Below are 114972 nucleotides of genomic sequence, written 5' to 3'. Positions count from 1 at the left end.
GCATCCGCGTCAACGCGATCTCCGCCGGCCCCATCCGCACGCTCGCCGGCTCCGGCATCGGCGAGGCGCGCGCGATGTTTGCGTTCATGCAAAAGCATTCGCCGCTTCGCCGCGGCGTCACGCTCGACGAGCTCGGCGGCTCGGCGCTCTATCTCTTGTCGGACCTCTCCGGCGGCGTGACCGGCGAGATCCACTACGTCGATTCCGGCTACAACATCGTCCTGATGCCGAAGCCGGAGGATCTGAAGGCCTCGGAATAGGCACCTTCCGTTGTAGGGAGGGCAAAGCGAAGCGTGCCCATCACTTGTAGCGCGATCGCGGAGGCATGGTGGGCACGGTGCGAGCGCCTTTGCCCACCCTACAAACCTTGGTTCGCAGGTCACCCCGCCGCGATCTTTTCCGCGCGCTGGAACGCCGGTCGCGCCATGCAGCGCGCGATGTAGGCGTCGAAGGCCGGGCGCGACGGCACCATCTTGAACAGGCGTACGGCGAAGTTCAGGCCCGAGCCGATCGTGATGTCGGCGGCGGAAAAATCCTCGCCGAGAATCCACGGCCCCTTTTCGAGCGCGGCTTCCAGCACGTCGAAGACCTGCGTCGCGCTGCCCCAGGCGGCGGTCGAGGTCGGCACCTCGATCTTGGTGAAGATCTGGATGATGGCCGGCTCGATGCAGCTTGGCGAGAAGAACAGCCATTGCAGATATCGCGCGCGCCGCGGATCAGTCACGGGTGGGGCCAGCTTCGTCTGGGGATAGCGGTCGGCAATGTAGGCGCAGATCGCGGCAGCTTCGCCGAGCGCGGCATCGCCGTCGGCGAGCGCTGGGACCTTGCCCATCGGATTGACCTTGAGGAAATTCGGCGCCTTCTGCGCTCCGGTCGTGATGTCGGTCAGCACGCGCTCATAGAGCAGGCCGCTTTCTTCCATCAGCCAGATCGCGGAGAAGGAGCGGGAGCGAGGCGACCAGTAGAGCTTGATCATGATGTATTTCCTTTGTTCTTCCACCGATAATACTTCATCATGAAGCCGTTCGACGGCTCGATCTCTTCCTTCTCGAACACAAAGCCCTCGCGCTCGTACCAGCGCCAGGCTTTTTCGTTCTCGCGCACGCAGCGCAGATACATTTCATCCGGCATTTGCGTGCGCGTGAAGGCGAGCAACTTGCGGCCGAGCGATTGACCCTGATAGGCGGGCGCAACGAAAAGCATGTCGAGATATTGCTTTGGCACGTGCAGCGCCAGCATCGCGGCGATCGTGCCGCCATCATCGGCGACAAACAGGCTCCAGCCGTTCTCGATCTCGCGCCGGACACGCGCGCGCAAATTCGCGAGCAGGAAGGCGCTGGCCTCGGCGAGTCCCGTCGAGACCCAGCTCTCCATCCACACGCGTCCGACCTCGTCATATTCATCCGCGCGCGCGGGACGGATGATCGGATCCGGCATCGTCTGCTCTCCGCTTTCGATCATGCCCGATGCGGGCGCCGCATCGGACCTTACACGCACGATTCCGGCGGTTGGGAGAAAATTCCCGCGAGCGGAAGCCGCTCAGGCCCGCGCACTGCGCGGGGTTTGCCGCGCGCGTGTCTTGCCGGCCGACAGGCAGACCACCTCGGATATTTGCAGCAATTGGCGCGCCAGCGGGCTGGTCTTGCGCCAGACCATGCCGATGGTGCGCGACGGTTGCGGGTCACGGAACGGTGCGACCGAGACGGAGGCCGATCGGGTCTCCACCGGCACGGCCATCTCCGGAATCAAGGTGACGCCGATGCCGGCGCTCACCATCTGGACCAGCGTCGACAGCGAATTCGCATCCAGCATTTCCCGCGGCGGTGCCGATTGCATGTTGCAGAACGACAGTGCCTGATCGCGGAAGCAATGTCCCTCCTCGAGCAGCAACAGCCGCATCTCCCGCATCATCTCCCGCGACGGGACGGGTGTTCCCTCATCCGCGCCCGGCCGGACCAGCAGGAATTTCTCCTCGAACAGAGCAACTTCGGTCAGTGAGGGTTCGGACACCGGCAGCGCGACGATGGCAGTGTCGAGCCGGCCTTCCACCAGCTCCTGAATCAGCCGCGGCGTCATGGTCTCGCGCACGCGGATGTCGAGCTCGGGATGCATGCGCGTGAGATTCTTGGTGATCTTGGGCAGGAGGTAGGGCGCAATCGTCGGAATCATGCCGATGCGCAGGCGGCCCGCGAAACGGTCCTGCGAGGCCCGCGCGAAGTCGCCGAGCTCATCGACCGAGCGCAAAATGTCGCGGACGCGCTGCGCCAGCTCTTCGCCAAACCGGGTCAGCGCAACCTGGCGGGCGCTGCGCTCCAGCAGCAGGCCGCCGAGGGCCTCCTCGAGTTCCTTGATCTGCATCGATAAAGCGGGCTGCGAGATGGAACAGGCCTCTGCCGCGCGCCCGAAATGGCCGTGGCGCGCCAGCGCGTCGAAATACCGGAGCTGGCGCAGCGTCACGTTTATCATCAGAAAATCCTATCGCAGCGATCATTAAAGTCAACTTTACCTGATGGGGGGCGCAGCTTAGAGTGCTTCTACCTGGTAATGGGCGAAGTCTGACCGCCACCAGAGGAGGTATTCATGGATGACACTTCGAAGTGCCCGTTTTCGGGCGGAAAACGCACGCCGGCGAACAGCGACTGGTGGCCGACCCAGCTCAGCATCGAGATGCTGCACAAGAATTCCGACCTGTCCGATCCGATGGGCAAGGAGTTCGATTACGCCAAGGAGTTCAAGTCGCTCGACCTGAACGCGGTCATCAAGGACCTGACCGCCCTGATGACGGATTCGCAGGAATGGTGGCCCGCAGATTTCGGCCATTACGGCGGCCTCATGATCCGCATGGCCTGGCATAGCGCGGGCACCTATCGCATCACCGACGGCCGGGGTGGCGCCGGTGCCGGACAGCAGCGCTTCGCGCCGCTCAACAGCTGGCCCGACAACGCCAACCTCGACAAGGCGCGCCGGCTGCTGTGGCCGATCAAGCAGAAGTACGGCCGCAAGATTTCCTGGGCCGACCTGATGGTGCTCGCGGGCAACGTCGCGCTGGAGTCGATGGGCTTCAAGACCTTCGGCTTCGCCGGCGGACGCGCCGACGTCTGGGAGCCCGAAGAGCTTTACTGGGGTCCCGAAGGCACGTGGCTGGGCGATGAGCGCTACAGCGGCGAGCGCCAGCTCGCCGAGCCGCTCGGCGCGGTGCAGATGGGCCTGATCTACGTCAATCCGGAAGGGCCGAACGGCAAGCCGGATCCGATCGCCGCGGCGAAGGACATTCGCGAGACCTTCTTCCGCATGGCGATGAACGACGAAGAGACCGTCGCGCTGATCGCCGGCGGCCATACCTTCGGCAAGACCCACGGTGCGGGCGATCCGTCGCTGGTCGGGCCGGAGCCGGAAGCGGGTGCGCTCGAAGAGCAGGGCCTCGGCTGGAAGAGCAAGCACGGCACCGGCGTCGGCGCCGACGCGATCACCGGCGGCCCGGAGGTCACCTGGACGCAGACCCCGACCAAGTGGAGCAACCACTTCTTCGAGAACCTGTTCAAGTATGAGTGGGAGCTGACGAAGAGCCCGGCGGGCGCGCAGCAGTGGAAGGCCAAGGGCGCCGACGCGTCCATTCCGGACGCGTTCGACAAGTCCAAGAAGCATGTGCCGACCATGCTGACGACCGACCTCTCGCTGCGGTTCGATCCGGCCTATGAGAAGATCTCGCGTCGCTTCTACGAGCATCCGGATCAGTTCGCGGACGCCTTCGCCCGCGCCTGGTTCAAGCTGACCCATCGTGACATGGGCCCGATCCAGCGCTATCTCGGCCCGCTGGTGCCGAAGGAGACGCTGATCTGGCAGGATCCGGTTCCGGCCGTGAATCACGAGCTGGTCAGCGATCAGGACATCGCCTCGCTGAAGACGAAGATCCTGGCCTCGGGTCTGTCGGTGTCGGAGCTGGTCTCGACCGCCTGGGCGTCGGCTTCGACGTTCCGCGGCTCGGACAAGCGCGGCGGCGCCAACGGCGCGCGCATCCGGCTTAGCCCGCAGAAGGACTGGGAGGTGAACCAGCCGGCCCAGCTCTCGAAGGTCCTCGGCAAGCTCGAAGCGATCCAGAAGGAGTTCAACGGTTCGGCAGGTGCGAAGAAGGTCTCGCTCGCCGACCTGATCGTCCTCGGCGGCACTGCCGCGGTCGAGAAGGCCGCGAAGGACGCCGGCGTCGACGTGAAGGTCTCCTTCACGCCGGGCCGCATGGATGCTTCGCAGGAGCAGACCGATGCAGCTTCGTTCGCGCCGCTGGAGCCGCGGGCCGATGGTTTCCGCAACTACATCGGCAAGAAGCATCAGTTCCTGATGCCCGAGGAAGCGCTCGTCGATCGCGCGCAGCTGCTCAGGCTCACCGGCCCCGAACTGACCGTGCTCGTCGGCGGCTTGCGCGTGCTCGGTACCAATGCGGACGGTTCGAAGAACGGCGTTTTCACGGCGAAGCCGGGGACGCTGACCAACGACTTCTTCGTCAACCTGCTCGACATGAGCACGCAGTGGGCACAGGCCGGCGCTGACGGCACCTATGAAGGCCGCGACCGCAAGACCAATGCGGTCAAGTGGACCGGCACGCGCGCCGATCTGATCTTCGGCTCGCACTCGCAGCTCCGCGCCTTCGCCGAGGTCTATGCCTCGTCGGACGCGAAGCAGCAGTTCGTCAAGGACTTCGCCAAGGCCTGGACCAAGGTGATGAACCTCGACCGGTTCGACATCGCGGCGTGAGGTCTTGCTTCACCTCTCCCGCGAGCGGGAGAGGGGGCGCAGATCGCTTGGAGCAAGCGACAAACAAAAAGGGCGGCCGAAAGGCCGCCCTTCGTGTTTCTGATGTAGGTGGCGAGACTTACTCGCCGGCCGCTTCGCGCGGGGGCTGCTGGCCGTCGGCCGGCTTGTCCTTGGCCTCGAGATCCTCGCCGGTGGTCTGGTCGACGACCTTCATCGACAGCCGGGTCTTGCCGCGATCGTCGAAGCCGAGCAGCTTGACCTTGACCTTGTCGCCTTCCTTGACGACGTCGCTGGTCTTCTGCACGCGGTTGGCCGCAAGCTGGCTGATGTGGACGAGGCCGTCCTTGGAGCCGAAGAAGTTCACGAAGGCGCCGAACTCCATCACCTTGACGACGGTGCCGTCATAGATCTGGCCGACTTCGGGCTCGGACGCGATCGACTTGATCCACTTGATCGCGGCCTTCATCGCCTCGCCGTCGCTGGAAGCGACCTTCACGGTGCCGTCGTCCTCGATGTTGACCTTGGCGCCGGTCTTCTCGACGATCTCGCGGATCACCTTGCCGCCGGTGCCGATCACTTCGCGGATCTTGTCGGTCGGGATCTTGAAGGTCTCGATGCGCGGCGCGTATTCGCCGAGCTCGGCGCGCGCAGCGGTCAGAGCCTTCGCCATCTCGCCGAGGATGTGGATGCGGCCGTCCTTGGCCTGGCCAAGCGCGACCCGCATGATCTCCTCGGTGATGCCCTCGATCTTGATGTCCATCTGGAGCGAGGTGATGCCCTGGTCGGTGCCGGCGACCTTGAAGTCCATGTCGCCGAGATGATCCTCGTCACCGAGGATGTCCGACAGAACCGCAAAGCGCTTGTCCTCGAGGATCAGGCCCATCGCGATGCCCGCGGTCGGCCGCTTCAACGGCACGCCGGCGTCCATCAGCGCGAGCGAGGCGCCGCAGACCGAAGCCATCGAGGACGAGCCGTTGGACTCGGTGATCTCCGAGACCACGCGGATCGTGTAGGGGAACTCGTGGTGCGGCGGCAGCACGGGGTGGATCGCGCGCCAGGCGAGCTTGCCGTGGCCGATCTCGCGGCGCTTGGTGCCGCCGAGGCGGCCGGTCTCACCGACCGAGTAGGGCGGGAAGTTGTAGTGCAGTAGGAACGTTTCCTTGTACGTTCCCGACAGCGCGTCGATGTACTGCTCGTCCTCGCCGGTGCCGAGCGTGGTCACGACCATCGCCTGGGTCTCACCGCGGGTGAACAGCGCCGAGCCGTGGGCGCGAGGCAGCACGCCGACCTCGGCGAGGATGTTGCGGACGGTCTTGGAGTCGCGGCCGTCGATGCGCTTGCCGGTGTCGAGAATGTTCCAGCGGACGATCTTGGCTTCCAGCTCCTTGAACACGCCGGCGACACGGAGCTTGTCGTATTTCGGCTCCTGGCCCTCCGGGAAGTAGTGGGCCATCACCTTTTCCTTGGCGACGCCGACCGCGGCATAGCGCTCCTGCTTGACCGGGATCGCATAGGCAGCGCGCAGCTCCTGCTCGATCAGGCCGAGCATTTCCTTTTCGATCGCCGAATTGTCGATCACGGTGACCTCGCGCGGCTCCTTGGCGGCCTTCTCGGCGAGTTCGATGATCGCGTTGATGACCGGCTGGAAGTGGCGGTGACCGAACATCACGGCGCCGAGCATCACGTCTTCGTTGAGCTCCTTGGCTTCCGATTCCACCATCAGCACGGCGTCGGCGGTGCCGGCAACGACGAGGTCGAGCTGGGTATCGACCATCTCGTCGAGCGTCGGGTTGAGGACGAATTCGTCATTGGCAAAGCCGACGCGGGCCGCACCGATCGGGCCCTTGAAGGGCGCGCCGGACAGCGTCAGGGCGGCGGACGCCGCGACCATCGCAACGATATCGGGATCGTTTTCCATGTCGTGCGACAGCACGGTGACGATCACCTGGGTCTCGTTGCGCCAGCCGTCGACGAACAGCGGGCGGATCGGGCGGTCGATCAGGCGGGAGACCAGCGTCTCCTTCTCGGTCGGACGGCCCTCGCGCTTGAAATAGCCGCCGGGAATGCGGCCGGCTGCATAGGCCTTCTCCTGATAGTCGACGGTCAGCGGCAGGAAGTCGACGCCTTCGCGCGGCGCCTTCGCCGCGACGACGGTGGCGAGCACCACGGTCTCGCCATAGGTCGCGAGCACGGCGCCGTCGGCCTGGCGTGCGATCTTGCCGGTTTCAAGCTTGAGAGGGCGTCCACCCCAGTCGATCTCGACTGAATGCTTATTGAACATAGAGGTCTTCTTTCATGGGTTCTCGAAAGAGGAACGGCCCGAAAAACAAAAACCATGCGCAAGATTGCGGGACGCTGATCGAAGCGGGCGATCAGCGTCCTGCGATCCTGCCATGGTTTTTAGATTTCGGATGGCGTCCATCCTTTCGGGTCATACGGGCACCTTGCCCGTTGCGCCCAGCCGCCGGATTGCTGCTGGACTGGTCAGTCGGCATGAACGTGAAGTCTTCGAACACCGTACCGCGGCCTTCGAACATCATGCCCCGGATGCGAATCATCTTGGGCTCGCACCCGACATACGCGTGAGCCTCGATCAAAAACCTTGAAATAAAGTGCTTTCGCTCGAAACCACGCGCAAAAACGCGCGCCAGTGGCGCGCGCAGGAACACTTAGCGACGAATGTTGTGCTTCTCGAGCAGCGCCTTGTACCGCGCCTCGTCCTTCTTCTTCAGATAGTCGAGGAGCGAACGGCGGGTCGACACGAGCTTCAAGAGGCCGCGGCGCGAATGGTTGTCCTTCACGTGGGTCTTGAAATGGTTCGTGAGGTTGTTGATGCGTTCCGAAAGGATCGCGACCTGAACCTCGGGCGAGCCGGTGTCGCCGGCTTTGGTGGCATTCGTCTTGATGACTTCCGCTTTGCGATCTGCGGCAATCGACATCGTCAATTTCTCTCGTTGCGACCGGGGCTGGCAGTCAGGCCGGTCAGGTTGAACACACGCTTGGGGATGATTTCGCCATTGCCGACTTCGGCAAGCGCGAGAAGCCGGCCTGCCACCGTGACATAGACTGTGCCGCTACAATTGGGCGCATCCCGTCCGCGCAACAAAACGGCTTGGCCCCGATGGAGCCTTGCCGCATCAGCCCGAGTGACGGCCAGTGCCGGGATGTCGTCCAGCGCGGTCTCAACGGGCAAAAGCGCGTCGGCGAGGCTGCCCTCGCCGGACGCGGCTCTATCGCACAAAGCCTCCAACTGATCCAGCGGAATCATGTCGTTCTCGCCAAATGGGCCAACCAGGGTCCGCCGCAGCGCGCAGATATGGCCGTAAGTGCCGAGAATTCGGCCCATATCGCGGGCAAGGGCGCGGACATAGGTGCCCTTGCCGCATTCGGCCTCGAATACCGCCCGATCATTATCTGGTTGATCTACAAGGGATAAATGGTGAATCTCGACCGGGCGGGGGGCCAACTCCACGACCTCGCCGTCGCGGGCGAGGTCATAGGCGCGCTCGCCCTGCACCTTGATGGCGGAATAGCGCGGCGGGACCTGCTCGATCACCCCGGTGAAGCGGGGCAGGAGCGCCTCGATGGCCTCCCGGGTTGGGCGCTGGTCGGAGGTCGTGGTCACCCGGCCCTCGATGTCGTCGGTGTCGCGCTCCTCGCCCCAGCACACGGTGAAGCGGTAGCGCTTGCGGCCGTCCATCACGAAGGGAACCGTCTTGGTGGCCTCGCCGAGCGCGATCGGCAGACCGCCGGAGGCGAGCGGATCGAGCGTGCCGGCGTGGCCGGCGCGCTTGGCCTGGAACAGGCGCTTGAGCACGGCGACAGCCTGGGTCGAGGTCATGCCGATCGGCTTGTCGAGCACGACCCAGCCGTGGACGTCGCGCCGGTCGCGGCGCGGCTGGTTGCCCTTCTGCTGCTTGGCGCGCGGATCGTTGTTGACGCGGCGCGGCTCCTGGTGCGGCTGCGTGTCGCCGCCGACTCCTGCAAAATTATTCTTCTGCACGTCGCGTGTATCGGGCTCTTCGCTGCCGATCGTGCCGTGAGCCGGGTCCATCATCATTGTTCTTCTTCCCGATCCGTATCCGGATCCTGTTCCAAATCTCTTTGCACCGCAGGTGTTCGCAATAGCTTCTCGATCCGTTCCGCTTCGTCGAATCGCTCGTCGACGCGGAAACGAATGTCAGGTGCAAATTTCAGGTTAACGCGCCGCGCGACCTCGCCGCGCAGGAATTTCTTGTTGCGCTCGAGCGCAGCGATCACGACCTCGGTGTCGCGGCCACCGAGCGGCATCACGTAGATTGTCGCGAGCTTCAGGTCAGGCGACATCCGTACCTCCGGCACGGTGATGATGTGACCTTCGAGGTCCGCATCATGCGCACTGCCTTGCGCCAGAATATCGGCCATCGCATGGCGAACCTGCTCGCCGACGCGCAACTGCCGCTGCGAGCCGCCGGGTGCGGAACTCTTTTTCTGATGATGCCGGGGCATTCTCGAAAATCACCTCGCCCTGCCCGTGTTTGGGACACGGGCATTGTCATTTGTCCTGCTGCAACGAATGAGGCGCGGATGGCCGGAAAAATCCGGCCATCCGCACTCCCACAATTTCAATTCAAAAAGATCCGAGCGCTTCGGTAAGATTTGGACTTACAGGGAGCGCTGGATCGTCTCCACTCGATAACACTCGATCACGTCGCCCACGCGCATGTCGTGGTAGCTCTCGAAGGCCATGCCGCATTCCTGGCCGGCCTGGACTTCCTTCACTTCGTCCTTGAAGCGCTTCAGTGTCGACAGCTTGCCTTCGTGCACGACGACGTTGTCGCGGATCAGGCGCACATTGGCGCCGCGTTCCACGGTACCGTCGGTGACGCGGCAGCCGGCGACCTTGCCGACCTTGGAGATGTTGAAGATCTCCAGGATCTCGGCATTGCCCAGCATGGTCTCGCGCAGGGTCGGCGCGAGCAGGCCGCTCATCGCCTTCTTCACGTCATCCACGAGGTCGTAGATGATGTTGTAGTAGCGGATCTCGATGCCGTTGCGCTTGGCGGCCGCGGCCGCCTCCTTGTTGGCGCGAACCGAGAAGCCGATGATCGCGGCGTTGAAGCCTTCCGCGAGCGTCACGTCGGATTCCGAGATGCCGCCGACACCGGCATGCAGGATACGGGCTGCGACTTCGTCGGTGCCGAGCTTCTCCAGCGAGCCGAGGATCGCTTCCAGCGAGCCCTGCACGTCGGCCTTGACGATCAGCGGGAATTCCTTGCGGCCCGCCGTCTTCAACTGCGACATCATCTGCTCAAGCGAGCCGCGCATGCCGGAGATAGAGGCCGCGGCGTTCTCGCGCTTCTGGTGCGCACGGTAGCTGGTGATCTGGCGGGCGCGGGCTTCGTTCTCGACCACCGCGAGGCGATCGCCGGCCTCGGGCGGGCCGTTGAAGCCGAGCACCTCGACCGGCACCGAGGGACCGGCCTCCTGAACCGTCTCGCCCTGGTCCGAGATCAGCGCGCGGACGCGGCCCATCTCGGCGCCGGCGACGATGATGTCGCCGACACGAAGCGTGCCGCGCTGAACCAGCACGGTCGCGACCGGGCCGCGGCCGCGGTCGAGCTTGGCCTCGATCACGGTGCCTTCGGCCGGGCGGTGCGAATTGGTCTTCAGGTCGAGGATTTCGGCCTGCAGTGCGATCATCTCGAGCAGCTTGTCGAGATTGGTCTTGTTCTTGGCGGACACCTCGACGTCGACGACTTCGCCGCCGAACGATTCGACCTGCACCTCGTGCTGGAGCAGCTCGGTGCGCACGCGCTCCGGCTTGGCGTCCGGCTTGTCGATCTTGTTGATGGCAACGATGATCGGCACGCGCGCCGCCTTGGCGTGGTTGATGGCTTCGACCGTCTGCGGCATCACGCCGTCATCGGCCGCAACCACCAGCACGACGATGTCGGTCACCTTGGCGCCGCGAGCGCGCATCGCGGTGAACGCGGCGTGGCCGGGCGTGTCGATGAAGGTGATCTTCTTGCCGGTTTCGGGCGATGACACCTGATAGGCGCCGATATGCTGAGTGATGCCGCCGGCTTCGCCCGAGACCACATTGGCGTGACGGAGCGCGTCGAGCAGCGAGGTCTTGCCGTGGTCGACGTGGCCCATCACGGTCACGACCGGCGAACGCGGCTCGGTATCGGTGGAATCATCGACGGTGTCGAACAGGCCCTCTTCGACGTCGGAGGCGGCGACGCGCTTCACGGTGTGGCCGAGTTCTTCGGCGATGAGCTGCGCGGTGTCGGCGTCGATCACGTCGGTGATCTTGTGCATCGCGCCCTGCTTCATCAGCATGCGGATGACGTCGACCGCGCGCTCGGACATGCGGTTGGCGAGTTCCTGGATGGTGATGGCTTCCGGGATCGTCACCTCGCGGATGAGCTTTTCCTTCGGCTCGTTCGAGGCATGGCCCTTCAGGCGCTGGGTGCGGCGGCGGAACGAGGCGATCGAGCGCTCGCGCACGTCGTCGGCGTTGAGCGCGGTGACGACGGTCAGGCGGCCGCGCTCCTTCTGCGGGCCGGGCTTGTGGGTGGTCTTGGGGGCTGCCGCAGGACGCGCGGCGCCGCCGGGACCGCGACGGATCTGGCGCGGACCCTCATCCTCGTCCGGTCCGGCCGCGACCGCGGGTGCGCGACCTGCGGGGCCAGCCGGCCGCTGTGTGGTCGTCGCGGGCCGGGCCGCGGAGGCCGTCGGCCGCGCGGTGGTCGTTGCGGGGCGTGGCGCCGGAGCGGCCGGTGCAGCCGTCCCGGTACGTGCGGCCGATTGCGGCTGCTCGCCTTCGCCGAAACGCTTCTTGGCCTCGGTCTCAGCCTTGCGCTTGGCTTCGTCCTCGTGACGGTGGCGCTCTTCCTCGGCCTTGCGGCGGGCTTCGGCGGCTTCGCGCTCGGCGCGTTCGGCGGCCTCGCGGACGGCGCGGCGCTGGGCCTCTTCCTCGGCCTGGCGGCGTTCCTCGACTTCGCGCAGCTTGGCGTCGGCCAGCGCGCTGGCGCGGGCGGAGCGCTCATCCTCGGTCAGGGTGCGCAGCACTACGCCGGAACCGGCGTTGCGCGGCTGGGCGGGCGGCGGAGCCGGGCGCGACGGAGCGGGCGCGGCCGGCGCCGGCTTCGCAACGACCTCAGCAGCCTGCGGTTCGGGGCCAGTGTCGCCGATGCGGCGCTTGCCGCGCTTTTCGACCACGACCTGCTTGCTCCGGCCATGGCTGAAGCTCTGGCGCACGGTGCCCGTCTCGACGCGCGGCTTGAGCGATAGCGTCTTGCTCGGAACGCTCAGCTTCTTGTCGCCAGGGGTCTTGGTATCAACCATTCAGTAGTCCCAATCTTGATCTTGTTAACGTTGTGCGTTGCCGCACCATCGTCCGGTTTGTCGTTGTCTTCAGAAATCCTGGCCGTGATTTTCGGCAGTCTTGTCATCGTCCGCCAGCCGGTATCGGACCAGCATCTGGCTACGTGACAGGAATGTCCTGCTCGCCGGGCCCGCGAGCAGCGCAGCATGTATCACATTTGACCGGGTAAGTGCCAAATCCAATTCTGCCGATTTCAATGCGGTAACGATGGGAATCGGCGGCTTGGTGCCGCGATTCCCGTCATTTTGCCGTGCCAGCGTGTCTAATTTGCGGATTCCGTCCGGGGCCCCGTCGCTGGCATGGATCAGGACCTCGACCGTGCCCTCCCGCAAGGCGCTTTCGACCTTGCCAAAACCGGCCACCACCTGGCCCGCTTTGGCGGAAATCGCGAGCGCTTCGGCCACGCTCCGAACCAGGAGCGTCTCGGTGTCGAGCGGGAGCGTCGGAGGAATGCGCAGGTCGCGCTTGAAGGCTTTGCTAAATTGGTGACGGCGAACGGCTTCCGCAACCGCCTTGCGCGATGCGGTGATCCACATGCCCCGTCCGGGCAGCTTGCGCTTGAGATCGGGAACTATGTCGCCCTGGGGTGATACGACGAAGCGGATCAGTTCGTCGATCGGGCGGACCTCGCGGCTGACCACGCACATCCGCATGGTCGCGGACCTTTCGGTCCGCGGTCCATGGTCGAGTTCGGGGTCAGAATGAGCGAGCATCCGGGCGACATCTCCTGTTGCCCTTAAGCCGGCTGATCTTCGGTCGCCTCAGCCTCTTCGGCGGGCTTCGCAAGGTCGGCCTCGGTGATCCAGCCGGCCTTGACGCGGGCCTGCATGATCATGGCTTCGGCATCGTCGCGGGAGATGTCGATGCCGTCGAGCGCGCCCGGATATTTGGTGGACTCGCCACCTTCCTTGCGCTCGGTCCAGCCGACCAGGTCGTCGGTGGCGCAGCCGGCGAGATCCTCGACGGTCTTGATGTCGTTCTCGCCGAACTTCACCAGCATCTTCGAGGTCACGCCCGGCACGTCCTTGAGCGCGTCCTCGACACCGAGTTCCTTGCGACGGGCTTCGAGCTCGGCTTCCTGCTGCTCGAGATATTCGCGCGCCCGGTTCTGGAGCTCCTGCGCGGTCTCCTCGTCGAAACCTTCGATGCCGGCGAGTTCCTTGACTTCCACCATGGCGAGCTCCTCGACCGAGGTGAAGCCTTCGGACGCCAGCAGCTGGCCGACCACCTCGTCGACATTGAGCGATTCCATGAAGACGCGGGTGGAGTTCTCGAAATCGGCCTGGCGGCGCTCCGATTCCTCCTGCTCGGTCAGGATGTCGATGTCCCAGCCGGTGAGCTGCGAGGCGAGACGGACGTTCTGGCCGCGGCGGCCGATCGCCAGCGACAGCTGGTTGTTGGTATCGGGAACCACGACCTCGATGCGCTCGCGGTCCTCGTCGATGACGACCTTGGACACTTCGGCCGGCGCCAGCGCGTTGACCACGAAGGTCGCGATATCGGGCGACCAGGGAATGATGTCGATCTTCTCGCCCTGCAGCTCGTTCACCACAGCCTGCACGCGCGAGCCACGCATACCGACGCAGGCGCCGACCGGATCGACCGACGAATCGCGGGAAATCACGCCGATTTTCGCGCGCGAGCCGGGGTCGCGGGCCACCGCCTTGATCTCGACGATGCCGTCATAGATTTCCGGCACTTCCTGCGCGAACAGCTTCGCCATGAACTGCGGGTGGGTGCGGGAGAGGAAGATCTGCGGACCGCGGGTCTCGCGACGCACGTCGAAAATATAGGCGCGGACGCGGTCACCGTTGCGGAAGACCTCGCGCGGCAGCATCTCGTCGCGGCGGATGATGGCTTCGCCACGGCCGAGATCGACGATCACGCTGCCATATTCGACGCGCTTGACGACGCCGTTGACGATGTCGCCGATGCGATCCTTGAATTCCTGATATTGCCGGTCGCGCTCGGCCTCGCGCACCTTCTGCACGATCACCTGCTTGGCCGACTGGGCGGCGATGCGGCCGTACTCGAGCGGCGGCAGGGTGTCGGCAATGGTATCGCCGACCTGGGCGCCGGGATTGGCGCGCTGCGCGTCCGTCAGCGAAATCTGGTTGGAATGGTTTTCGACCTTCTCGACCACCAGCATGTGGCGCGACAGACGGAGCTCGCCCTTCTTCGGGTCGATTTCGGCGTGAACGTCAGTCTCGCTGCCGTAACGGGCGCGCGCCGCCTTCGCGATGGCGTCCTCCATCGCGGCGATGACGATGCTGCGGTCGATCGATTTCTCGCGCGCAACGGCGTCGGCGATCTGGAGCAGTTCGAGTCGATTGGCGCTGACTGCCATGGCTAGTCTCCTTCGTCAGGCTCGATTTCGCCGCGCCGCGCGCGTTCTGCGGCAAGGCGATGTTGCTTGGTGTTCTTCGGTGCCGGCTTTTTCTTCGGCTTTGTGTTCTTTGTCGTCTTCTCGCTGATCTTCGCATGCGGGGCCTGCGGCGGCTCCAGCCCGAGATTGCGACGCATCTCGCGCGCCTCGGCCTTGCCGCGGCGCATGGACTCCGCGATCAGCTCGTCGGTCAGCACCAGCCGTGCGTCGCCGATATCCTCCATCACCAGGAGAACCTCGGCCTCGTCGCCGGCCTTGACGTCGTCGCGCTTAATCCGCACGCGATCGCCTTCGACGCCGGCCAGCGTGCCGCGGAAGCGCTTTCGTCCCTCATGGGCGACCGCCATTTCGATCCTGACGAGATGCCCCGTATACCGCTCGAAATCGGTGCGCCGCACCAGCGGCCGGTCGATTCCCGGCGAGGAGATTTCCAGCCGATAGGCGCGATCGATGGGGTCGGCGACGTCGAGCACGGGCGACAGCGCCCGCGAGATCGCCTCGCAATCCTCGAGCTGCATCGAACCGTCGGGACGTTCGGCCATGATCTGCACGGTGCAGCCGGCCTCGCCGGAAATCCGGATCCGCACCAAGCGGTAGCCCATGCCCTCGAGCACCGGGCCTGCGATCGCCGACACCCGTGCCGCCACGCCCGGCTCGACCACAAGCCGCGGCTCGGCCAGCAACTCGGCATCCGTGGAACCAGGGTTCGGTTCGGTCATATTCAGGGTCAAGGCGCTCGATGGTTAAGGCTTGGTTACAACGCTTCAGAGGCTGCTTCGATACGTCCTCGGCTCCGACAAGCCGTCGGGCCGCTCTTCTTCCGCCAAGCCGCGCTCAGGTAATAAAAAAGAGCGGGTCCTTTCGGGCCCACCCTCACTACGCGGATCGTATGAGAAGATTAAGTTGGTGCTGATATAGCGCTTTCCACCCCCCCGGACAAGGCCCATCGCAGCCGGCGGTTGGCTTTTTGCGTCCGGTTTGCCTGCTCCCAGCGCAACGCTTCCTTCATCAAGGGGGCCTAAATTCGCCGATCGTGGGGCGGCTTGAGCCTATGGCGCACCCGCGGCGTGCCAGATTCGAGTTGCGTTCCATGACCGTTGCCACGTCGCTCATCCCCGGACTGGACGATATCGTCAAACGCGGCGATCCGCGGCGTCGCGGCGAGGTGGCGCGCGCCATCGCCGAATTGTTCTTCCAGGATTCCGCAAAGCTCCGCCCCGACCTCGTTGCGCTGTTCGACGATCTCCTGATCGACCTCGTCCCGCATGCCGAGCTTGCCTCGCGCGTCGATCTCGCCGAGCGCTTCTCGAGGCTCAACAACGCGCCGCGCCATCTGGTGAGGCAGCTCGCCCGCGAGAACGAGATCATGGTGGCCGGTCCGGTGCTGCGCCGCTCGCCCGTGCTCGACGAAGCCGCACTGATCGAAATCGCGCGGCTGAAGGGGCAGGGCCACCTGCTGGCGATGACGGAGCGGCCGACCTTGTCGACGAAGGTCACCGACGTGCTGGTCGAGCGCGGTGATCGCGAGGTGGTTCGTCGCGCCGCCGGCAATGCCGGTGCGGTGTTCTCGCCGGGCAGCTACTCCGAGCTGGTCAAGCGTGCCTCGCAGGACGGCGTGCTGACGCTCAAGCTCGGTCAACGCGAGGATCTCTCGGGCGACCATCTGAAGGAGCTTCTCGACGGCACGCTCGACGTCATTCGCCGCCGCCTGTCCAGCGTGGTCAATCCGGTTCGCCAGGTCGAGATCAAGCGCGCCATGACTGCGATCGAGGAAGCGGCGCTGCCGCCCGGACCGCGGCGCGATTTTTCGGCGGCGCAGCGCACCGTGCTCACCCTGCAGCGCGAGGGGCATCTCGGCGAGAGCGCGCTGCTCGGCTTCGCCAAGGCGCACAAATACGAGGAATCGATCGCCGCGCTCTCCGCGATGTCAGGCCTCAGGCTCGCGACCCTCGATCGCCTGATCGGAGGCGACCGCTATGATCCGATTCTGATCGTTGGCCGTGTCTTGAATCTCGGTTGGCCGACCGTGCGCGCGCTCATCCTGCTGTGGTACGGCCCATCTCGCGCGCCGGCCGACGCCGACATCGAAGCCGCCCGCACCAACTTCACGCGCCTGATGCCCTCGACCGCCGAGCGCGTCGTGACTTTCTGGCGCAACCGGCAGACGGTCTAGAGCCTCCGAAACCGCAGATACGCCGCCTTGCGTCCCTCGCGTGCGGCCTTCCTGCCGTAACGGGTCATGGTGTAGCCGACCCAGGGCAGGCGGAAATCATCGGCGCGCTCCGCGAGCCATTGGAAGTCCGGCGAGCGTGCGAGATGCGACAGCGTCCAGGCGCAGTAATCGTCGATGTCGCAGACGAAGCGGAATTCACCGCCGGCCTTCAGCACGCGCGCCATCGCCGCGATGCTCTTGTCCTGGACGAAGCGTCGCTTCCAGTGTCGCCGTTTCGGCCAGGGGTCGGGATGGATCAGGTCGATCCGCGACAGCGATGCTGGCGGCAGCCAGGCGAGCAGCTCGGCGGCATCGCCCGCGAACAGGCGGATGTTGCCGATGTTGCCGGCCTCGATCTGCGCGAGGATTTTCGCCATGCCGTTGACATAGGGCTCGCAGCCGATGAAGCCGGTCGCGGGAAAGAGCTGGGCTTCCGCCGCGAGATGCTCGCCGCCGCCAAAGCCGATCTCGAGCCTGAGATCGCTCGCGGCCGGATCGAAGATCTCGACGACATTTGCGGGCGCTTCGCTCTCGATGTCGAGCGCCAGATGCGGCAGCAAATTGTCGACGAGGTCGGCCTGGTGCTGCCTGAGCTTGTGGCCCTTGCGGCGTCCGAAGAAGGCGCGCTCGTTGTCTTCAGTGCGGCGCGGGTGCAGCTTGTCGTCGTTCATTGCAGCGTCTGATAAAGCCGATAGAGCAGCCGCGCGCGCGGCTCGAGCGACGAGATGTAGAGCTGCTCATAATGAGTGTGGGCGCCCTTGCCGTCGACGCCGAGGCCGTCGAGCGTGCCGGTGTGCGCGGCGGTGAAATTGCCGTCGGAGCCGCCGCCGGTGTGGACGTCGATCAGCTCGAGGCCGAGCTCGGCGGCGAGCGTCTTCGCGTGCTCGAACAGCGCGGCGCCCGAATTGCTCTTCTCGTACGGCGGACGATTGAGGTCGCCGGTGACCTCAACGGTGACGCCGTCGGTTTTCGACTTCAGTCCGAGAATCTTGCCGACGAATTCCTCCGCATCGGCGAAGCTGGGGACGCGCAGATCGACTTCAGCATAGGCCTCTTCCGGCGTCACGTTGGGTCGCGTGCCGCCGCGCACCACGCCGACATTGACGGTGACGCCGCGCTTGAGATCGTTCATTCCTTCGAGCGCCTGGATGACGTTGGCGAGCTCGCGGATGGCGCTGCGGCCGTCTTCGGGCCGTGTGCCGGCATGTGCGGGCACGCCCCTGATGAACACCTCGAACCGCCCGACGCCCTTGCGTCCGGTGACGATCTTGCCGCCGTCGCGCGCCGGCTCCGTCACCAGCACGTATTTGGCCTTGCGCCCTTCCTGCTCGATCAACGCGCGCGAGGTGGGGCTGCCGATCTCCTCGTCGGAGGTGAACATGTGGGTGATGCCGAGCGGCGAACGGTCCGCGGTGGCGCACAGCGCGCGAAAGGCGTGATGGGCGATGTAGGCGCCGCCCTTCATGTCGTAGATGCCGGGACCGAAGGCGCTGTCGCCTTCGATCCTGAAAGGCAGCCGCTCAATGAATCCCATGGGATGAACGGTGTCGAGATGACTGAGCACCAGGATACCCGGCTGGTCCTGGCCCCACGTCGAGCGGACCACGAGGTGGTCGCCACAGCCGTCGACGCCGGCAACCCGTTCGATCGTCGCCGGCAGATCGCGATAGTGATCCGCGACCAGCGAGACCAGCTTGTTGACCTGTTCAGGCGTGTCCGTCGGCGTCTCGATCTCCACCCAGCGGCGGATGCCATCGAGAATAGTTTGGGAATCGAACCAATTGGAGCTCGCCATGGAAACATCTGAGCCTTTGAGCCGCATCATCGCAAGAGGACACGCCTAAAGCGCGGCCGCAAATGACGACATAGGCCAGATTTGGCGCAGCCTCAAATCGGAATGAGGTCGCGCGTCAGCGCTTGTCGGGCCCTTCGCGGGCAGCGATCTGTTCGACCAGATCAACGATCGAGCGGCGCAGCTTCGAATCGGTGATTCGGGTGAATGCCTTGGTCAGGGCTAAGCCCTCCGATGTCGCGAGGAAGTCGGAGACATAGGACGGCGATGCGCCTTCGCTGAAGCCGTCGGGACCGGGCGTGCCGCTCGGTCCGCCCTCGAACAGGAACGATACCGGCACCTGGAGAATCTCGGCGATCTGCTGGATGCGGCTCGCGCCGACTCTGTTGGTGCCCTTCTCGTATTTCTGAATCTGCTGGAACGTCAGGCCCAAAGCTTCACCGAGCTTTTCCTGACTCATGCCCAACATGATGCGGCGCATACGCACGCGACTGCCGACATATTTGTCAACAGGGTTGGGCGCTTTCGACATTTCCTCAGCCCTCCAAACACCACCGTTGGCGCAATGGAAGTATTGCCTCAGGTGACAGCGACATCAAAACTTCACTCTGATTGGGGAAACATTGCGGAGAAATTTAGCAATGCACCGCTGTCTTGCTGCAGCACGACCAGAATGCGGAGGCTGCCAGCGGTCTGTCAACCGTGGGACTACGGTTGTCAAAGGTTTCCAGGAACCGCGCCGAATACCGCGCGATCAGGGGTGCCGTTTGGCAACACGTCGCCGCACTGCGAGAATCACGGCCAGCGCGACGAGCATGGCCGCGGGGATGTCGCCCACCCGCGCATAGATGGTCGGTGGGATCGCGGCAGGCAGACTTGCATCCAAAATGCCTTCGATCCCGAGGCCGAGGCTGGCGATGGTGCGCCCCACCGGATCGATCACCGCCGACACGCCGGTATTTGCGGAGCGAACCAGCGGCAGTCCGAGCTCGATGGCGCGCATCCGCGCCTGCTCCAGATGCTGGTAGGGGCCGGTCGAGATGCCGAACCAGCCGTCATTGGTGAGGTTCACGATCCAGCCCGGACGTTCGTCGCGTGCCGCGACGTCACCGGGAAAGATCGCCTCATAGCAGATCAGTGGTAGCGCACGCGGCGCGCCCGGGATCGGCAGCGCGTGCCGCACGGTACCCGGAATAAAACCGCCGCGCACGCGCGTCAGTTGCTCGAAACCGAGCTTCTCCATCAGGCCCTGGAAGGGAAGAAATTCTCCGAACGGCACCAGATGGAGTTTGTCGTAGACCGCGAGCACGCTGCCGTCGTGGTCGATCACATAGATCGAATTGTAGGCGCGCGTGATCGGCTTGCCCGGCGGCAGGTCAGGAGCACGAACCGATCCGGTGATCAGCACCGTCCCCTTGGGCAGGAGTTCGGCGATCTCGGCCATCGCGTCGGCTTCGCGGGTCAGGAAGAACGGAAAGGCGGATTCCGGCCAGATCAGGATGGTGGCATCGCGCACGCCGGTCGACTGCGGTCCGGAGGAGCGGTCCGACAGCGAGAGGTATTTCTTCATCACCTCCGCCTTGGCGGCGTAGTTGAATTTTGCGTCCTGCTGGAGGTTCGGCTGCATCAGGCGCAGCTTGGCGCCGGCGACCATCGTGGTCGGATGCAGCGACAGGCGGATGGTGCCGAAAATGCCCATGACGATCAGCAGCGCGACCGCCGCCGCCGGCGCACGCCACGCCACGCGTTTGTCCGGCGTGCGGTCGATCAGCGCCGCGGGGCTCGCAAAGATCGCAACGGTGAGGAACGTCATGCCCCACAGGCCGATCAGAGATGCCGTCTGCGCCAGCGGCAGCGGTTCCGACAGCGCATAGCCGAAGGCGTTCCAGGGAAAGCCGGTCAGCACGTGCCCGCGCAGCCATTCGCTGAACGTGAGGCTTGCGGCGAGCGCGAGCACCCGCGTGGCATCCTTGGTCCAGATCAGGCGCGCCAGCGCGAATCCGATCGCCGTGAAGATCGCAAGATAGGCCGGCAGGCCCAGCACGGCGAAGGGGGTCAGCCAGGCAAAGACGTCAGCTTCGACGAAAAAGGCGTAACCGATCCAGTAGAGACCGGGAACGAAATAGCCGAGCCCGAACCAGTAGCCGGTCAGCGCCGCCGCGGGGACGCCACCGAATCGCCCGCCGCCGGAACCGTCGATCAGCCAGACCAGCACCGGGAAGGTGACGAACAGCACCGGCCAGGCGTTGAACGGCGCCAGCGCCAGCACCGACAGGGCGCCGGCCGCCATCGCAATGAGGGCGCGCTTCCAACCCCAGGTCAGGATGATGGCGAGCGCGATCGTCCGCAGTCGTTGAGTGAGGTTCACGGGGTGCCGGCCCCGTCGCTCGGCGGCGGCGTGGGTGCGTCGCCGGCCGGCGGTTGGCCAGCGTCCGGCGGCGCCTCGCGGCGGCGGCTCTCGCGTTGGGTGCGCGGCGCAGGACGCTCCTTCCGCGTCGAGATGCGCAGCCGCTTGACGCGGCGCGGATCGGCATCGAGCACCTCGACCTCGTAATTGCCGGGGCCCGAGATCACCTCGCCGCGGACCGGCAGGCGGCCGACGAAGCTGACGAGATAGCCGCCGAGTGTCTCCACCTCTTCGCCCGCTTCGCCGGTGACGAAATCCGCACCGATCACCGAGCGGACGTCGTCGAGGCTGGCGCGCGCATCGGCGATGAAGGTGTTGTCGGGCAGACGGACGATCGACGGCGGCTCGTCGCTGTCGTGCTCGTCGTCGATCTCGCCGACGATCTGCTCGACGATGTCCTCGAGCGAGACGAGGCCATCACTGCCGCCATATTCGTCGACCACCAGCGCGAGATGGATGCGCGTCGCCTGCATCTGCGCGAGCAGGTCGATCGCCCGCATCGACGGCGGCACGTAGAGCAGCTTGCGGATGATATGCGCGTCCTGCAGCGGCAGCGCGAGGTCGACGGCGCGCAGGTCGAGACCGGCCGGCAGCGGCTTCTTGCGCTTGGCCTTGGTCGCCTCCGACACGCGTGCGCGCGCGGTCATGAAGGTGAGCAGGTCGCGGATGTGGACGATGCCGACGGGATCGTCCAGCGTCTCGTTGTAGACCACGAGGCGCGAATGCCCGGCGTTCTCGAAACGGTCCATCAGCTCGCCGAGCGGGATGTCGTTCTTCACCGCGACGATGTCGGCGCGATGCACCATGACATCGGCGATGCGGCGCTCGTGCAAACTGAGGATGTTGCGCAGCATGGTGCGCTCGACAGCGGAGAAACCGGTGTCGTCGGGCGTGGTGGCGTCGAGCACCACCTGGAGATCGTCGCGCACCGATCCCGCCTTCCAGCCGAACAGCGTCCGGATCGCGCGCAGCAGCCAGCCTTCCGCGGTCGGTCGCAGGACCTCGCCGGGCGTTACCACCGCCGGCAGGTTGCGGGTGTTGCGTGGATTGTCGTGGGTCGGTTCGGAATCCGCCATCTCAATCAATCTGTCAGCGCTCTGCATAGGGGTCGGGGATGCCGAGATGCGCCAGGATCTGCTGCTCGAGCGCTTCCATTTCCTCCGCGTCGTCGTCGTTTTCGTGGTCGTAGCCAATCAGGTGCAAAAACCCGTGCACGGCGAGGTGACTCAAATGGTGCTCGAAAGGTTTCTGTTCCTCGTCAGCCTCGCGCCGCATGGTCTCGTAGGCGATGGCGATGTCGCCGAGCATGCGCGGTGCATCGCCCGGTTTCCATTCGCCTTCGGGCTGCAGCGCCGGAAACGACAGCACGTTGGTCGGCTTGTCGATGCCGCGCCAGTTGCTGTTGAGCGTGCAGATACCGGCATCATCGGTCAGCATGACCGCCACTTCCGCCTCCGCGACATCCTCATCGACCGACTCGGCCGCGGCGGCGATCGCGCGCTGGATCACGGCGTCGGCTTCGGGCTCGCCCTGCCAGCAATCGGCGACGACGAGGACCTCGGTGGTGGGCAGGTTGGAGTGCGACATGGTGTTATTCGGAGCGGACTGCTTTTCTTCGCGGCCCGGATCCGGCTGTGTCCCGTTATGACTTGCCCGCGGCCGGCCGCTGGGCCAAGCCTTCATAGGCGGCGACGATCCGCGCCACGAGCTCGTGGCGGATCACGTCTTCGGCGGTGAAACGAACTTGTGCGATGCCCTCGACACCGTCGAGCAGGCGGGTCGCTTCCTGCAGGCCCGAGGTCTGGCCGTTCGGCAGGTCGATCTGCGAGGGATCGCCGGTCACGATCATACGGCTGTTCTCGCCGAGACGGGTCAGGAACATCTTCATCTGCATCGACGTGGTGTTCTGCGCCTCGTCCAGGATGATGATGGCATTGGTCAGCGTGCGGCCCCGCATGAAGGCGAGCGGCGCGATCTCGATCTCGCCGGTCTGCAGCGCGCGTTCGACGATGCGGGCGTCCATGAGGTCGTAGAGCGCGTCGTAGATCGGACGCAGATAGGGATCGACCTTCTCGCGGAGATCGCCCGGCAAAAAGCCGAGCCGCTCGCCGGCTTCCACCGCCGGACGCGACAGGATGATCTTGTCGACCTCCTTGCGCTCGAACAGTTGCGCAGCATGCGCCACCGCGAGCCAGGTCTTGCCGGTGCCGGCGGGGCCGATCCCGAACACCAGCTCGTGCCGCTTCAGCGCGCGGATGTAGGAATCTTGCGCGGCGGTGCGTGCGCGTACCGGGCGCTTGCGCAAATTGATGCTCTCGAAGGTCGCCTTGGCCGACTTGGCGTCGAACTCGAACAGTGAGCCCTGCGCGATCACGGCGCGGATCGCGCCTTCGACCTCGCCCTGGTCGAGATCCTGTCCCTTCACGGCCTGGGCATAGAGCGTCTCGAGCACGCGGCGCGCGGCATCGCAGCCGTCGCGCGTGCCGCCGATGGTGATGTGGTTGCCCTTGGAGTCGACGACGACGCCGAGCCGCCGCTCGATCTGTGCGAGGTTCTGGCCGTAGGGGCCGACCAGCGCGGATGCGGCGCGATTGTCGTCGAAGTCGATGACGACCTGGGTCTCGGGCGGAACTTGCATGTCGCGGTCAAATTTGCGGCTGGGAGCGAAAGAAGGCGAATCCGATGCGCTTTTTGGCAAGGGTTCAGGCTCCAGTGGCGATTGGCGATAAAGCGGGCGCGTGCGCAGGATGCTGCGTCACGAGTTCACCCAAAAGGCTGTAGCGCTCGAGGCTGCCGATCCGGACCGGCAGGATCTGTCCGACGATGTCGGCCGAAGCCATCACATGCGCGGGCTGCAAATAGGCGGTACGGCCGACGATCTGGCCAGCATTGCGCGCGGCGCGCTCGAACAACACGTCGACGGTTGTGCCGATCGCGGCCTTGTTGAAGGCCGATTGCTGGCTGTCGATCAGTTCCTGGAGCCGCTCCAATCGCTGGTCCATTTCGGCCGGGGACACCGTCTCCTGCATGTCCGCGGCCGGCGTTCCCGGCCGGGCGGAATACTTGAACGAATAAGCTGCAGCGTAGCCGATTTGTGCGACAAGCGCGAGAGTGGCGCGAAAATCTTGCTCCGTTTCGCCGGGAAAACCGACGATAAAATCCGATGAAAAAGCAATGCCTTGGCGCGCGGTACGGAATCGGTCGATGACACGCCGATAATCATCGGCGGTATGTTTGCGGTTCATGGCCGCCAGAATGCGGTCCGAGCCAGATTGCACCGGCAGGTGGACGAACGGCATCAGCGAATCGAGATCGCGATGGGCTGCAATCAAACTGTCATCGACGTCGCGGGGGTGGCTGGTCGAATAGCGCAGCCGCGCAATCCCCGGAACCTGCGCGAGGCGCTCGAGCAGTTTGCCGAGCGGCCAGCTTTTTCCGTCGGGTCCCTCGCCGTGATAGGCGTTGACGTTCTGCCCGATCAGCGTGAGCTCGCGCACGCCGTTGTCGGCGAGCCGCTTCACGTCGTCGAGAATCTTCGCCACGGGGCGCGAGACTTCGGCGCCGCGCGTGTACGGCACGACGCAGAAGGTGCAGAACTTGTCGCAGCCTTCCTGCACCGTGACGAAGGCGGAAATGCCGCGCGCGCGGATCGCATCGGGTTTCGGCTGGGCGAGGAAGCCGAACTTGTCCTCGGCCGGAAATTCGGTCTCGATCGCGCGGCCTTCGTCGCCTGCGCGCTTCAACAGCTCCGGCAGATGATGATAGCTCTGCGGGCCGACCACAACGTCGACCACCGGCGCACGGCGCACGATTTCCTCGCCTTCGGCCTGCGCCACGCAGCCCGCGACCGCGATTTGCATCGTGCGGCCCTCGCGAGCGGCCTCGTCCTTGGCGACGCGCAGGCGGCCGAGCTCGGAATAGACCTTTTCGGAAGCCTTCTCGCGGATATGGCAGGTGTTGAGGATGACGAGGTCGGCGTCCTCGGCGCTCGCCGTCTCCACGAATCCTTCCGGAGCCAGCGTGTCCACCATGCGCTGGGCATCGTAGACGTTCATCTGGCAGCCATATGATTTGATGTGCAGCTTGCGCGGCGGCTTCATGGAACCCGGATTGAGGTGGAGGTTGGCCCCCAGATATAGGCTGGTGGAGTGAAAATCCAGCGATTGGGCCTCCAAAACACGTCATTCCGAGGCGCACGTCAGCGAGAACCCGGAATCCAGAGGTTTTGGAGCGAGATTCCGGGTTCGATGCTCGGGGTCGCGCTTTGCGCGGTCCTGGCGCATTGCCCCGGAATGATGGTCAGGGGCCGATTTAGCCCGCCAGCGCTTCCGCCTCGACCCGCCGGATCAGTTCCGGCAATTGCCGCATATCGTCAAAGGTAATCGCGGCGCCGGCGGCGCGCAGAATGGTGGCATGACCCGGCGGGCAATGGCTGCCGCCGTGGAAGCCGAACACGGTCATGCCGGCGGCCCGGGCACCGGCTATCCCGGCGAGGCTATCCTCGATCACGACGCAGCGGTGCGGTGGTACTCCCATTTCGGCAGCCGCAAACAGGAATAGGTCCGGCGCCGGCTTGCCGTTCTTCACTTGCGAGGCGGAGAAGATGTTGGGCGCGAGCCGCTCATAAAGTCCGGTGCTTCCGAGGCTCACCTGCATGCGCTGATGCGAGCCGCTCGAGGCAACGCAGACGGCTTGCGTGACGACATCAAGCACGTCGTGGATGCCGCGGATTGCAGCGAGGTCGGCCTCGAATGAGCGGAACAGCTCGTCCTGCAGTTCGCCATGATAGGCCTCGGGCAGCTTGCGGCCGAGCTCGGTTTCGATCTCGAGATTGGCCTGCCGCGTGGAGCGGCCGAGGAAGCGCTCGAACACCTGCTCCGACGTGATCGGATAGCCGTGCCGTGTCAGCACGTCGGCGTGCGCGCGACAGGAGATCACCTCACTGTCGACCAGCACACCGTCGCAATCGAAGATGATGAGGTCTATCGGCACCACAGCATGATCCGGAAAAGTGTAGTGCGGTTTTCCCTCGCGACAAACGCGGAACGCGTTTGCGCGGAGATCATGCTCAAGAAGTGGGCTTGTCGTCGTCGAGCGGGACGCAATAGAGCTCGAGGCGGTGATCGACCAGCTTGTAGCCGAGCTTGCGCGCGATTTCCGCCTGCAGCTTCTCGATTTCTTCGGAGGTGAACTCGATCACCTTGCCGTCGCGCAGATTGATGAGGTGGTCGTGATGGCTGTCGCGCATCTGTTCGTAGCGTGCGCGGCCCTCGCGGAAATCGTGGCGCTCGATGATGCCGGCATCTTCGAACAGTTTTACGGTTCGATAGACGGTCGAGATCGAGATCTTGTCGTCCACGGCGACGCAGCGCCGGTAGAGTTCCTCGACGTCGGGATGATCCATCGCCTCGGCGAGCACGCGGGCGATGACGCGGCGCTGCTCGGTCATGCGCATGCCGGTTGCGGCACATCGCGCTTCGATGCCGGTCGTCTTGGTCGCGGAAGATTTCAGTACGGTCATAGGGTGTCTGCCTGGCAGGCGCTTCTTGCCACCAATGTTACGACAAGTCACGCCGCATCAGAAGTGCGTTCAAATGTTCCCCGTTCGGCTGCTTATAGTAGCGTTCGCGGCGTCCCACCACCACGAATCCGGCGCGATCGTAGAGCCGGCGCGCCGGCTGGTTATTCTCCTCGACTTCCAGAAATATAGTACGGACGCCGCGCCCCGCGAGATGGCCGAGATGGGTCATCAGCAGCGTGCGTGAGAGGCCGTGGCCGCGCTGGCCCTTGTCGACCGCGATGGAGAGGATTTCCGCCTCATCCGCACCGATCCGCGACACCGCAAAGCCGATGATCTTGCGGCCCAGGCGCAGGCGATGGACCAGCGTGTTGCGCTCGCTGATCATGGTCTCGAACTCGCCTTCGCCCCAACCGTGCGCGAAGGATGCGCCGTGAAGCTGCGCCAGCCGCGCCGCATCGCGCGCGAAAGCGGGCTCGACGGCGGCAGTGCCGCCGCGCCACCATTCCGACAACCATCGTATCATGAGGTTGGCATCATCAGGTTGCGGCTTGGACTGCGAGCTGCGGCATCGCTGCCGGCTTGGCATCGGGCGCGCGCAGGTAGAACGGCCTCGCCGGCGTGGCGTCGGGATCGGCCGCGGCGCCGAGCCATGCGACCCAGCCGATGTCGGGCGCGCCTTGCGCGTCGACGGCAACGGGTTGCGGCATAACCGTCGGCCAGCGGTCCGCGAGGATCTTTGCAGCATTGCCGACCAGATGCGGCGCGCCGAATTGTGAGGCCGCGATCGCTTCGTCGATAGGGGCCACTTTCGGCGGCACCAGCTGGCTGCCGTCGCCGGCGACGATCTGGAAATAGACGTGATCATGCCGCGCATCGATCGCAGAGATCACGGGCGCCGATCCATTCCGGTCGACAATGGCCGCAGCATAAGCCGACAACGTTGTCAGCCCGACGGCAGGCCGCTTGGCCGCCAGCGCGATTCCGCGCGCAGCCGAAATGCCGACGCGCAAGCCGGTGAAACTTCCGGGACCGACGGTGACGGCAACGCGGTCGAGCGCGGTGAAGGAGAGATTGGCCGATTGCATGACGCGCGCGATCATTGGCATCAAGGCTTCGGCGTGGCCGCGCTTCATGGGAAGCTGCTCCTGCGCAAGGAGCTCGCCTGCATCGGTATCAAGGGCGGCGGCTGCGCAGGCTTCGAGCGCGGTATCGATGGCAAGGATCAGCATGAAGCAATCATAGCATTGGCAATCGGATGATGCCCAGATTCTGGCCGTCGTGGCCGGGCTCGACCCGGCCATCCACGACTTTGCGGCCCAAAAACGTCGATGCCCGGGACAAGCCCGGGCATGACGGAATTCAGTGCCTCGATCGCCCAACTCACATCGGCCGCACTTCGACCACGTCCGGCACGAAGTGCTTCAGCAGGTTCTGGATACCGTGCTGGAGCGTGGCGGTCGATGACGGGCAGCCCGAGCAGGCGCCCTTCATGTTGAGATAGACGATGCCGTCCTTGAAGCCGCGAAAGGTGATGTCGCCGCCGTCATTGGCGACCGCGGGCCGTACGCGGGTCTCGATCAGGTCCTTGATCATGTCGACCGTCTCGGCATCCGCCTCGTCGAAGAATTCGTCCTCGTCGTCGAGATCGACATTGCTCGACACCACACCGTCGGCGAGCAGCGGCGCGCCGGACATATAGTGCTCCATGATGGCGCCGAGGATCGCGGGCTTGAGCTGCTGCCATTCACCGCCGGCTTTGGTCACGGTGATGAAGTCCGATCCGTAGAACACACCGGTGACGCCGGGCACGTCGAACAGCTTTTCGGCGAGCGGCGAGCGGGCGGCGGCCTCGCGGGTCGAAAACTCCATCGGGCTGCCGTCGAGCACGAGGCGGCCGGGAATGAATTTCAGCGTGGCAGGGTTGGGGGTGGCTTCGGTCTGAATGAACATGGTTTTCTCCGGACGTCGCCGGTTCAAGGCCGGCGCGTGAGCTATCAACTAGCAGATGGCGACGGGGAACGCACGATCAAGGGTCATCGCGGCGGTTCGGTAGAAATTTCATAGGCTTATGCAGCCGCTTCACCCTCCCCTCCAGGGCAAGGTAAGCTACGACAGCGAATCCACGCTTTGGTCGCTCAGCGCGCCCGAGATGATCGTCACCGGGATCGGGAACGTGCCCACCTCATGGGCAAGCAGCGCAACCAGCGGTCCCGGGCCTTCCGCGCCGGGACTTGCGGCCAGCACCAGCATGGCGATGTCCGGATCCTCGTCGATCACCTCGAGGAGCTGTTCCATCGCGCTGCCTTCCCGGATCACCCGCTCCGGCGTGATCGCGGCGATGCCGTTGGCGCGACCGGCGGCGCGGTCGAGCGCTGCGTTCGCCGCCTCATGCGCCTCGGCACGCATGATCTCGGCAACGCCGAGCCATTCCTGGTTCTGCTGCTCGGGCTCGATGATGCGCAGCATCACCACGCCGCCATCGGCGCGGATCGCCCAGCGGCTGGCGAAATAGACCGCGCGATCCCATTCGGCGGTGTCGTCAACAATGACGAGGCATTTTGGCTTGTGACCCGGCTCGAAGCATCGTCGCGTGCTGGTCATACATGTCCCGGCGTGTCCCTGCCCGACATGCTGCCACACTCCCTCACTCTTTGGGAGAGGGGAAACGGCCGGCGCCGTGGCGCAGGCCGCATTTTGCGAGCGTGGCAATCAACGTGGGCGGATGAAGCCGACGATGTCCTTCGAGAGCTTCATGGTCTCGTCGGCGATCACGCGCGCCCGGTCGGAGCCGTCGTTCAGGATCGCGTCGATATGGCCGGGGTCGGCGACGAGGCGCTTCATCTCGCCGGCGATAGGCGCCAGCTTCGTGACGCAGAGATCCACCAGCGCGTTCTTGAAGCTGGAGAACTGGCCGCCACCGAAATCGCGCAGCACCTCCGCCTTTGTGCGGCCTGAGAGCGCTGCGAAGATGCCGACGAGATTGTCAGCCTCGGGGCGCGCTTCCAGACCCTTCTCCTCGGTCGGCAGCGGTTCCGGATCGGTCTTCGCCTTGCGCACCTTCTGCGCGATGGTGTCGGCGTCGTCGGTCAGGTTGATGCGCGAATAGTCCGACGCATCGGACTTCGACATTTTCTTGGTGCCATCGCGCAGGCTCATCACGCGCGTCGCCGGTCCCGTGATGAAGGGTTCTGGCAGCGGGAAGAACAGGCCGTCATTGCCGCCGTGGCTGCGAATGGAGTCGCCGAAATCGTTGTTGAACTTCTGCGCGATGTCGCGCGAGAGCTCGAGATGCTGCTTCTGGTCCTCGCCGACCGGCACGTGGGTGGCGCGGTACAGCAGGATGTCGGCCGCCATCAGCACGGGATAGTCGTAGAGCCCGACGGAGACGTTCTCGCGATCCTTGCCGGCCTTCTCCTTGAACTGCGTCATGCGGTTGAGCCAGCCAAGGCGCGCGACGCAGTTGAAGATCCAGGCCAGCTCGGCATGGCCCGAGACCTGGCTCTGGTTGAACACGATGTGCTTCTTCGGATCGATGCCGCTCGCGATGAACGCTGCGGTCACCTCGCGGGTGTTGCGCGCGAGCTCGGCCGGCCCGCCCCAGACGTCGACGCCCTGCGTGATCGCGTGCATGTCGACGACGCAATAGATGCAGTTGTGGGTTTCCTGCATCTTCACGAAATTGACGATCGCGCCGAGATAATTGCCGAGATGCAGATTGCCCGTCGGCTGGACGCCCGAAAAGACCCGTTCAACGAATGGCATGGTTAGTTTTCCTGGCAAGCCTTCCCTGAGGTAGTGGGCCGTCGTTTCCAACAGCGGCGCTGCCCCGTCAAGGGCAATTACACCTCTCCCATAGGGAGAGCACAGGCCGCCATACGGCGGCCGTTCTTAAAAACGACGCCGAAGCAAAGCTTCGGCTATGGCCGAAGGCGCGGGTAAGGGGCTAGGCTTTATCGAGGGACCGGACCCCTCACCCGATTTGCTGCGCAAATCGACCTCTCCCCATGGGAGAGGTGAAGAGCCCCCCGATGTGCCACCCTAAGTGACCGGCCGCTTCAGGGCGTGAACCGCTTCGCGCCAGGAGGCGACGCCGAGGATTTGCAGGAGCAGGCCGTAGACGACGATCCCTGCCGCGATCTGCAAGCCCAGCGCGATGAACTTGACGAGGCCGTGGCTGCCGGGGTGCGCAAGACCGGAAGTCAACCAGAGCAGGCCGCCCATGACGAGCGCGGCGAGCACGATCCGCGGCAGCCGCCTTTGGGCGGCTTCGTCGGCGTTAAAGCCGAATTCGGTGGTGCCCTTGCGGAGCAGCGAGAACGTGCTGCCCCAGGCGCCGGCCGCGATGCTCGCGGCAATTCCGGTCGCGCCGAAGAAATGGCCGAGAACGACTGCCAGCGCGACCGCGACCACAAACCCCTTGGCCGTTGCCAGGAGCGGCGTCATCGTGTCGCTGCGGGCGTAGAAGGCGGGGGACAGCGCCTTGATCAGCACATGCGCCGGCAGGCCCAGCGCCAGCCACATCAGCGCATGCGCTGTCGCCGTGCTGTCGTCGGCGCCGAAGGCGCCGTGCTCGAACAGCAGCCGCACGATCGGCTCGGCCAGCACGATCAGGCCGAGCGTCGCCGGCAGTGCCAATCCGGCGGCGAGCTCGAGCGCGCGCGATTCCGCATGCGCCACCGCGCGACGGTCGCCGCTGGCGACCGCGCGCGTCAGCTCCGGCACCAGCACGGTGCCCATGGCGACGCCGACGATGCCGAGCGGCAGCTCGACCAGGCGGTTGGCGAAATAGAGCCAGGAAACGGCGGACGGTGTTGCCGAGGCGATGATGGCGCCGGCCACCATCAGCCATTGCGGCCCCGAGCTTGCGAGCATGCCGGGGATCGCTTTCGCAAAGAAGCCGCGCATCTCCTTGTCGAAGCTCACGCGCAAGGGTGTCGCGAGACTCGCGCTTCGCTGCGACAGCAGCATCAGCAATTGCAGCAGGCCGGCGATGCCGACGGTCGCCGCCAGCGCCCAGCCGGCGAGGCCGGCGTCGGCCTGCCAGAGAAGGAGCGCCGCGATCGCGGCGATCAAGGCGATGTTGAACAGCAGCGGCGAAAACGCCGTCAGTGCAAAACGGCCTTGCGCGTTGAGCAGTCCCATCAGCACCGTGACGGGACCTGCAAAGGCGAGATAAGGCAGCATCAACCGTGCATTCTCGACGGCGAGGTCGCGCGTCTCGCTGCCGAGAAAGCCGGGCGCGATGATCGTGATGATCAGCGGCATCACGAGCGCGATGAGAAGCGATACTGCAATCAGGGCCACGCTGACCGTGCCGAGCACGCGCCCCGCGAAGGCGGCCGCGGCCGCCTCGCCGTCGCGGGCTCGCACGCCGAGCCAGGCCGGAATCAGGGCCGCATTGAGCGCGCCCTCGCTGAGCAGGCGCCGGACCACGTTGACGAGCTGGAAGGCCGCCAGGAACGCGTCCGCCACGGCGCCGGTGCCGAGCAGCGCCGCGATCAGGGAATCGCGCGCAAAGCCCAGCAGCCGCGAGGCCAGTGTTCCCGTCGAGACGGTCAGGAAGGAGCGGATCATTGCTCGTTATAATACCGTTGCTTGCTCGCGCCGGGCCGAACGTGATAGGCCGCGAGCCGGATTTCGAGCCGAACAGGAAGCGGATTTCCCGCAAGATCGCAATCGGGCAACAGGATCAAAGTGAATGGCTGACGCGAAATATGACGTCTTGGGCATCGGCAACGCGCTGTTCGACGTGCTGGTCAGAACCGATGAGGCTTTTCTCGCCAGGCACGGCATGACCAAGGGCAGCATGTCCCTGATCGATGAGGCGCGCGCGGCGGCCATCTACAAGGATATGGGGCCGGCGACCGAGGTCTCGGGCGGTTCGGCCGCCAACACCATCGTCGGCATCGGCAGCTTGGGGGCGCGCGCGGCTTATGTCGGCAAGGTCAAGGACGACCAGATCGGCAATCTCTATATGCACGACATCCGTGCCGCCGGCGTTGCCTTCAACACGCCCGCCGCGAAGGACGGTCCCGCCACCGGCTGCTCCTACATCCTGGTGACGGGCGACGGCGAGCGCACCATGAACACCTATCTCGGCGCCGCACAGGACCTGTCGCCCGCCGACATCGATCCCGCCGAGATCGCCAGCGCCGGCATCGTCTATCTCGAGGGTTATCTCTGGGATCCCAAGAACGCCAAGGACGCCTTCGTCAAGGCGGCCAAGATCGCGCATGATGCCAAGCGCAAGGTGGCGCTGACGCTGTCGGATTCGTTCTGCGTCGACCGCTACCGCGACGAGTTCCTGGCCTTGATGCGCAACGGCACCGTCGACATCGTCTTCGCCAACGAGTCCGAGCTGCACTCGCTCTATATGAGCTCGGACTTCGACACCGCGCTCAAGCAGCTGCGCAACGACGTCAAGCTCGGTGTCGTCACCCGCAGCGAGAAGGGCTGCGTGGTGGTGTCGCCGGACGACGCCGTTGCCGCGCCCGCGTCCGCGGTCGCGCAAGTCGTCGACACCACCGGCGCCGGCGATCTCTTCGCCGCCGGCTTCCTGTTCGGCCTCGCGCGTAATCTGCCCTACAAGCAGTGCGGTGAGCTCGGTGCGCTCGCCGCCGCCGAAGTGATCCAGCACATCGGCGCGCGTCCGCAGGTGTCGCTGAAAGAGCTCGCCGAGCAGCGCGGGCTGACGGTTTAACGCGGGCTCGCCTCGTTCTCCGTCATTGCGAGACTGTCACCGCGGAAAGATTCTGGATTGCTTCGCTCCGCTCACAATGACGATGTGGATGCGCGCTCGCGCCAAACACTCAATCGTCATGCCCGGGCTTGACCCCGGGCATCCACGTCTCTCCTCACGCCCGGCTGTACGTGGACGGCCGGGACAAGCCCGGCCATGACGCGTTGTGAGAGTTCTGCGCTCTTCTCACGCCGCCCGCTGCCCGCTTCCCGCATCCAGCCCGGCATAGACGCCGCGCTCGAAGCCTGTGAAAGCCTCCACGCACTTGGCGTCGACGAACGGCAACACCTGCATCAGGATCACGCCGGAAACGTCGCGCGCCGGGTCGATCCAGAAATAGGTGTTGGCAAGACCTGCCCAGGCGAGGCTGCCGGCGCTGCGCCCCTCGGCCGTCTTGGCCGTGTTGATCAGGAAGGAGAGCCCCCACTTCTTCACGATGTCGGGGAAGAGATCGACATCGTTGGTGTACATGGGCGCCACCGTCGGCATCTTGCCAATAGTGAGATCGTCGATGTGGTTCTGGCCCATCAGCGCGACCGTCTCGGGCTTGAGCACCTGGTTGCCGTTGCCGCGGCCCCTGTTGAGGATCATCTGAGTGAACTTGATGTAGTCGCCGCAAGTGCCGTAAAGGCCGCCGCCGCCCATGTGGAATTCCGGATTCTGCTCGATTTCGAACGGCATCGGCGCCAGCGATCCATCCTCGCCGCGTGCATGCGTGGCGACCAGCCGCTGGCGCATGTTGTCGGTGATCTTGAAGCCGGTATCGTTCATGCCGAGCGGCGTGAACATGTGGTCGCGCAAGTAAACATCGAGACGCTTGCCGCTCACGGCTTCCACCGCCTTGCCGACGAAGTCGATGTTGATGCCGTATTCCCAGCGCGTGCCGGGATCGGACATGATCGGCGTCTTCAGCGCGACGTTCTGGCAGGAGAAGATGTTCGGGATTCCGGTCTTCTCCAGATAGACCGCGAGATCGCCGTTCCACACGTTGTAGGCAAAGCCGGCGGTGTGGGTCATGAGCTGGCGCAGCGTGATCGCGCCCTTCGCCGGCCGCAGCTTCGGCTCGCCCTTCTCATCAAAACCTTCGAGCACCTGCGGCTGGGCGAGATCGGGCAGCAGAGATCCGATCGGCGCGTCCAGCGAGAGCTTGCCCTGCTCGACCAGTTGCATCGCGCCGGCGACCGTCACCGCCTTCGTCATCGAGGCGATCCAGAACACGCTGTCGAGCGTCATCGCATCTTGCTTGGACAAATCGCGCTTGCCGAACGCGCCTTGATAGAGCACGTCGTTGCCGCTCGCGGCGATGGCGACGACACCGGGAATCTCCTTGGCGTCGCTCTTCTGGCGCAGAACCTGGTCGATCTCTGCTTGGCTTTGCATACGCGTTTCCTCCGGTTTGATTATTGTTGGAAGCGATGGATTGTCCTCCTACAGATCGCGCGCGGCAAGCGCGTCAACCTTAACGTACGGTCGCGATGTCGTGACTTGACGACAGACGCCCTGCGCAGGACGACAAGGCAACCGAACTGCAACACGTCGATACAATCTGCGGTGGATGGCCGCACTTGGGCCGTGACCCCTCAGGCGGCAAGACGATATGTTTCGAGAGTTTTCGAAGCACTTGAAACATTTTGTGCGCTGCGACGTTCGGCTTACCGCCGGACCGATGCGGCCCGACGTCAAGACTTGAAGCAAATTTTGGCGGCAATACGCCGCGAGGGGACTTGAGATGATTTCGACCTGGAGCGAATGGAAGCGCTATCCCCGTCCCGGACGGGGCGAGAATCTGGAGGCGCCGATCGCGCCCGGCATTTACGAGGTCCGGATCGCCGGCTCCGGTGCACTCTACTCCTTCGGCGCGGTCGACAATGTGGCGCAGGCGCTGGCGCTGCTGCCGGTCGGCTCAAAATCCTGGTTCGGCCGTCGCGACACCTCCGACGTTCCCGATCTCGAATACCGGACCTGCGCGACCTCGTCCAAGGCCGACGCCAAGGCCGCAGCCGAGCGCATGATCGGCCGGCGCGAGACCTATATGAGCGGCGCGGCCTAGAGCATGATCCGGAAAAGTGTGCAGCGGTTTTCCGAAAAGATCATGCTCAAACAATAAGTCACGCCGCTCCCAGCTTAATTCCAAGCAGATGTGCGTTGCGGGGCGGTGCATTGTGCGTCGCCTGTCCCTATATTCCGGGCCGATCTGATCGTCCCAAGGAGCAACGCCATGACCCCGACCGCCGCCGCACGCGCCTCGCAAGCCACCTCCACCCTGCGCGACCGGTTGAAGGACCCCTCGCTCCTGAAGGAGGCCTGCTTCATCGACGGCGCCTGGGTCGGTTCGCCGGTGTTTCCCGTGAACAATCCCGCGACAGGCGTGGAGCTGGCAAAAGTCCCGCAGCTTTCGGCGGATGATACGACCAAGGCGGTCGAAGCCGCCGAGCGCGCCTTCCCGGCCTGGGCGAAACTCACCGCCAAGCAGCGCTCCAACATTCTTCGCAAATGGTTTGAGCTGATCGTCGCCAACCGCGAGGATCTCGCGCTGATCCTCACCTCCGAGCAGGGCAAGCCGCTCAGCGAAGCCCTAGGCGAGGTCGATATCGGCGGTGCCTATGTCGAGTTCTTCGCGGAAGAGGCGCGTCGCGTCTATGGCGAAACCATCCCGACGCAGCGTCCCGACGCGCGGCTGCTCGCGATCAAGCAGCCGATCGGCGTCTGCGGCGCGATCACGCCATGGAATTTTCCGAACTCGATGATTACGCGCAAGGTGTCGCCGGCGTTGGCCGCCGGCTGCACCGTGGTGCTGAAGCCCGCGAACGAAACGCCGCTGTCGGCGCTGGCGCTTGCCGCGCTCGCCGAGAAGGCCGGCGTGCCCAAGGGCGTGTTCAACATCATCACCGGCGATGCGCCGCCGATCGGCAAGGTGCTGTGCGAGCATCCGGCGGTGCGCTTCGTCGGCTTCACCGGCTCGACCGCCGTCGGGAAGATTCTCTATCAGCAGGCCTCCGTCGGCGTGAAGAGGCTCGGCCTGGAACTCGGCGGCAACGCGCCGTTCGTGGTGTTCGACGACGCCGATATCGATGCGGCGGTCGAAGGCGCGATCGTCTCGAAGTACCGCAACATGGGCCAGACCTGCGTCTGCGCCAACCGCCTTTACGCGCAGGACAAGATCTACGACGAGTTCGTGCAGAAGCTGTCGAAGAAGGTTGCGGCGATGAAGATCGGCGATGGCACCGAGAGCGGCGTCACGCAGGGACCGCTGATCAACATGAAAGCGGTCGACAAGATCGAGCGCCACATCGCCGATGCAGTGAAGCGCGGTGCCAAGGTCGTCACCGGCGGCAAGCGCAGTGCGCTCGGGCGCTCCTTCTTCGAGCCGACCGTGCTGTCCGACGTCAAGCCGGACTCACTGGTGTCGCAGGAGGAAACCTTTGGCCCGCTCGCGCCAGTGATCCGCTTCAAGGACGAAGCCGACGTCATCGCGATGTGCAACGCCTCGCCGTTTGGTCTCGCCTCCTACTTTTACTCTCGCGATCTCGGCCGCGTCTGGCGCGTCGCCGAGGCGCTGGAGTCGGGCATGGTCGGCGTCAACACCGGCCTGATCACGACGGAAGTCGCGCCGTTCGGCGGCGTCAAGGAGAGTGGCCTGGGACGCGAGGGCTCGCATCACGGCATGGAAGAATATGTCGAGATCAAATACGTGATGATGGCGGGGGTGTAACCGTAGCGCCGCCGTAGCCGCGGATTACCCAGCCGCGAGTAGCGCGAAGCGTTTGGTGCGCTGATGCCTCCACACCGTCATGGCCGGGCTTGTCCCGGCCATCCACGCTTACCCCACGACACAGAAGAACGTGGATGCCCGGGATAAGCCCGGCCTGACGACCTCCGGTATATGCAATCGCACTCGCTGCGCATTTCACCGCCGCAGCACCGCGATCGTCCGATTGGCAAAGCTCAGCCGCTCGGCCATGACCGACACGAAATAGGTCAGCAGCTTGTGGCTGAGCTCGGGGTCTTCGTCCTTGATCGCGTCGAACTGGTGCGTGTTCAGCACGTAGAGCACGCTTGCGACTTCCGCCTGAATGGTCGCGCTGCGCGGCGTGTGCGCCACGAGGCCCATTTCGCCGATCGTGGTGTAGCGGCCGAGGCTGCGCACGCGCGTGGTGCGGTCGTCGTCGGCCGGGACCATGATGCCGACGCGGCCGTCGAGGATGAAGTGCATGGAATCGGCGGCATCGCCGGCCTGCACGATGACCTCGCCGGCCTCGACCTCGAGGCGCTGGCAGCGGCGGATCAGCTCGTCGGCGTCGTCCTCGCTGTCGAGAATCCCCGTGAACCAGTCCTTCAAGCTGGCTTCTTCCTGCGCCAAGCCCTGATGCTGCGAGATGATCTCGTTCTCGCACCACTCCAGCGCATGATCGAGCTCGGGAATGAGGGCGACGCCTTCGCCGATGAAGTCGCTGGACCGCAGCACCTTCTCGGCGGCGGCCGACAGATGTACCAGGATCAGCTCGACGCCGAGATCCGCCGCGCTGCGCTTGATCTGAGCAAAGCTGTAGGCGGCTGAGGAATCGACGCCGGTCACGAGCTTGAAGTCGAACAGCAGATAGCGGCACTCCGGGCGCTCCTGCAGCAGGCGCTTGACGTGCTGATAGAGCCGGTTGGCGGAGCCGAAGAACAGATAGCTCTGCAGGTTCAGGCCCTGGATCTTGCCGCCATGGGCCAGCAGCACCTCCTGGTCGTCGCGCGAGCGGTCGAGCGAGGAGCGATATTCGGAGCCGTCGAAACTGTACTTGATCGATTCAACCCGCGCCGCGCTGAACGCGAAGGTCGCGCAGCCGATGATCACGCCGATCAGGATGCCCGGCACGAAACCCCAGGTCACGATGATCGCGATGATGGCGATCAGCGACAGATATTCGAGCTTGGAGAGCCGTTTGCGCGACTCGATGATCCATTTGTGCAGTTGGTCGGCGCCGAGGTAGAGCAGGAGGCCGCCGAGCACGAATTTCGGCATGAAGCCGAGCAGCTCCGGCGCGACGGCGAGCATCAGGAGCGACATCGCCGCGACGGTGAGGCCGGAGAGGCGTCCGCGCCCGCCGCTGCTGAAATTGAGGATCGAACGGCTCACCGAAATGCAGCCGGCATAGCCGCCGAGCGCGCCGGTCAGGATGTTGGCCGCGCCCGTGACGTTCAGCTCGCGCTCCAGGTTGGCCTCACGATGCACGGCGACCTCGATCCCCGTGGTGTTGAACAGCGTGCTCGACGCCGTGACGAAGATGACGGCGACGAGGTTGCCGAGCAGGTCCGGCACGGCGTGCCAGGGATAGTGGACGAAACCGTCGGTGTGCCAGGGCAACATGAACGACGCCGGCGGTGGCGGTTGGAAAGTCCAGCCCAGGCTCCGTGCTTCGTCCGGCGAGATGCCGGCGATCCAGAACGCCATGTGCGCCGTGAGCATGCCGCCGACCAGGATGATCGGCAGCCCGAAAGGGCTGCGCGAGCGATGCCAGGTCAGGTACAGCACCAGCGCCATCCCGCAGGCCGCGCCCAGCTCCGACAGCGTGATCCCGCTGGTGAAGCGCAGCAGCGTGGAAAATTGCACGGGATGGTCAGTTATCACCCGGATCGCGCCCATGACGATCAGAAGCCCGGTGGCGCCGAGGAAGCCGCCGACCACGGGATAAGGCACGTAGCGGATCGCGCGGCCCATCCGCGTCAGTCCCAGTCCGCACAGGGTGACGCCGGTCAGAATGGTCGACAGGCCGAGCGTGATCAGGACGGACGAGAGCAATGACGTCGGCAAATTCGCCGCCTCGATGCGCTCGACCAGCGAGGCGGCGAGGATTCCCGTCACGGCCGCGGTTGAGCTGTCAGGCGCGGCGACCGCGAAGGGCAGTGAGCTTCCGAATGCGACGACGGCCGCAAGCATGGCGGAGCTGATGAAGGTCGCGGCAATCCCGTAGGACAAATAGGCCGACAGCGGGCCTGCAAAGATCAGCAGCGCGTAGGAGAGCCCGAAGGTGACGGTCAGGACGCTCGCGGCGCTGCCGCCCAGGATATCATTCAGCGCACGTTTGAGGGTTGGGCTGGAGCGCGGGACCGGACTGTAGGTAATTGCTGGATCTGTCACGCCTTTGTGCGCCCCTGAAAGTTCCCGTCCGAGACGTAGACGAGTCGGAGGCTAGCGCAACAGGATTCTTCTGATTGTGAAATGTCCGACAATTTCTGGCAAAATCGTTCGCGTCAATTGTCCTGGCCGGAGGCCTCGGCGCCGCCGACCGGACGCCCCCGGTGAGGATGAGATCCATGGCATGTGAATGGCCAATCATACGCGGCAGGCGGAGGGTGCCGAGATCGATCAGCGGCCCGCCGAATCGGCGGCGGAATATGCCGAAGGTCGCGTCCTCCGCGACCACGCGCATGTCGGTGGGAGGGGCAACGACTGATTAAATCTTCAGCTCCGTCCCCGTCACGCGCCGATACGCTTCCAGATACCGTTTGCTGGTCGCGTCCACCACGCTTGCCGGCAGCGGCGGGGGCGGGGCGTCGCCGTTCCAGCGCCCGGCGTGGCGCTCGATGTCGAGATAGTCGCGCAAGGGCTGCTTGTCGAAGCTCGCCTGCGGCTGGCCGGGCTTGTAGGCATCGACGGCCCAGAAGCGCGAGGAATCCGGTGTCATCACCTCGTCGATCAGGATGATGCGCCCGTCCTTGTCGCGGCCGAACTCGAACTTGGTGTCGGCGATGATGATGCCCTGCTCACGCGCTCGCTCCTCGCCGAGCGTGTAGACCGCGCGCGTCATGCTCTCGAGCGTGTAGGCGACCTCGTCGCCGACGACCTCGCGCATCCGCGCGATGGTGATGTTCTCGTCGTGGCCGGTCTCGGCCTTGGTCGCCGGGCTGAAGATCGCAGGCTCGAGCTTCTCGCTCTCGGCGAGGCCGGCCTTCAGCTTCTCACCCGCGAGCGTGCCGCTTGCAGCATATTCCTTCCAGGCCGAGCCGGAGAGATAGCCGCGGATCACGCATTCGATCGGAAAGACGGTGGCGCGGCGGGACAGCATGGCGCGGCCGTGGATGTCGGCGCGGTGCGGCTTCAAGGCCGGCACGGCGGCGATGATCTCGTCGGTATCGGCGCTGATCATGTGATGCGGCACCACGCCTTCGAGCTGTCTGAACCAGAACGCGCTCACTTGCGTCAGCACGGCGCCCTTCATCGGGATGGTCTCGCCCATGACGACGTCGAAGGCGCTGATGCGGTCGGTGGTGACGAGCAGCAGGCGGTCGTCGTCGACGGCATAGATATCGCGCACCTTGCCGCGTCCGATCTTGGAGAGGGGCAGGTCGCTGGAGAGCATGGTGGTCATCGGCAAGGCTTTCGGAGACAGGGCTTTCGGAGACAAGGCCTTCGGGCAGGAAATCCAGCCGCGCCGGACAGCGCTGCCGGAAGCGGGGATAGCCTATTCCGGCAGCGGAATGAACTCATGTTCCTGCGGAACCGCCGCAAAGCGGCCGGTTTTCCAATCCTGCTTGGCCTGCTCGATCCGCTCCTTGCTGGAGGAGACGAAATTCCACCAGATGTGGCGCGGCCCTTCCAGCGCATCACCACCCAGGAACATCATCCGCGTGGCCTTGAGCGCCTTCACGGTGATGCGGTCGCCGGGGCGGAAGATCAGGAGCCGCGGCCCCTCATAGCGCTCGTTGGCGATCTCGACCTCGCCGTCGACGAGGTAGATCGCGCGCTCCTCATGGTCGGGGTCGAGCGGCACGCTCGCGCCCGCAACCGCCGTAACCTCGGTGTAGAACCAGGGTGAGACCATCGACACCGGCGAGGCGATGCCGAAGGACGAGCCCGCGATCACCCGCGCGGTGAAATCGCGCTCCGAGATCATCGGCAGGTCGCCGGCGGCGTAGTGCTGGAACGACGGCGCGATCTCCTCGGATCCCGCCGGCAACGCGATCCAGCTCTGCAGGCCCAGCATCTTCTGGCCCGATGCGCGCTGCGTATCCGGCGTGCGCTCGGAGTGTGCGATGCCGCGCCCGGCGGTCATCAAATTCATCGCGCCGGGCTGGATCTCCTGGACGTTGCCCTCGCTGTCGCGGTGCATGATTGCGCCGTCGAACAGATAGGTGACGGTGGCGAGCCCGATATGCGGATGCGGCCGCACGTCCATGCCCTTGCCGGAGACGAACTGCACCGGGCCGAAATGGTCGAAGAAGATGAAGGGCCCGACCATCTGCCGCTTGCCATGCGGCAGCGCGCGCCGCACCTCGAATCCGTCGCCGAGATCGCGAGTACGCGGCACGATGACGAGGTCGAGCGCATCGCATGTCTTGGGATCGCCAAGCACGGGGTCGTTGTCGGGCATCCAGCTCATGGTGGACTCCTGTTTCTTGCTGATATGATTGTAGCAGAACAACGTTGGGAACGGGAGGAGACAGATGATTCCGCCGCTCAAGCCTGGCGCCAGGCTGCTCGAGGTCACGGGCCCAAGAATCGAGACGGAGCGTCTGATCCTGCGGCCATGGTGCGCAAGTGATATTGCGCCGAATGCCAAGATGTTGACCGATCCGGGTACGGCCCGCTTCATCGCAGCGGACGGCAAGCCGGTCGCGACCGAGATCGCCGGCTGGCGCAACGCGGCCGTTATCTCGGGACACTGGGCTCTCCACGGCTTCGGCATGTTCGTGGTCGAGGAAAAGTCGAGCGGCGCCTATATCGGCCGGGTCGGTCCGTGGTGCCCGCCGGGCTGGCCCGGTTTCGAGGTCGGCTGGGGCATTGCCAAGGAATTCCGCGGAAAAGGCTATGCCTTGGAGGCGGCCCGTGCATCGATCGATTGGGTGTTCGACAGCTTTGAGGTCGACGAGATCATGCACTGTATCGAAAGCGTGAATGCGCCGTCGCAGGCTGTGGCCCGCAGCCTCGGGGCGCGAAAGGATCGCGAGATCGATCTGTTCGGCAAGCCTGCCGACGCCTGGATCACCTCGCGCGCCTTGTGGGTCCGGCAAAATTGAATCGGTCTTTGATCTAACTTAAGTTCGGGGCATGGGCGCGGCTGCGCAATCGGGTCGACCGGATGTTGCTGACCAATCTCGAACTCGCCTTTCGCGCCGGCGCCGTGGCGGTGCTGCTGGTGCTGACGGCGTCGCTGTTCTCCGGCTTCAGGAGCGTGCTGGCGGGGCGGCTTGCGATTGCCTTCGCGCTCGGCTCGGCGGCGCACGCGGCGAGCTATTCAATCGGCGCGCCGGCGCTGGTGTCTGCCTGGCACGCGCCGCTGATCGCGCTGTCGACCGGCAATGTCGCGGTGTTCTGGCTTTTCACGCGCGCGCTGTTCGATGACGATTTTCGCTTGCACTGGTGGCATGGCGCGGTCTGGGCGCTCGTTGCGGTCTTCAGCTTCGTCAGTTGCCTCTGGATCGCGCCAAGCGGAAACCTGCGGCTCGCCGTCGTCGCGACCAATCTGATCTCGCTCGGCTTCATCGCGCTGGCGGTGATGCAAACCATCACGTCGTGGTCGGCGGACCTCGTCGAGCGGCGACGCCGCCTCCGCGTCTTCATCGTCGTGGCCGCCGCACTCTATGGCGGGCTGAACGCGTTGCTCCAGGTCTTCGTTGGTGGGAGCGGCGCGGGCGACATTGCCAACACGATCAACGCCGGCGTGCTCGCCTTGGTCGTCGCCGCGATCGCTTGCGCGATGATGCGCGTCGATGGTGCTGACCTGTTTCCGGCGCCTGCCGAGCCCGCGCCGACGATCGTGCCGAGCCAACCCGTCGCGGCCGAGGAGGCTGCCGACCAGAAGCTGATCGATGCCTTGATGCGGCTGATGTCGGACGAACGCATCTACCGCCAGGAGAACATCACCATCGGTGCCCTGGCGGGCCGGCTCAAGATCCCCGAATACCGGCTGCGCCGCTTGATCAACCAGCGGCTCGGCTATCGCAACTTCAATGTGTTCCTGAACAACCACCGGATCGAAGAGGCCAAGGCCGCGCTCGCCGATCCCGCCCAGGCCGAGGTGCCCGTCATCACCATCGCCATGGACGCCGGCTTCCAATCGCTCGGTCCCTTCAACCGCGCCTTCAAGGCGGTCACGGGTGTGACGCCGACGGAATACCGGCGGCTGAAGGTGAACGCGGCGTGATTGCTTCTTCACCTCTCCCCGCTTGCGGGGAGAGGTCGAATTCGATCGCAGATCGAATTCGGGTGAGGGGGTACAGGTCTCTCGGTGGTCTCACGCGCGGATAGAGGCCCCTCACCCCAACCCTCTCCCCGCCAGCGGGAAGAGGGAGCGGACCGCCGCCAGGGCGGTGGGCACCTTAAAAGCTTAAACCGTTGGATTTGTTTGATTATTCCGGAATCGGCCAACTCCCGCCCACATTCAGCAAGGCCAACTTCCAAATCCGGCGAGCCATCGTCCGTGCGCTCCGGCTTTCTCCCGCCATAACTGCACAAGCCGGAGAACCGCCGTTGACCCGCCGCCGCAAGATCATCCTCCTCATCACCACCATCGCCTGTGCCGGCCTCGCGCTCGGCGCAGCCCGCGCTCGCGACGTGCCGAAGGTCGCCACCGGCTTCGTCGCCGATATCCTCTGCGCCGAGACGTTCGTCTCCGGCTTCGATCCCCGGCGCACGTTCACTGAAACCACCGATGCGATGCCCGGCACCGGCCTGATCACCTGGGCGATGAACTACCAGGTCGACCGCGTGCGCAAGGATGTCACGGTGACGCTGTTCGGCATCGGCCGCAGCCATGCCGTCTATCGCGAGGGCCTCGGCTGCACGCTCGAGCACGGCGCTGGGATCGTCGACGTCGAGTTGCCGCCCGATGACAAGCAGCCCGCACTGCTGCCCGAGATCGCCGGACCTTCGATCGTGCCGCCGCAAAGCGAGGGGCTAGCCGTCGCGATCGACCGCGCCTTCACCGAGCCCGCGCAGCCGCCATATCGCCGGACACGTGCGGTGGTCGTCATGAAGAACGGCCGCATCATCGCCGAGCGCTATGCGGACGGCGTTGGACCGGAGACGCCTCTGCTCGGCTTCTCCATGACGAAATCGGTGACCTCGGCCCTGACCGGAATCCTGGTGCGGCAGGGCATGCTGAAGCTCGACGGGCCTGCACCGGTTGCCGCGTGGAAGAATCCGGAAGATCCGCGCCACGCCATTACCGTCGACCAGCTCTTGCGCCACACCGCCGGCCTTGCGCTTGGCAGCTCGCTCCAGGCTTCGCTCGGCTCCGCGTTCGAGCCCGTCAATCGCATGAAGTTCATGGAAGCCGACATGGCCGCCTATGCCGAGAGCATGCCGCTGGCATCAGCGCCGGGCGCGGCCTGGAACTATCACGACGGCAACACGCTGATCCTCTCGCAACTGATCCGCAACGCGGTCGGCGGCAATCCGGCCGATGTGCTTGCCTTCGCGCGCCGCGAATTGTTCGCGCCGCTCGGCATGCGCCATGTCACGCTTCAGCTCGACGGCGCCGGCACGGCGGAGGGTTCGAGCGAAATGCTGGCATCCGCGCGCGACTGGGCGCGCTTCGGCCAGCTCTATCTCAACGACGGCGTCGCCGGCGGCAGGCGTATCCTGCCCGAGGGTTGGGTGAGCTACTCCGCGTCGGCCACGCCGAACGCGTGGGTCGGCATCGGCGCCGGCTTCTGGACCAATCAGGGCGACAGTTTTGGCGCGACCTACCGCATCGAGCACGGCTGGCCGCGCGATGCCTTCTTCGCCAAGGGCACGATCGGCCAGTACACGATCGTGATCCCGTCGGAGCGGCTGGTGATCGTGCGGTTAGGTCGCTCGCCGAACTGGCCGCCGGATGCGGATGGTGTGTTCGATTTGGTTCGCGACGTGGTCGCGGCGACGCGCGAGAAGGGGAAAGTGGCGGGGGTGAATTGACTTCACCTCTCCCCGTAAGAACGGGAAGAGGGAGAAGAAAGAGCTATTGCCTTCCCAGCTCCGTCGCTTTCGCCACGCGGTCGAAGCGCTCCAGCGACAGGATCGCGTCCGCAAATTTCTCCGCCCGTGCGTTCAGCACGGGGCGCGCCAGCGTCAGGAATTTCTGCTGCATCGCCTGCGCGTCGGGGAAGGAGGTCGGCTCGCCCGACGGATCGGCATAGAGCCGTTCATGCACGCCGTCGTCGGTGGTGATGCTGACGCGCGCGCCGAAGGGGTGGGTGCGGCCGATCTCGAGCCGGTCATCCTGCACCACGTCGAACTTGTCCGCGAGCTTGTCGATGGCGGCATCGCCGAGGCGGTTGTAGTCGTCCCAGCCGAAGCTGCCCTGATCGAGCGCGAGCGCGCCGGTGAAGAACATCGAGAACTGGCCGCCGACGATTGACGTCGGATGCCGCTTGGTTGCGGCGTCGCCCGTCAGCGTGATGCCGTTGCGGTGCAGCCCGATCTCGACGCGCTTGACCTGGTCGGGCGTCAGATTGTGCTCGCGCCGCATCGCGATCAGCGCGTCGATGGCGGCATGGGTGTAGCGGCAGCTCGGATACGGTTTTACGCCGATCTTCATCGTCTCATAGGTCTTGCCGAGCTCGGCGACCGCCTTGTCGGGATGCGCGTCGTCGGTGTAGCCGGCGAGCAGGCCGTGCTTGCCTTCGACCGATTCCGTTGCGCCGACGAAATCGTTGCGCGCCAGCGTCGCGGCGATCACGCCGTTCATCGCGGCGGCGCCGACCTGGTAGCGCTTGTTCCAGGCGCCGTTGACCAAAAACTGCAGCGAGCCCGCGGCCTGGCTGCCGGCGACGCCGAAGGCGGCGATGATCTGCTTCTCGGAGAGACCGAACAGCTTTGCTGCCGCCGCGGCCGCGCCGTAGGTGCCCGCCGTCGCGGTCGGGTGAAAACCGCGCGCATAATGCGAGGTCGGGTCGAGCGCGTTGCCGAGCCGGCAGCAGACTTCATAGCCCGCGACGATTGCGGTCAGCACGTCGCGCCCCGACGCGCCGACCATCTCGCCGACGGCGAACGCCGCCGGCACCACCGGCGCACTCGGATGCAGCGAGGAATCCGCATGGGTATCGTCGAAGTCGAGGGAATGGCCGAGTGCACCGTTGAGCAGCGCTGCGACCGCGGGCGTCCAGGTCTTGGCATCGCCGAACACGGTGGACTCGCCCTTGGTGTCGAGCGCGAGCGCCTCCAGCATCTTCAGGAGCGACGGGGTCGATTCCGCTTCGCTGCGCGCGCGGATTGCGCTGCCGAGGAAATCCAGCGTCAGCACTTTTGCGCGATCCAGCACTTCCGCCGGAATATCAGGGTATTTCAGGTTGGCGACATAAGCGGCGAGCGTTGCGGTTTCCTGGGCCATCGTGTTTCCTCGTTTTGGCCGGCAAGTTAGGCGGGCTGATTTTGCCTTTCAAGCGGCCTTGCGGCCGCGGGGATCAGCTATGCTTTTGGCCGGTTACGAGGATTTGGACCGGGATTTTTGACGATGACACTCGCAAAACAGGTGTTCGACCAGATCCGGTCGCGAAGGACGCAACTGGGGCTGGCGGTCCGGGTCACGGTGGCGGCGACCGTCGCCTACGTGGTCGCGACCGCGCTGCATTTGTTGCTGCCGCTCTGGGCAGTCCTGACCTCGCTGATCGTCACCCAGATGAGCGTCGGCCGCTCGCTGAAGGCGACGCGCGACTACATGCTCGGCACGATAGGCGGCGCCATCTATGGCGGCGCCATTGCTGTGTCGCTGCCCTATTCCAGCGAAGCCGGACTGCTCGGGCTCCTGGTGCTGTCGGTCGCCCCGCTTGCCTTCATCGCGGCGATCAATCCGAGCCTGAGCGCCGCTACGGTGACGGCGGTGATCGTGCTGCTGGTTCCTACCATGCACCACTCCGATCCGATGACCTCGGCGATCGACCGCGTCAGCGAGGTCGCGGTCGGCGCGATCACGGGGCTGCTGGTTTCGTTCCTCGTGCTTCCCTCGCGCGCGGTGCGACAGATCCGCGCCAACGCGGCGCTGCTGCTCGAGCTGATCGCCGACGCCTTCACCGAACTGCTTGCAGGCCTGACCCGCGGTCGCGACAACGAGGCGCTGCATCGGATCCAGGACGGCATCGGGACCGCGATGGTGGGCCTCAACGCCATCGGCGCCGAAGCCGAGCGCGAGCGCGCGGCACGCCTGTCGAGCGGACCCGACACCGGACCTCTGCTACGAACCATCCTGCGGCTGCGCCATGACGTCGTCATGATCGGCCGCGCCACCGTGGTGCCGCTGCCGGCCGAGGTGCAGACGCGGCTCGCAGGGCCGTTGGCCGAAGTTTCGACCGTCATCGCCGGCTTTCTTCGCTCGGCTGCCGTGGCCCTGCGCGAGGGCGCCGGCGCGCCGCCGATCCATCCCGTGCACCTTGCGCTCCAGCATTACTCCGAGGCGGTCGCGGCCGTGCGCCAGGACGGCCTGATCCGCGGCCAGCCCGCCGATACCGCCGAGCGCTTCTTCGCGCTCGGCTTCTCGCTCGAGCAGATGCACCAGAATCTCTGCGATCTCGACCGCGTCGTCGGCGAATGGTCCGAGGCCGCGGCGGGCAAGCCGGCGCGGGTTGCGGAGTGACCTAGCGAGTGCGCTAACAAACGTCGGCTTCTGACAGCAAAGCGGAAGTCGCTCGGCTTGGCCGTGATCGGCGGCATATGACCCTGGCGAAACTCGGCCTGAAGATCAGAAGCGAGGTGAAGTGAACGCGACGGCCGGCACAACTAATTGTGGAGCCGCGTTCAAATGCTCTAAGCAGAAAGTGATTTGCTGAGCTATTCTTGTCGGGTCGTAGGAGTAGGCAATGTCGAAAGCAATTGCTGTCTTCGGCTCCGCTCTGTTCTTCGTCATTGCGCCGTTGGTGCTGGCAGGCTTCATCCCCTGGTGGGTCACGCAGTGGGAATTTCGGCCAGCTTTTTTCGGCGTCGATCTAACCCGCATCCTCGGCGGTATATTGATCATCGTCGGAGTGCCCGGACTTGTGGATTCATTTGCCCGTTTTGCGCTGGAGGGGCTGGGGACGCCCGCCCCGATCGCGCCGACACAAAAGCTCGTAGTGACTGGCCTTTATCGCTACGTGCGAAATCCGATCTACATCGCGGTCGTTGCAGTCATTTTTGGTCAGGCCCTTTTGTTTGGTGACTGGCGTCTCCTCTGGTACGGCGCGCTACTCTGGCTGTTTTTTCATCTCTTTGTGGTGATGTACGAAGAACCAACGCTCAAGCAAACATTCGGAACGGAGTACGAGAGCTTTCGGACTAATGTGCCGCGCTGGATTCCGCGGTTGACGCCATGGCGAGCCGCATAAAGGAATCGCTGCAAGCGGCTCGATGCCGGCTGCAACAGACAGTGCGAGATGGCGAAGCGTAGCAAGCACGCCTAGTGGCCTCGCCCCGGAGGGCCGACTACCTTTGCCGCCAAGGTCGAAATAGCGCATGGGCCGGGCAACTGCTTCGCACGCCGTGTCTTTCCGATCCCGGAGGAAGACCGGCCGTCTGCGCCTGCGCATTATGAGGACCGAATCTGGCCCAGGGGCGACATGCATCAATGCTAGCTTGAACGTCGACTTTCGAGAGCGAAGCGGACTTGGCAATTTCGCGAGTGTAGGCCCTACCGCCGCAGGCCCTTACTCTGCATGCGCCAGAGCAGGAGATCGATGCGGTCCTGGCCGAAGAACGGCTCTTTCTCGAACACGAAAGTCGGCACGCCCCAATGGCCGGAGGCGGCGTGATCCTTCTCGTTGTCGGCGATCACCTGCTCGTAGCGATCCGGATCGCTGCTGATCGCGGCGTCCATCGCGGCGAGATCGAAGCCGGCCTTTTCGGCGGCGCGCGCGAGATGGTCGCCTTCGTTCCATCCCGTGACCGAGCCGTCCCACAGCACGCGCGCGATCGCGGCGGTGAATGCGAGCGCGCGGCCGTCGAGTTGCGCCATCGCGCCCAACCGGGTCAGGCGATGGATGTAGGGCTGCTCGGCAGCGACCTCCAGCGTCGCCATGTCCTGCACGATCGGATCGGGCCGCGGAAAGCGGAACGGAATTTTCTCGTGCTCGGCAACGCGGCGGGAGTCCAGCACGATATAGCGCGCGAATTGCGGATTGGCCTTCTTGAAGAAGCCGGGCACGCGAACCGCGAGCGGATAGACCGGACGCAGATTGACCGCGAGATCGTAGTCCTCGACGAGCTTGAGCGTCTTGGGTAGCGCCAGATAGCTGTACGGGCTGCGGAAGGAGAAGAAGAGGTCGACCGCAAGTGTCATCGCGCCGGCTCCATGATCCGTCCCATCATGCCGCGGACCACGAGCTTGTGGAACGGCATGATCAGGGTGAGATAGGTCCGTCCGAGCAGATTATGCGTCCGCACCAGCGTGGTCGAGGTGACCTCGCGGCTTGTCGCTTCGCCAGCCAATTCGACCACGATGCGGAAGTCGAGGTGATAATCGTTGAAGCCCGCGACCAGCCGCTCCGGCGTTTCGCTGACCACCGGAAACAGGCCGATCAGGCCGTGCGGTGCCGGCGTGCCTTCGCCCGATGTCTTCAGCCCGAACGGGCTCACCAGGATGTTGCGCAGGCGCACGAGTGTATCGACCCAGCGCGGTCCGTGCAGCACCATCCGGACGCAGGCCTCGCGGGCATCGATGGGGCTCGCGCCGATCTCGACGCGGTACGCGTCGATGAACTGCGCGCCCGCCAGCACGGCGCCGGCATCGATCTCGGGGGTGACTTCGCGGACTGTCCCGGTCATCCCGCCAGTCTGCGCGTCAGCATCCCGAAGCGCAAGATCAGGAGCCCGGCATAGACGAACGTCCCGATCGAGAACCCGATCCAGACGCCGACCGCGCCAAGCCCGGCGTTGAAAGCCAGCAGCCAGGCGACGGGAAACGCGACGCACCAATAGCCGATCGCCGCGAACACCAGCGTCATCCTGGTGTCATTGATGCCGCGCAGCGCGCCGCCCACGATGGTCTGGAGGCCGTCGGCGATGAAGAAGGTCGCGCCGACCAGCAGAAGCGTCGCCGTCAGCTCGACGGTCGCCGCGCTCGCCTCGCCGCTGCCGAAGAACAGCCGTCCCAGCTGGTAACGGCCGAGGATGATGGCGACGGTCAGGGCCGAGACGAGGACGATTCCGAGCAGGGCCGCGACGAGGCCCGCGCGCTTCACCGCGAGCGGCTCGTTGCGGCCGAAGGCGTGGCCGACCCGCACCGTCGCCGCCATGCCGATGCCGAGCGGGACCATGAACAGCACGGCGGTGACTTGCAGCGCGATCTGATGCGCGGCGAGCGCGGTGGTCGAGATCAGCCCCATCAGCAGGGCCGCCGAGGAGAACAGGCCGTATTCCATCAGGAGCGAGAACGAGATCGGCGCGCCGAGCACGATGAGCTGGCGCATCAGGGGCCAGTCGATCCGCCAGAGATGGGCAAGCGGATGATAGTCGGCGAACGGCTTGCGCATCCCAGCGATGGCGAGCGCAGCGATGAAGGTGCCGAGATTGACGAGCGTGGTCGCGAGCCCCGCGCCAAGCAGGCCGAGCTCCGGCAGGCCGAACAGACCATGGATCAGGCAGTAGACCAGCGCGGCATTGGCGGGAATCGCCGCAATGGTGATCCACAGCGGCGGCTGCGGCCGGTTCACCGCGCTCATTATGCCGCGCAGCGCGATGAAGCCGAGCGCCGGCGCGATGCCCCAGGCAAGCCCGTTCAGATAGCGCTGGGCGAGCGCTGCGGACTGCGGCGCCTGTCCAAGCGCAAGCAGAATGTGCTCGCCGTAGAGCGGCGAGGCCATCATCGGCAGCGAGATCAAGAGCGCGACCCACAGGCCGACGCGCAGGGAGCGGCGGATCAGCCTGACGTCCCCGGCGCCAAATGCCTGCGCCGCCAGCGGCGACACCGCAGCCATCAATCCGAGCCCAAAGGTGAAGCTGACGAAATAGACCGTATGCGCCAGCGCTGCAGCAGCGACCGAGTCCTCGCCGAGCCGCCCGATCAGCGCGAGATCGGTCGTGATCATCGCGATCTGCCCGAGCTGCGTCAGCATCATCGGCACGGCCAGCCGCAGCGTCTCGACGAATTCATCGGCGAGATGATTTTGCGGCATGCCGGCTCGCGGCTGCGGACGAGGCTGGACGGTGTCGAGCATGGCCGGTCAATAGCACAGCCACACGTCGAAAACATGGCCTCGCGCTTCATCTCCCTCTCCCCTTGCAAGGGGAGAAGGGAGGGAATCGCGGGGAGAGACGAAAACCCCTCAGCTCTTCCGCTCAGGCACGCGCTTGATCTTCGCGCCCAGCGCGTTCAGCCGTTCCTCGATGCGCTCGTAGCCGCGCTCGATCTGGTCGGCGTTGTTGATGGTCGAGGTGCCCTCGGCGCAAACGGCGGCGAGCAGCATGGCCATGCCGGCGCGGATGTCAGGCGAGGTCATCGGCGCGCCGCGCAGGCGGCTGGGACCTGCGATGATGGCGCGATGAGGATCGCAGAGAACAATTCGTGCGCCCATCGCGATCAGCTTGTCGACGAAGAACATCCGCGACTCGAACATCTTCTCGAACATCAGGATCACGCCCTCGCATTGCGTGGCGGTGACGATCGCGATCGACATCAGGTCGGCCGGGAAGGCCGGCCAGGGCTGGTCTTCCAGCTTCGGCACATGTCCGCCAAAGTCGTCCTGGATCTTCAGCGTCTGGTTGGAGGGCACGATCAGATCGTCGCCCTCGACGCGGCAGACGATGCCGAGCCGCTCGAATCCCATGCGGATCGAGCGCAGATGCTCGACGCCGGCGCGCACGATGCGAAGCGGCGAGCGTGTCACGGCGGCAAGCCCGATCAGCGAGCCGACCTCGATATGGTCGGGCTGGATCGAATAGGTCGCCTCACCCAGCGTCGCCGGGCCATGGATCACCATGGTGTTGGTGCCGATGCCCTCGATCTTGGCGCCGAGCGCGACCAGGAAATTGGCGAGGTCCTGCACGTGCGGCTCGGAGGCCGCGTTACGCAAATAGGTGACGCCGTCGGCGGCCACGGCTGCGACCAGCGCATTCTCGGTCGCGGTGACGCTCGGCTCGTCCAGGAACACGTCGGCGCCGGTGAGCTTTGGCGCGCGGAACTCCAGCCGGTCGGTCGCGGTGACCTTGGCCCCTAACTGTTCCAGCGCCAGCACATGCGTGTCCAGCCGGCGCCGGCCGATGACGTCGCCGCCGGGCGGCGGCAGCATCAACTCGCCACAGCGGGCGAGCAGGGGACCTGCGAGCAGGATCGAGGCGCGGATGCGAACGCAGAGCTCGGGGTCGAGATCGGCGGCGCGGATGCTCTTGGCCTCAATGACGAGCGTATTGCGGGCGGTCCATTCGGCCGCCGCGCCGACCGAGCGGACCAGTTCGACCAGCGTCTCGGTGTCGCGAATGCGCGGTACGTTGTGAAGCGTGACCGGATGCTCGGTCAGCAGCGCGGCCGCGATGATCGGCAGCGCCGAGTTCTTGTTGCCGGACGGCTCGATCGAGCCCGAGAGCCGGTGACCGCCCTCGACGATGTACTGGATGGGCGCCACTTGGGTGTCCTGTTGGTTGGGCGGGGCTGCCTTCGGGAAGCGGAAAATACAGAGAATTGAGCGTGGTAGCAATTGCACTTGCCGCGGTTCAGGCCCGTTCCTCAGTCTCTAAGGGGCTCTCTGGACTTGCTGCGTCACGAGCACCGCCCTCATCCTGACAGCTTGTGAGGTTTTCTCGTCATTCCGGGGCGCGACGAAGTCGCGAGCCCGGAATCCATCGGGCCGCAGAGACGGCCGCGCAATGGATTCCGGGCTCGCGCTACGCGCGCCCCGGAATGACGAAGGGAGAGAGCGAGACACCGCGCTCAGGCCCTCATCCTGAAGGAGCCCGCCAAAGCGGGCGTCTCGAAGGATGGCCGCGGGCGGGATCACCGACCAAGTTCTGCTTAAGCTGCGAAAGCCTCTCGGCACGCGACCGACGTCAGATATCGATCGTCGCGCTCAGTGAATGTTCCTGGATGAAGTCGCGCCGCGGCTCGACCACGTCGCCCATCAGCTTGGTGAAGATGTCGTCGGCCTCGTCGACCTCCTTGACCTTCACCTGCAAGAGCGAGCGCACCTCGGTATCCAGCGTCGTCTCCCAGAGCTGCTCGGGGTTCATCTCGCCCAGACCTTTGTAGCGCTGGAGGGTGATGCCCTTGCGTCCCGACTCGGTGACCGCTTCGAACAGGTCGACCGGTCCGTGGACCATGAGCTCGCTGTCCTTGCGCCGCAGCTTGCCGGAGCGCGCATAAACGTCCTGAAGCTTCGTCGTGTACTCGTCGAGCTTGCGGGCCTCGGCCGAGCCCAGGAAGGCGTCGTCGATGATCGCGGCTTCCTTGACGCCGCGCACGGTGCGCTCGAACAGGAAGCCCTGGCCTTCGACGAATTGCCCGACCCAGCCGCGCTCGACCTCCTCGGCCTGGTTGTCCAGCCGGTTCGCGATGTATTGCGCCGCCGCGGCGGCGTTCTCGGGATTGCCGTAGATCGATTTGTTCAGCACGCCGGTGATGGCGGCCTGCTCGACGACCTTCCGGTTGTAGCGGCTGTGCAAATTGCGCAGGATGCTGCGGACGACGCGGGCGTCGTCGACCAGCGCGCGCAAGTCGCGGCCGGAGCGGTCGCCGCCGGTTCCGGGAGCGAACACGCAATCGTCGAGCCCGGCGTCGATCAGATAGTCTTCCAGCGCCCGCTCGTCCTTCAGATACTGCTCGGACTTGCCGCGCGAGACCTTATAGAGCGGCGGCTGGGCGATATAGAGATAGCCGCCGTCGATGATGTCGCGCATCTGCCGGTAGAAGAAGGTCAGAAGCAGCGTGCGGATGTGGGCGCCGTCGACGTCGGCGTCCGTCATCACGATGATCTTGTGGTAGCGCAGCTTCTCGATCGAGAAATCGTCGCTGATGCCGGTGCCGAGCGCGGTGATCAGCGTGCCGATCTGCTCTGACGACAGCATCTTGTCGGGACGGACGCGTTCCACGTTGAGGATCTTGCCGCGCAGCGGCAGCACCGCCTGGAATTCGCGGTTGCGGCCCTGCTTGGCGCTGCCGCCTGCCGAGTCGCCCTCGACGATGAAGAGTTCGGACTTTTCCGGATCCTTTTCCTGGCAGTCGGCGAGCTTGCCGGGCAGGGAGGAGACCGAGAGCGGGCTCTTGCGCGTCAGCTCGCGCGCCTTTCGCGCGGCTTCGCGGGCGGCGGCGGCCTGGATCACCTTGCCGACGATCATCTTGGCTTCGCTGGGATGCTCCTCGAACCAGGCCTGGAGCGCCTCGTTCAGCACGTTCTCGACCACGGGTCGCACTTCCGAGGACACCAGCTTGTCTTTGGTCTGCGACGAAAACTTCGGATCGGGCACCTTCACCGACAGCACCGCGGTGAGGCCTTCGCGGCAGTCATCGCCGGTAAGCGCGATCTTTTCCTTCTTCGCGTTGGCCTCGGCATAGCCGTTGACCTGGCGCGTCAGCGCGCCGCGGAAACCGGCAAGATGGGTGCCGCCGTCACGCTGCGGGATGTTGTTGGTGAAGCACAGCACGTTCTCGTGGTAGCTGTCGTTCCACCACAGCGCGGCCTCGACGCCGATGCCGTTGGCTTCCGAGCGCACCATGATCGGCGCGGGCACCAGTGCCTTCTTGTTGCGATCGAGATATTTGACGAATTCCTCGACGCCGCCGGAATAGTGCATCTCCTCGCGCTTCTCGACTGCGTGGCGCATGTCGGAGAGGATGATGTTGACGCCGGAATTGAGGAAGGCGAGCTCGCGCAGGCGGTGCTCGAGCGTGGCGAAATCGTATTCGACGTTCTTGAAGGTTTCGGTCGAGGCGAGGAACGTCACTTCGGTGCCGCGTTTGCCCGGCGCATCGCCGACGACCTTCAGCGGTGCGACCGCATCGCCATGGGCGAATTCGATGTAGTGCTCCTTGTCGTCGCGCCAGATGCGAAGCCCGAGCTTGCTCGACAGCGCGTTGACGACGGAGACGCCGACGCCGTGCAGGCCGCCGGAAACCTTGTAGGAATTCTGGTCGAACTTACCGCCGGCGTGCAGCTGGGTCATGATGACCTCGGCCGCCGAGATGCCTTCGCCCTTGTGGATGTCGACGGGGATGCCGCGGCCGTCGTCGCGCACGGTGACGGAATTGTCGGCATTGAGCACGACGTCGACGCGCGTGGCATGGCCCGCGAGCGCTTCGTCGATCGCGTTGTCGACGACCTCGTAGACCATGTGGTGCAGGCCGGAGCCGTCGTCGGTGTCGCCGATATACATGCCCGGACGCTTGCGGACGGCATCGAGACCCTTGAGCACGCGGATCGATTCCGCGCCGTATTCGCTCGCGTTGGAGGGCTCGTTTTCGGCACGCGGCTGCCGAGCAGGTTCTGTCATGAGATGCCTTCGAGGATGTCGCCCGAATCAGCGGCGCAGAAGGCGCTGATTTCGGAGGTATTTGTGCCACGAAAGGAGGATTGCGCCTAGCGCAAAGTATCCTCCCGCAACCCTTTGAGCAGATAGGGATTTTTAGCCGCGTTTCAAGGCTTTTGAAACCTGTTTTGGGGCTTCGAAAAAAGCGCGATTCGAAGGGGCGCTTCGCGCCTTTGGAAGGCCTGGTTTTGCGGGCCGGGGAAGGGTGTTCCGAGGCGCCTCGCGCGTCTTCACAAGTCGTCGTCATGGCCGAGAAAGCCGGCGTTCCAGCAGATGCATTGCGTCCTGCCGGACCGCGTCGCGGGCTCAATAGAACTGGAGCGGCGACCACAGGTCTCCGTCGGGCCCGACCGTGACGTCCCAGGCATCGCCGGCCACGAGATCTATGGTCGTGTCGCGGTCCGGGCGGCCTTCGATCTTCAGCGCATATGGGTATTTGCCCGGTGGCAGATCGAACAGCGGGGCCTTGGGGCGTTCCGTGCCGGCGCGGGCGGGGAGGGTGATGGTCCGGTGGTCGAGGATGAACACGACGTCCTTGCTGCCGAGATTGGTGAACATCAGCGCCGCACGGCCGGGCTCGGGCATGACGCGCGCTTTGGTTGCGGCGTCTCGGTTCCGCTGCACCAGATGGACCGAGGTGCCGCTGTCCGCGCGGTCGAGCTCCAGCATGGCCGGCCCCAGCGGGGAGACGAAGACGAGATGCACGCGATCGGCGGTGACCACCGCGCCATCATGCTGTTCCTGCCAGCCGCGCTTGCCGAGCTCGGCGCGATAGAAGGCGAGCACGTCGCTGAGATCCGCGGGGATGCGGGCTATCAGCTTGGTGCGAAGCGGAGCGTCGACGTCGAGCATCGTGGTGGTGTCGATCTCGCGATAGCTGTAGCGGGTCGGCGCCGGCAGGGCGGCCTCGGGATCCGGCGTGAGCGAGGCGGAGAACAGCCGGGGCAGATGCGGCATCCAGGCGCTCGCGCTGGCCGCAAGCACGCAGCTTGCGAGGAAGACGAGACCGCACACAAACGCCCGCCATCGTGCCGGGATTTTCGCCCCGAGCCTTACCGTCCGCATCTTGCTCTCCAGAGATATCGCGCGTGTCTGGGCTCTTGCGCGATTTGCGACGGCTGCGACACCGTTCGGCGCGGCCTCACACAGCTAGTCGCTTCCGGAAGGTGGCAGGTTCAATTGTCACGCCCTACCGGCGCCCGCTGATGCGCCCGTTCTCGACGTCAAAGACCTCGCCGCCGGCGCCGATCTCGGCGAAGGCGGCCGGGTCCGCGCCGGTCAGCCAGACCTGCGCGCCGAGCTTCCTCAGCTCCTCGAACAGCGCCGCGCGCCGGTTCGGATCGAGATGCGCGACGACTTCGTCGAGCAGCAACAGCGGCACGATGCCGGTCATCTCGGCGACGAGGCTCGCATGCGCCAGCACGAGCCCGATCAGCAGCGCCTTCTGCTCGCCGGTCGAGGCATCGCGCGCCGGCATGCTCTTCGGCGCATAGACGACCTGGAGATCGGTGAGGTGCGGGCCGTCGGTGGTGCGGCCGGCGATCGCATCGCGCGGACGGTTGTCGCGTAGGATCTGGCGGTAGCGGTCCTCGACGGCGGTCGCGGTTTCGGTGAGCAGCGCGTTCTCCATCCAGCCGTCGAGTGCGATCTGTGCCGACGGGAACGCGGAGGCCTGCGCGCGGGCATTCAGCATGCCGGTCAGCCGCGCCGCAGTCTGGCCGCGCGTCGCGGCCACCGCGACCGCGAGCTCCACCGTCTCGCGCTCGATCGCATCACACCAATGATCGTCGTAATTGCGCGTCTCGAGCAGGCGGTTGCGCGAGCGCAAGGAGCGCTCCAGCGCGGAGATGCGGCTGGAATGCTCGCTGTCGATGGCGAGCACCAGGCGGTCGAAGAAGCGCCGCCGTTCGGACGCCGCCCCCATGAACAGCCCGTCCATCGCCGGCGTCAGCCACACCATGCGGATGTGGTCGCCGAACGCGGCGGCCGAACCCACGGGCTCGCGATCGACGCGGCAGCGGCGGCTGACGGTGTTGTCGGGGCGCGGCGCATCGATGCCGGTGCCGAGAGTTGCAAGGCCCAGCGCGCCCTCGACCTGCGCTGAGACCGCCCAGGAGCCGTCGCCCTGATTGTCGGCGACGTCTTCCAGCGTCGCCCGCCGCAAGCCGCGTCCCGGCGACAGAAACGAGATCGCCTCGATGCAATTGGTCTTGCCCGCACCATTGGGCCCGACCAGCGCCACCATGTCAGCCGCCGTCTCGAGCCCCGCCGCCCGGTAATTGCGAAAATGCGTCAGCGTCAGGCGATGAATGCGGGAGGGGGTCATGAAATCCGCTTTTCGTCATGCCCGGCCTTGCGCCGGGCATCCACGTTCTTGGGCTCCGAAGACGTGGATGGCCGGGACATAGACGAGCGAAGCGACGCCGTCCTACAGACGGCTACGCCCGGCCATGACGGATGTAGTCGATACGTAGGGTTGCCGGTAGCCCTCACACCCGCATCGGCATCAGCACGTACAGCGCGCTCTTGTCGTCGCGGTCCTGGACCAGGGTCGGCGAGCCGGGGTCGGCGAGCTTCAGGGTTGCGACCTCGCCCTCGATCTGGGCGGCGATGTCGAGGAGGTAGCGCGAATTGAAGCCGATATCGAGGGCGTCGGAGGCGTATTCGACCTCGATCTCTTCGGTCGCGCTGCCTGAATCCGGATTGGTCACCGACAGCACCAGCTTGCCCGCCGACAGCGACAGCTTGACCGCGCGACCGCGTTCGCTGGAGATCGTCGAGACGCGGTCGACCGCGTTCTCGAAATCCTTCTTGTCGACGACGAGTTCCTTGTCGTTGTTCTGCGGGATGACGCGGCCATAGTCGGGGAAGGTGCCGTCGATCAGCTTCGAGGTCAGCACGACATTGCCGATGGTGAAGCGGATCTTGGCCTGCGACAGCTCGATCGTGATCTCGGCCTCGGAGTCCTCGATCAGGCGCTGCACCTCGCCGACGGTCTTGCGCGGCACGATCACGCCGGGCATGCCCGCAGCGCCCGCGGGCTGAACCAGGTCGAGCTGGGCGAGGCGGTGGCCGTCGGTGGCAACGCCGCGCAAGGTGGCGGCCTTGGCCGTTCCGGCGGCATGCAGATAGATGCCGTTGAGATAATAGCGCGTCTCTTCCGTCGAGATCGCGAACTGGGTGCGGTCGATCAGCCGCTTCACGTCCTTGGCGGCCAGCGAGAAGGAATGCGACATGTCGCCGGCGGCCAGATCCGGAAAATCATTCTCCGGCAGCGTCTGCAGCGTGAAGCGCGAACGGCCGGCGCGGATCGCGAGCACGGCGCGGTCGCCGTCGGCTTCCAGCACGATCTGCGAGCCGTCCGGCAGCTTGCGCACGATGTCGTAGAACATGTGCGCCGGCACGGTGGTGGAGCCCGCGGTCGCGGTTTCCGCGGGAAGCGTCTCGGTCACCTCGAGGTCGAGGTCGGTCGCCTTCAGCGACAATTTGGCGTTCTCGGCGCGGACCAGGACGTTGCCGAGGATCGGAATCGTGTTGCGGCGCTCGACCACGCGATGGACATGGCCCAGCGATTTCAGGAGTTGCGCGCGTTCGACCGTAACCTTCATTGCACTACTCGCCCGATCCCCAAGAAAACACAGCATTGGAAAAGCCGGGCGGCCGGAAGCGCGCCACGGCACCGAAGAACCCGAAAAGCCGGATCATCCACCCGATATGATCAAAGCCCCCCGGGTCGCGCAAGGTGGCGCGGATGGCTATCGGATTCAAGGGATTGGGGCCTAGTTCCCCACGATTTAGGCGCAAAACGCGAGCCGCCGCCCCGGCGGGACCGGGGCGGCGGGAGAAAAAGAATTCGGGGCGGCTTAGGGGTTTATTCCTGAAGCTGGCGCTTGAGGGACTCGACCTCCTCGGAGAGCGCCGTGTCCTTGCCGACCAGGGCCTCGATCTTGCGCACCGCGTGCAGCACCGTGGTGTGGTCGCGTCCGCCGAAGCGGCGGCCGATCTCCGGCAGCGAGCGCAGCGTCAGCGTCTTGGCGAGGTACATCGCCACCTGTCGCGGACGGACCACGTTGGCCGTACGGCGCGAGGACAGCAGGTCGGAGCGGCTGACGTTATACTGCCGCGCCACCACGCGCTGGATGTCCTCGATCTTGATGCGCTTGGGCTCCTGCGGCCGGATCAGGTCGCGCACCTCGCGCTCGGCCATCTCCAGCGTCACCGGCTGGTTGTTCAGCTTCGAGTGAGCAAGAAGCCGGTTGATCGCGCCTTCGAGGTCGCGGCCGTTATGGGTGATGGCGCGTGACAGATAGTTCAGCACTTCTTCCGGCACGTCGAAGGTTGCATGATGGGTGCGGGCCGCGGCGACGCGCGACTTGAGAATGCCGAGCCGCAGCTCTTCGCCGAGCGAGCCCATCTCGACCACGAGGCCGCCGGCAAGCCGCGAGCGAACGCGGTCGTCGAGGCTCTCGAGATCGGACGGCGGACGGTCGGCCGCGATCACGACGTGGCGGCCGGCGTCGATCAGCGCGTTCAGCGTGTGACAGAACTCGGCCTGCGTCGACTTGCCCTGCAGGAATTGCAGATCGTCGATGACGAGCACGTCGATGCCGCGCAGCGCCTCCTTGAAGGCGAGCGCCGTCTGCGTCTTCAGCGCGGCAACGAAGCCGTACATGAATTTTTCCGCGGTGAGATAGAGCACCTTGCGCTCGTTGCCGGAATTGCCGGCCCAGGTCACCGCCTGCAAGAGATGTGTCTTGCCGAGGCCGACGCCGGCATGAATGTAGAGCGGGTTGAACATCACGGGATCGCCTCTGCGACCTTCCGCAACCTGGCGGGCGGCCGCATGCGCCAGCGTGTTGGAACGGCCGACGACGAAGCTCGCAAAGGTCAGGCGCGGATCGAGCGGTGAGCCGCCGAGCGCATCATGATTGGCGGAGACCGGTGCGGTCGCCGTCGAGCGCAGCTCGGGCGCGGGCGCGCGGCGCGCCTCGACCGGCGCGGGCGCTTCCTTCGTCTGCATCGTCGGACGTACCGCGGAGCGAACGGTCAGATCGATGCGATGCACTTCCGGCATCTCGGCCTGCCAGCACGACAGCACGCGCTCGGCATAATGGGCCTGGATCCAGCTCTTGAGGAAGCGGGTCGGAACCGAAAGCCGCACGCTCTCGTCCTGCACTCCTTCCAGATCCATACGGGCAAACCAGCTCGTATAGACGTCTTCACCAACGCTCGAGCGCAGCCGTCCCTTCACGCGTGACCAGCGATCTTGTTCCGATGTGTTCATCGTCGAAAAACTTCTCTTGAGAGATAAAGTTGCGTTGTGAGCGCCATGCGGGGTTTCCCGCCATGGCGCGACCTCAAGCGAGTCCATCGTCAGGCATAGCTTGACCGTTCGGCGGAAACGCCGCGGGTCAGTTCAGCGATGTCAGAGATGGAGGGGTCGCGAGGTCAGCGCGTACTCGGCGCTCCGTCACACGCGGGAGGCTGGATCTCGGACGGATTTAGAACGGCATCGTTGGAGAAGGAAGCTTGGTTGGAAGCTTGTTTCAATACCGCGTTGAGTCCGTAAGACATGATACCTCCCCGTCCTGCCGTGATTGCTCACGGCAAGGTCCTGCGTGTCCTAAAGACAACCGCGTCGGAATTGCTCCACTCGCGGGTGCCCTGCCCGTATGCACTAGCCGTTCACTCGGCTTCGCCTTTCACGCCCGTCGTGTAGCCTCGAGACGTCTCTCATTTCCGCTTCTAGCGAACGAGACACACATGCCCCGCTTGGAGACATTCAGACAAAGAGCTACCGTTCCCACATTGCTATGGGCTTTGAACCGACAATCGCTTGGTAAAGCGTCGCCAACGTGCAGACCGCCGCCGATTTGCACGCTCACCCCGTTTCCTAAACCGCGCTGGTCTCAAGATCGTGGGCGCCGCGAACGACTTAAGGAATACACTATGCGGAAAGACTCGCAACGAAATTGATTCACACTTGAGGCGCCCAAATTCTTGATCTGCGTTAACGCCGCGCGCGGGTTGTTCACAGGCCCGAGACCAAGTTTTTGAATCCGCGTGGAGAATCGAGAGCACAACCCGTTGTGTGACAATTGGCGGACAGCGGCCAAAAATATTTTACAAAACCTTCACGCGAGTGCCGCGTGAGCTCATTTTCCAAATGGTTGTCGCTGCTATGTGGATAAGTGATTATCGAAACATCGTTTTTCGAGTCTCTTTTTGCAGGGTAGCTTTGCCGCGACAGGCTGTCCGGTGAAACTACGGTGTGTAGAACTCATCCCAGCGAAATTCATTTTGGCCCCGTGCCGCAGGGGTTTTTCGCAACGCAATGAGAGTTTCCGGTGTTGCACAATGACCAGCGGTAAAATTACGGAGCGGTACCTGCCGCGGACGACACGATCCTTCCGATTGAAGGCGGATTTGTCGTCTGGTGACCGCACGCGGGAATTGTGACAGGCAACAAAAAAGCCCGGCAAGGGTGCCGGGCTGATTGTGTCGAGCGCAATGATCGATCGGATCGATCGGGTGTCGCAGCAAGCTTACTTGGATACTTGCGTCGATGCTTACTTGGCGAGCTTGGCGATCTGCGCGGTGAGCCGCGAAACTTTGCGGCTCGCATTGTTCTTGTGAATGATGTTGCGCTGCGCCGCGCGCATCAGGGCGGGCTCGGCATTCGCCAGCGCCTTCACGGCGGCGGCGCGATCGCCGGTCTTGATGGCTTCTTCGACGGTGCGAACGGCGCCGCGCATCTGGGTGCGGCGCGACTTGTTGACGGCGGTGCGGCGGGCGATCTTGCGCGTCGCTTTCTTGGCGGAGGTGGTGTTGGCCATGGTCTCAATGTCCTTTGCGGTAACCGGTCGCGTTTTGGTCGGGTAGCGCCGGCTGCTTGAACCGCGTAATCGACGCTCGGATTTAGGGTGTTCGGTGCAAGGCTGTTCCCGGAACATGAGCGAAGGCCTTGCGGCCATCTCTGAGACTCGAAGAGCCTGCAACTGCTCAAAGAACAGCGGCGGCGGGATTGCGCCCGCCGCCAGTTGGCGCCCTTATAGAGGGGGTCTGCCGCACCGTCAACGCCTTCGGGGGCTGGAAAACCCGGTTCCGGGCCGCGTGAGGCGGGTCGTAACGTGCTGATGAGGTTGAATTTCTGCCGCCGCCCCGCTATTGGCTGGCGGCGCTTCGAGGCCGCCTTATTCGGACGGCCCTATAAGGTGATACATGATCCGCGGCTTTTTCCGACTGATTGGGCTGTTGCTGCTGGCCGGCGGTTTCATCTTCATGGTCTATGACGGTGCCCGCTGGGTGGCCGACCAGAACCTGCGGTTCACCCGTTTCGGCCAGTTCTGGAACGATATCCATCAGGCCAGCCAGCAGGCGTTCCGGACCTGGGTCGAGGCCAAGGCGCCCTGGCTCTGGACCTCCGTGATCCGCCTGATCCTGGACCAGCCGGTCTTCGCCGTCCTCGGCATCCTCGGCATCCTCCTGATGATCCTGTTCCGGCCGCGGAAACCGCTGATCGGCTATTCGCGGGACTGACGCCCGCTCGCACGGGCGCGTAACAGGGCTGCCCGTCCGGACGTAATTGCCTATATTCCACCTGTACCGACGAGCACGCCGCCCGAGCGTCTGGTTTGGGCGGCCGTGAATCTCGTCCCGGAGATCCGATCATGCTGTTCATGCGCAAGTCCTCTGCACTGCCGAGCGCAGCCGAAGCGCTGCCGGGCCGTGCGCAACCGATCCCGACCGCGACCACGCACTTCGTCAACGGTGCGAAGCTTCTTCCGCCGTATCCCGCAGGCCTGGAGCAGGCCGTGTTCGGCCTCGGCTGCTTCTGGGGCGCGGAGCGCAAATTCTGGGAGCTTGGCGACGGCGTCCATGTCACCGCCGTTGGCTATGCCGGCGGCCACACGCCGAACCCGACCTATGAGGAAGTCTGCTCGGGCCGCACTGGTCACACCGAGGTGGTGCTGGTCGTGTTCGATCCGAAGAAGATGTCATACGAGCGGCTATTGAAGGCGTTCTGGGAGAACCACAACCCGACGCAGGGCATGCGCCAGGGCAACGACGTCGGCACGCAATACCGAAGCGCGATCTACACCTATTCCGATGCGCAGAAGAAGGCGGCCGAAGAGTCGAAGACGCTCTATCAGAAGGCGCTCAAAGCCAAGGGCCTCGACGCGATCACGACCGAGATCGCGCCGGTCGGCGAGTTCTACTTTGCCGAAGACTATCACCAGCAATATCTGGCCAAGAATCCGGCCGGCTATTGCGGCCTCGGCGGCACCGGCGTGTCCTGCCCGATCGGCGTCGGCGTGAGCGCCTGATCGCGCCACGAATGCGTCATGCCCGGGCTTGTCCCGGGCATCCACGTTCTTGGTGACGCACGAAAAACGTGGATGGCCGGGACAAGCCCGGCCATGACGGCGTGGAGACGTTGGCGCAGAAGCCGTCCGCACTGTGCGCGGCGGCGGAAAGCAGCTTGAGGGCTGCTGTCATCGCGTCAGTATCGTCGCGTCTGTCCCCCTGAACGCTTTATTAACCATACCCGGTGCAAGACTGGAACTGTCTCCTTTCAAGGGATGGGTCCGGTGCCGGTTGCACACGCGTTTCGATGGTCGGTCTTGGTAGCGTCCGCTGCGCTCGCCCTTGGCGGCTGCATGCAGACCACGGGCCCGGTCGCGATCGCGCAGCCGGGTAGCGATCTCGACTACATGGCCTATGGCCAGCCTGGAGGGCCGCAGGCAGTCGCTGTCGCCGACACGTCCGGTGGCGGCGCCATCGACGCGCTCCGCAATTCGTTCGCCGCAGCGCCTGGATCAATGCCGGTCGGCTACGCTGCGCGCGGTCCGGCCCGCTATGATGCGTCCTATCATCTCGACGCCGGCGACAGGCTGCGCGTCGTGGTCTACGGCCAGGAAGGTCTCACCAACACCTATGCGATCGATGCCGGCGGCGCGATCACCATGCCGCTGATCGGCGCGGTGCCGGCGCGCGGCCGCACCACGGCGGGCCTTGCCGGCGAAATCGCGGCGCGCCTGCGCAACGGCTATATCCGCGAACCTTCGGTGGCCGTGGAGATCGAAGCCTATCGCCCCTTCTTCATCCTCGGCGAAGTGACCGCGCCCGGCCAATATCCGTATGTGCCGAACATGACGGTCGAAAGCGCAGTTGCGATCGCCGGCGGCTTCTCCCCGCGCGCCAAGCGCGACGCCGTCACCGTCACCCACACCGAGGCCGGCGGATCGATGCGCGCGATGGTGCCGCTCGGCACGCCATTGAGCCCCGGCGACACCGTGTTCGTCGGCGAACGCTGGTTCTAGACCTTCTCTTCTCCGTCATTCCGGGGCGCGACGAAGTCGCGAGCCCGGAATCCATTGTGCCTCCGAGTTGGCGGCGCGATGGATTCCGGGCCTGCGCCTGTCGGCGCATCCCGGAATGACAGCAGAGATGGCGATCTTGTTCGCCCACGCCTTACCTCTGAAAATCCAACCGCCCGTTCGGAAAGCAGCCGTCGATGCGTGACGCATCGACAACGAGCCCGACCCATGGCCGCGTGATCACGGGATTTGTCAGGTTGATATACTTGCCGACGAGGCGATATCCGCCATCGCGCCGCGCGTCGATCAGACCGTGCCGGCGGCCGCCGTCCCAGTCGAACCGCAGGTAGATTCGCTCGCCTGCGACCCGCACCTCGCCGCGGCCCTGCTTCCACCTGTCGGGCGTATCGCCGGCGATGGTCGGATCGGCGCCGCCGTTCCAGCGGCTCTGCCACACGCCATCGAGCGGATCGGAGGGCACGGGGATCGCTGCCCACTGCGCCGCGTTGATGTCGTCGGCGTCACCGGCAAGCGTGACTGTTGCGGCATAGTCCATTACCTCGCGATCGTTCGGCCCGGGGACATCCGTGGTTCCGAACGGATTGCGGATGATGAGGTTCGTGTTTGGTTGCTGCATGACGATGTTCCGGGGTGAGCTGGATTGATCGGCCAGCTCTATCGTTATGGGCGGGGCGTAGCCCACCCGATTTCCGCCGGAGGAGGGGGCCGCTCTCTCCCCTCGTCATTCCGGGGCGCGCGCAGCGCGAACCCGGAATCCATCGTGCCAACAACTCTGCGGTCCAATGGATTCCGGGCCTGCGCCTGTCGGCGCATCCCGGAATGACAGTGGTCAGAGTTGCGCTCTACTTCAAATGCTTCGCGAAAAAAGCCATGCTGCGCGGCCAGGCGATGTCGGCGCTGGCCTTGTCGTAGCTTGCGCGCTCGTCGCAATGGAAGCCGTGCTGGGCGCCGGGATAGATGAAGACCTCGACGTCTGGCCGTTTCGTCTTGATGGTCTCGACATCGCTGAGGGGAATGCCGGCATCCTTCTCGCCGAAATGCAGCTCAGTCGGCACCTTCGGCGTCTCGTCGGCGAAGCGCACGATGGCGCCGCCGTAATAGCCGACCGCGGCCTTGAGGCCCGACAGCCGCGTTGCCGCGACAAAGGCGACGCTGCCGCCGAGGCAAAAGCCGATGATGCCGACCGGACCGACATTCTTCACCGCATCGATCGCGGCCTGCGTGTCGCGCAGCATCGCGGCCCAGTCGGGATTGGCGACGAACTTGCGCGCCTCGGCGATCTCATCGGGCGAATAGCCCGACTGGAAGTTGGGCGAGGTGCGGTCGAAGATCGACGGCGCGATTGCGACGTAGCCCTCGCTGGCAAGGCGATCGCACACCGAGCGGATGTGGTGATTGACCCCAAAGATCTCCTGGATCAGCACGACCGCGCCCTTCGCCGCGCCGCCGGGATCGGCGCGGTAGGCACCGAGCTGGAAATTGTCGGAGGCCGTCAGTTTGATGTCTTGTCCCACGAGGGTTGTCCTTCTTCAGGTATCGATCGCGAACTCCGCTCTCGCTCCTCATCCTGAGGAGCTTGCGAAGCAAGCGTCTCGAAGGATGAAGGCCGAGAGGCAGCAGCGGGGGCCTCTATGGTTCGAGACGGCGCTTCGCGCCTCCTCACCATGAAGGGATAGGTCTACTCCCACATCCAGTTCTCGCCGTAATCCTCCTTCCATCCTGCCAGCCGTCCGTGACGGAATTGCAGGAACAGGCGATGACGGTAGGGGATCAATCTGCTGCCACCGATGTTGCGAAGCGCGAGATAGATCTCGTTGCCCGGACGGCCCCGCACATATTGCAAGGGCTGCCCCAGCGCCCGCGCGGTCTGCTCAGCGTCCATGCCGAATGCCAGCGGCGTGTTGTTGGATAGCGTCATCACGAAGGGCAGGCGCGGCGGCGGTACGCCGAACTGATCGGCCATCGCCAACGCCGGCATCGAGAGAAGCCCCGCCAACATGCCCGCGGCCAACATCGCCTGCTTCATCGCCTGTGCCCTCGTTCAACCGGCCTGTTGCGGCAAGTTCTTCAGGAAAGGCACGACCGCGTCAACAAAAGCCTGCGGCTGATCGATGTTGACGGCGTGTCCGGCCGCGGGGATCACCACCTTTTGTGCGCCGGGGATCTTCGTCGCCATGTAGTCGGCCGCTGCCAGGAAGGGCGCATCGTCGGCGCCGACCACGATCAGCGACGGCACCTTGATGTCGGGAAGCAGCTCCATCACCCTGGCGTCGCGCTGGGTCAACATGCCGCGTGCTGCGAGCGCCAGTCCACTGGCGTTGCGATGGCTGGCGGTGGCGCGTTCGCGGGTCGCCGCTTTCAGCACGTCGAGACCTTCGCGATCGAGCTTGTCGGCCGTGGCGAGCGCGCGCGCATTCCAGGCCTCGCGCGCGTCGTCCTTCCTGAAGCCGGGACCGGTATCGATGATCAGGAGCGCGCGTGTGGCTTGCGGATGCGCGCGATAGAAGGCGAGCGACATGTAGCCGCCGAGCGACAGCCCGCCGATGACAGCGCTGCTCGCGCCGATCGCGTCCGGGATCGCCGCCATGTCGCCGACCGTGAGCGCTTCGCTATAAGCGTTCGGATCGTCCGGATAGTCGGACTGGCCGTGACCGCGCATGTCCCACAAAACCAGCTTGTGGTTCGCTGCGAGCGCGTCGATCTGGCCGTGCCACATCGCCGATGTCGAGGAATAGCCGTGGGTGAGCAGCAGCGGCGGACCTTCGCCATGGACCTCGTAGTGGATTCCGACGCCGTCCCGATCGATCCTTGGCATTGCATCCGCCCTTTTTGGTTTTCTGCGCTCATCCTAGCCCGCCCGGTGATGCGGAGGAAACCGCCCCTTCCGCGATGGCATATGCATGGAGGCGCAAGCGGCGCGAGACCTGCCCGACACGAGCCGCCGGAGGGCTAGCCTCCGGCTGAGTTTCATTTGCAGAAAACCCTGCTTCTTCAACGGTCGCCCTACTTTGCATGGGGTTGTTTTCGACGTTTTCGGTCGGAGGGGGCCGCGTCTGCCAAAATCCCTAAAATTCGACCAATCCCCGCAGGGTTCCGTTGAGCACGCCTCTTAAGGGCCGGAGAACCTGATCCAGCTTAGGCTGCCCGACAATACGCCCGTGCTCTCAGTTGCTTTGGGGAAGCCATGACCGCCTCAGCCAATCCAGCCGCCAAACGCCGGCTCCTGCTCGCCTCCGACCGGAGCGACGAGAGCAGCGAGCTCGCCGGCATCCTGAAGGCGGTCGGCGACGTTTCGACGGTTTCGACGCAGGACATTCCCGAGCAGCCGGGGCGTGATCTCTCCGGCATCGTGGTCGATATCAACCTGCGTTCGCCCGAGAGCGTGCAGCGGGTGCGCAACAAGCTGCGCGGCGATGCCTATCGTTCGATGCCGCGGCTGTTCGTGCTCGCCGACGCCCTGCACCACGGCACCATGCAGGCCTGGGCGCTGGGAGCCACCGACACGATCTCGCGGCCGCTTCAGGCCGAGGCCATCCTGCAGCGCATCCGGGCCGCCTTCCCCGACACCGCCGCCTATGACGCGACCGATCGCGGCAAGACGCTCAACCGCGGCGTCGAAGCAGCGCATGCGGTGCTGGCCAAGATGTTCGAGAAGCTGCCGCTCGGCGTGCCCCTGACCTTCGACGACGTGATCGCTGCCGAGAGCAAGATTTTGAAGGCGATCAAGCATTCCTCGCTGCGCGAGTGGCTCACCACCGTCGGCTGTCACCATGTCGGCAGCTATCGGCACTGCCTGTTCGTCACCGGCTTCGCCGTTGCCTTCGCCCAGCATCTCGGCATGCGCGAGGACGACCAGCGCCGGCTCACCCGTGCAGCCCTGCTGCACGACGTCGGCAAGGCCTTCGTTGCCTCCGCGCTGCTCGACAAGCCCGGCAAGCTCACTGACGAGGAGATGGACGAGGTCCGCCAGCATCCGCGCCGCGGCTATGACGCGCTCGCTGCCCAGGGCGGCTTCCCGCCGGAGATGCTGGACGTGGTCCTGCATCACCACGAATTCCTCGACGGCAGCGGCTATCCGAATGGCCTCTCGTCGAACCAGATCAGCGACATCGTGCGGCTGACGACGATCGTCGACATCTACGCCGCCCTGGTGGAGAAGCGCGCCTATCGCATGCCCTTCACCCACTCCCGCGCGTTCGCGATGATGGAAGGCATGGGCGGCAAGCTCGACCAGCAACTGCTGCAGGCGTTCCGCCCGGTGGCGCTGGGGTCGTTCTGATCACGATGCCGTAGGGTGGGTGAGCGAAGCGTAACCCACCACTTCCGTCTCCGCGGATACCAAAGAGGTGGGTTGCGCCAGCGGACTGCGCTTCGCGCAGCCGCGGGGCTAACCCACCCTACGAAGTCACCCCACCATCTTCCTCAGCTCCGCCTTCGCAACCTTCTCCAGCGTCGAGCGCGGCATGTCGTCGACGAATCTGATCTCGCGCGGCAGCTTGAAGTCGGCCAGTCCCGCGCGGCAGGCCGCCATGATCCTGTCCTTGAGATCAGGCGGCGCGCCGGCGACGCCGGCTTGCGGGATGACGAAGGCGACCGGCACCTCGTCCAGCATCGGATGCGTCTTGGCCACCACGGCCACCTCGCGCACGCCGGGGACGACCGCGATCACCTGCTCGATCTCGGATGCCGCAACGTTCTCGGCCCCGACCTTCAGCATGTCCTTGGCGCGGTCGCCGAAACGGATGTAGCCGTTGTCCAGCCGCACGACGCGATCGCCGGTGATGAAGAATCCGTGCTCGTCAAAGCTCTCGCGCGTTGCTTTCTCGTTGTGCAGATATTCGGCGAACAGCGACAGGCCGGGAATGCCCTTGATCGAGAGATTGCCGGTGTCGCCGACCTCCGTCGGCCGGCCGTCGTCGTCGGTGACGCGGATCTGGTATTCCGGCGCCGCGCGGCCGATCGACATCGGGATGTTGGGCTGGTCGACCTCGCCGATGATGCCGTGGGTGATGGTCTCGGTCATGCCCCACCAGCCGATGATCTTGACGCCGAAGACGGCGAAGGCCGGCGGCTCGTTCACCGCGGTACCCCACAGGCGGAATTTGTGATCCCGCGGGATCTCGTGCTCGAGCAGCGCCTTCATGCAGAACGGGATCGTCGAGGTCCAGGTCGAACCATGCTCGCGCGCGACCGGCCAGAAGCGGCTTGCGGAGAAGCGCGGCTGGATCACGCAGGAGCCGCCGACCCACAGCGTCGCCAGCATCGAATAGGCCAGTGCGTTGGTGTGAAACAGCGGCAGGTAAGTCTGGTGCACGTCGCCGGCGTGCAGGTCTTCATGCGCGGCGTTGATCTTGGCGCCCCACAGCGCGTTGGCGTTGGTCCAGAGCACCGCCTTCGGGCGCGACGTCGTGCCCGAGGTGTATTGCACGCTGCACGGCGCGAGCGGATCGGTGGCACGCTTGGGACGGTCGGCGCTGTCCGCAAACAGCGCCTCGAAGCTGTCGCCGCTTGAGACCACTTGCGCAGGTGCGGCGCCTGCGTCATGCGAGGTTACCGCCATCCAGCGCAGATTGCGGCAATGCTTCGCGACGATCTCCGCATAAGCCGGCTGCGTGATCGCGGCGACAGCGCCGCAATGATCGGCGAAGTATTCGATTTCGGCAGGCGCCGAACGGGTGTTGGTCGTCACCGCGATCGCGCCGAGCTCGACGCAGGCAAACCAGGCGAGCAGCGCCTCGATGCAATTGTCGAGATGAATGAGCACATATTCGCCGCTCTTGACGCCGCGTTTTGCGAGGCCCGCCGCGAGCGCGCCGACCCGCTCGTGAAATTCGCCATAGCTCCAGTGCCGCGCCGGTGCATCGAACGGCGCCCAGATCAGGAACGGATGTGAGCTGCGCACCTCGGCGCGCATCCTCAGCAGCCAGGGCACGTCGAGGCCCGCAAATGGACCGACTATTCCGGCTGCGGCTTGCGACTTCGGCATGTGTCCTCCCGTGCAGCCCGCTTTTCATTGCGGCTGCTCTTGTTGTCGGGAGTCTTTCTGCCACCGGATGGCGCGAGGGGCAAACGTGTGCGCCATGCCGTAGCGGAACGCAGGCTCTCTCCACCGTCATGGCCGGGCCTGCCGGGCGGAATTTGGAGCGGGGCTGTTTCCACACGACCCTCGGGGTCGGCAGCGTGCCCCGACGCCCTAATCCTCGTACGACGAAATCTCGATCAGGCTGCCATCCGGATCGCGGCAATAGACCGAGCGTAGCGTGCCGCGAGCGCCCTGCTTGGGAACCGGGCCTTCCTCGATTGCGACGCCGTTGGCCTTCAGATGCGCCACCACCTCGTCGGGCGTCGCTGAGGTGAGGAAGCACAGATCCTCGCTGCCGGCGGTCTGGTGGTCCGCGGTGAACCATTCCACCTTGTCGGCATGGCGCGGCCGGACGTTGATCTTCTGGTTACCGAATTGAAGCGAAGTCCGCGGCGCTTTGCCGCCGCCGGGGTCGAAGACCTTGACTTCCATGCCGAGGATCTTGCGATACCACTCGGTTGTGCGTGCGACGTCGGCGACGTTGATCACGAGGTGATCGAGGGCCTCGACCTTGACCGGCATGGGTCATCCTTTCGGTTACTTATCCTTTCGTCGCGGCGTGCCGCGCGCACTTTCCGCGTGCGGCAAGCTTTGTTACAACGCCGTCCGCGTTGCTTTCAAGATGATGACGCTTTCAAGAACAACAAGTCGGGAGAGACTATGATCACACGCCGTACCGCGCTGGGCCTGCTCGCAGCCAGTCCGCTTGCAGCCACCCCGCTGTCGAAGGCCTTTGCCGCCGATTATCCGACGCACCCGGTGAAATGGGTGGTCGGCTATCCGCCGGGCGGAGCCACCGACATCCTGGCGCGGCTGATCGGCCAGCGCCTGTCGGAAAGGCTCGGCCAGCAATTCGTGATCGAGAACAAGCCGGGCGCCGGCAACAACATCGGCACCGAATCCGTCATCAACGCCGAGCCCGATGGCTACACTCTGCTGCTGGTCAATCCCGCCAACTTCATCAACGCCTCGCTCTACGCCAATCTCAAGTTCAACTTCGTCCGCGACGTCGCGCCGGTCGCCTCGTTCCAGCGCGTCCCGAACGTGATGACCGTCAACAAGGACGTTCCGGCGAAGAACGTCGCCGAGTTCATCGAATATGTGAAGGCCAATCCCGGCAAGGTGAACATGGCCTCGTCCGGCAACGGCACCTCGGTGCATCTGTCCGGCGAGATGTTCATGGCGATGACCGGCTGCAAGATGCAGCACGTGCCTTATCGCGGCGCAGCACCCGCGATCACCGACATGCTCGGCGGCCAGGTGCAGGTGATCTTCGACAACATGCCCTCGATCATCCAGCACATCCGCTCCGGCTCGCTTCGCGCCCTCGGAGTCACCACTGCGCAGCGCTCGCCGCAGCTCCCCGACGTGCAGGCGATTGCGGAAACCGTTCCGAACTACGAGGCCAGCGCGCTGTTCGGCATGGGCGCGCCGAAGAACACGCCGAAGGAGATCATCGCCAAGCTCAACAATGAGATCAACACGCTCATGAAGGAGCCGGACATGACCAAGCGCCTGATCGAGCTCGGCGGCGAGCCGCGGGTGCAGACGCCGGAGGCGTTCGGCGAGGAGATCAAGGCCGAGACCGAGAAGTGGAAGAAGGTCGTCGAGTTCGCCGGCCTGAAGGTCGAGTAGCGATATCGTGATGGTCGTGACCGATCAGGAATGGAGCCCTGCCGTATGGCAGGGCTTTTTTCTTGGTGCCTTCCGGTTGATCCGGAATAAAATGGTGGACCGAGACCTGATGATGGATGGCGCTGCATCTCGCGCCACGAACAGAGGAGTTGGGATCATGCGCAAGACGCAATTGGCGTTGCTGACGCTGGGCGCGACGGTCCTTGCCGGCTTCGTCAACATCACCCCTGCCGCGGCGCGCGAATATCCCTGGTGTGCGCAAGGCGGAGAGTTCGACTATCCCGGCGAATGCGCCTACAGCACCTATGAGCAATGTCAGGCCAGCGTGTCCGGCCGGCTGCTGTACTGCGGTCCCAATCCGCGTGTGGCCTATGGCGCCTATGGCTCTTATGGCCAGGCGCCCCAGCTCCAGCCGCAGCCGCGTCGGCGCATGCGCCCCGTCGCGCCGTACTAGCGGCGGCTCGGACAGATTTCTTCCGGGCTGTTCTGGAATAACAGGCTGCTCCGGAATAAATCGGCTCTGCAAAACCTTCTCACTTTGGGGGCTCGCGCGGCGAGCATGGGAGATCGGTCATGCGCAAGACGCAGTTTGTGCTCGGCATCTCGGTCCTCGCCGGACTTGCTGCCATTGAACCGGCGCGCGCGGATTATGATTACCCGTGGTGCATTCAGGGCGCGGCATACGACTATCCCGGCGACTGCTCTTATCAGACCCGCGAGCAGTGTCTGGCGAGCGTGTCCGGCCGCAAGGGGTATTGCGGACAGAATCCAGCCTTCCTGCTCGCGCGGCCTCCGCTTCAACCGTCGCCGCGCGGCCGTCGCTTTCCTCCTGCCTAGCGGAGAGTCAGAGCACTCTGCGCCGAGGCTGCTCGACGGGCTCGACCTGCTGTACGTGAAGCATCCTGACCCAGCCTGACTGCGGATCACGCGCTTGTGCGGGTTCCGGCTTGACGGCTTCCCGTTCGCGCTTATACTAAACCATATGGTTAAGTATAAGGACGAGACGCTGGACCGCACCTTTGCTGCACTGTCCGATCCGACGCGGCGCGCGCTGCTGGCCCGCCTCGGCGAACGGGACAGCCTGTCGGTGAGTGAACTGGCTGCGCCGTTTCCGATCTCGCTGCCGGCGATCATGAAGCATCTCGACGTGCTGTCGGATGCAGGGCTGATCGTGCGGGAGAAGAGCGGACGCACGGTCGCTTGCCGGCTCACCGCGAAGCCGATGGAGCAGGCGATGAACTGGCTCAATCGCTACGCGCAGTTCTGGTCCGACAATCTCGACCGCCTTGCCGCCTTTGTGGAGGAAGACCCATGGCCAACGCAGCCGCTGGCACCGATATCAGTGCCGCCGAACGCCCAAGCCTCACGCTCACACGCCGGCTCCGCGCGCGGCCGGAAAAAGTCTACGCTGCCTGGACGCAAGCCGAGCAGCTAGCGCAATGGTTCGGGCCGCCGAACATGAAGCCTGCCACGTTGAGTGCGGAACTCGACGTCCGCGCCGGCGGCCGCTACCGGATCAGCTTCACCCGCGACGACGGCGAATATTTCGAGGCCGGCGGGACCTATCGCGAGGTCGTGCCGAACGAGCGGCTCGTCTTCACCTGGGCCTGGCATTCGACGCCGGAGCGTGAATCGCTGGTGACGATCTCGTTGAAGCCGGACAGCACCGGCACGCTGATGATCTTCCATCATGCCCAGTTCTTCGATGAGACGGCACGCGACAACCACCAGCGCGGCTGGAGTTCGTTCTTCGACAAGCTCGACGCCTTCGTCGCCTGATCGCTTTCAAAGGAGAATACCATGCAGCACCATCAGATCGTCTCGCGCGAGCAATGGATCGCGGCTCGCAAAGCCCATCTGGCGCATGAGAAGGAGTTTAGCCATGCCCGCGAGCGGCTCGCCGAGGAACGGCGCCAGCTACCCTGGGTCAAAGTCGACAAGAATTACGTCTTCGACAGTCCGAACGGCAAGGTCACGCTTGGCGACCTCTTCAAGGGTCGCCCGCAGCTCGTGGTGCAACACGTGATGTTCGCGCCCGATTGGGACGCCGCCTGCAAGAACTGCTCGTTCTGGGCCGACGGTTTTGAGCGCATGGTGCCGCATCTCGCCGCGCGAGACACCACGATGGTCGCGGTCTCGCTGGCGCCGGTCGCAAAGCTCGACGGTTTCAAGAAGCGGATGGGCTGGACGTTCGACTGGGTCTCTTCTGGCGACAACGACTTCAACTATGATTACGAAGTCACGTTCACGCGCGAGCAGATCGACAAGGGCGTGCCGAAATACAATTTCGGTACCACGCCGTTCTATGGTCCCGAGCTGCCCGGCATCAGCGTGTTCTACCGCAACGAGGCCGGCGAGATCTTCCACACTTATTCCTGCTTCGCCCGAGGCCTCGACATGATGAACGCCGCCTATCAGTACCTCGACCTCACCCCGCTCGGCCGCCACGAGGACGGCCTGCCCTATCCGATGGACTGGGTCCGACTGCGTGACCAGTACGAGCCGCAGGCGACGAAGGCGTCGTGCTGCCAGGGGTGAGGGGGCGACTTTCTCACCAATGTCGTCCCGGACAAGCGCAGCTCTTGGCGGCGCGTATGGGTTGATGGGTCCCCTGAGTTCAAAAAAGAAGTGCAGCACTTCCAATTGGAGGTGTTGCCATGGGGCGGGCGCGGTCGCCGCGCTACGCGAGAAGGCACGCGTCTCGTCGTTGGTGAAGGCGCCGCCGATCTAGTTGCCGGTGTTGACCGTGCCGAATGGCCCCGCCGCATTCGCAACCCCGATCGCGAATGCCTGCAGCGCGCACGCGATGACAGCTGACTTCAACATATTAACGCCCCCGGACCGCCATGATCCGCATCTTATCTGTCCGATACGATTCGGTGCAACCGTTAGTTGCGAATTCGGGGCGTGTCGCAGCAAGCGACTTTCAGGCTTGCCATTACTTTGCGACGCGGTATACTTTGCGATACAAAGTGATCGAGCAATCGATCCAGAGGAAACGCAGACGAAGCGAGGCTTTGGCGTTGCAGATGCGCGATCTCGACAAGGCACTGGCCGACATTGTGGCGATCCGCAGCCAGATCGCGGCCGGCACGGCGTTCCGCGGCTACGGCCCTGCGACCATGGCGGCGACCGGCGCGGTCGCGCTGACCACCGCGATCCTGCAATTCTGGCTGCTCGGTGACCCCACCGGCGAGCCGCTCGGCTTCTTCCTCGGCTGGTTCGTTGCCGCCACGCTGTCCGGCCTGATGATCTGGTTCGAGATGCGCGCGCGTTCGCGCCGCCACCATTCGGGTCTCGCCGACGCCATGATCCACCAGGCGGCCGAGCAGTTCCTGCCCGCCGGCATCGCCGGCGTGCTGCTTGCGGTGGTGATGTGGAAGTTCGCCGCCGAGACGCTCTGGCTGCTGCCGGGCCTGTGGCAGATCCTGGTGTCGCTCGGCATCTTTGCTTCCGTCCGCTCGTTGCCGCGCACCGTCGCGCTCGCCGGCGCCTGGTATTTCGTCTCGGGCTTTTCGGTGGTGGTGCTGGCGAGCCAGACCCACACGCTGTCGCCCTGGACCATGGGCCTGCCCTTCGTGATCGGCCAGTCGGTGATGGCGGCCATTCTGTATTTCGCGTCCGGAGACAATGATGCCGAAGACTGACAGCGCGCCGTTCTCCTATGAAGGGTTAGACCGCGTGATCCACGAGAAGGCGAGGCTCGGGCTCCTGACCTCGCTGATGGCCCATCCCAAGGGGCTGGCGTTCGCCGATCTCAAGCAACTCTGCGGCCTCACCGATGGCAATCTCAGCCGGCACCTCGCCGTGCTTCAGGAAGCCGGCCTCGTCGAGGTGACCAAGGGTTACGAAGGCAACCGGCCGCATACCACCTGCCGCCTGACCAAGGCCGGCCGCCGCCGTTTCCTCGACTATCTCGCCGTGCTCGAGCGCCTCGTGCGCGACGCTGCCAAGGCCGCCGGCCGCGAGGCACCGCCGCTCGGCGGCCGGCTCGGCATCCTCTCGACCTGATCGCCCCCTTTTTTGACCGGAGACTTTGCAATGCAAAGTGACCTCGCATCCCACACCGAGAAGCTTCACGTCGGCATCATCATGGACGGCAACGGCCGATGGGCGACGCGGCGCGGCCTGTCGCGCGTGCGCGGCCATGAGGCCGGCGTCGAGGCGATCCGCCGCATCGTCGAGGCCGCGCCCAAGCAGGGCATCGGCACGCTGACGCTCTATGCCTTCTCGACCGACAATTGGCGCCGGCCCAAGGCCGAGGTCGCCGCGCTGATGACGCTGCTGCGCTTCTATCTCGCCCACGAGGTGCAGAGCCTGGTGAAGAATGGTGTGCGCCTCTCCGTGATCGGCCGCCGCGACCGCCTGCCCGACGGCATCGCCACCGCCATCGCGCGCGCGGAGGGCGCAACCGCGCACGGCAACGTGCTGCATTTGCGCATCGCCGTCGACTATTCCGCGCGCGACGCCATCCTCAACGCCGCGGCGAAGGCGGCAGCATTGACGAGCCTCACCCGCGAGGCGTTCTCCCAACTCGTCACCGGCGAGGCCTGCTTGCGCGACGTCGATCTGATCATCCGCACCTCCGGAGAGAAGCGGCTGTCGGACTTCCTGTTGTGGGAAGGCGCCTATGCCGAGCTGCATTTCACCGAGCGGATGTGGCCCGAATTCGAGGCCAAGGACCTCGCCGAAGCGCTGGCGTCCTTCTACGGCCGCGAACGCCGTTTCGGCGGTCTCCAGGCAATCATGCCCGAGGAGGTGCCCTCACTGTCTCGGGCGTGACGCCGACGCGGGGCAGAAACTCCCGGGGGAGAGGCGCCAATTGTTCGTTTTCGGCCGCATGATTGGCAGCAAGGTCCAAGCGGCTGGTGCGCGGTCTCGGCTAGGTCTGCGGTTTCATGCAACCTGCCGAAAGCGTCGCGCATGTCAGAGATATTTCCGGGGGATGTTGTCGAGCCGGCCGAGCTGGTCATCGTGCCTCTCGGCGGATGCCAGGCCGGCGTTGTGGCCGAAGCGAAGGGCATGGTCCGCATCAGAGCCGCCAGTGCATCCGATGTGGCGAGCCTGTCGGCCTATTTCATCAGCCTTTCCCCGACATCACGTAACAAGCGCTTCATGGGAGCGCGCGCCGACTTTGCCGTGGTCGCCGCCGAATGTCTGCCAAAGACGAGCCATCCCGATCGCTTCACGCTGCTTGCCGAACTCAGGCGGGAGGGGCAGGGCACGATCATCGGCGAGACGCGATACGCCTATGACGCAGCTGCGAGCCAGGGCGAATTCGCCATTTCGGTCGCCGATGCCTTCCAGCGCCAGGGCGTTGGCTTCCTGATGATGACGGCGATGGAGATGCGCGCCGTCAATCTCGGCCACGACATGATCGCGGGCGAGACCGCGCGAACGAACGCTGAAATGCGCGGTCTTGCGAAGAAAGCGGGGTTTCGGGATACCGGACTTGGCGATTGGCAGTCGATTCATCTCGCCAAGCGCCTGTCGCGTCGACGGTGAACGAAAATGAGACGCCGCTCCAGGCGCTCGTTGGTTGGTTTGCCGTAAATTTGAGCAAGCGTGCCGCGCGGATCGTGCTCTAGTGTCTCGCCTTAAGGGAGTTTTCGGCGATGCGCGCAGTTCTGGATTACTGCACCGGCGGAACGGAGCGGCAGGTCAAGGCCGGCACGCTCGTCGTCACCGAGGGCGGGACCTCGGGCCATCTCTACGTCCTGATGGAGGGCAAGCTCGAGGTGATCAAGGGCGACACGGTGGTCGCCACTGTCGCCGAGCGTGGGGCGGTTCTCGGCGAGATGTCGGTGCTGCTCGGGCAACCGCACACCGCGACGGTGCGGGCGTGTTCGGATGCCGTCATCTACGAAATCGAGGATGCCGCCTCGTTCCTCAAGCAGGAGCCGGAGGTTGCGCTCCTGATCGCGCGCATGCTGGCGCAGCGGCTCAACGTCGCCAACACCTATCTCGCCGATGTCAAGCGGCAATATGCTGGACACGGCACGCATCTGGCGATGGTCGGTGAGGTGCTCCAGAGCATGATCAACCTGCCGCCGCTTGAGGTCTCGCCAGGCTCGGATCGGCAATCCGATCCAAGGATGTGAGCCAGTCCGGCGGATCCTCGACGGGCGCGGCGGGCCGCGTCAGCGCGGCGTCGAGATCGATCCATTGCGCTTCGCCGGCGGCAAGCCAGTACGCCTTGCTCTCATCGAGATCCAGCACGATATGCGTCGGCGTCCGGCCCGGCTGCAAGCCGGCATTGAACACCCAGGTCGGACCCAGCCGGTCGAACCACGAGCCGTCCTTGATGAAGGGCGACTGATGCACATGGCCCGAGATGACGATGGATGGCTGGTATTGCCCGACCCATTGCACCAGCTCGACATCGCCGAAGAAGCGCTTGCCGCCCCAGCTCGTCGGTGAATCCGCCGGCGGTGCGTGATGCGCCCAGATCCATCGCTGCGGCCGGTTGGCGGCGGCGTCGCGAAGCTGGTCGGCGATGCGCTGCTTGACCAGCGGCCCGTCCCACCACGGGCACACCGTGAACAACGTGTCGTCGATGGTGAGGCTGTCGCCGTCGCAGGCGATCCCGAGCTCGCGCACCTCCGAGATCCATCGCGCGACTTTTTCGCCCTCCGCGTTGCGCTCGTCGAGATCGTGATTGCCGGAGCAGAGGATGACGCGCGTCCGGGCCGCCAGCAGCTCGAGGTATTTCTTCACCACCACGATCTGCGCGCGAAAATCCACCATGGAGCCGATGTCGAGCGCATCGCCGGCAAAGATGATCAGGTCGAAATGCGGCGCCGCGCTCACCAGCCAGTCGAACTGCGGCAGCGCGTAATGCAGGTCTGCAACGACCAGGCAGCGCATTTGAAAATCCATTGGGTCGGAAATGGACGTTTGGGAATTCCGGACGAGAAGGAAAAGCAAGAACCAGACCAGTGCCGCACCCATTGGCCGCGTCAAATCAGCCGGGAGGCCGCCCATTGGACCTATACTGCATCGCGTTCGAGTGCGCCGATGCGGAGGGTGGCGCCGCACTGGACGGGCTCTTCGAACTCTGCTGTCGTAACGCGCCTCAACGCGGTGACCCATGACCCCCTTCAAGACCATTCGCGCCCGTGCCGAGAAGCGCAAGGGCGGCCCCAAGGCGCTGGAAAAGCTGATGCCGGAAAAGCCCGACCTGAAGCGGCTGGCGAAGCTCGGCGACGATCGCATCCTCAGCGAGATGACCAGGCGGGTGTTTTGCGCAGGCTTCGCATGGAGCGTGATCGAGGCGAAATGGGACGGCTTTGAAGACGCATTCCTGCACTTCCAGCCGGCCAAGCTCACCTTCCAGCCTGAGGACTATTGGGAGGGCCTGATGCGCGAAGCGCGCATCGTGCGCAACGGCGCCAAGATCATGTCGGTGCGCGCGAACGCCGCCTTCGTGCAGGAGATCGCCAAGGAGCACGGCAGCTTCGCCAAGTTCCTGGCGAAATGGCCGTCATCCGACGAGATCGGCCTGCTCGATCTTCTCGCCAAGCGCGGCAGCCGGCTCGGGGGCAACACCGGCCAGATGCTGCTGCGCTTCGTCGGCTGGGACGGATTTGTCACGTCCAAGGACGTGGTCGCCTGCCTGCGTGACGCCGGCCTCGACATTGCCGAGGAGGTGAAGTCGAAGGGCGACCTCGCCAAGGTGCAGGCGCAGTTCAACGCCTGGGCCGGGGAGACCGGTCTGCCCTACACGCATCTGTCGCGCATCTGCGCGCTGTCGGCCGGCGAGAACCGAAGCCAATAGCCGCGTCCGGTCCTGCCGGCTCGTTCAATGATGTGCGCAACGTGGCGATCTCGCGCCATGAGCGCGGCGGGTGAAACCCGACATCACGAAATGCATCGCGCAGGAACATTTGTCTGCAGCATCCGTTCGGAAGTTGAGCCAGGCGGACAAGGGCGCAGGGAACGCCCGCCTCGGCCTCGATGAAACCGGACATGACAGAAACGGAGCAGCCCATGAAGCTAACGTCCGAGCAAGTGAAGCAGACCGTCAGGCAACTCGGCGCTCAGGTGCTTCCCGACGAGCATCCTGCCATGCCGCAACTCAACAGCATGTTCGGCGAGCACACGTTCTTCGTCGACGAGAGCGGACTGAAGGTCCTCGAGCCCGCGCAGTCGCTCGGGGCGGAACGCTCGAGCGGTGAAGTCGTCAGCCTCGCCGATTGGGGCGATTCGGACCTGACGCGCCTGATGGCACATGAGCCCGAGCCGACCGGCGTGATCGTGGTGTTCGAGCAGATGAAGCATTGAGCGGGGACGACGGTGCGAGGCGGGCGATCAGCCCGCCGAAGCATTAGCCACGAAGTGGCGGAGCTAAGGCGCGTGCCGCCGGCAAAGTAGCGCGGCGCCGCTACAGTTTTCCATAGACCCGCCCGGCGACCGCCCTCAGGCGCTCGACCGAGCCGGATTCCGCATGCGGCTTCACCGGCGCGAACAGGATCGAAGCCTGCCTGCCGTTCTTCCAGACATAGATGTTGACGGCGTTGCCGTTGCCCTTGGTGCAGGAATGCTCGCCGAACGCTTCACTGCCGAGCTCGGGTATCGCCACGTGTTTGCACGGGTCCGTGCGTTTCATCATGCTGATGACGGTGTCGCGCGAAATCGCGATCACCGCGACGACCATGGTGTTGCCCTCGCGATCGAACATCATGCAGCTGCGCGCGCCGGTCCGCTGGACCGTCAGCGTGCTCTTGTCGAGAAAGCCGTCGGCATCCGCGCCAGTGAGCCATTCGCAATCGCCGAACCGCTCGCTGGTCTTGCCCATATTACCGATGGCAACGCGCGCGACTTCGGTGAGCGGTCCGAGCAGCGCGTCGTCGGCACGCCGGCCGATCGGATAGACGCTGATCTGCAGAATGTAATCGCCTGACAAGGCGACGACCGAGGCCTCCTGGCGCTGCGCGCCGGCGGCGCTCGCTCCGCCCTGGCTTTCGTCGCCGATCCCGGACACTGCGTTGAGCGGCATGCGCTCGCCAAGCGTCTTGATGAAAGTCGCGTACAATTCCTTGGCGCGGTCCTTGTCGGGATTGCGGAACACGGTCAGCATCATCGTGTCGCCGCGCCCGCCCTGATAGATGCAGCCGCGGCCGTCCTGATTTGAAATCAGTGACCATCTGAGCGCCGGCATCGCGCCGGCGAGCTCCTTGGCGCCGATGAACGGGCAGGCTTCGGCAGCGTGCACGGGAAGCACCGGGGCGGCTGCGATTGCAAGGAATAGAACGAGGCAAGAGAACAAACGATCGATAACATGCATTGGATAATTGCTGCCGCTGTTGGCGCGTCACGGCCGATGAAGATGGGCGCTATTGCTACGCTGTGGCACTATACCGAACCGTGCGGATCCGCGCACGGCTATCCCGCCGCGCCGAAGCTCACCCGGGTCTTCGCACGTAGAGCGAGACAAACCGGTCGATCATCGGGTTGATCTGCTCCGGCACTTCCAGCGACAGGAAATGCCCGGAGCCGACGGCCTTGGCCGTGACCAGTTGCGGGCACAGCGCCGCAAAACGATCCAGATCCGCGAGCCGATGGGCCGCTTCGATGTAGAGCACCGGGACCCGGCACGCCTGGGCGCACTCACGCGCCCGATGCAGATCCCAGGGAAACAGGCTTGTAAACGTGGACACCAATACGTGCTGTGGCGTCGCCAGAAAGGTCTGTTCAACATGGGCGCGGCATCTGTCGGTCGGCAGACAGGAGTCCGCCACGATTTTTCGCGCCTCGTCCGCAAAGTCCGCGCCCCTTAAGCCTTCCAGATACCCGGCGAACACCGTCCCTGCCGAGGCAGGGAAGAGCACCCCTGAATCGAGCAGCACCAGGCCCGCCGGAAAGTCCGGATAGCGGGCGGCGATTTCGAGCGCCATGTTGCCACCCATGCTTTGACCCACGATGACCGGCTTTGTGATCTGCTGTCGGTTGCACAGCCAGACGAGATCATCGGCGAAGCCTTCGATCGAATACGCCTGTTGCGGCTTGTCGCTCTCACCATGCCCCCGCAGCTCGGCATTCAACGCCCGACCTTGACGGGCGAAGTACTCCATCTGCGGCGCAAAATGCGTGCGATCCCCGCCCAGGCCATGGACGAACAGGAATTGAAGCGGTCCCGCCCCGGCGATGTCGAAGGAGAGCTGAACGCCGTCATGCGCGAGTTTCATGGGTCATCTCCGTATTCACCGACATGTCCAGGTGTCTCAAGCGGGTCCTTGATCCAAGTGGCGGACCCGACGCGATTCGAACGTGTGACCTTTGCCTTCGCAACAAGCGAAGGTGAGCAGATTGTCCCTGCTTACCTGAAGTGCATGTGATGCGTGCGCCTGTCTGACATTACCCCCATCTTTAGCTCGAACTAACCTTCGAGCTTCACCTTCGGCGCGCATCGCGTTCGAAGTCGCCTGTCATGGTCCCTTGCGGTGGTAGCTGTCCTACTCTGATAGACGGGAGGTCGTTAGCCGATCCGGTTGCCTACCCGGTGCTTACCCACACGGAGCGTCTCAAATCCCGGGATTGCGCGCAACTGACTGATATTGCTGGCGCACCCGACACGATTCGAACGTGTGACCTTTGCCTTCGGAGGGCAACGCTCTATCCAGCTGAGCTACGGGTGCAGTGACCGCTCATTTAGCTGATTGGCGAGGGGCGGGCAACCGCTTCTCGCTGCGCAAGCATGATCCGGAAAAGTGTGCAGCGGTTTTCCGAAAAGATCATGCCTAAACAAGAACCTAAAGCGCGAATCGCGCTTTAGGCCGATTTGCGCGCGGTCGCGGCCGGAACCTGCGACATCTCACGGTCGAGCCTCGCAAATTCGGTCAGGACCCGCTCGGCGCAGATGACGCGGTTGCGGCCGAGGCGTTTTGCGGCATAGAGCGCCTGATCGGCCGAGCCGAGCAGCCGGTCGGGGCCGTCGTCGCCCTCGCCGGGGACGTGGCTTGCGACGCCGACGCTGAGGGTGACGTGATCACCGGCCCCATTGGCGCCATGGGCGATCTGCAAGGCCATGACGGCACTGCGGATCTCCTCGGCCACGGCGCAGGCGGCCTCACAATCCAATTCCGGCAGGATCAGCGCGAACTCCTCCCCGCCATAACGGCTGGCGAGGTCGAGCGGGCGGTCGGCATGCCGGCTGACGACGGTGGCAACCGCGCGCAGGCATTCGTCGCCGGTCTGGTGACCGTGCAGGTCGTTGAACAGCTTGAAATGGTCGACGTCGACGAACAGCAGCGCCAGGGGTTTTTGCGTCCGCTGGGCGCGGGCCCATTCCGTCAGCAGCATCTGGTCGAAGGAGCGGCGGTTGGACAGGCCGGTCAGGCCGTCCTTGGTCGCAAGCTCCTTGAGCGCCATCTCGGCCCGCTTCTGATCGGTGAGATCGCGCAGCGTCTCCACAACGGCGATCAGATTGCCGGCCTCGTCATGGATCGGGCCGGCGTCGATGGCGAGATAGAGCTGGTTGCCGAGTTTCGGCATCACGCACCAGTTCTCTGCGCTGAAGCCGAGCCCGTTGTGGCCGCGCGCCGCATATTCCGAATAGAACTCGGGAAGCTGTTCCGGCCGGTCGAGCGCGACGAGGTCGGCAAGACAAGGGCGTTTCGTCCCGTAGAAGGCCTGCCAGTGCTTGGTCGTGCCGATCACCTCGGATGCGGCGACACCGGTCAGCCGCTCGCAGGCTCTGTTCCAGATCACGACCCGGCGCTTCGGGTCGATCACGAAGGTCGGCACGACGAGGTGCTGCATCAGCCGCACGGCGTAGGAATGCGCAACGTCGACGGTCTTGGCCGGTTTTGCCATCTCAGGCCACCGCCGCCACCAGCATGTCGCCCGATCCGAACAGCTTGCGCACCTCAGTCGCAGGCTTCGGCGCGCTGAACAGATAACCCTGCATTTCCGTGCAGCCGAGCGTACGCAGCATCTCGCGCTGCGCTTCGGTCTCGACGCCTTCGGCGACGGTGGTCATGTTGCTGGCGGCGGCGATGTTCACCACTGCCTGCACGATCACGGGTGCGCCGCTCGCGTCCGCAATGTCGGCGACGAAGCAGCGGTCGATCTTGATCTTGTCGAACGGGAAGCGCTTCAAATAGCTCAGCGAAGAATAGCCCGTGCCGAAATCGTCGAGCGCGATGCGCACACCGATCGACCGGAGCTGGTGCAGGATCGAGAGCGCCGCCTCGTCGTCGCGGATCAGCACGGCCTCGGTGATCTCGAGCTCGAGCCGGCGGGGATCGAGCCCGGAGGCAGCAAGCGCGCCCGCGATCTTCAGCGCCAGCGTGTCGCATTTGAGCTGCACCGGCGAGACGTTGACCGCGAGCCGCACATGCGCCGGCCAGGTCGCAGCCTCCATGCAGGCGGTGCGCAGCACCCAGTCGCCGATCTCGGTGATCAGACCGGTATCCTCGGCGATCGGAATGAACTCGGCCGGTGATACCATGCCGCGTTCGGGATGACGCCAGCGGAGCAGCGCCTCGCACCCGGAGACCTCATTGGAGTGCAGATTGACCAGCGGCTGGTAGTTGAGCTCGAAGCCGCCGTTGACCATGGCTTGGCGCAGATCCTGCTCCATGGTGAGGCGCGCCTTGGCGCTCGCATCCATGGCGGGCACGAAGAAGCGGTAGGTGCGGCGTCCTTCTGCCTTGGCGCCGTACATCGCGAGGTCGGCATTCTTGATGAGCTGGTCGAGGTCGGTGCCGTCCTGCGGCGCCAGCGCGATGCCGATGCTGGCGTCGGTGGAGAGCTGATGGCCGAGGCAATGATAGGGCTGGCGGATCACCTCGTGGATGCGGGTCACGAACGACAGCACGTCGGCGGACGATTCCACCTTGGTCTGGATCACGGCGAATTCGTCGCCGCCGAGCCGTGCGATCAGATCGCCGTGCTTCAGGCAGCCGCGAATGCGGCCCGCGATCGCCTTGAGCAGCTCGTCGCCGACATGATGGCCGAGCGAATCGTTAATGCCCTTGAATTCGTCGACGTCAATGTAGAGCAGCGCGAATTGCTCGCCGTCGGCGACCTTCTCCAGCTCGCGCTCGATCTGCTCGCGGAACAGCGAGCGGTTGGGCAGGTCGGTCAGCGCATCGTAATGCGCCATGTGCGCGATCTTCTCGTCGGCCTTTCGCCGTTCCGTGATGTCCTCGATGACGTTGATGATGTAGCGCGGCTCGCCGGCCTTGTCGCGGATGCTGATGCGCTTCGAGATGACATGGCGATGGCCATGGATCCGCGTCTTCCAGCTTTGCTCCTTGAGCAGCAGTCGATTGGGCGATCGCAGCAGGGCGTCATCATCGCTGGTGACGATATCGGCATCCGCTTTCGGCAGAATGTCGGCCGCCGTCTTGCCGACGATGGTCTCGCCCGATTCCGTGAAGATTTCCTCGGCGATCCGGTTGACCAGCAGATATTGCCGCGTGTGGGCATCCTTCACGGTGATCTGCGAGGGGATGTGATCGATGATCTCGCGCAGGAACGTGTAGTTGCGGTCGCGCTCCTGCTCCAGATTGCGCCGCTCGGTGATCTCCTCGATGGTGGCGACCCACCCACCCTGCGCGAGGGGGGTGTTGATGACCTGGAACGAGCGTCCGTTGGGCAGTTGATGAATCCGTGTGGAGACCGTGCCTTCGGCGACGATCCTCATCACGTCGGCGCAAAACGCCTCGACATGACCGTCGAACGCTCCACGCTCCTTGCGATGGTACATCGCCTCATGGATGTGGCAGCCGGGCTTGATGACGTCGTGCGACAGGCCGAACATGTCGGCATAGCGGCGGTTGCAGGTGACGATAGTCCCGCTGGCGTCGTACAAGATCAGTCCCAGCGACATGTTGTTGATTGCAGTGTCGAGCCGCAGCCGCTCCGCTTCCAGCCGTTCCTGGGCCTCGCGGTTCTGCCGGTTGATCTGCCGGATGATCAGAAACAGGATCAGCGCGATCACTGTGGCCGAAAGCGTTGCCGTGGTGACCATGAAGCCGGTCTGCTGCCGCCAGTCGGCCAGGGCGGCGCTCATGGTGTTGGTCGCAACGATGACCAGCGGGAAGTGCATCAGCGACGCGGCGGAGCCGAGCCGCTCCTCGCCGTCGATGGGACTCTTGACGCGAAGCGTCTGCTGACCGCCCTTGGTCAGCACCTTCTGCATCAGCGGCGCATCCTTGAGACTCCGGCCGATCAGTTCTTCGACGTGCGGGTAGCGGGCCAGCATCTTGCCTTCGCGGTCGAACAGCGAGATGGCCGCTCCTTCGGCGAGCGCCACGGAGGCGAAATAGCGTTGATAGCTGTCGGGATCGATCCGGCGGACCATCGCGCCGAGGAAGGTGCCATCCGGCGTGCTCAGCCGGCGTGCCACGATCGTGGTCCATTTGCCGATGATGAAGCTGCGCACGGATTCCAGCAATACCGGCTCGGCAAGCGGATCCGACTTGAAGGTCTGGAAGTAGGCGCGCGCGGAGACGTTGATCTTGGGCAGCGGCTGCGCCCGCGACCAGTTGATCAGCTCGCCGTCCGCGTCGTAGATCGCGATGTCGCCCAGATAGGAGACGGCGCCGACCTTGCCACGCAGCATCTGGTTTGCGGCAGGCCCCGACATCCGCTCGCGGAACATCTCGGGCGAGGTGATCTCCGGCAGACGCATTTGTCCGATCAGATCGGCCGCGACGAGGTCGGAGTCCTCGAACTGCTGGTCGAAATGGCGTGCGATCAGCTGAACGGTGTTTTCCAGCTCGCGCTCGCGGTTGACGAGCGTGCGCTCGCGAAACTCGCCGACCGCCACGGCGGTCACGGCGAAGATGCCGGCTACGAGCAATGCGCCGGACAGGGTCAGCCACAGCACCGGGCCGCGCCGCGACGCTGCCTCCCAGCCGCCTCTCGCGGCTCGGGACATTCTGGCCGCGATCCCTGAAAATACCTGACGCATTCCCCCTCCCTGAGGGAACACGAATACACCGCACAAATGGCCTAAACCTTAGGAAAGCCAGTTACCTAAGCATTAATCCGGTTGTGCGGCCGCGATGGCGTGCAGCTCAGCGGGAATTTTTTGGTCTCATCCGCAGGTTGCGCGACACTTGCTGCAAACGTTGCGCTGCATCATTAATCGCGGCTTAATGCGGGGCGGCTGCTTTCTTGTCGCCGCCGCCACCGCGCAGCCGTCCGACCACGCCGGTCGGGAAGAAGTAGACGCTCGCAATGAACAGCAGCCCCAGCCACAGCAGCCAGCGGTCTGGGTGCAGGAGTCCCGGCAGCAGAGGCAGGCCGGCTTCGCTCGCCGCCTTGGCTGCGACACCCATCAGCGACTGGAGATAGTTTTGGGCAAGGATGAAGATCGTGGCGCCGATGATCGCGCCATAGATCGTGCCCATGCCGCCGATCACCACCATCAAGAGAATGTCCAGCATGATCGAGAAGCTGAGCGAGGTGTCGGGGCCGGCGTAGCGCAGCCAGAGCGCATTCAAGATGCCGGCACTGGCGGCGACCAGAGCGGCGAGGCAGTTGGCGTAGGTCAGGTGGAAGACGGTGCGGAAGCCGAGTGCTTCGGCGCGGAAGCGGTTCTCGCGGATCGCCTGGAGCACGCGCCCGAACGGCGAGTTCACCACGCGCAACAGACCAAGGATCATCAGCGCCGAGACGGCGAAAACGAGGTAGTAGGTCAGGGTACGGCCGTTGATCTCGAAGCCAAAGAGACTCTTGGAGATCAGCACCGTGCCGGGCCGCAGCAGCTCGGGCAATTGGAAGCTGCGGCCGTCCTCGCCGCCGGTCAGCCAGGAGAGCTGTGAGGCCAGCACCTGGAACGCGGAGGCGACCGCGAGCGTGATCATGGCAAAGAAGATCGCCGCCACCCGCAGCGAGAACAGGCCGATAGCGAGCGCGAGCAGGGCTGCGAGCGGCAGGCCGACGACGATGCCGGTTGCGACCGCGGCCCAATTGGGGCCCATCGCGTACAGCGCGATCGCGATCGCGTAGCTGCCGATGCCGTAGAACATGGTATGGGCGAACGACACCGTGCCGGTATAGCCGAGCAGCAGATCGTAGGAGGCGACCAGCGCGGCGAAGACGCAGATCTTGGCCGCGACGTTCAGCGCCTTGGCGCCGGGAAACAGGAAGGGCGTCGCCGCCAGCGCCAGGATGATGACGACGAGAATGAGGGTGAGGACGCGGCTCCGCGGCGGGTCGCCGGATAAAATCATCATCGGCTGGTCACCGCATAGAGGCCGCGCGGCCGCCACATCAGGATGGCGACCATCAGCAGGATGTTGGAGACGAGGGCGAGCTTCGGCACCAGGAAGCCGCCGTAATTGGCGACCATCGCCACCAGGATGGCGCCGATGAAGCAGCCGCCGATCGATCCCAGCCCGCCGATGATGACGACGATGAAGATCAGCACGGTGAGGTCGTCGCTCATGGAGGCATGGACCTGCTCGCGATAGAGCGCCCACATCACGCCGCCGAGGCCGGCGAGTGCCGATCCCGTCATGAACACGCCGAGGAACAGGCGGCGGATGCGATAGCCGAGCGCCTCGACCATCTCGCGGTTCTCGACCCCGGCGCGGATCAGGAGCCCGAGCTTGGTACGGTTCAGCACGAGCTGGATCGCGATGAAGACGGCGAGGCCGATCAGCGTTGCCAGCACGCGATATTTCGCGATCGCGACGTCACCGATCACGAACGAGCCGCGCAGCGAGGCGGGTAGCGGCAGCGGGATGATCTGCGGCCCCCACAGCGCGTAGAGCGTCTGCTCGGCGACGATCAGGCCGCCGGTCGTCATCAGGATCTGCTTCAGGTGCTGGCCGTAGACGGGCAGGATCAGCACCCGCTCGACGACGAGGCCGAGCGCGCCCGAGACGGCCATCGAGAGCAGCGCCGCCGGCGCCAGCACGGCGAGGTTCAGCCAGAGCGAGTCCGCCTGCATCGAGGCCGCGAAGGGCGCCAGTACCAGCGTCGCGATATAGGCGCCGACCGCGATGAAGGCACCGTGGCCGAAATTGAGCACGTCCATCAGGCCGAACACCAGCGTCAGGCCCGACGCCATGATGAAGATCATCATGCCCATGGCGAGGCTCGCGGCCGTCAGCGTCAGCCAGGAGCTGGTCGAGCCGATGAACGGGATCACCGCCAGCGCCAGTGCAATCGGCAGGAGGATCGGCGCGATGTCGCGCTTCGGCTTCGGCAGCGGATCGGTTGCGGCGAGTTCAGTCACTGATGCGCCTCCAGGCTCAGGCCGAGCAGCCGCTCCTGCAGCGGCACGTCGGCGGCCAGCGCCGCCATCCCGCCGCGATGGACGATGGTGCCGTTGTCCATGACCAGCACGCTGTCGCCGAGCTCGCGGGCGGCGAAGAAATTCTGTTCGACCAGCAGGATGGTGGCGCCCTTGCGCTTGATGTCCTTCAGGCATTCGATCAGCGCCATCACGATGGCGGGCGCCAGCCCCTTGGTCGGCTCGTCAATCAGCAGCAGCTTGCGCGGCTCGATGATGGCGCGCGCGATCGACAGCATCTGCTTCTGCCCGCCGGAGAGGCTCCCGGCGCGCGACAGCCAGAACCGGCGCAGCGCCGGGAAGAAGCCAAAAATCCAGTCGAGCTGGGTGTCGTCGAGCGGCCCGTCGCGCGCCGCCAGCACCAGATTCTCTTTCACCGTGAGATCGGAAAACACCGCCATGCTCTCCGGCACGTAGCCGACGCCGCGCCGCGCGATATCGGGCGTGGCGCGACTCTCGATGCGCTCGCCGGCAAGGTTGATCTCGCCGCTCGAGGCCTGCCACAGCCCCATGATGGTGCGCAGCGTCGTGGTCTTGCCGGCGCCGTTGCGGCCGAGCAGCATCGTGGTCTGCCCCTGCGGGACCACGAGATCGATGCCCTGGAGGATGTGGTAGCGGCCGATATGGGTGTGCACGCCGGACAGTGTCAGAAGGTCGGTCATGCGGCGCTCTTCGGAGCAATGCCGAGATAGGCTTCCTGCACGATCGGCGAGGCGATCACCTCGGCCGGCGGGCCGTCGGCGACGAGCTGGCCGTTGTGCAGCACGATGATGCGGTCGGCGAGCGAGCGCACCACGTCCATCTTGTGCTCCACCAGCAGGATGATCTTGCTCTTGTCCTGCTTGAGCTGCGCGATCAGGTTGAGGACGACAGGCACCTCGTCGATGCTCATGCCGGCGGTCGGCTCGTCGAACATGAAGACCTTCGGCTCCAGCGCGATCATCAGGGCGACCTCGAGCTTGCGCTGGTCGCCATGCGACAGCGCGGTCGCCGGTACACCGCGCCGATTGCCGAGCGCGACTTGGTCGAGGATGCCATCGGCGCGCGCGATCAGGTCACGCCGCACCATCCAGGGCCGCAGCATGTCGTAATGGGTGCCGTTCGCCGCCTGCACGGCGAGGCGGACGTTCTCTTCCACCGTCAGGTTCGGGAAGAGATTGGTGAGCTGGAAGGCGCGCCCCAGGCCTGCGCGGGTGCGCAAGGGCGCGGAATGCTCGGTGATGTCGGTGCCGTCGAACAGGATGCTGCCGCTCGAGGCGCGAAGCTGGCCCGAGATCAGGTTGAAATAGGTGGTCTTGCCGGCGCCGTTCGGCCCGACGATGGCGGTGAGCTCGCCCGGGCGAAAAATGCAGCTCACATTGTTGACCGCGACATGGCCGCCGAAGCGAATCGTCAGGTCGCGGGTTTCGAGAGTCAGAGCCATTGTGAGTCCGGCGAACGATAGGGTTGGGACGTATCCAGGATCACGCTGCGCTCCCTCCCCCGCTTGCGGGGGAGGGGTGGGGAGAGGGTGTTTTCCACGATCAAGACTGCCCAAGAGGGCAGAGCCCTCTCCCGGCCTCCCCCGCAAGCGGGGGAGGTGAAGCAAGAGAACTCAGCGCTTGTTGCGGACCGGAACGTCCATGTCCTCGATCTTCAGCTCGCGGACCGGCTCGAGGATCGCCCAGGCGACGTTCGGATCGACCTTGACCTTGAAGTGATACATGCTCTGCAGCGCCTGATGGTCTTCTTTGCGGAACACCATCTTGCCCTTCGGCGTGTCGAATTCCAGGCCTTCCATCGCCGTGATCAGCTTCTCGGTGTCGGTCGACTTCGCCTTGGTGACGGCGGCGACGACGGACATCGCGGCGGCGAATCCGCCTGCGGTGAAGAAGTCCGGCGGCGCGTTGAAGCGCTTCTGGTGCTCGGCGACCAGCCAGTCGTTCACCGGGTTCTTCGGAATGTCATAGTAGTAATAGGTCGCGCCTTCCATGCCCGGCAGGCCCTTGTAGGCGGCGAGCGCCGGCAGGATGTTGCCGCCGGTCGAGAGCTCGATGCCGTAGCGCTTCGGGTCCATGTCCTGGAGCTTGGCGAGTGGATTGCCGGCGCCGGCCCAGATCACCCAGATCACCTTGCGGCCGGGCTTGTCCTTCAGCGCATCGAACAGGCGCTGGCCGACTGCGGTGAAGTCGGTAGTGTTGGTCGGGGCATATTCTTCCGCCGCCAGCGTCGCGCCGGTCTTGGCGAGCGCTTCCTTGAAGGCGGCGACGCCGTCGCGGCCGAAAGCGTAGTCCTGCGCCAGCGTCGCAACGGTGACGCCCTGCTTGCCGATCGCAACCGCGTTGGAGATCGCGTCCTGCGAGGAGTTGCGCGCCGTGCGGAAGATGTAGCGATTCCACTTCTCGCCGGTAATCTGGTCCGCAACCGCCGGCTCGACGATCAGGATCTTCTTGTTTTCCTCGGCGACGGGGAGAATGGCGAGCGCCGCGGCCGACGAGGTCGTGCCGATCGCGATGTCGGCCTTGTCGTCCTGATAGGCCTCGGCCAGCGCCGCCTTCGAGAGGTCCGGCTTGCCCTGGTCGTCCTTGGTGATGATGACGATCTTGCGACCGTCGAGCGTCATGGTGCCCTTGGTGGCGTATTCAAAACCCATCTGCAGGCCGGTCTCGGTCTGCTTGGCATAGGCCTCGAGCGGACCGGTCTTGCCGTAGATCAGCGCGACCTTGAGATCATCTGCGCGCGCGGACGTCGCCGCGGCAAGGCCGAGAATGGTTGTTGTTATGATGAATGACAAACGCAAGACAGTCCCTCCCGATAAAATTTGTTGGGCAACAGCGATTTGCACAGCCTGACGAACATTGCAATTGAACCTTCCGGCCGAGGCCGTGCCTGCAAGATGCGCATCATTTTTCCGCCCGCCGCGCCGCGCGCTGCGCATCGCCGTCGGATGCGACGTCCTCGGTCTGGCGCCAATCCGATTGCGCCTCTTCGGCGCTCTCGAAGATGTGCGGCGCAACGCCACGCTTCTCCAGCGCTTCGCCAAGCTTGATTCGCAGGAAGCCGGAGGTGGTGTAGCGCGAGACGCCCGCATAGAAGCGATCGGTGAGGCTGCGCACCATGGCGGAATAATCGTCGAGCAGCTCGGGCAGGATCGAGAAGTTGTCATAATTGACGATGGCATAGACCCGGCGGCCGAGCGGGGCGAGCCTGGCCTCGACGATCGCCGCGATCGCGTCGATCTCGGCCTTGCTGCGCAGGGGAAAGCGCTCCAGATTGACGAAGAACAGGTTCTGCTGCTCGTCGAGCGTGAAGCGCTGGTCGAGCGGGATGGTGAGCAATCGCTCGCGCAAATCCATGGGAGCGTCGCGGAAGATGCGGGCGTCCATCAGCATGGGATCGCGCGGAACCAGCGGCTTGAAGTCCATCAGGCGCAGAATGTCGCGCTCGATATCGATGCCAGGCGCGACTTCCGTGAGCTCGATCCCGTCAGGGCGAAGCTCGAACACGCAGCGATCGGTGACGTAGAGAACCCGCTGTCCGCGCGCGGCGGCAACGGCGCCGCTGAAGGTGACGTGCTCGACCTTGTCGACGAATTTGCGCGACGTGGCCTCTTCGAGGATCGACAGCCTGCCGTCATTGACTGCGATGCGCTGCCTGCCCGCACCGAAGGTGCCGACGAAGACCACCTCCTTGGCGTTCTGGCTGATGTTGATGAAGCCGCCGGCGCCGGCGAGCTTCGGCCCGAACTTGCTGACATTGAGATTGCCGGCGCGGTCGACCTGGGCGAGCCCGAGAAAGGCGGCATCTAACCCGCCGCCGTCATAGAAGTCGAACTGGTAGGGCTGGTCGATCACGGCCTGCGTGTTGATCGCGGCGCCGAAATCGATGCCGCTGGCGGGGATGCCCCCGATCACGCCGGGTTCCGCCGTCAGCGTGATGAGGTCGATGATCCGCTCTTCGTTGGCGACGGAGGCGATCCCCTCGGGCATGCCGATGCCGAGATTGACGACGCTGTTGGCCTTCAGCTCGAAGGCGGCGCGGCGGGCGATGATCTTGCGCTCGCTCATGGGCATCACCGGCAGCGAGGCGGCGCGGACCCGGATCTCGCTGCTGAACGCCGGATTGTATTGCGTGCCGAATGTCTGCCAATGATGTTCGGGCTTTGCCACGACGACGCAATCGACGAGGATGCCGGGAATCTTGACCTGGCGCGGATTGAGGCTGCCGCTCTCGGCGACGCGTTCGACCTGGGCGATAACGATGCCGCCGGAATTGTGCGCCGCCATCGCAATGGCGAGCGCCTCGAGCGTCAGCGCCTCCTTTTCCATGGTGAGGTTGCCGTCGGGATCGCCGGTGGTGGCGCGGATGATCCCGACATTGATCGGGAAGGTCTTGTAGAGCAGGCATTCTTCGCCGCCGATCGTGATCAGTTCGACCATCTCCTCGGTGGTGCGTGCATTCAGCTTGCCGCCGCCGTTGCGGGGGTCGACGAATGTGCCCATGCCGACGCGGGTGATGTGTCCCGGCCGGTGCGCGGCGATGTCGCGGAACAGGTGCGTGATCACGCCCTGCGGCAGGTTGTAGGCCTCGATCTGATTGGCGATCGCGAGCTGCTGCAGTTTTGGCGCAAGGCCCCAGTGCCCGCCGATGACGCGGCGGACCAGGCCTTCATGGGCGAAATGGTTGAGGCCGCGATGCTTGCCGTCGCCCTGGCCGGCGGCATAGACCAGCGTCAGATTGCGCGGCTTGCCTTGCGTGTAGGGCGCATCGCCTTCGTTGGAGAGATAGAGCTCCTCCAGCGCCAGCGCGATCTCCTCGGCAAAGCCGATGCCGACGAAGCCGCCGGTGGCGACCGTGTCGCCGTCACGGATCAGTATGACGGCTTCCGCCGCGGTGACGACTTTGCCCTTCTCGGCGTTGCGCAAATAGGGCAAGGCAGGATGCTGGCTCATGGCATTCCCTCCCATGTCTGTTGCGGACCGCATGCCCGTTCTTCTCGTTTGGCCTTATTGGTATCGCGTGGAGCGGCTGGCGACCAGCCGCTCCGGCGTCGCGGGCGTCGCACTGAGCCCATTCAGGGCTGAGCGATCTTGCGTGTTTCGGTGGCAAAATACACCGACACGACGGTGATGATGGCCAGCCCGATCATGTAGAGCGAGATCGGCCAGGTCGCAGGGGCGTAAGCCGTCATCAGGCCGGTCGCGATCAGCGGCGACAGCGCGCCGGCGAAGATCGAGGCGAGGTTATAGCCGAGCGAGACGCCGCTATAGCGGACCTTGGTTCCGAACAGCTCCGACAGGAAGCTCGCCTGCGGCCCGTACATCGCGGCGTGACCGACCGCGAGGCCCAGCACGATCGCGATCCAGGCGAGGTGCGGGTTCTTGGTCGACAGCAGCATGAACAGCGGGAACGACATTAGCGCCGAGAATACGGCTCCGAAAATGTAGATCGGTCGCCGTCCGACCTTGTCGGACAGCGCGCCGAAGGCCGGAATGGTGAAGGTTTCGATCGCCGCTGCGATCAGGACGCCGTTCAGCATGTCCTGCTTGTTCATGCCGAGCGATTGCGTTGCATAGGCGAGCACGAAGGTGGCGTAGATGTAGAAGAAGCCGTTCTCGGCGAAGCGCGCACCCATCGCCAGCAGGATGTTCTTGGGATACATGCGGATCGCGTCGACGATCGGCATCTTCACTTCCTGCTTGGAGTCCTTGACCTTCTGGAACTCCGGCGATTCCGCGATGGTGAAGCGGATCCACAGGCCGACCAGCACCAGCGCGATCGAGAACAGGAACGGAATGCGCCAGCCCCAGGCATAGAGCTGGGCGTCGGTGAGCATCGAGGACACCACCGAGAACACCAGCGTGCCGAGCACGAGGCCGAGCGGGGCGCCGAGCTGCGGCCAGCTTCCGTAAAAGCCCTTCTTGTCCTCGGGCGCGTGCTCGACCGCCATCAGCACCGCGCCGCCCCATTCGCCCCCGAGCCCAAAACCCTGGACCAGCCGGCAGGTGACGAGCAGGACCGCGGCCCAGATGCCGGCGGTCTCATAGGTCGGAAGGAAGCCGATCGCCGCAGTCGCCGCGCCCATGATCAGGAGCGTCAGATAGAGCATGGTCTTGCGGCCGATCTTGTCGCCGTAGTGGCCGAACACGACGCCGCCGAGCGGGCGGGCAATGAAGCCGAGGGCGTAGGTCGCGAACGCCAGGAGCGTGCCGACCATGGCGTCGAAGGTGGGAAAGAACAGCTTGTTGAAGATCAGCGCCGCGGCGGTGCCGTAGAGGAAGAAGTCGTACCATTCGATCGCCGTGCCGATCAGGCTCGCGGTGGCGACCGTGACATGCGAGGGCTGTTTCGCCTCAAGCTGATTGACGGTGATCGCTCCACTCATCTTGCGTCCTCCCTGGTTGCGAATGCGCATTTGCAGCATGCGTCATTGTGCAAAGCGAAGAGCAAGCTCCGCGCCAGTTGCGGTCGGTTTGCGCAAAATGGCTGAAAATCCGGCATTTCCCGCACCGGGGCGGGGAAAGCCGCGCGAGGCGCCGTGTCAGGAATCCGAGACTCCGGACAGTCCCGTGTCTCGAAATTCAGACGGAGGAGGGTCCCGACGCCAGGCCGAACTTGGCGAGCTTCTTGTAGAAGGTCGCGCGCGAGATACGCAGCATCTTGGCGGCTTCCGAGATCTGGCCATTGCTGGCGGCGAGCGCCTGTTCGAGTGTGTGCTTCTCGAACTCGGCCTCGGCTTCGGCATAGGGCACCACGATGCCGGCCGGCCGCGCCGGCGCGGCGTGCCTGGTCTCGATGCCGACGGGGAGAATGCGGACGAAATCGTCGCCGGTCAGCCGTGCGGAATCGCTGAGGATCAGCGCGCGCTCCAGGATGTTGCGGAGCTCGCGGACGTTGCCCGGCCAGTCGTAACGGGCGAGCGCGGCGAGTGCGCTCGGCGTGATCTTGGCGTTGACGTAGTCGCCGGAGGCGCTGATGTCCTCGAGCAGCCGCGCACAGATCTCGGGCAGGTCATCGAGGCAGTCGCGCAAGGGAGGCAGGTCGATCGAGAGCACGTTCAGACGGTAGTAGAGGTCGGCCCGGAACGCGCCCTCGCTGACGCGCTTGTGCAGATCGACATTGGTCGCGGCAACCACGCGGACGTCGACCTTCGATACCTTGTCGGAGCCGAGCGGCTCGATCTCGCGCTCCTGCAGCACGCGCAGGAGCTTTGCCTGCAATTGCAGCGGCATTTCGCCGATCTCGTCGAGGAATAGCGTGCCGCCATCGGCGATGCGGAATTTTCCTTCGCGGCCTTTGCGGTCGGCGCCGGTATAGGCGCCGGGCGCGGTGCCGAAGAATTCCGACTCGATCAGCGTGTCCGGGATCGCGGCGACGTTGACGCTGACGAACGGCTTGTCGGCGCGGGACGAGGCATTGTGTATAGCCTGCGCCAGCATCTCCTTGCCGGTTCCGGTTTCGCCGGTGAGAAGCACCGTGACGCTCTGCCGCGCGGCGCGGCCTGCGAGCTCCTTGGCCCGGGCGATGCCCGGCGTCTTGCCGACGAAGTCGGCGAAAGTGAAGCGCGCCGCGCGGGCGTTCGACAATTGCCGGCGGGCCAGCCGCAGATCGCTCTCGAGCTGGCTGACGCGGGCGAGCAGCGGTTTGAGGCTTTCGAGGTGATCATAGAGCACGAAGCCGATCGCGCCGATCACCGTCCCTCTCTCGTCCTCGATCGGCATGCGCGTGACGACGAGCTGCTCGCCGCCGAGCTCCATGATGTCGAGCAGGATCGGCTCGCCGGTCTCGGCCACCTTCCGCATCAGGCTGTTCGGGATGATCTCTTCGATGGGACGGCCGATCGCCTCGGTGGTGCGCTTGAGGCCGAGGGAGGTGAGATACTTCTCGTTGACGTAGACGACCCGGCCGTTGCGATCGATCGCAATTGCGCCCTCGCAGAGCTTTTCCAGCCGTTCGAACAGCGTCTCCATCGCGCGCGCACGGAGATAGACGGGATCGCTGACGGAGGCGGGGACGGACATGGCGTACCTCGGACGAAGTCCACCTGCTTATTACCAAAAGGGTAGCAATTTCAAAGCGGGATTTGGTGGATGAGCCGCTCTCGATCTATCCCCGTCACCCTGAGGTGGCCGCTTCGCCAGCGACCCTCGAAGGGCGACGGCCCGGCTGCATCCCGGCCGTTCATCCTTCGAGGCTCGACCCGCGATGCATTCGCATCGTGGGTCTCGCACCTCAGGATGACGGAATGATCAGCTCATCGCATGATCGCGTCGCGCCCCCTACCGCCGGTACCCGCTCGCGCGCGAATAGCCCTGGCGGTTTTGCTGCATCGGGCGGCTTGCGACGCTGACGCGCGCCTCGCTGGAGGCCGGCGTTGCCAGCTTCAGCTCCTCCAGGAAGATCGGCCGGGCGAAGTAATAGCCCTGCGCGTAGCGGATCTTGGTTGCGGCCTGCAGATAGGCCAGCTCCTCGTAGGACTCGAGCCCCTCGGCGATGACGGTCATTCCGAGCGCTTCGCTTAAGGATTCGATCGCGCGCAAGATGCCCTGGCTGCGCGGACGCTTATGGATGTCGGTGATGAAGGAGCGGTCGATCTTGATCTCGTCGGCGGTGATGTCGGCGAGCGCAGACAGCGAGGAATAGCCGGTGCCGAAATCGTCGATGGAGATGCCGACGCCGAGCTTGCGGAACATCGGCAGGATCTCGGCCTGGAAATGATTCTTGGCCACGAACGCGTCTTCCGTCACCTCGATCATGAAGCGCTGGGGAAAGCCAGTCTCCTCCAGCGCCTGCGCGAAGGTGCGCATGAATTCGGGATTGCCGGCCTGCTTGGCGGCAACATTGATGCTGATGGTGGCTTCGGCGCCGAACGTGTCGTTGATCAGGTCGATCGACTTCACGATCTCGGCGAGCACGAGATGGGTCAGCTCGTCGATCAGCCCCAGCTCGCTGGCGAGGTTGATGAACGAGCCGGGTGCCTGGATCACGCCCTCGTCGTCGCGTAGGCGCACCAGCGCCTCGATGCCCTTCACCGCCTGCGTCCTGATGTCGACCTTGGACTGGAAGGTACAGCAGAAGCGCTTCTCCAGGATCGCGAGCCGCAGCGACTGCTCGATCTTCATGCGCGCGAGCGCCTCGCGCTCCATGCTGGAATCGAAGAAGGCCGCCGTGCCCTTGCCGTTGTTCTTGATCCGGTACATCGCGATATCGGCATTCTGTCGCAGCATCTCGAAGCTGCGGCCGTGATCCGGGTACAGGCTGACGCCGACGGAGGTGGAGGCGAAGATCTCGGAATGATCGATGAAGAAGGGTGCGGTCAGCCGCTTCAGCGTCGACTGCATGAACTCGGCGACCTCCTGCTCGCTCTCGATCGGCGAGAGCAAGAGCAGGAATTCGTCGCCGGAGATGCGCGACAGCATGTCGGTTTCGCGCAAGTCCCGGCCGAGCCGCTTCGATAGCTCGACCAGCAGCGCGTCGCCGACGGCGTGGCCGTAATAGTCGTTGATGTGCTTGAAATTGTCGACATCGAGGAAGGCGAGCGCGAAGCGTTCGCCGGACTTCTCGCGTGCGAGAATGCTGTTTGCGCGATGCTCGATCACACGCCGTGACGGCAGCCCGGTCAGCTCGTCGAAATAGGCCGAGCGGAACAGCTGGTCCTCGAAGTTCTTCTGCTCGGTGATGTCCGCGGAGGCCGAGATCAGGAGGTCGCGGCCGGAAAGGCGGACCAGCCGGTGCGTGGTGAGCAGCACCTGGCGCGCGGCGCCGTCCTGCAGCGCTTCCTCGGTGACGATGGCCTGGCCGGCTTTCAGTGCCTGCTGGCAGGCATCCCGGCGCTGCGCGAGATCGTGTGCGGGGCGGCTGCCGTCCATGCCGAGCTGGGCGGCGGCGGCATCGTTAACCAGGAGAAGGTCGCCGCGCGCGTCCTGAACGGTCAGGCCGGCGGGCAGCATTCTAATGATTTCCTTGAGAAATCCGAGTTCGGCTTCACCCGCGCCGGAGTATTTGTTGTCGTTCATAGAATTCATGAATCTTCTTGTTCAGGCGCGCCTTTGCAATGCGCGCGATCATGCGCAGCTCCCTCTTAGGTTTGGTTAAGGGGTCCGCAGAAATACGAGGGTGTTTTGGCGGAAACTTGCGACGTTGCGACGCGCGGCGCCGATCGTCATTAACAGAGCGTCAACAGCGCTTGCGAAACCGCGAGCGAAGCGCGCGATCTGCTTTCGTTTGCAGCGAGGCTACCCCTTTTGTGGGATGCGACACTGCATGATGCAATGCAGCCCGGTCCTCAGATAGGAGATCTCGGTCTTGCCGTCGAAGGCGGACAGTGCCGACTTCAGCAATTTGGTGCCGAAGCCGGGTGCCGACACCTTGTCGACCGTCGGGCCCTCGGTTTCATCCCAGGTGATGGTGAGACGATCGTCGTTGACGGTCCATGACACCTGCAGCAGTCCGCGCGGCGAGGAGAAGGCGCCGTATTTGCCCGCATTGGTGGCGAGCTCGTGAAACATCAGTGACAGCGTGACCGCGAGCTTCGCCGGCAGGAACAGCCGATCGCCGTTGAGCGTGAAGCGGACATGGCCGTAGGGACCGAGCTCCGAGATCAGGAGGTCACGGATGTCGCAGCCGGTATTGTCGATCCGTGAGATCAGATCGTCGGTTGCGGCCAGCGACCGCAACCGCGGATCGATCCTGGACCAGACCTGCGGCTGCTCGTGCAGCACCTGGTGCAGCACGGCATGCACCGTCGAGAGCTTGTTCTTCAGCCGGTGCTGGAGCTCGTCGACCAGGAGCTTGCGATAGTCCTCTTCCTCGATCAGGCGTTTGGCGATCCGGCGCTGCTCCACCAGCATCGTGCGGTAGTGCTCGACGCCCCAGATGGTGAGCGCACAGACGGCCCAATAGAGCGCCATCAGTGCAAATCGCGCGTGGTCGGCAACGGTGTCGCCGAAGTTCAGGACCACGCCGAGCACGCCGCCGACGATCGCCGTCAAAATGCCGATCCGGAAACCTCCGAACGCGGTGGCAAAGAACACGGCCGGGAAGTACGGAGTGAAGTAGACGTCAGGGCGGACATGGGCGAGGCCCCAGCGCGCCAGCGTTGCAAGCGCGATGCAGGCCGCCGCGAAGACGAGGCTCAGGCCGAGCGACGGCGGCGCCACGCCCTGCCAGCCTTTCCGGAATTCGTCGACCAGCTTCACCATGCGCGGCCCAATCGCGTCGTGGGTTCGAAATTCGAGCGGCAGGTGAGAATGTTACGCATAACGCGCGCACAAGCATAGCTTGCCTTGCCGGGAGCGGGGCGGGATAGTTGCCATTGCGGCCGCGGCATCGACCGGTGCCCGCCAATTGGCCTCAAATCACTCAAAAAGGGGAACATTCAATGGGCAGGCTGGACGGCAAGGTTGCGGTGATCACCGGTGCGACGAGCGGAATCGGACTGCGTACGGCGGAAGTCTTCGTTGCGGAAGGTGCCAAAATTGTGATCGCAGGTCGCCGTATACCGGAGGGCGAAGTTTTGGCGCGACAACTCGGCGCCGCCTGTATCTTCCGCCAGACGGATGTGACGGTGGAAGAGCAGATGCGCGCGCTGATCGCGCTTGCGGTGGAAAAGTTCGGCCGGATCGATTGCCTCTTCAACAACGCCGGCGGGCCGGCACAAACCGGCGGTATCGAAGGCCTCGAGGTCGAGCGCTTCGATGCGGCGATGGCGACACTGGTGCGGAGCGTCATGCTCGGTATGAAGCACGCCGCGCCCTACATGAAGAAGCAGGGGTCTGGCAGCATCATCAACAATGGCAGCATCGCTGGCCGCCTCGCCGGTTTCTCCTCCTCGATGGTCTATGGTGCGGCCAAGGCCGCGGTGATCCACCTCACCAAATGCACGGCAATGGAACTCGGCGAGTCCAACGTGCGGGTCAATTCGATCTCGCCGGGGGCAATCGCGACCGGCATCTTCGGCAAGGCGCTGGGGCTAACCACCGAAGCCGCCGAGAAGACGCTGGCGGTGATGCGCGAGGTTTATAAGAGCGCGCAGCCGATCCCGCGCGCGGGCCTTCCTGACGACATCGCGCACGCCGCGGTGTTCCTGGCGAGCGACGAGTCGAGCTTCATCAACGGCCATGATCTCGTCATCGACGGCGCCATGACCGGTGGCCGCAACTGGAGCCAGCAGCAGCAGGGCTATGTCGCGCTGCGCAAGGCATTCGATCAGGGGGCGGGGTAGGTCTCGTGCCCCAGACGCAGAATCCGTAGAGTGGGCAAAGGCGCGTTCTTCGCGCGCCGTGCCCACCAACGGTGCTTGAACCTGGAGGAGATGTGGTGGGCACGCTTCGCTCTGCCCACCCTACGATCTACTGTCCGTGTGGCGAATTCACACCGCCTTCACCACCACCCGCAGCCCGTCCCTCGGCTTCGGGATCGGCCACATCTGCCAGTCAGGCTTGTAGCCGGACTCCAGCGACACCTCGATGTTCTGCAGGAAATGCCGCGCGAAGCATTTCGCCTGCATGTAGGCGAAGTGCAGGCCGAGGCACATATGCGCGCCGCCGCCGAACGGCACCCAGGCGAAGCGGTGGCGATTGCGCTGTGCCTCCTCGGTGAAGCGCAGGGGATCGAAGCGGTCCGGCTCCGGCCAGATGTCCTCCATGTAGTGCGTAAAGAGCGGATTGACGCCGACCGAGGTGCCGGCAGGAATCGCAAAGCCCTTGAAGGTGAAATCGCGCATGGCGCGGCGCGGCATCGACGGCACCGGTGGTCTGATCCGTAGCGTCTCCCTGAACGCCATGTCCGACAGCGGCATTTTTTCCAGATCGTCAACGCCTGTGGGCGCGTCGGCTGCCAGCCCGAGCGCAAAAACCTCGCTGCGCAGCCTCTGCTGCCAATCGGGGTACGCCGCGAGCGCGCCGATGAAGGACGTCAGCGACGAGGTCAGCGTATCGTGGGCGGCCATCATCAGGAAGCTCATGTGGTCGATGATGTCCTGTTCGGAGAGCAGCGCGCCGTCCTCATGGGTGGCGCGACAAAGCTGCGAGAACAGGTCCTCGCCGCCGTCTTTGGCGCGGCGGAGCGGAATCTGTTCGCGAAAATAGGCGACGACGCGCTTCCGCCCGGCCACGCCGCGCGCCATCTGCGTGCCCGGCAGCGGACGGCGGATCGGGGCGACAGAGGCTGCCACCATGTCGGCAAAAGCGCGGTTGATCTCGTTGACCTCCGGTCCGATATCGGCGCCGAGGAAGGAGGTCGCAGCGAGATCGAGCGTGAGCTGCTTCATCGCCGGATAAAGCTGCATCACGCCAGGCTTCGCCTTCCACTGCGCGATCCGCGCTGCGATGCCCTTGTCGAGGTCGATGAGATAGGACTTCATCGGCCCGGACTTGAAGGCGACCGACAGTGCCTTGCGGTGCAGGCGGTGCTCTTCGAAATCGAGCAGCATCAGGCCGCGCGGGAACAACAGTTCGAGCACGCGGTTCCAGCCATGGGTCGATGAGAACAGCTTTTGCTGGTCGAACAGCACGAACTCGTTGGCCTCGGGTCCGAGCAGCACGACGTTGGTCTGGCCAAAGGTGTGGGTGCGATAGACGAGACCGTATTTCGCAGCGCACGCCTCGACATTGCCCTTCGGGTCGGCCAGCACCTCGAATGTCTTGCCGATGATCGGCCAGCCCTCGTCGCCCGGGATATGCTTCAGCTCGTTGCGCTTGGGCGACACGAAGCCGAGCGCAGGCGAGGCGACGTTCTGCATCGACATGACGAGTGCTCCGGTTGGCCGGCCGAACGGAACAGCGTGACCACGGCATTATTGCGGCCCGCGCAGCATAGCACAGGCCGGTCGATAACATGTGATCGTCATTTAGCGCGTGGCTGCGATCGGGCCTTACCGCTTCGCCGCTTCCTTCTGCAAATCCGGCGCGTTCACGGCCGGAATCGCAACGCGGCCCGGGCCGGTTACCTTCAGCGCCTCGGCGGCCTTCTCGTTCTCCATGATCTTGGCCATCACGGCCTGGCCGGCGCGTTCGAAGATCGCGCGATTCTCGATCACGAATTTTTGCGACTTGCGCAGGCCATCGATGTAGCCGTTGATCTCCGGCACCACGTAGCGCGCGACCAGGTCCCAGCTCCGGCGGGTGTTCTCCGGATTGGCCCAGTCGTGCACGAAGCCGATGATGGCCCCGACGCCGCCGGACACCTGCATCACGTTCTTGATGGTTTTGACGAGATCGTCGGGCGTGCCGATGGTGGAGGCCGCGCCCTCGACGAAGGCGGTCTTGTCCACGGCCTCGTCGGGCGAGGAGAATGCGGTGAGTCCCGGCCGTTGCAGCGTGCCGACATTATATTCGTTGTGCCAGCGCATCAGGCCGGCGCCGGCTTCGCGGCGGGCCTGCTCGCGGGTCTCGGCGATGTGCCAGGTCAGGAGCACGCGCCAGTCGGCGCGGTTGACCTTGGTGCCGTGCTTCTTCGCGGCATCCTCGGCGAATTGCCATTGCTGCTGGAGCGACATCAGGCCCTGCGTCGTCATCGAGCCCAGCGAGATGATGCCGATGCCGTATTTGCCGGCCAGCGTCATGCCGGACGGCGAGATTTGCGAAGCCACCACGAACGGCATCTCCTCCTGCAGCGGCAGGATCTGGAGCGCGGCGTCGTTCATGGTGAACCAGTCGCTCCTGGCGGTGACGCGCTCGCCGTTGAAGAGACGGCGGATCACACCGATCGCCTCGTCCTGGCGGTCGCGCTGGGTCATCGGATCGATGCCGAGCGTGTGTGCGTCCGAGGCCAGCGCGCCGGGACCGGAGCCGAAGATGGCGCGGCCGCCGGTCATGTGGTCGAGCTGCACCATGCGCTGGGCGACGTTGAAGGGATGATGATAGGGCAGCGACACCACGCCGGTGCCGAGCTTGATGCGCTTGGTGCGCTCGCCCGCCGCGGCCAGGAACATTTCGGGAGAGGCAATCATCTCCCAGCCGGAGGAGTGATGCTCGCCGCACCAGAACTCGTCATAGCCGAGGCTATCTAATTGCTCGACAAGATCTAGATCGCGCCGGAACTGGAGCATCGGATGCTCCCCGATCGGGTGATGCGGGGCAAGAAAGGCTCCGAATTTCAGGCGCGCCATGGCGTTCTCTCCGGCTTGTTTTCTGTCTTGTTGCCCGCGCGAGGCTACGTGCTGGCGGATGCGAAGGCAATCGCGGCACATCCCGCGCGACGGAATGCGGGCATGCGGAGAGACGAGAGGAATGGCCTTCTTCTCGGCTAGCACGATCCCTCCTCTCCCTCTCCCCGTTCTTACGGGGAGAGGCGAAGGAAGCGCGGAAATCCTACCTCCGAGGTAATCGCGGCGCCTCATCCGATCTGAAATCATCGGGCAACGACATTGAAGGTCCTGCGCCGATGCATCAGATCGTCACACAACAAGTCGATTCGACCCGGCGCTGGTGGGTGCTGGCGATCGTCGTGGCCGCGCAGTTCATGTTCGGGGTCGATGCCTTCGTGGTCAACGTCGCCATCCCGACCATTGCGGTCGATCTGCATGCGACGCCCGCGCAGATCGAATCCGTGATTGCGATCTATCTGATCGCCTATGCCACGCTCGTCGTCACCGGCGGCCGGCTCGGCGACATCCACGGTACGAAAAACGTGTTCCTGGCCGGTGTGCTCGGTTTCACCGTGACGTCGCTGTGGTGCGGCCTGGCGCAATCCGGCGCGGAGCTGATCATCGCGCGGCTGGCGCAGGGCGCGACCGCGGCGCTGATGGTGCCGCAGGTGCTGGCGACGCTGCATCTGCTCTTCACCGACGAATCGCGCAGCCGCGCCTTCGGCATCTATGGCATCGTGCTTGGACTTGCCGGCGCCGCAGGCTTCCTGCTCGGCGGTCTCCTGGTCACGATCGATCTTGCCGGAACCGGCTGGCGCTCGGTATTCTTCGTCAACGTGCCGTGCGGACTCGTCATCGCCGCCGCCGCTTGGCGCATCATGCCGTCGGTGCCGCGCCGCGCCACGACCCGGCTCGACATCAAGGGCAGCGTCGTCCTGTTCGCAGGTCTGTTGGGCCTGATCGGGCCGCTGCTGTTCGGCCATGACGTCGGCTGGGCGCCGTGGCTGTGGGCGGTGATGGCGATCGGCGGCGTCATCCTCGCCGCATTCCCCAAGCTCGAACATGCGGTCGCGCGCGCCGGCGGCATGCCGCTGATCGATCTGACGCTGCTGTCGGATGCCGGCTTTCTGCGCGGCCTCGGCGCGGCATTCTTCTTCTTTGTTGCCAATCTGTCATTTTATCTGGTCATGACGCTGTTCATGCAGCGGGGATTGAAGATCCCGCCGCTGTCCGCCGGCATGGCCTTCATTCCCCTTGCGCTCGCCTTCGTGGTGGCGTCGCGCCACAGCGGTGCGCGGGCGCGACATCGCGGCACCAAGGTATTGATCGAAGGCTGCGGGATGCAGATCGCGGGCCTCGCTGCGCTGGCATTCGTTGTGAGCCACGTCGATACGCCGACGCCGGTCTGGTTCGCGCTCACCATGGTCATCTTCGGCTACGGTCAGGGATTGGTGATGGCGCCGCTCTCCGGCGCTGTGCTCTCGACGGTGAAGCCCGTTGCCGCGGGCTCTGCATCCGGCATGTACGGCACGACAGCGCAGATCGGAAATGCGGCCGGAGTGGCCGCAATCGGCGCAGTTTTCTTCGCCGTCGAATCATTGCAATCAGCGCGCGCAGGATTCTTCGTCTCGCTCGCCTTGTTCGCGACGTTAATCATGATCTGCGCCGCATTTCTGGCGTGGATGCGCCGCGCATCTGCATGAAGTTGAGGCACCGCGGTTAATACCTGCGGATTTCTGCGGGTTTTCCCGCGATTCCAGGCAGATCGACAGCACACGGGCTTTTTATTTTGCACTGCAGCAACTATTTGGTTTGGGTGATCGTTGAAAGTCGCCCACCAGGAAGTTGCCGTGTCGTTAGCAAGAAATGTCGATCTGTTAAGACGTCTGCCAAAGCTGGACGGTCTGCGCCTTGCCGAGTTCGGCCGGAGCGCTGATTCCTCCAGCCCGCTGGAAGAGGTCACGAGCTTCGGTGCCAATCCCGGTAATTTGCGCATGTTCGCGTTCGTGCCGGCGCAGTTGCAGGAGCCGCGCGCGCTCGTCGTCGTGCTGCATGGCTGCGGCCAGACCGCGGCGTCGTACGATCTCGGTGCGGGATGGTCGACGCTCGCGAGCCACTATGGCTTTGCCGTGTTGATGCCGGAGCAGCAGCGCGTCAACAACGGCAACACCTGCTTCAACTGGTTCAGTCCGGAGGATACCGCGCGTGACAGCGGCGAAGCGCACTCGATCCGCGAGATGATCGCGCACATGGTCGCGGCGCATGAGATCGATCCGCGCCGCGTTTTCATTACCGGCCTGTCCGCCGGCGGCGGCATGACGTCGGTGATGCTTGCGACCTATCCGGAAATCTTCGCGGCCGGCGCCGTCATCGCCGGACTTCCCTATGGCATCGCGTCCAACCTGCGCGAGGCGCTGGACGGCATGTTCCATTCACCGGAGCGCTCGGCGGGCGCGCTCGGCGATCTCGTGCGCAACGCTTCGGATCATCGCGGCCCCTGGCCGAAAATCTCGGTGTGGCACGGCAGCGCCGACCGCACCGTCAATCCCGGCAACGCGAACGAGATCGTCAAGCAGTGGCTTGATCTGCACGATCTGCCGGCGGAGCCGATGGCGGAGACCGATGTCGACGGCTATCCGCGCCAGGCCTGGTGGAACAAGAAGGGCGAGACGCTCGTGGAGTCCTACACCATCACCGACATGGCGCATGGCACCCCGCTCGGCATCGCCGACAATGACCACCGCTATGGCATGGAAGGCGCGTTCCTGATCGAGGCCGGCATCTCCTCGTCCTATCACATCGCGAAATTCTTCGGCCTGACCGACTGGATCCGCGATGCCGAGACCAAGCAGCCGACGGCAAGGCCGGCCGTTGCCGCGAAACCGGCGGCGACCTTGTCGCCCGCACCCCACCTTGCGCGGTCGATCCGCTCGGCCATGGCCGAGCAGCCGGCCGAGCCGAAGCGCAAGCGGAGCCGCGGCTTCGATCTCGGCGCGTTCGTCACACGGGCGCTGACCGCCGCGGGATTGATGAAGTAGTTTTTGTCGTCGTCCGGGCCTGGTGCGCAATTGCGCACGGGGAGCCGGGACGATACCTGCATTTTGGCAGCGCTGCGGATCAGAGTTCGGTCTGATCAATCACCTCGATCGGCGTCACCGTCACCTCGCCGCCGGCGACCTTTCGCGTCATCTCCGTGTAGTGCTTGAAGAAGTCGCGCGATTGCAGCGTCTTCTGCGCGGCGTCGTCGCTGACGCTGGCGATATGGAAATAGTTGTCGTCGTCGCGGTTCTTCATGCAGCGATAGCCGATCCGTCCCCTAAGCTCCGGATCGTCGTTGATCGCCTTGATGAAGCGGCCGATCTCCTGGTGCCAGGCCTCCGTCGTGCCGTTCCTGAACTGATATTTGATCATGAAGTGCTTCATGTGACGCTCCCTGTTCGTCTTGTGCGTCATCATCTGCGGCCCAACGCGCAGTCCTGCAAGTATGGACAAAATTGATAGTATGGACTTTTTTGCCGCCCCTCCTATCCTCATCGCATGGCGTTTTCGAGCGAAGTGGATACCGGTTCGCGTAAGGAAAACGCGTCAAAACAAGAATGGCTGGCGCATGGAGGAGACGACATGGCGAAGGCAAGAGCGGCACCGTTGCGCACCTGTCCGGTCGCGGCCTTTCAGAAGATGATCAGCGGCAAGTACAAGCTTCGCATCGTCTGGGACCTGAAGGACGGCCCGCGCCGCTATGGCGAGATCCGGAGCGGTCTTTTGCGCGGGACCGCCGGCAGCGCCGAGATCACCCCGCGCGTGCTCAGCCGCGAACTGAAGGCGCTGACGGAGAGCGGCCTGATCGACCGCAAGGACTTCGGCGAGGTGCCGCCCAAGGTGGAATATCGCCTGACCCGCAAGGGCAATAGTTTCGTGCCGGTCGTTGCCGCGATCCGCGAGTGGGGCGAGCGTCACCTCGGCGAGCCCGCGGCGTTGGCGGACGCCGCCGAGTAGCGTGGCCTGAACTTACTGCGAGACCCTCATGGTGAGGAGCGCGGAACGCGCGTCTCCGGACGATGCTTTGCATCGCCGGGCGAACCATTCAGGCCCGGCCCTCACCGGCAGCCATCCTTCGAGACGCCCGCTCGTCGCGGGCTCCTCAGGATCAGGGCGTGTGCTCGTGGCCCAGTAAAGTTAGATCGCGCCGGTGATGAACGGGTTGGTCATCCGTTCCTGGCCGATGCTGGAGCCTGCGCCGTGGCCGCAGATGAAGCCGACGTCGTCGCCGAGCGGCAGCAGCTTGGTCTTGATCGAATTGATCAAGGTCGCGTGATTGCCGCCGGGCAGGTCGGTGCGCCCGACCGAGCCTGCGAACAGCACGTCGCCCACATGGGCGAAGCGCAGCTCCTTGTTGAAGAACGCCACGCTGCCGGGCGAGTGGCCGGGGCAGTGCAGGATGTCGAAGTGCAGGCCGCCGATCGACACGCTGTCGCCCTCGTCGAGCCAGCGGTCGGGGGTGAAATTGCGCACGCCGGTCATGCCGAAGCGCGCGCCGCTCTCCACGACATTGTCGAGCAGGAACTTGTCCGCGACATGCGGGCCCTCGATCGGCACCTTCAGCGCATCGCGCAATTCGGCGGCGCCGCCGACATGGTCGATATGGCCGTGCGTCAGCCAGATCTTCTCGACCGTCACGCCGGTCTGCTTGATCGCCTCGAGGATCTTCGGCACGTCGCCGCCGGGATCGATCACCACGGCCTTCTTGCCGGGCTCGTCCCAGATGACGGTGCAGTTCTGCTCGAACAGCGTCACGGGAACGATGATCGCGCCCGCCTTGGCTTGTCGGGACTCTTGGGTGTCATTTTGCTCGGTCATGGCCGCACAATGCCGATTTTTAACGGGCCGCCAAGCAAAAGATTCGCGCCCGGACCGAGGAACAGCCGTGCCTGGCGTCATATGGCCGTCCCAATTGGCTTGCTGGTTTGAACCGGGACGTTCCTTCCGCGTTCTCTCGCGCAGGGAAGATATCAGGTTGGTGTTTCCGGCATGGCTCAGGGCGGCGAGAATTGGTGGCGCGACGGCATCTTCTATCAGATCTACCCGCGCTCATTTCAGGACAGTGATGGTGACGGCGTCGGCGATCTCGCCGGCATCTTCCAGCGGCTGTCCTATGTGAAATCCCTCGGCGTCGACGCGATCTGGCTGTCGCCGATCTTCGCCTCGCCGATGGTCGATTTCGGCTACGACATTTCCGATTACACCGGCATCGATCCGCTGTTCGGCACCATGGAGGATTTCGATGCGCTGCTCGCCGCCGCGCATGACAGGGGCCTGAAGCTGATCCTCGATCTCGTGCCGAACCACACCTCGGACCAGCATCCCTGGTTCATCGAGAGCCGCGCCTCGCGCGACAACCCCAAGCGCGACTGGTACATCTGGCGCGACCCCGGACCCGATGGTGGCGCACCGAACAACTGGCTGTCCGAGTTCGGCGGCAGCGCGTGGGCTTACGACGAGACGACGGGTCAATATTACTATCACGCCTTCCTCGCCCAGCAGCCGGACCTCAACTGGCGCAACCCGCAGGTGCGCGCGGCGATCTATGACGTCATGAGGTTCTGGCTCGAGAAAGGCGTCGACGGCTTTCGCGTCGACGTGATCTGGCATCTGATCAAGGATGCCGAATTCCGCGACAACCCGCCGAACCCGCATTATGTCGAGGGCCGGCCGCCGAACGAGACGATCCTCACGCAATATTCCACCGACCAGCCCGAGGTGCATGACGTCATCGCCGAGATGCGGCGCGTCACCGACGCCTATGACGCGCGCGTGCTGATCGGCGAGATCTATCTCCCGCTGCACCGGCTCATGGCCTATTACGGCAACGATCTCACCGGCGCGCAGATGCCGTTCAACTTCGCGCTGCTCTCGACCTTCTGGAGCGCGCGCTCGATCGAGAAGATCATCGAGGATTACGAGAAGGCGCTGCCGAAGGGCGCCTGGCCGAACTGGGTGCTCGGCAATCACGATCGTCCGCGGGTGGCGGGCCGTGTCGGCCCCGAGCAGGCCCGCGTTGCCGCCATGCTGCTGCTGACGCTGCGCGGCACCCCGACGCTCTATTACGGCGACGAGATCGGCATGCATCAGCTTGCGATCGCGCCGGAGGATGTCCGCGATCCCTTCGAAAAGAACGTGCCCGGCATCGGCGTCGGCCGCGACGGCTGCCGCACGCCGATGCAGTGGGATTCATCGCCGGCCGGCGGCTTCTCGGGCACGCGGCCATGGCTGCCGCTGCCGGAGGACCATATCCATGAAAACGTCGCCAATCTCCAAGCTGACGCGCGTTCGATCCTCAATCTCTACAAGCGCCTGATCGCCTTGCGGAAGGCCTGTCCGCCGCTGGTGTCGGGCGATTACGTTCCGATCTCGGCGCAGGGCGACCTGCTGCTCTATCGCCGCAAGACCGAGGATCGCGCGGTGATCGTCGCGCTCAATCTTGGCCCCGAACCGATCGCCGTCACCACCAGCGCCATCCGCTTCGGCAGCGAGATTCTGCTCTCAACGTATCTGGATCGGGAAGGGGAACGGCTCGAAGGCATGCTGAATCTGCGCGGCAACGAAGGGGTGATCGTTGTGCCGTCGCGCCTCTAACCGTCGTCTCGGACAAGCGCAGCGAAGCGAAGCGCAGATCCGGGACCCGTTACCACAGGGAGTAGCTTGGCGAAGACGGGCGGTTATCAGCTCGCGCTACAACGACCCGCTGGGTAATGGGTCCTGGCTTTCGCCAGGACGATGCTGTCACCTACCCCCATGCCCCCTCCCGCGCATCGTCTTGCGGTCGACATCGCCGCGCTTCAAGAGATAGTCGAGCCCGCCGACCCGATACCAGCGATAGCCGTAGGGCTCCAGCACGACACGGTGCTGGCTGCGCTTGTCGGCGCGGCTGTGGTCCTCGGCGAGCAGGTTGATCAGGAGCTTCCCCGTCTCGCCGGGCAGCTTGGCCGAGAAGACGATCTCGCGCGGCTTTTCGTCGAGATTGTGCACGAACAGCACCGAATTGTTGCGCCAATCGTAGCGGATGATGATGACCGCGGGATCGCGCGCCGGAATGATCGTGAAATCGCCCCAGCCGACCTCGGGCACCTCCTTGCGCATGCGGACGATGCGTTCGGTCCAGTTCAGCAAGGAATTTGGATCGCGTCGCTGCTTGGCGACATTGACGTGCGGGAAGCCGTAAGGACCCTCGTCGATGACCGGGCAGGCCGGCCTGCTGCTCTTGGTAAAGCCGCCATGCGGCTCGTCCGACCACTGCATCGGTGTGCGCGCGCAATCGCGCTCCGGCAAGGAGAGATTATCGCCCATCGCGATCTCGTCGCCATAGCGGATCACCGGCGTACCCGGCAGCGTGCACATCAGGCTGTAGGCGAGCTCGAGCCGCCTGCGGTCGCCTCCGAGCATCGGCGCGAGCCGGCGGCGAATGCCACGGTCGTAGAGCTGCATGTCCTTGTCGGCGCCGAAGCATTTGAACACGAGGTCGCGCTGCGCTTTCGTCAGCCGACCGAGATCAAGCTCGTCATGATTGCGCAGGAACAGGCCCCATTGCGCCGAGGCCGGCCGCGGCTTGGTTGCCGTCAGCGCCTTCGCCAGCGGACGGGAGTCGGCCGAGGCCAGCGCATAGAACAGATGCTGGTTGACGTGGAAGTTGAACATCATGTGCATGCGGTCGGCGTCGCGGCCGAAATATTCGAGATCGGTCTTGGGCAGCACATTGGCCTCGGCCAGGACGATGGCGTCGCCCTGCCGCCATTGCAGGAACTCGCGGAACATGCGCAGCATCTCGTATTGCTCGACCGGCTTCTTCACCTTCGCGCCCTTGGTGGCGATGATGAAGGGGACCGCGTCCATGCGGAAACCGGAGACGCCGAGCTGGATCCAGAACCCCATGATCTTGAGGATCTCGGCCTGGACGTGCGGGTTCGACGTGTTGAGATCGGGCTGGAAGTCGTAGAAGCGGTGGAAGTACCAGGCGCCCGCTTCCTTGTCGCGCGTCCAGGTCGACTTCTGCACGCCGGGAAACACCATCCCCTTGTTGGCGTTGGCGGGCTTCTTGTCGGACCACACATACCAGTCGCGATAGGGTGAGTCCTTGGATCGCCGCGCCTCCTTGAACCATTGGCACTGATCCGAGGTGTGGTTGACGACGAGGTCGATGATGACGCGGATGCCGCGCTGCTTGCAGCCATGGGTGAATTCGACGAAGTCGCCGAGCGTGCCGTAGCGCGGATCGACACTGTAATAGTCGGCGATGTCGTAGCCGTCGTCGCGGCCCGGCGAGGGCTGGAACGGCATCAGCCAGATCGTGGTGATGCCGAGGCCGTCCAGATAGTCGAGCCTGCGCTGCAGGCCCTTGAAGTCGCCGACGCCGTCGCCGTTGGCATCCATGTAGGTGCCGACGGACAGGCAGTAGATCACGCCGTTCTTGTACCAGAGATCGTCGATCATGCGCCGCGGCCTCATCGTGCCGCCGGGTGCGGCGGCTGCGTGATAAGTGCCGGGGGGAGGCGAGGTTCCGTGCCTCAGTCTCGCTGTCGTCCGGTGGCGCGACGCGCGCCCCGGAATGACGGATGGAGATGGTGTCCGCCTATGACGGAATCGGCTAAGCTGCCCCCCATGGACAGCACCGCCCGCAACATCGCCCTCGTGCCGCCGCCGGACCGCCGCCAGTCGGAGACGGCGCTGGCGATCGCGCGCGGCACGTCGCGGCTGTTGCGTTCGCTGGGCTTCACCTGCATCAGCGAATTGCCGCTGCCGTCGGGCCGACGCGCCGATCTCGTGGCGCTGAACGAGCGCGGCGAGATCTGGATCGTCGAGATCAAGTCGTCGGTCGAGGATCTGCGCGCCGACCAGAAATGGCACGAATACCGCGCCCATTGCGATCGGCTGTTCTTCGCCTTCACGCAGGATCTTCCTTGCGAGATATTTCCGCAAGACACCGGCCTGATCATCGCGGACGCCTACGGCGCGCATCTGCATTGCGAGGCGCCCGAGCACAAGCTGCCGGCGCCGACGCGCAAGCAGATGACCGTGCGCTTCGCCATGGCGGCAGCGCTCAGGATCAACCGGCTGGTCGATCCGCTGGGGCACGCGGATTTTTGGGAGTAGCGGTACCGCGAACGCGGATTCCGGTAGGGTGGGCAAAGCGAAGCGTGCCCACCAAATTCCAGCCAATCAGGTCGAAGCATAAGTGGTGGGCACGGCGTTGCGCGCCTTTGCCCACCCTACAAGGTCAGAGGTTACCTCGGCGCGCGCTTCGCCAGAATACGCTGCAGCGTGCGGCGGTGCATGTTGAGGCGGCGCGCGGTTTCCGAGACGTTACGGTTGCACATCTCGTAGATGCGCTGGATGTGCTCCCAACGCACGCGATCGGCCGACATCGGGTTCGCCGGGAGCTCGGACTTTTCCGTGCTGGTCGAGAGCAGCGCCGCGACGACGTCGTCGGCATCGGCGGGCTTCGAGAGATAATCGATCGCGCCCATCTTCACCGCGGTGACGGCGGTGGCGATGTTGCCATAGCCGGTCAGCACGATCGCGCGCGCCTCGGGCCGCTTCTTCTTCAGCGCGGAGACGACGTCGAGACCGTTGCCGTCGCCGAGCCGGAGGTCGACGACGGCGAAAGCCGGCGCGGCTTTGCCGATCTGTGCCAATCCGTCGGACACCGTGTCACACGACGTCACGGTAAATCCGCGCGTCTCCATCGCCCGCGACAGCCGCTCCAGAAACGGCTTGTCGTCCTCGACGATGAGCAGCGAGCGGTCGGTCTGTTCGTTCAGTTCGGCGATGGCGTTCAAGGTTTTGTCCTCTCTCCAGCGCATCTACATATGGCGGCACAATCTGTCGGTGCCAAGGCCGTCGATAGTCGATCAGCCCTTCCGTGCGACGCAAGGTCGCGGTCTATCCTATTGTTTCTTCGAGCGTCTCGATAGCCTCAAAACGCTGCCTGGGCCACGTGATCTGAACCACCGCACCGTGTTCCGGGAAGGTCC

105 protein-coding genes, 1 tRNA gene and 1 pseudogene (2 of these 107 only partly in view) are annotated in these 114972 nt (G+C 64.7%); 34 read left to right on the top strand and 73 right to left on the bottom strand.

From position 1 onward, the window contains the following. On the top strand, positions 1 to 260 hold the end of the coding sequence (fabI, locus tag K289_RS0102620) for an enoyl-ACP reductase FabI (protein ID WP_027550043.1). The gene continues 541 nt to the left of window position 1, outside the view; the window shows 260 of its 801 coding nt (coding positions 542–801); its start codon lies beyond the left edge, outside the window; the stop codon is at positions 258 to 260. 119 nt (positions 261 to 379) lie between these two features. Here fabI and K289_RS0102615 read toward each other — a convergent pair whose 3' ends face one another. From K289_RS0102615 to K289_RS0102605, 3 genes are all read right to left on the bottom strand, one after another. Continuing rightward, positions 380 to 976, bottom strand: a complete 597-nt coding sequence (locus K289_RS0102615; RefSeq protein ID WP_027550042.1) for a glutathione S-transferase family protein — start codon at positions 974 to 976, stop codon at positions 380 to 382. Then, the gene (locus K289_RS0102610; protein WP_027550041.1) at positions 973 to 1437 is read right to left on the bottom strand and encodes a GNAT family N-acetyltransferase; all 465 of its coding nucleotides are present in this window, start codon (positions 1435 to 1437) and stop codon (positions 973 to 975) included. Before K289_RS0102610 ends, K289_RS0102615 begins: the two co-directional genes overlap by 4 nt. A gap of 102 nt (positions 1438 to 1539) precedes the next feature. Then, the gene (locus K289_RS0102605) at positions 1540 to 2466 is read right to left on the bottom strand and encodes a hydrogen peroxide-inducible genes activator (RefSeq protein WP_027550040.1); all 927 of its coding nucleotides are present in this window, start codon (positions 2464 to 2466) and stop codon (positions 1540 to 1542) included. Between the two features lie 114 nt (positions 2467 to 2580). Here K289_RS0102605 and katG point away from each other — a divergent pair, with 114 nt between their 5' ends. Then, complete coding sequence (gene katG, locus K289_RS0102600; protein ID WP_027550039.1) at positions 2581 to 4749, top strand: catalase/peroxidase HPI; 2169 nt, start codon at positions 2581 to 2583, stop codon at positions 4747 to 4749. A gap of 118 nt (positions 4750 to 4867) precedes the next feature. Here the strand turns inward: katG and pnp are convergent, their stop codons facing one another. The 9 genes from pnp to rimP form a co-directional block, all read right to left on the bottom strand. Next, a complete protein-coding gene (pnp, locus tag K289_RS0102595; RefSeq protein WP_027550038.1) occupies positions 4868 to 7030 on the bottom strand; it encodes a polyribonucleotide nucleotidyltransferase in 2163 nt (720 codons plus the stop codon). Between the two features lie 91 nt (positions 7031 to 7121). Further along, complete coding sequence (locus tag K289_RS52080; protein WP_145928052.1) at positions 7122 to 7307, bottom strand: hypothetical protein; 186 nt, start codon at positions 7305 to 7307, stop codon at positions 7122 to 7124. 111 nt (positions 7308 to 7418) lie between these two features. After that, positions 7419 to 7688, bottom strand: coding sequence for a 30S ribosomal protein S15 (rpsO, locus tag K289_RS0102585; RefSeq protein WP_027550036.1), 270 nt, complete (start codon positions 7686 to 7688; stop codon positions 7419 to 7421). A gap of 2 nt (positions 7689 to 7690) precedes the next feature. Then, a complete protein-coding gene (truB, locus tag K289_RS0102580; protein WP_027550035.1) occupies positions 7691 to 8809 on the bottom strand; it encodes a tRNA pseudouridine(55) synthase TruB in 1119 nt (372 codons plus the stop codon). After that, positions 8806 to 9237: a 30S ribosome-binding factor RbfA gene (gene rbfA / locus K289_RS0102575; protein ID WP_027550034.1), complete on the bottom strand. Its 432-nt coding sequence runs from the start codon at positions 9235 to 9237 to the stop codon at positions 8806 to 8808. The genes truB and rbfA overlap by 4 nt, the downstream gene beginning before the upstream one ends. 156 nt (positions 9238 to 9393) lie before the next feature. Then, the gene (gene infB / locus K289_RS0102570) at positions 9394 to 12081 is read right to left on the bottom strand and encodes a translation initiation factor IF-2 (RefSeq protein WP_027550033.1); all 2688 of its coding nucleotides are present in this window, start codon (positions 12079 to 12081) and stop codon (positions 9394 to 9396) included. A gap of 69 nt (positions 12082 to 12150) precedes the next feature. Further along, positions 12151 to 12834 (bottom strand): RNA-binding protein, encoded by a 684-nt coding sequence (locus K289_RS0102565; RefSeq protein WP_027550032.1) that lies wholly within the window; start codon positions 12832 to 12834, stop codon positions 12151 to 12153. A gap of 23 nt (positions 12835 to 12857) precedes the next feature. Then, complete coding sequence (gene nusA / locus K289_RS0102560; RefSeq protein ID WP_027550031.1) at positions 12858 to 14468, bottom strand: transcription termination factor NusA; 1611 nt, start codon at positions 14466 to 14468, stop codon at positions 12858 to 12860. 2 nt (positions 14469 to 14470) lie between these two features. Beyond that, positions 14471 to 15226, bottom strand: a complete 756-nt coding sequence (gene rimP / locus K289_RS0102555) for a ribosome maturation factor RimP (protein ID WP_027550030.1) — start codon at positions 15224 to 15226, stop codon at positions 14471 to 14473. 371 nt (positions 15227 to 15597) lie between these two features. Between rimP and K289_RS0102550 the strand changes: the two genes are divergently transcribed. Next, positions 15598 to 16680, top strand: a complete 1083-nt coding sequence (locus K289_RS0102550) for a DUF2336 domain-containing protein (protein WP_027550029.1) — start codon at positions 15598 to 15600, stop codon at positions 16678 to 16680. Here the strand turns inward: K289_RS0102550 and K289_RS0102545 are convergent. The 16 genes from K289_RS0102545 to murJ all read right to left on the bottom strand — a co-directional run bounded on the left by K289_RS0102545 (position 16677) and on the right by murJ (position 32013). After that, entirely contained in the window at positions 16677 to 17390 is a 714-nt protein-coding gene (locus K289_RS0102545) for a tRNA (guanine(46)-N(7))-methyltransferase TrmB (RefSeq protein WP_027550028.1), read from the bottom strand. The genes K289_RS0102550 and K289_RS0102545 overlap by 4 nt on opposite strands. Continuing rightward, positions 17387 to 18544 carry a M20 family metallopeptidase gene (locus K289_RS0102540; RefSeq protein WP_027550027.1) on the bottom strand — a complete coding sequence of 386 codons (1158 nt, stop codon included), beginning with the start codon at positions 18542 to 18544 and terminating at the stop codon, positions 17387 to 17389. Before K289_RS0102540 ends, K289_RS0102545 begins: the two co-directional genes overlap by 4 nt. An 85-nt stretch (positions 18545 to 18629) precedes the next feature. Further along, on the bottom strand, positions 18630 to 19043 hold the full coding sequence (locus K289_RS0102535) for a helix-turn-helix domain-containing protein (RefSeq protein WP_027550026.1): 414 nt from the start codon (positions 19041 to 19043) through the stop codon (positions 18630 to 18632). A 222-nt stretch (positions 19044 to 19265) separates the two neighbouring features. Then, a complete protein-coding gene (gene lnt, locus K289_RS0102530) occupies positions 19266 to 20879 on the bottom strand; it encodes an apolipoprotein N-acyltransferase (protein WP_027550025.1) in 1614 nt (537 codons plus the stop codon). Then, a complete protein-coding gene (locus tag K289_RS0102525; protein ID WP_035683679.1) occupies positions 20876 to 21994 on the bottom strand; it encodes a hemolysin family protein in 1119 nt (372 codons plus the stop codon). Before K289_RS0102525 ends, lnt begins: the two co-directional genes overlap by 4 nt. Positions 21995 to 22007: 13 nt before the next feature. After that, complete coding sequence (gene ybeY, locus K289_RS0102520) at positions 22008 to 22505, bottom strand: rRNA maturation RNase YbeY (RefSeq protein WP_027550023.1); 498 nt, start codon at positions 22503 to 22505, stop codon at positions 22008 to 22010. 55 nt (positions 22506 to 22560) lie between these two features. After that, entirely contained in the window at positions 22561 to 23556 is a 996-nt protein-coding gene (locus tag K289_RS0102515; protein WP_027550022.1) for a PhoH family protein, read from the bottom strand. Between the two features lie 64 nt (positions 23557 to 23620). Then, positions 23621 to 25018 (bottom strand): tRNA (N6-isopentenyl adenosine(37)-C2)-methylthiotransferase MiaB, encoded by a 1398-nt coding sequence (gene miaB, locus K289_RS0102510; RefSeq protein WP_027550021.1) that lies wholly within the window; start codon positions 25016 to 25018, stop codon positions 23621 to 23623. Between the two features lie 211 nt (positions 25019 to 25229). Next, positions 25230 to 25910: an HAD family hydrolase gene (locus tag K289_RS0102505; protein WP_027550020.1), complete on the bottom strand. Its 681-nt coding sequence runs from the start codon at positions 25908 to 25910 to the stop codon at positions 25230 to 25232. 76 nt (positions 25911 to 25986) lie between these two features. Then, complete coding sequence (locus K289_RS0102500; protein WP_027550019.1) at positions 25987 to 26439, bottom strand: Fur family transcriptional regulator; 453 nt, start codon at positions 26437 to 26439, stop codon at positions 25987 to 25989. Between the two features lie 37 nt (positions 26440 to 26476). Continuing rightward, a complete protein-coding gene (rimI, locus tag K289_RS0102495) occupies positions 26477 to 26962 on the bottom strand; it encodes a ribosomal protein S18-alanine N-acetyltransferase (protein ID WP_027550018.1) in 486 nt (161 codons plus the stop codon). 13 nt (positions 26963 to 26975) lie between these two features. Then, entirely contained in the window at positions 26976 to 27668 is a 693-nt protein-coding gene (tsaB, locus tag K289_RS0102490) for a tRNA (adenosine(37)-N6)-threonylcarbamoyltransferase complex dimerization subunit type 1 TsaB (RefSeq protein ID WP_027550017.1), read from the bottom strand. Positions 27669 to 27819: 151 nt separating this feature from the next. Next, positions 27820 to 28389, bottom strand: coding sequence for a NifU family protein (locus tag K289_RS0102485; protein ID WP_027550016.1), 570 nt, complete (start codon positions 28387 to 28389; stop codon positions 27820 to 27822). 156 nt (positions 28390 to 28545) lie between these two features. Beyond that, a complete protein-coding gene (locus K289_RS0102480) occupies positions 28546 to 29040 on the bottom strand; it encodes a universal stress protein (RefSeq protein WP_027550015.1) in 495 nt (164 codons plus the stop codon). A 108-nt stretch (positions 29041 to 29148) separates the two neighbouring features. Further along, positions 29149 to 30201 (bottom strand): tryptophan--tRNA ligase, encoded by a 1053-nt coding sequence (trpS, locus tag K289_RS0102475; protein WP_027550014.1) that lies wholly within the window; start codon positions 30199 to 30201, stop codon positions 29149 to 29151. Between the two features lie 276 nt (positions 30202 to 30477). After that, a complete protein-coding gene (gene murJ, locus K289_RS0102470; RefSeq protein WP_027550013.1) occupies positions 30478 to 32013 on the bottom strand; it encodes a murein biosynthesis integral membrane protein MurJ in 1536 nt (511 codons plus the stop codon). Between the two features lie 124 nt (positions 32014 to 32137). Here murJ and K289_RS0102465 point away from each other — a divergent pair, with 124 nt between their 5' ends. Next, the gene (locus K289_RS0102465; protein WP_027550012.1) at positions 32138 to 33139 is read left to right on the top strand and encodes an adenosine kinase; all 1002 of its coding nucleotides are present in this window, start codon (positions 32138 to 32140) and stop codon (positions 33137 to 33139) included. 225 nt (positions 33140 to 33364) lie between these two features. Here K289_RS0102465 and K289_RS0102460 read toward each other — a convergent pair whose 3' ends face one another. After that, positions 33365 to 34558, bottom strand: a complete 1194-nt coding sequence (locus K289_RS0102460) for a serine hydrolase (RefSeq protein ID WP_027550011.1) — start codon at positions 34556 to 34558, stop codon at positions 33365 to 33367. A gap of 349 nt (positions 34559 to 34907) precedes the next feature. Between K289_RS0102460 and K289_RS0102455 the strand changes: the two genes are divergently transcribed. Next, entirely contained in the window at positions 34908 to 35228 is a 321-nt protein-coding gene (locus K289_RS0102455) for a hypothetical protein (RefSeq protein ID WP_027550010.1), read from the top strand. A gap of 168 nt (positions 35229 to 35396) precedes the next feature. Then, positions 35397 to 36890 (top strand): NAD-dependent succinate-semialdehyde dehydrogenase, encoded by a 1494-nt coding sequence (locus K289_RS0102450; RefSeq protein WP_027550009.1) that lies wholly within the window; start codon positions 35397 to 35399, stop codon positions 36888 to 36890. A 195-nt stretch (positions 36891 to 37085) separates the two neighbouring features. On the opposite strand, the gene K289_RS0102445 is transcribed toward K289_RS0102450, so the two are convergent. The 4 genes and pseudogenes from K289_RS0102445 to K289_RS0102430 form a co-directional block, all read right to left on the bottom strand. Next, complete coding sequence (locus K289_RS0102445; protein WP_027550008.1) at positions 37086 to 39302, bottom strand: SLC26A/SulP transporter family protein; 2217 nt, start codon at positions 39300 to 39302, stop codon at positions 37086 to 37088. A 157-nt stretch (positions 39303 to 39459) separates the two neighbouring features. Further along, positions 39460 to 39597: pseudogene (locus tag K289_RS52145) on the bottom strand (enoyl-CoA hydratase); the annotation flags it as partial. Between the two features lie 21 nt (positions 39598 to 39618). Next, positions 39619 to 40533, bottom strand: a complete 915-nt coding sequence (locus K289_RS0102435; protein ID WP_027550007.1) for a phosphoribosylaminoimidazolesuccinocarboxamide synthase — start codon at positions 40531 to 40533, stop codon at positions 39619 to 39621. 93 nt (positions 40534 to 40626) lie between these two features. After that, positions 40627 to 41544, bottom strand: a complete 918-nt coding sequence (locus K289_RS0102430) for a pirin family protein (RefSeq protein WP_027550006.1) — start codon at positions 41542 to 41544, stop codon at positions 40627 to 40629. 64 nt (positions 41545 to 41608) lie between these two features. On the opposite strand from K289_RS0102430, the gene K289_RS0102425 reads away from it, so the two are divergent. The 3 genes from K289_RS0102425 (at position 41609) to K289_RS0102415 (ending at position 45062) form a co-directional block, all read left to right on the top strand. Then, the gene (locus K289_RS0102425) at positions 41609 to 42181 is read left to right on the top strand and encodes a GNAT family N-acetyltransferase (RefSeq protein WP_027550005.1); all 573 of its coding nucleotides are present in this window, start codon (positions 41609 to 41611) and stop codon (positions 42179 to 42181) included. Between the two features lie 62 nt (positions 42182 to 42243). Further along, positions 42244 to 43308: a helix-turn-helix domain-containing protein gene (locus tag K289_RS0102420; RefSeq protein WP_027550004.1), complete on the top strand. Its 1065-nt coding sequence runs from the start codon at positions 42244 to 42246 to the stop codon at positions 43306 to 43308. 326 nt (positions 43309 to 43634) lie between these two features. Continuing rightward, positions 43635 to 45062, top strand: coding sequence for a serine hydrolase (locus tag K289_RS0102415; protein ID WP_027550003.1), 1428 nt, complete (start codon positions 43635 to 43637; stop codon positions 45060 to 45062). Positions 45063 to 45105: 43 nt separating this feature from the next. Here K289_RS0102415 and K289_RS0102410 read toward each other — a convergent pair whose 3' ends face one another. After that, positions 45106 to 46476 (bottom strand): MmgE/PrpD family protein, encoded by a 1371-nt coding sequence (locus tag K289_RS0102410; protein ID WP_027550002.1) that lies wholly within the window; start codon positions 46474 to 46476, stop codon positions 45106 to 45108. A gap of 123 nt (positions 46477 to 46599) precedes the next feature. On the opposite strand from K289_RS0102410, the gene K289_RS0102405 reads away from it, so the two are divergent. Both K289_RS0102405 and K289_RS0102400 read left to right on the top strand, forming a co-directional pair. Then, positions 46600 to 47715 (top strand): aromatic acid exporter family protein, encoded by a 1116-nt coding sequence (locus K289_RS0102405; protein ID WP_027550001.1) that lies wholly within the window; start codon positions 46600 to 46602, stop codon positions 47713 to 47715. A 223-nt stretch (positions 47716 to 47938) separates the two neighbouring features. Next, positions 47939 to 48442, top strand: a complete 504-nt coding sequence (locus tag K289_RS0102400; RefSeq protein ID WP_027550000.1) for an isoprenylcysteine carboxylmethyltransferase family protein — start codon at positions 47939 to 47941, stop codon at positions 48440 to 48442. 302 nt (positions 48443 to 48744) lie between these two features. Here K289_RS0102400 and K289_RS0102395 read toward each other — a convergent pair whose 3' ends face one another. From K289_RS0102395 to rpsT, 10 genes are all read right to left on the bottom strand, one after another. Further along, a complete protein-coding gene (locus K289_RS0102395) occupies positions 48745 to 49392 on the bottom strand; it encodes a 2-hydroxychromene-2-carboxylate isomerase (RefSeq protein ID WP_027549999.1) in 648 nt (215 codons plus the stop codon). Next, positions 49389 to 49877, bottom strand: a complete 489-nt coding sequence (locus tag K289_RS0102390) for a DUF2867 domain-containing protein (RefSeq protein ID WP_027549998.1) — start codon at positions 49875 to 49877, stop codon at positions 49389 to 49391. Before K289_RS0102390 ends, K289_RS0102395 begins: the two co-directional genes overlap by 4 nt. Further along, a complete protein-coding gene (locus tag K289_RS0102385) occupies positions 49874 to 51268 on the bottom strand; it encodes an MATE family efflux transporter (protein WP_027549997.1) in 1395 nt (464 codons plus the stop codon). The genes K289_RS0102390 and K289_RS0102385 overlap by 4 nt, the downstream gene beginning before the upstream one ends. A gap of 108 nt (positions 51269 to 51376) precedes the next feature. Continuing rightward, on the bottom strand, positions 51377 to 52672 hold the full coding sequence (gene murA, locus K289_RS0102380; protein WP_027549996.1) for a UDP-N-acetylglucosamine 1-carboxyvinyltransferase: 1296 nt from the start codon (positions 52670 to 52672) through the stop codon (positions 51377 to 51379). Positions 52673 to 53093: 421 nt separating this feature from the next. Beyond that, positions 53094 to 55529, bottom strand: coding sequence for a DNA topoisomerase (ATP-hydrolyzing) subunit B (gene gyrB, locus K289_RS0102375; protein WP_027549995.1), 2436 nt, complete (start codon positions 55527 to 55529; stop codon positions 53094 to 53096). Between the two features lie 342 nt (positions 55530 to 55871). Further along, positions 55872 to 56630, bottom strand: a complete 759-nt coding sequence (locus tag K289_RS0102370; protein WP_027549994.1) for a hypothetical protein — start codon at positions 56628 to 56630, stop codon at positions 55872 to 55874. Between the two features lie 124 nt (positions 56631 to 56754). After that, positions 56755 to 57891, bottom strand: a complete 1137-nt coding sequence (gene recF / locus K289_RS0102365) for a DNA replication/repair protein RecF (protein WP_027549993.1) — start codon at positions 57889 to 57891, stop codon at positions 56755 to 56757. Between the two features lie 163 nt (positions 57892 to 58054). After that, a complete protein-coding gene (gene dnaN, locus K289_RS0102360; protein ID WP_027549992.1) occupies positions 58055 to 59173 on the bottom strand; it encodes a DNA polymerase III subunit beta in 1119 nt (372 codons plus the stop codon). Between the two features lie 263 nt (positions 59174 to 59436). After that, the gene (gene dnaA / locus K289_RS0102355; protein ID WP_027549991.1) at positions 59437 to 60849 is read right to left on the bottom strand and encodes a chromosomal replication initiator protein DnaA; all 1413 of its coding nucleotides are present in this window, start codon (positions 60847 to 60849) and stop codon (positions 59437 to 59439) included. Positions 60850 to 62134: 1285 nt separating this feature from the next. Continuing rightward, positions 62135 to 62401 (bottom strand): 30S ribosomal protein S20, encoded by a 267-nt coding sequence (gene rpsT, locus K289_RS0102350; protein WP_027549990.1) that lies wholly within the window; start codon positions 62399 to 62401, stop codon positions 62135 to 62137. Positions 62402 to 62786: 385 nt separating this feature from the next. Here rpsT and K289_RS0102345 point away from each other — a divergent pair, with 385 nt between their 5' ends. From K289_RS0102345 to K289_RS0102335, 3 genes are all read left to right on the top strand, one after another. Then, a complete protein-coding gene (locus tag K289_RS0102345; protein ID WP_027549989.1) occupies positions 62787 to 63104 on the top strand; it encodes a hypothetical protein in 318 nt (105 codons plus the stop codon). A gap of 131 nt (positions 63105 to 63235) precedes the next feature. Then, positions 63236 to 63892, top strand: a complete 657-nt coding sequence (gene msrA / locus K289_RS0102340) for a peptide-methionine (S)-S-oxide reductase MsrA (protein ID WP_027549988.1) — start codon at positions 63236 to 63238, stop codon at positions 63890 to 63892. A 264-nt stretch (positions 63893 to 64156) separates the two neighbouring features. Beyond that, a complete protein-coding gene (locus K289_RS0102335; RefSeq protein WP_027549987.1) occupies positions 64157 to 64888 on the top strand; it encodes a polysaccharide biosynthesis/export family protein in 732 nt (243 codons plus the stop codon). Between the two features lie 151 nt (positions 64889 to 65039). Here K289_RS0102335 and K289_RS0102330 read toward each other — a convergent pair whose 3' ends face one another. The 4 genes from K289_RS0102330 to K289_RS0102315 all read right to left on the bottom strand — a co-directional run bounded on the left by K289_RS0102330 (position 65040) and on the right by K289_RS0102315 (position 67721). Then, positions 65040 to 65522, bottom strand: a complete 483-nt coding sequence (locus tag K289_RS0102330) for a hypothetical protein (RefSeq protein ID WP_027549986.1) — start codon at positions 65520 to 65522, stop codon at positions 65040 to 65042. A gap of 226 nt (positions 65523 to 65748) precedes the next feature. Beyond that, positions 65749 to 66420, bottom strand: coding sequence for a dienelactone hydrolase family protein (locus tag K289_RS0102325; RefSeq protein ID WP_027549985.1), 672 nt, complete (start codon positions 66418 to 66420; stop codon positions 65749 to 65751). Between the two features lie 164 nt (positions 66421 to 66584). Continuing rightward, positions 66585 to 66932 carry a hypothetical protein gene (locus tag K289_RS0102320; RefSeq protein WP_027549984.1) on the bottom strand — a complete coding sequence of 116 codons (348 nt, stop codon included), beginning with the start codon at positions 66930 to 66932 and terminating at the stop codon, positions 66585 to 66587. 15 nt (positions 66933 to 66947) lie between these two features. Continuing rightward, complete coding sequence (locus K289_RS0102315) at positions 66948 to 67721, bottom strand: alpha/beta fold hydrolase (protein WP_027549983.1); 774 nt, start codon at positions 67719 to 67721, stop codon at positions 66948 to 66950. 369 nt (positions 67722 to 68090) lie between these two features. Here K289_RS0102315 and K289_RS0102310 point away from each other — a divergent pair, with 369 nt between their 5' ends. After that, positions 68091 to 69185, top strand: coding sequence for an HD-GYP domain-containing protein (locus K289_RS0102310; protein ID WP_027549982.1), 1095 nt, complete (start codon positions 68091 to 68093; stop codon positions 69183 to 69185). Between the two features lie 126 nt (positions 69186 to 69311). Here K289_RS0102310 and K289_RS0102305 read toward each other — a convergent pair whose 3' ends face one another. Both K289_RS0102305 and K289_RS0102300 read right to left on the bottom strand, forming a co-directional pair. Further along, positions 69312 to 70892 carry an AMP-binding protein gene (locus K289_RS0102305; protein WP_027549981.1) on the bottom strand — a complete coding sequence of 527 codons (1581 nt, stop codon included), beginning with the start codon at positions 70890 to 70892 and terminating at the stop codon, positions 69312 to 69314. Positions 70893 to 71099: 207 nt separating this feature from the next. Continuing rightward, positions 71100 to 71510 (bottom strand): VOC family protein, encoded by a 411-nt coding sequence (locus tag K289_RS0102300; RefSeq protein WP_027549980.1) that lies wholly within the window; start codon positions 71508 to 71510, stop codon positions 71100 to 71102. Positions 71511 to 71648: 138 nt separating this feature from the next. Here K289_RS0102300 and K289_RS0102295 point away from each other — a divergent pair, with 138 nt between their 5' ends. From K289_RS0102295 to K289_RS0102235, 11 genes are all read left to right on the top strand, one after another. Further along, positions 71649 to 72623, top strand: a complete 975-nt coding sequence (locus K289_RS0102295; protein WP_027549979.1) for a tripartite tricarboxylate transporter substrate binding protein — start codon at positions 71649 to 71651, stop codon at positions 72621 to 72623. Between the two features lie 157 nt (positions 72624 to 72780). Beyond that, a complete protein-coding gene (locus K289_RS0102290; RefSeq protein ID WP_027549978.1) occupies positions 72781 to 73077 on the top strand; it encodes a DUF3551 domain-containing protein in 297 nt (98 codons plus the stop codon). Between the two features lie 119 nt (positions 73078 to 73196). Beyond that, positions 73197 to 73460 carry a DUF3551 domain-containing protein gene (locus K289_RS0102285; RefSeq protein ID WP_027549977.1) on the top strand — a complete coding sequence of 88 codons (264 nt, stop codon included), beginning with the start codon at positions 73197 to 73199 and terminating at the stop codon, positions 73458 to 73460. Between the two features lie 145 nt (positions 73461 to 73605). Continuing rightward, positions 73606 to 74058, top strand: a complete 453-nt coding sequence (locus tag K289_RS0102280) for a helix-turn-helix transcriptional regulator (RefSeq protein WP_035683599.1) — start codon at positions 73606 to 73608, stop codon at positions 74056 to 74058. After that, on the top strand, positions 73962 to 74402 hold the full coding sequence (locus K289_RS0102275; protein WP_084788533.1) for an SRPBCC domain-containing protein: 441 nt from the start codon (positions 73962 to 73964) through the stop codon (positions 74400 to 74402). The genes K289_RS0102280 and K289_RS0102275 overlap by 97 nt, the downstream gene beginning before the upstream one ends. Before the next feature lie 21 nt (positions 74403 to 74423). Beyond that, entirely contained in the window at positions 74424 to 75161 is a 738-nt protein-coding gene (locus K289_RS0102270) for a thioredoxin family protein (protein ID WP_027549974.1), read from the top strand. A 491-nt stretch (positions 75162 to 75652) separates the two neighbouring features. Beyond that, complete coding sequence (locus K289_RS0102260; protein ID WP_027549973.1) at positions 75653 to 76270, top strand: hypothetical protein; 618 nt, start codon at positions 75653 to 75655, stop codon at positions 76268 to 76270. Continuing rightward, positions 76257 to 76634 (top strand): transcriptional regulator, encoded by a 378-nt coding sequence (locus K289_RS0102255; RefSeq protein WP_027549972.1) that lies wholly within the window; start codon positions 76257 to 76259, stop codon positions 76632 to 76634. Before K289_RS0102260 ends, K289_RS0102255 begins: the two co-directional genes overlap by 14 nt. A 30-nt stretch (positions 76635 to 76664) precedes the next feature. Further along, positions 76665 to 77405 carry a di-trans,poly-cis-decaprenylcistransferase gene (locus K289_RS0102250; RefSeq protein ID WP_027549971.1) on the top strand — a complete coding sequence of 247 codons (741 nt, stop codon included), beginning with the start codon at positions 76665 to 76667 and terminating at the stop codon, positions 77403 to 77405. Between the two features lie 141 nt (positions 77406 to 77546). After that, positions 77547 to 78128: a GNAT family N-acetyltransferase gene (locus K289_RS0102245; protein WP_084788528.1), complete on the top strand. Its 582-nt coding sequence runs from the start codon at positions 77547 to 77549 to the stop codon at positions 78126 to 78128. Positions 78129 to 78238: 110 nt separating this feature from the next. Continuing rightward, positions 78239 to 78724, top strand: coding sequence for a Crp/Fnr family transcriptional regulator (locus K289_RS0102235; protein WP_027549969.1), 486 nt, complete (start codon positions 78239 to 78241; stop codon positions 78722 to 78724). On the opposite strand, the gene K289_RS0102230 is transcribed toward K289_RS0102235, so the two are convergent. Beyond that, positions 78663 to 79490 (bottom strand): metallophosphoesterase, encoded by an 828-nt coding sequence (locus K289_RS0102230; RefSeq protein WP_027549968.1) that lies wholly within the window; start codon positions 79488 to 79490, stop codon positions 78663 to 78665. The two genes, K289_RS0102235 and K289_RS0102230, sit on opposite strands and share 62 nt — an antisense overlap. A gap of 223 nt (positions 79491 to 79713) precedes the next feature. On the opposite strand from K289_RS0102230, the gene K289_RS0102225 reads away from it, so the two are divergent. Then, positions 79714 to 80400 (top strand): DNA-3-methyladenine glycosylase I, encoded by a 687-nt coding sequence (locus tag K289_RS0102225; protein WP_027549967.1) that lies wholly within the window; start codon positions 79714 to 79716, stop codon positions 80398 to 80400. A 212-nt stretch (positions 80401 to 80612) separates the two neighbouring features. Further along, a complete protein-coding gene (locus K289_RS0102220; RefSeq protein WP_027549966.1) occupies positions 80613 to 80906 on the top strand; it encodes a hypothetical protein in 294 nt (97 codons plus the stop codon). 100 nt (positions 80907 to 81006) lie between these two features. On the opposite strand, the gene K289_RS0102215 is transcribed toward K289_RS0102220, so the two are convergent. The 15 genes from K289_RS0102215 to K289_RS0102145 form a co-directional block, all read right to left on the bottom strand. Next, positions 81007 to 81837: a hypothetical protein gene (locus K289_RS0102215; RefSeq protein ID WP_245283833.1), complete on the bottom strand. Its 831-nt coding sequence runs from the start codon at positions 81835 to 81837 to the stop codon at positions 81007 to 81009. Positions 81838 to 82027: 190 nt separating this feature from the next. After that, a complete protein-coding gene (locus K289_RS0102210) occupies positions 82028 to 82810 on the bottom strand; it encodes an alpha/beta fold hydrolase (RefSeq protein WP_027549964.1) in 783 nt (260 codons plus the stop codon). A 373-nt stretch (positions 82811 to 83183) separates the two neighbouring features. After that, positions 83184 to 83260 (bottom strand) — tRNA-Arg (locus K289_RS0102205). Positions 83261 to 83393: 133 nt separating this feature from the next. Then, a complete protein-coding gene (locus K289_RS0102200; protein WP_027549963.1) occupies positions 83394 to 84437 on the bottom strand; it encodes a diguanylate cyclase in 1044 nt (347 codons plus the stop codon). Position 84438: 1 nt separating this feature from the next. After that, on the bottom strand, positions 84439 to 87546 hold the full coding sequence (locus tag K289_RS0102195; protein WP_027549962.1) for an EAL domain-containing protein: 3108 nt from the start codon (positions 87544 to 87546) through the stop codon (positions 84439 to 84441). A 184-nt stretch (positions 87547 to 87730) separates the two neighbouring features. Continuing rightward, positions 87731 to 88816, bottom strand: coding sequence for a branched-chain amino acid ABC transporter permease (locus tag K289_RS0102190; protein ID WP_198024651.1), 1086 nt, complete (start codon positions 88814 to 88816; stop codon positions 87731 to 87733). Then, entirely contained in the window at positions 88813 to 89823 is a 1011-nt protein-coding gene (locus tag K289_RS0102185; protein ID WP_027549960.1) for a branched-chain amino acid ABC transporter permease, read from the bottom strand. Before K289_RS0102185 ends, K289_RS0102190 begins: the two co-directional genes overlap by 4 nt. Continuing rightward, positions 89820 to 90542, bottom strand: a complete 723-nt coding sequence (locus tag K289_RS0102180) for an ABC transporter ATP-binding protein (protein WP_027549959.1) — start codon at positions 90540 to 90542, stop codon at positions 89820 to 89822. Before K289_RS0102180 ends, K289_RS0102185 begins: the two co-directional genes overlap by 4 nt. Continuing rightward, positions 90539 to 91303 carry an ABC transporter ATP-binding protein gene (locus K289_RS0102175; protein WP_027549958.1) on the bottom strand — a complete coding sequence of 255 codons (765 nt, stop codon included), beginning with the start codon at positions 91301 to 91303 and terminating at the stop codon, positions 90539 to 90541. Before K289_RS0102175 ends, K289_RS0102180 begins: the two co-directional genes overlap by 4 nt. Positions 91304 to 91474: 171 nt before the next feature. Continuing rightward, entirely contained in the window at positions 91475 to 92659 is a 1185-nt protein-coding gene (locus K289_RS0102170; RefSeq protein WP_027549957.1) for a substrate-binding domain-containing protein, read from the bottom strand. A 103-nt stretch (positions 92660 to 92762) separates the two neighbouring features. Next, positions 92763 to 94811: an acyl CoA:acetate/3-ketoacid CoA transferase gene (locus K289_RS43800; protein WP_035683594.1), complete on the bottom strand. Its 2049-nt coding sequence runs from the start codon at positions 94809 to 94811 to the stop codon at positions 92763 to 92765. A gap of 122 nt (positions 94812 to 94933) precedes the next feature. Beyond that, the gene (locus K289_RS0102160) at positions 94934 to 96244 is read right to left on the bottom strand and encodes an MFS transporter (RefSeq protein ID WP_245283832.1); all 1311 of its coding nucleotides are present in this window, start codon (positions 96242 to 96244) and stop codon (positions 94934 to 94936) included. A 196-nt stretch (positions 96245 to 96440) separates the two neighbouring features. Then, a complete protein-coding gene (locus K289_RS0102155) occupies positions 96441 to 97880 on the bottom strand; it encodes a sigma-54-dependent Fis family transcriptional regulator (RefSeq protein WP_027549955.1) in 1440 nt (479 codons plus the stop codon). A 258-nt stretch (positions 97881 to 98138) separates the two neighbouring features. After that, a complete protein-coding gene (locus K289_RS0102150; protein ID WP_027549954.1) occupies positions 98139 to 99875 on the bottom strand; it encodes a bifunctional diguanylate cyclase/phosphodiesterase in 1737 nt (578 codons plus the stop codon). Positions 99876 to 100094: 219 nt separating this feature from the next. Further along, positions 100095 to 101060, bottom strand: coding sequence for a sensor histidine kinase (locus K289_RS0102145; protein ID WP_027549953.1), 966 nt, complete (start codon positions 101058 to 101060; stop codon positions 100095 to 100097). A gap of 179 nt (positions 101061 to 101239) precedes the next feature. Between K289_RS0102145 and K289_RS0102140 the strand changes: the two genes are divergently transcribed. Further along, positions 101240 to 102082, top strand: coding sequence for an SDR family NAD(P)-dependent oxidoreductase (locus tag K289_RS0102140; protein WP_027549952.1), 843 nt, complete (start codon positions 101240 to 101242; stop codon positions 102080 to 102082). Between the two features lie 147 nt (positions 102083 to 102229). Here K289_RS0102140 and K289_RS0102135 read toward each other — a convergent pair whose 3' ends face one another. Next, on the bottom strand, positions 102230 to 103606 hold the full coding sequence (locus K289_RS0102135) for a cytochrome P450 (protein WP_027549951.1): 1377 nt from the start codon (positions 103604 to 103606) through the stop codon (positions 102230 to 102232). Positions 103607 to 103732: 126 nt separating this feature from the next. Continuing rightward, positions 103733 to 104968, bottom strand: a complete 1236-nt coding sequence (locus tag K289_RS0102130) for an LLM class flavin-dependent oxidoreductase (RefSeq protein WP_027549950.1) — start codon at positions 104966 to 104968, stop codon at positions 103733 to 103735. A gap of 275 nt (positions 104969 to 105243) precedes the next feature. Between K289_RS0102130 and K289_RS0102125 the strand changes: the two genes are divergently transcribed. Continuing rightward, a complete protein-coding gene (locus K289_RS0102125; protein ID WP_027549949.1) occupies positions 105244 to 106650 on the top strand; it encodes an MFS transporter in 1407 nt (468 codons plus the stop codon). A 147-nt stretch (positions 106651 to 106797) separates the two neighbouring features. Continuing rightward, complete coding sequence (locus tag K289_RS0102120) at positions 106798 to 107985, top strand: PHB depolymerase family esterase (protein WP_027549948.1); 1188 nt, start codon at positions 106798 to 106800, stop codon at positions 107983 to 107985. A 79-nt stretch (positions 107986 to 108064) separates the two neighbouring features. Here K289_RS0102120 and K289_RS0102115 read toward each other — a convergent pair whose 3' ends face one another. Continuing rightward, positions 108065 to 108370 carry a hypothetical protein gene (locus tag K289_RS0102115; RefSeq protein ID WP_245283831.1) on the bottom strand — a complete coding sequence of 102 codons (306 nt, stop codon included), beginning with the start codon at positions 108368 to 108370 and terminating at the stop codon, positions 108065 to 108067. A 198-nt stretch (positions 108371 to 108568) separates the two neighbouring features. On the opposite strand from K289_RS0102115, the gene K289_RS0102110 reads away from it, so the two are divergent. After that, entirely contained in the window at positions 108569 to 108943 is a 375-nt protein-coding gene (locus K289_RS0102110) for a helix-turn-helix domain-containing protein (RefSeq protein WP_027549946.1), read from the top strand. Between the two features lie 180 nt (positions 108944 to 109123). Here K289_RS0102110 and K289_RS0102105 read toward each other — a convergent pair whose 3' ends face one another. Next, entirely contained in the window at positions 109124 to 109804 is a 681-nt protein-coding gene (locus tag K289_RS0102105) for an MBL fold metallo-hydrolase (protein ID WP_027549945.1), read from the bottom strand. Between the two features lie 171 nt (positions 109805 to 109975). Here K289_RS0102105 and K289_RS0102100 point away from each other — a divergent pair, with 171 nt between their 5' ends. Continuing rightward, a complete protein-coding gene (locus tag K289_RS0102100; RefSeq protein WP_027549944.1) occupies positions 109976 to 111580 on the top strand; it encodes an alpha-amylase family glycosyl hydrolase in 1605 nt (534 codons plus the stop codon). Between the two features lie 147 nt (positions 111581 to 111727). Here the strand turns inward: K289_RS0102100 and K289_RS0102095 are convergent, their stop codons facing one another. Next, on the bottom strand, positions 111728 to 113431 hold the full coding sequence (locus K289_RS0102095; RefSeq protein ID WP_027549943.1) for an alpha-amylase family protein: 1704 nt from the start codon (positions 113429 to 113431) through the stop codon (positions 111728 to 111730). Positions 113432 to 113599: 168 nt separating this feature from the next. On the opposite strand from K289_RS0102095, the gene K289_RS0102090 reads away from it, so the two are divergent. After that, complete coding sequence (locus K289_RS0102090; protein WP_027549942.1) at positions 113600 to 114091, top strand: MmcB family DNA repair protein; 492 nt, start codon at positions 113600 to 113602, stop codon at positions 114089 to 114091. 131 nt (positions 114092 to 114222) lie between these two features. On the opposite strand, the gene K289_RS0102085 is transcribed toward K289_RS0102090, so the two are convergent. Beyond that, positions 114223 to 114777, bottom strand: coding sequence for an ActR/PrrA/RegA family redox response regulator transcription factor (locus K289_RS0102085; protein WP_027549941.1), 555 nt, complete (start codon positions 114775 to 114777; stop codon positions 114223 to 114225). A 103-nt stretch (positions 114778 to 114880) separates the two neighbouring features. Continuing rightward, positions 114881 to 114972: the 3' portion of an ActS/PrrB/RegB family redox-sensitive histidine kinase gene (locus tag K289_RS0102080; protein WP_027549940.1), read on the bottom strand. 1219 nt of this gene lie beyond the right edge of the window; 92 of the gene's 1311 nt are visible here — the last part of the coding sequence; its start codon lies beyond the right edge, outside the window — the gene reads right to left on this strand; its stop codon occupies positions 114881 to 114883.

This window comes from Bradyrhizobium sp. Cp5.3 (assembly GCF_000426265.1).
GTDB lineage: Bacteria > Pseudomonadota > Alphaproteobacteria > Rhizobiales > Xanthobacteraceae > Bradyrhizobium > Bradyrhizobium neotropicale.
This window is presented reverse-complemented; position numbering and strand designations above follow the sequence as displayed.

Coding starts and splice junctions, on each gene's coding strand:
- K289_RS0102615 (WP_027550042.1), bottom strand. CDS start 976: ATGATCAAGCTCTACTGGTCGCCTCGCTCCCGCTCCTTCTCCGCGATC.
- K289_RS0102610 (WP_027550041.1), bottom strand. CDS start 1,437: ATGCCGGATCCGATCATCCGTCCCGCGCGCGCGGATGAATATGACGAG.
- K289_RS0102605 (WP_027550040.1), bottom strand. CDS start 2,466: ATGATAAACGTGACGCTGCGCCAGCTCCGGTATTTCGACGCGCTGGCG.
- katG (WP_027550039.1), top strand. CDS start 2,581: ATGGATGACACTTCGAAGTGCCCGTTTTCGGGCGGAAAACGCACGCCG.
- pnp (WP_027550038.1), bottom strand. CDS start 7,030: ATGTTCAATAAGCATTCAGTCGAGATCGACTGGGGTGGACGCCCTCTC.
- K289_RS52080 (WP_145928052.1), bottom strand. CDS start 7,307: ATGATTCGCATCCGGGGCATGATGTTCGAAGGCCGCGGTACGGTGTTC.
- rpsO (WP_027550036.1), bottom strand. CDS start 7,688: ATGTCGATTGCCGCAGATCGCAAAGCGGAAGTCATCAAGACGAATGCC.
- truB (WP_027550035.1), bottom strand. CDS start 8,809: ATGATGATGGACCCGGCTCACGGCACGATCGGCAGCGAAGAGCCCGAT.
- rbfA (WP_027550034.1), bottom strand. CDS start 9,237: ATGCCCCGGCATCATCAGAAAAAGAGTTCCGCACCCGGCGGCTCGCAG.
- infB (WP_027550033.1), bottom strand. CDS start 12,081: ATGGTTGATACCAAGACCCCTGGCGACAAGAAGCTGAGCGTTCCGAGC.
- K289_RS0102565 (WP_027550032.1), bottom strand. CDS start 12,834: ATGCTCGCTCATTCTGACCCCGAACTCGACCATGGACCGCGGACCGAA.
- nusA (WP_027550031.1), bottom strand. CDS start 14,468: ATGGCAGTCAGCGCCAATCGACTCGAACTGCTCCAGATCGCCGACGCC.
- rimP (WP_027550030.1), bottom strand. CDS start 15,226: ATGACCGAACCGAACCCTGGTTCCACGGATGCCGAGTTGCTGGCCGAG.
- K289_RS0102550 (WP_027550029.1), top strand. CDS start 15,598: ATGACCGTTGCCACGTCGCTCATCCCCGGACTGGACGATATCGTCAAA.
- K289_RS0102545 (WP_027550028.1), bottom strand. CDS start 17,390: ATGAACGACGACAAGCTGCACCCGCGCCGCACTGAAGACAACGAGCGC.
- K289_RS0102540 (WP_027550027.1), bottom strand. CDS start 18,544: ATGATGCGGCTCAAAGGCTCAGATGTTTCCATGGCGAGCTCCAATTGG.
- K289_RS0102535 (WP_027550026.1), bottom strand. CDS start 19,043: ATGTCGAAAGCGCCCAACCCTGTTGACAAATATGTCGGCAGTCGCGTG.
- K289_RS0102525 (WP_035683679.1), bottom strand. CDS start 21,994: ATGGCGGATTCCGAACCGACCCACGACAATCCACGCAACACCCGCAAC.
- ybeY (WP_027550023.1), bottom strand. CDS start 22,505: ATGTCGCACTCCAACCTGCCCACCACCGAGGTCCTCGTCGTCGCCGAT.
- K289_RS0102515 (WP_027550022.1), bottom strand. CDS start 23,556: ATGCAAGTTCCGCCCGAGACCCAGGTCGTCATCGACTTCGACGACAAT.
- miaB (WP_027550021.1), bottom strand. CDS start 25,018: ATGAAGCCGCCGCGCAAGCTGCACATCAAATCATATGGCTGCCAGATG.
- K289_RS0102500 (WP_027550019.1), bottom strand. CDS start 26,439: ATGACCGTACTGAAATCTTCCGCGACCAAGACGACCGGCATCGAAGCG.
- rimI (WP_027550018.1), bottom strand. CDS start 26,962: ATGATACGATGGTTGTCGGAATGGTGGCGCGGCGGCACTGCCGCCGTC.
- tsaB (WP_027550017.1), bottom strand. CDS start 27,668: ATGCTGATCCTTGCCATCGATACCGCGCTCGAAGCCTGCGCAGCCGCC.
- K289_RS0102485 (WP_027550016.1), bottom strand. CDS start 28,389: ATGTTCATTCAGACCGAAGCCACCCCCAACCCTGCCACGCTGAAATTC.
- K289_RS0102480 (WP_027550015.1), bottom strand. CDS start 29,040: ATGACCAGCACGCGACGATGCTTCGAGCCGGGTCACAAGCCAAAATGC.
- trpS (WP_027550014.1), bottom strand. CDS start 30,201: ATGCCATTCGTTGAACGGGTCTTTTCGGGCGTCCAGCCGACGGGCAAT.
- murJ (WP_027550013.1), bottom strand. CDS start 32,013: ATGATCCGCTCCTTCCTGACCGTCTCGACGGGAACACTGGCCTCGCGG.
- K289_RS0102465 (WP_027550012.1), top strand. CDS start 32,138: ATGGCTGACGCGAAATATGACGTCTTGGGCATCGGCAACGCGCTGTTC.
- K289_RS0102460 (WP_027550011.1), bottom strand. CDS start 34,558: ATGCAAAGCCAAGCAGAGATCGACCAGGTTCTGCGCCAGAAGAGCGAC.
- K289_RS0102455 (WP_027550010.1), top strand. CDS start 34,908: ATGATTTCGACCTGGAGCGAATGGAAGCGCTATCCCCGTCCCGGACGG.
- K289_RS0102450 (WP_027550009.1), top strand. CDS start 35,397: ATGACCCCGACCGCCGCCGCACGCGCCTCGCAAGCCACCTCCACCCTG.
- K289_RS0102435 (WP_027550007.1), bottom strand. CDS start 40,533: ATGACCACCATGCTCTCCAGCGACCTGCCCCTCTCCAAGATCGGACGC.
- K289_RS0102430 (WP_027550006.1), bottom strand. CDS start 41,544: ATGAGCTGGATGCCCGACAACGACCCCGTGCTTGGCGATCCCAAGACA.
- K289_RS0102425 (WP_027550005.1), top strand. CDS start 41,609: ATGATTCCGCCGCTCAAGCCTGGCGCCAGGCTGCTCGAGGTCACGGGC.
- K289_RS0102420 (WP_027550004.1), top strand. CDS start 42,244: ATGTTGCTGACCAATCTCGAACTCGCCTTTCGCGCCGGCGCCGTGGCG.
- K289_RS0102410 (WP_027550002.1), bottom strand. CDS start 46,476: ATGGCCCAGGAAACCGCAACGCTCGCCGCTTATGTCGCCAACCTGAAA.
- K289_RS0102405 (WP_027550001.1), top strand. CDS start 46,600: ATGACACTCGCAAAACAGGTGTTCGACCAGATCCGGTCGCGAAGGACG.
- K289_RS0102400 (WP_027550000.1), top strand. CDS start 47,939: ATGTCGAAAGCAATTGCTGTCTTCGGCTCCGCTCTGTTCTTCGTCATT.
- K289_RS0102395 (WP_027549999.1), bottom strand. CDS start 49,392: ATGACACTTGCGGTCGACCTCTTCTTCTCCTTCCGCAGCCCGTACAGC.
- K289_RS0102390 (WP_027549998.1), bottom strand. CDS start 49,877: ATGACCGGGACAGTCCGCGAAGTCACCCCCGAGATCGATGCCGGCGCC.
- K289_RS0102385 (WP_027549997.1), bottom strand. CDS start 51,268: ATGCTCGACACCGTCCAGCCTCGTCCGCAGCCGCGAGCCGGCATGCCG.
- gyrB (WP_027549995.1), bottom strand. CDS start 55,529: ATGACAGAACCTGCTCGGCAGCCGCGTGCCGAAAACGAGCCCTCCAAC.
- K289_RS0102370 (WP_027549994.1), bottom strand. CDS start 56,630: ATGCGGACGGTAAGGCTCGGGGCGAAAATCCCGGCACGATGGCGGGCG.
- recF (WP_027549993.1), bottom strand. CDS start 57,891: ATGACCCCCTCCCGCATTCATCGCCTGACGCTGACGCATTTTCGCAAT.
- dnaN (WP_027549992.1), bottom strand. CDS start 59,173: ATGAAGGTTACGGTCGAACGCGCGCAACTCCTGAAATCGCTGGGCCAT.
- dnaA (WP_027549991.1), bottom strand. CDS start 60,849: ATGAACACATCGGAACAAGATCGCTGGTCACGCGTGAAGGGACGGCTG.
- rpsT (WP_027549990.1), bottom strand. CDS start 62,401: ATGGCCAACACCACCTCCGCCAAGAAAGCGACGCGCAAGATCGCCCGC.
- K289_RS0102345 (WP_027549989.1), top strand. CDS start 62,787: ATGATCCGCGGCTTTTTCCGACTGATTGGGCTGTTGCTGCTGGCCGGC.
- msrA (WP_027549988.1), top strand. CDS start 63,236: ATGCTGTTCATGCGCAAGTCCTCTGCACTGCCGAGCGCAGCCGAAGCG.
- K289_RS0102330 (WP_027549986.1), bottom strand. CDS start 65,522: ATGCAGCAACCAAACACGAACCTCATCATCCGCAATCCGTTCGGAACC.
- K289_RS0102320 (WP_027549984.1), bottom strand. CDS start 66,932: ATGAAGCAGGCGATGTTGGCCGCGGGCATGTTGGCGGGGCTTCTCTCG.
- K289_RS0102315 (WP_027549983.1), bottom strand. CDS start 67,721: ATGCCAAGGATCGATCGGGACGGCGTCGGAATCCACTACGAGGTCCAT.
- K289_RS0102310 (WP_027549982.1), top strand. CDS start 68,091: ATGACCGCCTCAGCCAATCCAGCCGCCAAACGCCGGCTCCTGCTCGCC.
- K289_RS0102305 (WP_027549981.1), bottom strand. CDS start 70,892: ATGCCGAAGTCGCAAGCCGCAGCCGGAATAGTCGGTCCATTTGCGGGC.
- K289_RS0102300 (WP_027549980.1), bottom strand. CDS start 71,510: ATGCCGGTCAAGGTCGAGGCCCTCGATCACCTCGTGATCAACGTCGCC.
- K289_RS0102295 (WP_027549979.1), top strand. CDS start 71,649: ATGATCACACGCCGTACCGCGCTGGGCCTGCTCGCAGCCAGTCCGCTT.
- K289_RS0102290 (WP_027549978.1), top strand. CDS start 72,781: ATGCGCAAGACGCAATTGGCGTTGCTGACGCTGGGCGCGACGGTCCTT.
- K289_RS0102285 (WP_027549977.1), top strand. CDS start 73,197: ATGCGCAAGACGCAGTTTGTGCTCGGCATCTCGGTCCTCGCCGGACTT.
- K289_RS0102280 (WP_035683599.1), top strand. CDS start 73,606: ATGGTTAAGTATAAGGACGAGACGCTGGACCGCACCTTTGCTGCACTG.
- K289_RS0102270 (WP_027549974.1), top strand. CDS start 74,424: ATGCAGCACCATCAGATCGTCTCGCGCGAGCAATGGATCGCGGCTCGC.
- K289_RS0102260 (WP_027549973.1), top strand. CDS start 75,653: ATGCGCGATCTCGACAAGGCACTGGCCGACATTGTGGCGATCCGCAGC.
- K289_RS0102255 (WP_027549972.1), top strand. CDS start 76,257: ATGCCGAAGACTGACAGCGCGCCGTTCTCCTATGAAGGGTTAGACCGC.
- K289_RS0102250 (WP_027549971.1), top strand. CDS start 76,665: ATGCAAAGTGACCTCGCATCCCACACCGAGAAGCTTCACGTCGGCATC.
- K289_RS0102245 (WP_084788528.1), top strand. CDS start 77,547: ATGTCAGAGATATTTCCGGGGGATGTTGTCGAGCCGGCCGAGCTGGTC.
- K289_RS0102235 (WP_027549969.1), top strand. CDS start 78,239: ATGCGCGCAGTTCTGGATTACTGCACCGGCGGAACGGAGCGGCAGGTC.
- K289_RS0102230 (WP_027549968.1), bottom strand. CDS start 79,490: ATGCGCTGCCTGGTCGTTGCAGACCTGCATTACGCGCTGCCGCAGTTC.
- K289_RS0102225 (WP_027549967.1), top strand. CDS start 79,714: ATGACCCCCTTCAAGACCATTCGCGCCCGTGCCGAGAAGCGCAAGGGC.
- K289_RS0102220 (WP_027549966.1), top strand. CDS start 80,613: ATGAAGCTAACGTCCGAGCAAGTGAAGCAGACCGTCAGGCAACTCGGC.
- K289_RS0102210 (WP_027549964.1), bottom strand. CDS start 82,810: ATGAAACTCGCGCATGACGGCGTTCAGCTCTCCTTCGACATCGCCGGG.
- K289_RS0102200 (WP_027549963.1), bottom strand. CDS start 84,437: ATGGCAAAACCGGCCAAGACCGTCGACGTTGCGCATTCCTACGCCGTG.
- K289_RS0102195 (WP_027549962.1), bottom strand. CDS start 87,546: ATGCGTCAGGTATTTTCAGGGATCGCGGCCAGAATGTCCCGAGCCGCG.
- K289_RS0102190 (WP_198024651.1), bottom strand. CDS start 88,816: ATGATGATTTTATCCGGCGACCCGCCGCGGAGCCGCGTCCTCACCCTC.
- K289_RS0102180 (WP_027549959.1), bottom strand. CDS start 90,542: ATGACCGACCTTCTGACACTGTCCGGCGTGCACACCCATATCGGCCGC.
- K289_RS0102175 (WP_027549958.1), bottom strand. CDS start 91,303: ATGGCTCTGACTCTCGAAACCCGCGACCTGACGATTCGCTTCGGCGGC.
- K289_RS43800 (WP_035683594.1), bottom strand. CDS start 94,811: ATGAGCCAGCATCCTGCCTTGCCCTATTTGCGCAACGCCGAGAAGGGC.
- K289_RS0102160 (WP_245283832.1), bottom strand. CDS start 96,244: ATGAGTGGAGCGATCACCGTCAATCAGCTTGAGGCGAAACAGCCCTCG.
- K289_RS0102155 (WP_027549955.1), bottom strand. CDS start 97,880: ATGTCCGTCCCCGCCTCCGTCAGCGATCCCGTCTATCTCCGTGCGCGC.
- K289_RS0102150 (WP_027549954.1), bottom strand. CDS start 99,875: ATGAACGACAACAAATACTCCGGCGCGGGTGAAGCCGAACTCGGATTT.
- K289_RS0102145 (WP_027549953.1), bottom strand. CDS start 101,060: ATGGTGAAGCTGGTCGACGAATTCCGGAAAGGCTGGCAGGGCGTGGCG.
- K289_RS0102140 (WP_027549952.1), top strand. CDS start 101,240: ATGGGCAGGCTGGACGGCAAGGTTGCGGTGATCACCGGTGCGACGAGC.
- K289_RS0102135 (WP_027549951.1), bottom strand. CDS start 103,606: ATGTCGATGCAGAACGTCGCCTCGCCTGCGCTCGGCTTCGTGTCGCCC.
- K289_RS0102130 (WP_027549950.1), bottom strand. CDS start 104,968: ATGGCGCGCCTGAAATTCGGAGCCTTTCTTGCCCCGCATCACCCGATC.
- K289_RS0102125 (WP_027549949.1), top strand. CDS start 105,244: ATGCATCAGATCGTCACACAACAAGTCGATTCGACCCGGCGCTGGTGG.
- K289_RS0102115 (WP_245283831.1), bottom strand. CDS start 108,370: ATGAAGCACTTCATGATCAAATATCAGTTCAGGAACGGCACGACGGAG.
- K289_RS0102110 (WP_027549946.1), top strand. CDS start 108,569: ATGGCGAAGGCAAGAGCGGCACCGTTGCGCACCTGTCCGGTCGCGGCC.
- K289_RS0102105 (WP_027549945.1), bottom strand. CDS start 109,804: ATGACCGAGCAAAATGACACCCAAGAGTCCCGACAAGCCAAGGCGGGC.
- K289_RS0102100 (WP_027549944.1), top strand. CDS start 109,976: ATGGCTCAGGGCGGCGAGAATTGGTGGCGCGACGGCATCTTCTATCAG.
- K289_RS0102095 (WP_027549943.1), bottom strand. CDS start 113,431: ATGATCGACGATCTCTGGTACAAGAACGGCGTGATCTACTGCCTGTCC.
- K289_RS0102090 (WP_027549942.1), top strand. CDS start 113,600: ATGGACAGCACCGCCCGCAACATCGCCCTCGTGCCGCCGCCGGACCGC.